Raw genomic sequence first — 115016 nt, 5'->3', positions numbered from 1 at the left:
GAGTGTCGCGACGGCGCCCGCGTCGTCCGCCATCAGCGACAGCCGCTCGGGCGGGTAGGACGGGTCGAGCGGCAGGTAGGCGCCGCCGGCCAGAAGCACGCCGAGAACGCTCACCACCAGCCCGGCGCCGCGTTCCTGCCGGACGCCGACGACCTGGTCCGGCCCGACTCCGGCGGCGCGCAGGTGGTGCGCCACGCCGCAGGCCCTGGACCACAGCTCCCGGTACGTGAGGCTCTCCTGCCCGCTCACCACCGCGATGGACTCGGGTGCGCGTTCCACCTGCTCGGCGACCAGCTCGTGCAGGCATGCGCGCGGCTCGGCGGTCACGGGGCCGGTCGCCGCCGCCATGGCCTCCTCGCGCTCGGCCGCGGTGAGCAGGTCGAGCGCGGAGATCGGCCGCGCCGGGTCGGCCGCGGCCCGTTCGACGACCGTGCACAGGTGCTGCCAGAAACGCGCCACGGTGGCCTGGTCGAACAGGTCCTCCGCGTATTCGACGCCGCCGCGCATCCCGTCGCCGTCCGGGGCCAGCATGAGGTTGAGATCGAACTTGGCGGTGGCGTTGTCCACCCGGACCTGAGCGCCCTCCTGCCACTCGGAGGCGGCCGAAGGGGTGTTGTCCAGGGCGAGCTGGACCTGGAAGATCGGCGAGTGGCTGGGGTGGCGCGGCGGCGCGACGGCCTGCACCAGCCGCTCGAACGGCAGGTCCTGGTGGTCGTACGCACCGAGCGCGACGCTCTTGACCCGGGCGAGCAGCTCGCCGAACCCGGGGTCGCCGCGCAGGTCCACGCGCAGCGCCAGGCTGTTGACGAACAGCCCGATCAACGGCTCCAGCTCAGGTCTGGTCCGTCCGGCGACCGGCGTGCCGATCACCACCTCCTGCTGGCCGGCCTGGCGGCCCAGCACCACCGCCATGGCGGCCAGCATCACCATGAACGGCGTGACGCCTTGCCCTCGTGCCAGCGCCCGCAGCGCGGCCGCCGCCCGCGGCCCGAGCTCCACGGGCAGCACCGCGCCACGCGAGCTCCGCACCGCCGGCCGGGGCCGGTCCGGCGGGAGCGTCGATACCGCGGGCGCCCCGTCGAGCCCGGTGACCCAGTAGTCGAGCAGCTCACTCAGCCGCGATCCGGTGAGTTCCGCGCGCTGCCAGGCGGCGTAGTCGCGGTAGCGCGCGGGCAGGGGCGGCAGCGGATCGGGGCGGCCTTCGCGCCGCGCCGCGTACAGCCGGGCCAGCTCGCCCACCAGCACGCCCACGGACCAGCCGTCGGCCACGATGTGGTGGACGGCCAGCGCCAGCAGGTGTCCCTCGCCGGCGACCCTGACGAGCAGCACCCGCAGCAGCGGGCCGCGTTCCAGGTCGAACGGGCGCGCGGCCTCCTCCGCGGCCAGCCGCTCGGCCGCGGGCCAGCCGTCGCGCTCCTCCAGCCGGATCGGCACCGGCCCGGGCGGAGCGATGAGCAGCCGGGGCGTGCCGGTGGAGTCGGGCGCGAACCTGCTGCGCAGCGTCTCGTGCCGCTCGGCCACCCGCTGGAAGGCCCAGCCCAGCGCGTCGGGGTCGAGCTCGCCGGGGAAGCGTACGGCGCCTTTCATCGTGTACGTGGCGTGACCGGCGTCGAGCTGGTGCAGCACCCACATGCGTTCCTGGGCGAAGGACGGCACCGCCGGCCCGGTGGAGCGGCCGATCGCGGGCCGGTCGGCGGACCGCTGCGCGAGCAGCCGTTCGAGCAGGGCTCGCCGCTCGGGCGGCAGCGCGGAGACCCGGTCGGAGATGGCGCTCATGACAGCTCCCGTAGTCGTGCCTCGACCTCGTCGTCGGACATGGTCTCGATGGCCGTGAGCAGTTCCTCCTCGGCGGCGACCCGGCGCTCGACGATCACCAGGGCCAGCTGCTCCACGGTCGGCGCCTCGAACAGGTCGCGGACGCCGAGGTCGGCGTCCAGCTCCGCGCGTGCCCTGGCCACGAGCGTGGTGGCCAGCAGGGAGTGACCGCCGAGCGCGAAGAAGTCGTCGCGGACGCCCACCTCTGCGCGGTCGAGCAGGTCGGCCCAGATCGCGGCCAGCGCCTTCTGCAGCGGCGTGGACGGCGGCACCCGCGGGCCGGCCGCCGGCGCCGCCGCGGGCTCGGGAAGGGCGTCCCAGTCCACCTTGCCGTTCGCGGTCAGCGGCAGCGCGTCCACCCGGATGATCCGGGCGGGCACCGCGTGTTCAGGCAGCTCCTGGCGAGCGAACGCGGCCAGGTCGGGATCGCCCGACGCCGCCACGTACGCCACCAGGTCCGACTCGCGCCATGGCTTGACCGCGGCCGCCGTCACCTCCGTGTGCCGCGACAGCGCGGCCTCCACCTCACCGGGCTCGACGCGGTGCCCGCGCACCTTGACCTGGCGATCGCCACGGCCGAGGAACTCCAGCGACCCGCCGGGACGCCGCCGGGCGCGGTCACCGGTGCGATAGATCCGCCCTCCGCCGGGCCCTGCGACGAACCGTTCGGCCGTGAGCCCCGGCCGGCCCGCATAGCCCCAGGCCAGGTACGGCGTGCGGACCCACAGCTCGCCGATCTCGCCGAGCGCGGCAGGCCGTCCCATGGCGTCGGCGACGATCAGGTCCACGCCGTCGACCGGCTCGCCCAGGCGGTGCCAGGGCGGATCGTCGGCGTCCACCTCCGTGTAGGCCATCGCCTGGGGCGTCTCGGTGGCGCCGTAGAAGCTCACGCACCGGGCAGCGGGCGCGACCCGGCGCAGCCTTGCGACGTCGTCCGGTGTGAGGCGGTCGCCGCCGCTGAACACCAGCCGCAGGTCGGGCAGCGGCCCCGACATCTCGGCGAGCGGGCGCAGCATCGGCGGTGTCAGGTGGACGACGGTGATCCGGTTGCCGGCCAGCCACTGCCCGATCAGGGCGGGGTCGGCCATGACGTCCGCGCCGGGGATGTGCAGGGTCGCGCCGAGCCGCATCGGGGTGAAGACGTCGCGCAGGACCGGGTCGTAGCCCAGACCGGACAGCAGGGCGAAGCGATCGTCCATGGTGAGCCCGAACGTGGCGATGTGCCAGTCGACGAAGTGCGCCACCGGGCCGGGGCCGCCGAGCACGGCGTTGGGCGTGCCGGTGGAGCCCGAGGTGAACATCGCGTACGCGGCCGCGCCGTCGACGCCTGGCGGCGTGTCGGGACGCCCGTCGGCCGGGTGCTCATGGAGCTCCAGCACGGGCCTTCCACCGACCGCCTCGATCATCCGCTGCCTGCGCCTGGGCGGGTGCGCGGGGTCGACGACGGCGAACGCCGCGCCGGCCTTGTGGCAGGCGAGCATCGCGACCACGAGCCGCGCCGAGCGCGTCCCGGCCAGCGGCACCACGTCGCCGGGACGGACGCCGGTCTCGATCAGGTGATGGGCCAGCCGGTTGGCGGCCCGCTCCAGCTCGCCGTACGTGATCGCGCCTGCCGCGTCGGCGAGCGCGATGCCGTCCTGGTCGGGCGCCTGGTTCGGCAGCGGCAGGCGCGTGGGACCTCGCACGGCCAGGGCGGGCCCGGGCTCCTCGTCCGCCAGGGGATACGCGAAGACGTGCCGGTCGGGGTCGCGGGCCGCGGCCCTGAGCAGCCGGGCCAGCTGGCCGAGGAAGTCGTGCATGAGCTCCGGCTCGTACAGCTCGGCCCGGTAGCTGAGGGTCAGATCCAGCGCGTCCTCGTCCTCGCTCACGTAGAGCGTCAGGTCGAACTTGGGCGTGGTCTCGGCCTCGCCCAGCGGCTCCACGTCCAGACCGGGCAGGGACAGGCCGGCCTTCGCCACGTTCACCACGTTGAGCGCGACCTGGATGAGGGGGCTCCTGCCGAGGTCGCGTTCGGGCTGGAGCTCTTCGATCAGCTTCTCGAACGGCAGGTCCTGGTGGGCGTAGGCGCCCAGCGCCACCTCGCGCACCCTGTCGAGCAGCTCGGCGAACGTGGGGGCGCCGGCCAGGTTCACGCGCATGGCCAGCGTGTTCATGAACAGGCCGATGAGGTGTTCCAGCTCGGTTCTGCGCCGGCTGGCGATCGGGACGCCGACGACGACGTCGCTCTGGCCCGACCACCGTGACAGGACCGTCGCCATCGCGGCGAGCATGCCCATGAACGTGGTCACGCCGTGGGCCGCGAACAGCTTCCTGACAGCGCTCGCCGCGTCGCCGTCCAGGCGTGCGGCGGCTGTCCCTCCTCTGGGCGGCCCGTCGGCGTTCCTGGGCAGGTCGATGCTGGTGGGCGCTCCTTCGAGGGTCCGCAGCCAGTACTCCAGGTGCGGGGCCAGCGCGCCACCGGACAGCGCCTCCTGCTGCCAGCGGGCGTAGTCGCCGTACTGGACGGGCAGCTCGGGCAGGTCCGTCCCGCCGCCGTTCAGGTAGAGCCTGCTCAGTTCGTCGGCCAGCAGCCCGACGGACCAGCCGTCGGCCACGATGTGGTGCGCGGTGACGGTCAGGATGTGCTCGTCGTCGCCCGTCCTCAGCAGGCAGGCCCGGATGAGTGGCCCTCGTTCGAGGTCGAAGACCGTGGCCGCCTCGGCGTCGCACAGCCGCAGCGCTTCGGACGGGCCGCCGGCCGGCTCCGCGCGGCGCATCGTCCACGCCTGCGCCGGCAGCACCCGCGGCGCGGGCCGGCCGTCCACGCTGGGGAAGACCGTGCGCAGTGCCTGGTGCCTGTCGATGACGGCGCGCAGGCAGCGCTCCAGCAGTTCGGGGTCCAACGGTCCGGTGAGCCGCCACCTGCCGTGCATGTGGTACGCCGTGGACCCCGGGTCGAGCTGGTGCAGGAACCAGAGCCGGCGCTGCGCGGAAGAAAGCGGCGCAGGCCCGCGCCCGGGCAGGATCGGCGGCAGCAGGTCGCCCGGCTCGGCCTCCGGCCCCGCCGTCAGCCCGGCCGCCAGCCCTGCCACGGTCGGCCTCTCGAACAGCGTCCTGACCGGCAGCTCCACGCCGAAGCGGTCGTGGATCCTGGCCAGGACGCCGGTCGCGAGCAGCGAGTGGCCGCCCAGGGCGAAGAAGTCGTCGTCGGCCCCCACCACGGGCACGTCGAGCACCTCGGCGAAGATCTCGGCCAGTTCCCTCTGTTCCCTGCCCTCCGGCTCGCGGTACGTCCCGCCGCGCCCGGCCCAGTCGGGAGCCGGCAGCGCGGCCCGGTCCACCTTGAAGTTGCCCGTCAGGGGGAACTCGTCGACGACGACCACCGCGCTGGGCACCATGGAGCCAGGCACACGCTCCGCCATCCAGGCGATCAGCTCCCGCTCCAGCCGGCCGGTGTCCGCCTCGGCACAGTCGTCGCGCAGGAGCACGTGTGCGATCAGCCGGTTGTCCGGCCGGCTCACGCCGGCCACGGCCGCGCGGAGCGCCGGGTGCCGGCCGAGCACCGTCTCCACCTCACCGAGTTCCACCCGGAACCCGCGGATCTTCACCTGGTGATCGCCCCGGCCCAGGAACTCGATCTCCCCGTCGGGCAGCCTTCTGCCCAGGTCTCCCGACCGGTACAACCGTGCCCCCGGGGAGAACGGGTCGGGCACGAACGCGGCCGCGGTCAGCCCGGGCCGCCGCCAGTAGCCCCAGGCGAGCCCGTCCCCGCCGATGTAGATCTCGCCCAGCACGCCGACGGGCACGGGCCGCATGCGGCGGTCGAGCACATGGACGGTGGTGTTGGAGATGGGTCCGCCGATCGGTATCGACGGCCTGGTCAGACTCTGCTCGGTGACGCGGTGGCGGGTCGCCAGCGTGGTGGTCTCCGTCGGCCCGTAACAGTTGGCGAGCTCGAGGCCGGGGGCGCTCCTCAGCGCCCGCCCGGCAGGCCCGGCCAGCATGACGTCACCGCCGCTGAGCAGCCGGTCGAGCGCGCGCAGCACGCCTGGCCGGTGGTCGGCGAGCTGGTGGAAGAGCCCGGCGGTGAGCAGGAGGACGGTGACGCCGTGCTCCAGGACGAGCCGCTCGATCTCGCTGAGCGAGGGCCTGCCAGGCGGAGCCATCACCAGCCTGGCGCCGTTCAGCAGGGCGCCCCAGACCTCGAACGTCACCGAGTCGAACGCGGCGGGCGCGACCTGCAGCAGCACGTCGGCCGAGCTCAGCGAACCGAGGTCGCTGCCGACGACGAGCCTGACGATGCCGCGGTGCGGGATGGCGATGCCCTTGGGCACCCCGGTGGAGCCCGAGGTGTACATGATGTAGGCGAGCTGGTCGGCGCGGGAGGGCAGGCCGAGCCCGTGGGCGGGCAGGCCGGCGAGCTCGGGGCCTGCCTGGTCGAGGGCGATGGCGCCGGTCGGCAGCAGGTGCAGGAAAGCCGAGGAGGTCAGGACGATCTCGGCGCCGGTGTCGCGCAGCATCTGCTCCAGCCGGGCCGCCGGGGTGTCGGTCTCGAACGGCACGTACGCGGCGCCGGCCTTGAGCACGGCGAGCTCGGCCACGACGAGGTCCGCCGAGCGCTCCATGAGCAGGCCGACGCGGTCCCCCGGCCGGACGCCGCGGGCGTGCAGGTACCTGGCCAGGCGGTTGGTCAGCGCGTCGAGCTCGCCGTAGCTGAGTGTGGCCTGCCGCTCGGGCAGCACGAGCGCGACCGCGTCCGGGTGCAGCGCCGCCTGCCGCTCGAAGAGCGTGTGCACGGCGAGGTCGCGCGGGTAGCCCACGGCGGTCGCGTTCCAGGCCGCGGTGAGCTCCGTGGTCTCACGCTCCTCCATCAGGCCGAGCTCGCTCAGCGGGCGCCCGGGATCGTCGGCTGCCTGGCGCAGCGTCTGGGCGAGGTGGTCCGCCCAGCGCGCCACCGTCTCCGCCGTGTACAGCTCCGTGCTGTACTCCAATGCGACCGCGAACCTGCCCGGGTTCGCGGTGTACGCGGCCAGCAGGTCGAACTTGGCCGTCCCCGTCGCCAGGGAGTCGCCCTGGCCGGTGTCGCCCTCGTCCAGCGACATCACGACCTGGAAGATCGGGTGGCGGCTCGGGTCCCGCTCCGGGGCGACGGCCTCCACCACCCGGTCGAACGGCACGTCCTGGTTGGCGAAGGCCGCCAGCGTCTCGGCCCTCACCCTGCCCAGCAGGTCCGTGAAGGACGGATCTCCCGCGAGGTCGGCGCGCACCGCCAGCGTGTTGACGAAACAGCCGACGACCTCGTCGAACTCTGGTCTGCTCCGCCCGCTGACGACGGTGCCCACGATCAGGTCGGAGGCTCCCGTGAGCCTGCTGAGCAGGGCGAACTGAGCGGCGAGCAGCACCATGAACAGGGTGGCCCCGTGCCGCTTGCCCACCTCGCGCAGCCGTTCCGCCAGCTCCACCGGCAGTTCCAGCAGGTGGGTGTCGCCGGCCGCCGACCTGGTGGAGGGCCTGACGTGGTCGGCGGGCAGGTCCAGCACGGGGAGCGGGCCGGCCAGCCGCTCGCGCCAGTGGTCGAGCTGGGGCCGCAGGGCGCCGGCCTCCAGCATGGCGTCCTGCCAGGCGGCGTAGTCGGCGTACTGCAGCGGCAGTGGCGCGGGTGGCCGCCCGTCGCGCAGCGCGGCCAGGTCCCTGGCCAGCAGCCTGATCGACCAGCCGTCCGCCGCGATGTGGTGCACGGTGAGCAGCAGCCGGTGCTCCTGGGGCGACGTCCTGACCAGGACCGCGCGTAACGGCGGGTCGTTCGACAGGTCGAAGGGCGCCAGCGCGGTCCTCCTGCCCAGTTCCTCCAGCCGTCGGCGCCGTTCTCCCTGCGGCAGGGCCGACAGGTCGACGACGTCGAGCGGGTCGCCAGGGACGGGGAGCACGCGCTGGCGCGGCTCGCCGTCCTCCTCCACCACCACGGACCGCAGCACCTCGTGCCGTTCGAGCAGCGCGCGGAGGGCGCGCCGCAGCCCCTCGACGTCCAGGTCGCCCACGATGGGCGCCGAGAACGGCAGGTGATACGTGCTGCCACCGGGATCGAAGCGGTGCAGGAACCACAGCCGCCGCTGCGCGTGCGACAGCGGCAGCGTCCCCACGCGCGGCACGGGCACGGGAACGGGGACGGGAACGGGCTCTCCGGACTTCTCGGCCCGCCTGATGAGCGCGCCCAGAGCGGCGACGGTGGGGCACTCGAACAGGTCGCGCAGGGTGATCTGGACCGATCGCCGGCGCCGGATCCCGGCCATCACGGCCATGGCCGACAGGGAGGTGCCGCCCAGGGCGAAGAAGTCGGCGTCCGCGCCCGCCGGCACGCCGAGCACCTCCGCGTAGACGTCGGCGACCAGCCGCTCCCACTCGTCCCTGGGCTGGGTCGGCTCCTGATCCGGGTCGGCGGCGACCGGCGGCAGCGCGCTCCTGTCCACCTTCCCGTGCGGGGTGCGCGGCAGGGAGTCCAAGTGGACGAACGCCGAGGGGATCATGTGGCCGGGCAGCAGGGCGCGCAGGGGGGTCCTGAGGTCCGCGCCGCCGGCGGCCACGTAGGCGATCAGGCGTCCGTCCGCGACGGTCACCAGCGCCTCGCGGACCCCCTCGCAGGACAGCAGGGCGGCCTCGACCTCCCCCGGCTCCACCCGGAAACCGTTGATCTTCACCTGGTCGTCGCCTCTGCCGAGGTACTCGATCAGGCCGCCGGGCAGGTGGCGGGCCCGGTCACCTGTGCGGTACAGGCGGGCGCCCGGTGTGCCGCCGAACAGGTCGGGGACGAACGCGGCGGCGGTCTCCGCGGGCCGCCGCCAGTAGCCCCGGGTGACGTTGGCCCCGCCGATGTACAGCTCCCCCGCCACGCCGACGGGCACCGGGTTCAGGCATGTGTCCAGGATGTAGGCGGTGGTGCCGGCGAGCGGCCGGCCGATCGGCACGGTCACCCCGGCCCTCGTCTCGTTCAACGGGTGGACCAGGACACCGACCGTGGTCTCCGTCGGGCCGTAGTGGTTGACGACCGCGCAGCGGGCCCGGTCGCGCAGCGGCCCGGCGAACTCCCAGTGCGACGCCTCCCCCCCGATGATCAGAGTACGGCGCGGCAGCACGCTGTCGTCGCCGGTCTCCAGCAGCATCGCCAGGTGCGACGGCGCGATCTTGAGGTAGTCGATCCCGGCGGCCTCGAAGTACCTGGCCAGGGCCGAGGCGTCGGCGGCCTGCTCCGCCGAGATCAGATGCAGGGTGCCACCGCCGATCAGCGGCGGGAAGAGCATGGTGACGCAGGAGTCGACTGTCAGCGGCTGGAGCATGGCGTAGCTGCCGCCCGTCGAGAGCCCGAGGTCGGCGACGACCGCGCGGACGTAACTGTGCACCTGCCGGTGTTCGACCACCACGCCCTTGGGCAGGCCGGTCGAGCCCGAGGTGTGCAGGAGGTAGGCGGCGTGCGCGGGCCCGGCCACGGGCGGGAGCGGCGAGGAAGGCCCGTCGCGCCAGCGCTGCTCGGCGTCGTCGAGCGGGACCGCCCGGACGGAGGCGGGCAGCCGTTCCAGGTGAGCCGAGGACGTCACCACCACGCGGGCGCCGGTGCCGTCGAGTATGCGGCGCAGCCGCTCGGCCGGTTGGTCGGGGGCCAGCGGCACGTACATGCCCCCGGCCTTCATCACGGCCAAGACCGCCAGGGGCAGCAGACAGGAGCGTTCGAGGCAGACGCCGACGGGGGTCTCCGCCCCCACCCCGAGCGAGCGCAGGTGGCGGGCCAGCCGGTCGCTGTCGCGGTCGAGCCGCTCGTAGGTCAGCGTCCCGGTCTCGTCGGCGACGGCGATCGCCTCCGGGGTGTGGCGGGCCTGGGCCGCGAACAGGTCGTGCACGCACGCCTGCGGCGGCAGCGCGGCGGTGCGGTTCCAGGTGTGCACGATCTCGTGGTGCTCGTCGGGGCCGAGCCGAAGGAGTTCGCGCAGCGGCCTGCTCGGGTCCGCGGCGGCGCCGCGCAGGAGCCGATCCAGGCAGTCCAGCAGCCTGCCCGCGGTCTCGGGGAGGAACAGGTCAGTGTCGAAGGTCAGGTCCAGCCGGAGGTCCGCACCGTTCCCTGTCGCCGTCAGGGTCAGCTCGCGCTTGGCGATCCCGCCATCGCCGAGGTCGAGCGGGCTCAGGGTGAGGCCGGGCAGGTCGAGGTCGCCGCGCGCGGCCTCCTCCCCGACCAGCATCGCCTGGGCGAAGGGCGGGTGACCCAGGTCTCTGGGCGGGTTGATCTCCGCGATGACGTGTTCGAGCGGCACGTCCTGGTGCTCGAAGCACTCCAGCGTCGTGTCCCGGGTCCGCGCCACGAGCTCGGGGAACGTCTCGGCACGGGCGGGATCACCCGCGAGATCGACCGGCAGCACGAGCGTGTTGACGAAGCAGCCGACCAGTTCCTCCAGCTCCGGGCGGCCTCGCCCGGCCACGGGGGTGGCGACGGGGACGCGCTGCTGCCCGGTGAAGCGGGCGAGCACCGCGCCGAACCCGGCGAGCAGCGCCATGAACCTGCTGCCCCCGCCGAAGGCGCGCAGCGCGGCGGCGGTCCCGGCGTCCAGGTGCAGGGTCCTGGTCGCGCCCCGGCCGCTCGGGCGCGCCGGGCGCGGCAGGTCGGCGGGCAGTTCCAACGTGGCGGGCAAGCCGTCGAGCGTCCGCCGCCAGAACTCCCTGCCCTTCCGCATCGCCGGTCCGCCGGACTCGGCTCGCTGCCAGGCGGCGTAGTCGGCGTACTGGATGGGCAGCGGCGGCGCCTGGCCGAGCCTGCCCGCATAGGCGAGCGCGAGGTCGCGCACCAGCACGTCCAGCGAGCGGCCGTCGCCGGCGATGTGGTGCATCACCAGGATCAGGGCGTGCTCGGCCGCGCCGAGGCGCACCGAGAGCAGCCGGAGGAGCGGGCCGCGAGCCAGGTCGAAGGGGCGCCGGGTCTCCGCGGCGATCAGGTCGAGCAGCGCGCTCTCCGGCCGGCCACGCCGATCGTGAGCGATGAGCTCGGGGCCGGCCGCAGAGTCCACGTCCACGCGTGGGACGCCGCCGTCCTCGGTCACCGTCATCCTCAGGGTCTCGTGGCGTTCGGCCAGTTCGCGCAGGCTCGTTCTGAGCCGGTCGAGGTCGAGTTCCCCCCGCACGCGCACGCCGGCCAGCAGGATTCCCGCGGGGGCGGCGGGATCCATGTGCTGGCGCAGCCACAGGCTCTCCTGCGCCGGTGACAGGACCCGGGCGGCGCCCGGAGGGCGGACTGGTATGGGGGCGGTCCTCGCCTGGTCCGGCGTGGTCGCCGCCCGGGCGGCCAGCCGGCGTTCGAGCACGGCCCGCTCGTGCGGCGCGAGGCGGGCGATCCGCTCCGCCAGGCTCTGCATGGAGTTGTCCCGCTCCGTCACGCCTGCCCCCCTGACTCGCACATGTGGTGAACCGTCTCCAGCGCCTCGTCCCGCAGCGCCTGCTCCCTGGTCAGCCGCAGATCCGGTGCGGCGGGGAGCAGCCGGTGGTCGCGGCGGAAGCGTTCGCGTCCGCCGCCGGTGACGTTGAGCAGCACGACCGCGTCCCTGGGTATGAGGCCGCCCTCCGCCTCCTCGCGCAGCGCGGCCAGCGCGAACGCGGCCGGCCGCTCGATGTCGATGCCCTCGCACGTCAGGAACAGCTCCATCGCCGCCGTCGCCGCCGCGTCGCTTGAGGCGGTGACGACACCGCCGCTCTCCTTCAGCGCGTCCCTGACCCCGCCGCGCACCAGGTAAGGGGGCTGCCGGTTGGTGAGCTCGGGCGTGCTGGACGTGCGGGCACGCTCCCTGTCGTCCGCGGCCCCGTCGGCCGACAGCCAGGCCCGGTACAGCGGCGCGCAGGAGTCGTTCTGGCAGAGCACGAGGCGCGGCGGCGGATCCGCCCCCAGCCGGACGGCGGCCTCGTGCGCCGCGATGGCCCCCACGCCACTGCCGACCGCCTGGAAGTAGTGGTCGGGAGTGCGCCCGATCGCCTCGTAGGCCGCCAGCATCACGGTGGCCAGCCCGTCGCGGCGGGCCACGTTCCACCCGCCGCCCTCGGCCTCGAATCCCGGCAGGGCCGCCAGCCGCCCGGCGAACGCGATCGCATCCGTGTAGTCGGCGCCGCCGCCCAGGCTGATCAGTCGCACATGGGGATGGCGCCGCTCCCGTGCGGAAAGCCGGCCGAGCATGGTCTCCGGCACGACCAGCAGGCACGGCGTGGACGAGCGGGAGCCGGCGGCGGCGAACGCGGCGGCCGTGTTGCCCGCCGAGGAGACCACCAGCGTCTCCTGCCTGCCTGCGCGTCTGCCGAGGACGGCCGCCGCCTCGAGCTCTTTGAACGTGCCCGTCTCGGCGAACGCGCCGCGATCCGGCCAGTAGCCGTGGAAGGCGATCCAGAGCTGTCCGAGCCCCAGCCGCCTGCCCAGTTCCGCCGACCGGTACACGAGGGTCCCCGGGGCGTCGGGGGAGACCTCGCGGATCGGCAGCCACTCCCGGTAGCGGAACAGCCCCCGCTCCTGCGGGCACGGCCGCAGGGACATGGCGGCGTACTCGGTGCGCAGGTAGGCGGGCTCGTGGGGCGCGGGGCAGGTCAACAGGCAGCCGTCGTCGTCGTAGCGGCGTTCGCAGGCCGTGCAGCGAAGCGCGTAGTGCCGGTCATTCATCGCTCTCCAGCCGATCGGCGGAGCGCGGCGGGCAGTTCGAGCGCGCCTCCGCCGTCGCGGGCGGCCAGGTAGCGGCTCCTGTCGGCCCGGCGGATCGGCCCGAGGCGGGAGTCGCGCCGCTCCGCGCCGTCGATCAGCGCCGCCACCGCCGCGACCGTGGGTTCCTCGAACAGCCGGTGCAGGGCGAGCTCCACCGAGAACGCCTCCCTGATCTGCGCGGCGAGCTGGGACAACAGCAGGGAGTGCGCGCCCAGGTCGAAGAGGTTCTGCCGCCTGCCCACCGCCTCCGCGCCCAGCAGGGCGGACACCAGGCCGGCCACCGCGCGTTCCGTGCCCGTGGCAGGTGGTTCGCCGGCGGGGGGCGAGACGGGCTCCGGCGCGGGGAGGCGGGATCTGTCGATCTTCCCGTTGGCGGTGACGGGCAGCCGGTCGAGCCGGACGAACACCGAGGGGATCATGTAGCCGGGCAGGCACTCGGCGAGCGCCCTGCGCAGGTCGTCCTGGTCGGGGGGCGTGCCTTCCAGGTAGGCGACCAGGGTGGAACCGTGCGCGGTGACCACCGCGCGCCGCACGCCGGGCCGGCGTGACAGGGCCGCCTCGACCTCGCCCGCCTCGACCCGGTGGCCGCGGACCTTGAGCTGATGGTCGGAGCGGCCGAGGAACTCCAACTCGCCGTCCGGCCTCAGGCGCACCAGGTCGCCGGTGCGGTAGAGGCGGGCGCCCGGCCGGCTGAACGGGTCGGCGACGAATCTCTCGCTCGTCATGGCGGGACGCCCGTGATACCCGCGCGCCAGCCCCATGCCGCCGATGTAGAGCTCGCCGACGGCTCCCGGCGGCACCAGCCGGAGCGCCTCGTCCAGCACGTACGCGCGGGTGCCCTCGATCGCCCGGCCGATGGACACCCGGCCGGCGCCCACGATCGCGGCGGTCGACCAGATCGTGGCCTCGGTGGGCCCGTAGAGATTCCACAGAACGGCGCCCTTGCCCGCCAGTTCCTCGGCGAGCCGAGCCGGCAGCGCTTCGCCGCCGCAGAGCATGGTCAGCGCGGGCGTGCCTGACCAGCCCGCGTCCAGCAGGAGCTGCCAGGTGCCCGGAGTGGCCTGCAGGTGGGTGGCCGGGCCCGTTTCCAGTGCGGCGCGCAGCAGCGTGCCGTCGCGTGCCGTCCGTCTGTCCAGGAGCCGGACGGTGGCGCCCGCGGTCAGCGGCACGAGCAGTTCGAGCACGGCGATGTCGAACGACACGGTGGTGATCGCCGGCACGTGCGAGCCCGGCCCGAGGCCGAACAGCCGCCCGGCCGCGCGGCAGAAGGCGGCCAGGCCGCCGTGGGTCACCGAGACGCCCTTCGGACGGCCCGTCGAGCCCGACGTGTAGATCACGTAGGCGAGGTCGTGGGGGCCGGGAGCGCCCGGTTCACCGAGCGGTCCGCCGGTGCCGCCCATCGTGACGACGGCCGCCCCGCCCGGGTCGACGCCGCTCCCCGGCTCGGTGATCACCGCGGCCGGGCCCGCGTCGTCCAGCATGTCGGTGATGCGGCGCGGCGGGAGGTCCAGGTCGATCGGCAGGTAGGCCGCGGCCGTCCTCAGCACGCCGAGCAGCGCGACGATCAGGTCCGGGGTACGCGGCAAGGCGACCGCGACGATGTCGCCCGCGCCGATGCCGAGCCCGGCCAGTCGCCGCGCGAGCGCGTCGGAGCGGCGGCCAAGCTCGGCGTACGTCAGCGTCTCACCCGCGCAGGACACCGCGGGCACGTCAGGACGGGCGAGGACCTGCTCGTGGAAACGCTCGACGAGCAGCGCGGCGGCCGGTTCCGCGCCGGGCGCCGGCGGCAGCAGCAGGCCCCGTTCCCGCTCCGTCAGCATGGGCAGCGCGCCGACCACGCGGTCGGAGCGCGCGGCGATGCCGTCGGCGATCGTCTGGAAGTGGGCGGCCATCCGCCCGATCGTCGACTCGTCGAACAGGTCCGCGTCGTACCGGAGGGTGCCGCCGAGGCGTCCGTCGCCGAGGTCCCCCATCGCGAGTGCCAGGTCGAACTGCGCGTCCTCCGCCGCTGACTCGAGCGAGCGCAGCGCGAGCCCGCCGATGCTCAGCTCGCCGCCCTCCCGGCCCAGGGCGAAGGGGGCCAGCCCGCGCACCGGCGTCTGATGCAGCGAGAACATCGCGTGGATCAACGGCGTGTGGGCCGAGCTGCGCGCCGGTCGCAGCCGCTCCACCAGCGTGGCGAAGGGGAACGCGCCGTGCCGCATCGCCTCACGGGTCTCCTCGTGCACGCGCCGCAGCATCGTGGGGTACGGCTCCGCCGGGTCGACGGTCGTGCGCAACGGCAGCGTGTTCACGAAGCACCCGGCGGTCCCGGCGAACTCGGCCTGCTCACGCCCGTGGTAGGGGGTGCCGACGACGACGTCCCTGCGGCCCGCGTACCGGGACAGCAGGATGTGGAAGGCGGTGAGCAGGACCGTGAACAGGGTGACGCCCTGGGCCTCGGCGAGCTGGCGCAGGGCCGTGCCGGTCCGCGCGTCGAGGTCGAGCCTGACGCTGGAGCCGCGAAAGCGGGGGCTGGGCGGCCTGACGCGATCGGCGGGAAGGGCCGGCTCTGCCGGCATGCCGTCGAGGCGCTCCCGCCAGAACCGCCACAGCCGCTCGCCCTCCTGCCCCGACAGCAGCTCGGCCTGCGCGCCCACGAACTCGGCGTACGTCCTGGCCGGGACATCGGGCCGCCCGCCCTGGTAGAGGAAGTCGAGATCGCGCAGCAGGAGCGAGACCGACCACAGGTCGGCCACCAGATGGTGGACGGTGAAGACGAGGCGGTGCGCGCGCGGGCCGGTCGAGAACAGGCGCACGCGCAGGAGCGGGCCGCGTTCGAGGTCGAGCGGCTTGCCGGCGGCCTGCCGCACCGCCTCCGCGAGCTCGCGCTCGCTCCAACCCGCGCAGTCCACATGCTCGAAGTCCGGCTCGAGCACCGGATGCGTCACCTGCCTGGGACCGCCGGGGAAGGTCGTGCGCAGTGCCTCGTGCCGATCGGCGAGCCGGCGCAGCGCGTCGGACAGCCGGGGGACGTCGACGGGCGACTCGAGGGCGGCCTCGGCGCTGAGCAGGTAGGCGCTGCTGTGCGGGGCCAGCTCGTGCATGAACAGCATCGACCGCTGTGAGGCCGAGACCGGCGCTTCGCGGGGCGGCTCCCGATCAGGCGGTTGCGCGGCTGTCCGGTGGGGGTGCTCCCGTGGGGTGAGCGTGGCCGCCAGCTCGCGCGCCGACATCCCGATGGCGTCCTCCAGGTCCACGCTGGAGTCGTGATCCCGCCGAACGCGGTGCCACAGACGCAGCGCGCCCAGCGAGTCCAGGCCCGCGGAGACCAGCGGCAGGTCGCCGGGGACCTCGCCGGGCGCCAGGCCGAGGATGGCGGCCGCCTCTCGCTGGATCATCCCCTCCGGTCCGTCGGCGACGGGCCGCCCGGCGGGCTGCCCGGCGGGCGCGGCGGAGGAGAGCACCTTGAGCTCGCCGGCGAGCAACCGTTCGCGACAGGCTCCGCGCTGCACCTTGCCGCTGGTGGTCCTCGGCAGTGAGCTCGCGCGGATCAGCACGACCCGTCCGGGACGCACCTCGTGCGCGCTCACGACGGCCTCGGCGACCGCCGCGGCGATCGCGGGCAGCTCGGCCTCGGGGGTGCCCCTGATCACCTCGTGGACGATGACGAGTTCCTCGGTGCGCCGGCCGGGCAGCGAGAACGCGGCGCCGCCGCCGGCGGGGAGCGCGGGATGCGACAGCGCGGCGGTCCGCTCGATGTCCTGCGGATAGAGGTTGCGGCCACGGATGACGACGAGGTCCTTGAGCCTGCCGGTGACGAACAGCTCTCCTTCGCGCAGGAAGCCCAGGTCACCGGTGCGCAGCCAGGACTCGCCGCGCAGGGTGCCGTGGGGGAACGCGCCGGTCAGATAGCCCTTGCTGATGCTCGGGCCGGCGACCCAGATCTCTCCGACGACGCCGTCGTCGACGGGCTCGCCGGTGACCGGGTTCACGATCGCCAGCGGGTCGCCGAGCGGCGCCTTCCCCGACCCGACCACCGTCATCTCGCCCGGGCCGCCGTCCCTCGGCAAGGTGGCACGCGCGAGTGCCCCGCCGCGCGGCTTGCTGGTGACCATCAGCGTGGACTCCGCGAGCCCGTAGCACGGCGTGAACGCCTCGCGCCGGAACCCGCAGGCTCCCATCGTCTCGGCGAACCTGTCGAGCGTGGCCGCGCTGATCGGCTCGGCCCCGTTGAAGGCCACCTCCCAGGAGCTGAGGTCGAGACCGGCCAGGTCCTGTGGCGAGATCCGCTCGGCGCACAGGTCGTAGGCGAAGTTCGGGCCGCCGCTCATCGTCGCCCGGGTCTCGCTGATCATCCGGAGCCAGCGGACGGGATCCATGGCGAAGTCGGACGGTGACATGAGGGCCGCGCTGCCGCCGCTGTAGACGGTCTGCAGCACGCCGCCGATGAGTCCCATGTCGTGGTGGAGCGGCAGCCAGGAAACCGCGCGCAGCTCCGGGCCGGTCCCGAAGGCGTGGGCGATCACCTGGGAGTTGTGCAGCAGATTGGCGTGGGTCAGCCGCACTCCGCGCGGGGCCGAGGTCGAGCCGGAGGTGTACTGCAGCAGCGCGAGGTCGTCCGGGAGCGGGTCGTCGTGGGTGAAGGGGAGGTTCGGGCCGCTCAGCCAGCCCTCCACGTCGGGCGTGTGCACGCCGGCCAGCGCGGGCCGGTCGGCCGCCCTGCGGGCCATCCTGGCGCGGCCCGCGGCCGTGGTGAGCGCGAGCGTGGCGCCGGTGTCGGACGCCATCGCCGCCAGCCGGTCCAGGGCGGATCTGCGCGCGGTCGGCGGGTAGGCCGGCACCGGCACCACCCCGGCGCGGAAGCAGCCGAGCAGGGCGATCACGTATTCGATGCCGGGCGGATAGAGGATCAGGACGGGGTGTGACGGGCGCAGCTCGGCCAGGTGGGCGGCGTAGGTCTGGGTCAGCAGATCGAGCTCGCCGTAGGTGAGGCTGGTCCGGCCCTGAGTGCCGGGGGAGACGTGGGTGCCGGTGGGACCTTGGACGTCAGGGGGAAAGGTGAAGGCGACCTTTCCCGGCTGACATCGCGCCCAGTGACGGACGATGGAGGACCAACCCGCGGACGGACGGGTGTCGCCGTCGGCGTACGTGTCACGAAATCCTGACATATTGCTCCTCAGCCCATGGCAGGGCTGAGCGTTCTTGTTCGCACAAGAATTCTCCCCGCAGCTCAGATTCGCACCCCGTGCAGAGTCCATTGCAGCGCTACCAGCGGTTCTGAGCCCTTCAGTCACTTCCCCGTGCCAGGCCCATCCGCATCAGAACGGGACCATATCTAACACATCCCGACATTGGTAGGTCTTTTCCCGTTTTTCCTGTCAAGGGGTACTTCACCCTTGTCCCCGGCAGCACGTAATCCGCTATAAACCTCTCATGACAACTACGGCAGGACACGTCACCGCCGATCCGTCAGCCTGGTCGGATCCGCACCAGGTGGCCGCGAAACTGGCCGAGTGCCGGCGCACCTCGCCCGTAGCCCTGGTCGAGCAGCCGGGCTACCACCCTTTCTGGCTTGTCACCCGGCACGACGACGTCATCGCCGTCGAACGCGACGCGACGCGCTTCACCAACCATCCCCGGCCGATGCTGCAGCCCGACTGGCTCGACGACCTGCAGCGTACGGGCCGTGAGCTGTCCACGCTCGTGCACAAGGACGGCCAGGACCACCGGCGGCACCGGGCGGTGACGGCCGGCTGGTTCACCCTGCGCGGACTGCGGCGGCTGGAGGAGGAGGTGGCGGCCCAGGCCGTGCGCGCGGTGGATCGACTGGCCGCGCTCGGCGGGGAGTGCGACTTCGCCGCCGAGGTGGCACTCCCCTATCCGCTACGGGTCATCATGGCGACGCTCGGGTTGCCCCAGGACGATTACCCGAAAATGCTCAGGCTGACCCAGGAGCTGTTCGGCGAAGAAAATCCCGGCATGCTGATCGGCGACGATCCCGGCACGATCCATGAAACCATCCTCGAATACGCGGAGTATTTCGCCCGGCTGACCGAGGAACGCCAGGCGTGCCCGTCCGACGACCTCGCCTCGGTCATCGCCAACGGGCGGACAGAGGGCCGGCCGATGGAATTCACCGATCAGATCGCCTATTACGTCATGGCGCTGACCGCCGGGCACGACACGACGAGCGCCGCGCTCGCCGGCGGGCTGCTCGCCCTGCTGGAACATCCTGAACAGCTCGAACTGCTGCGCAGGGAACCGGAAAGGCTGCCGACCGCGATCGAGGAGATCTTTCGCTGGACCACGCCGATCAGACACTTCATGAGAACGGCGCAGCAGGACACCGAAATACGCGGAACCAAGATCGCGACCGGTGAGGCGGTCATGCTCTCCTACTTCTCCGCCAACCGCGACGAGCGACAGTTCGAGAATCCCGAGGCGTTCGACGTCACCCGCGCCACAGGAAAGCACGTCGCTTTCGGATTCGGCGTGCACCATTGTCTCGGGGCCAATCTGGCCCGTCTGGAGCTGCGCCTGCTGCTGACCGAGCTGTTCGGCCGCGTGCCGCACCTGGAGCTGGCAGGAAAGCCGGTGTGGAGCGAGACCCTGTTCGTCGGCGGAGTGAAAAACCTACCCATCCGATACACAATGAAGGGTTGAGTGACATGCAATTCAGCCTGTCCTTCTTCTCCGCCACCGGGGACAGCACCTCGTCCGAGAAGTACAAACTCCTGCTCGACGCCGCCAGGTACGCCGACCAGGCCGGATTCAGCGCCGTGTGGATCCCTGAGCGCCATTTCCATCCTTTCGGCGGCCTCTATCCCAACCCCGCCGTACTGGGCGCCGCACTGGCCACCACGACGTCCCGCGTGGGCATCAGGGCGGGCAGCGTCGTGCTGCCGCTCCAGCACGTGGCCAGGGTCGCCGAGGAATGGTCCGTGGTGGACAACCTCTCGGGCGGCCGGGTCGAGATCTCCTTCGCCTCCGGCTGGCAGCGCAACGACTTCGTGCTGGCGCCGGAGAACTACGAGCGGCGCAAGAGCATGCTCGAAGGGGCCGTGGACGAGGTCCGGCGGCTGTGGCGGGGCGAGAGCGTGCCGTTCGGCGAGGAGAAGGTCCAGACGTTCCCCCGGCCGCTGCAGGCGGAGCTGCCGATCTGGATGACCTCAGCCGGCACGCCCGCCACCGCCGAACTGGCCGGGCGGATGGGCGCCGGGCTGCTCACCCACCTCGTCGGCCAGACCTACGGCGAACTGGCCGAGCTGGTGCGCCGCTACCGGGTGGCGTCCATGGACGCCACCGGACAGCCCGGCCGCGTCGCCCTGATGCTCCACACCTTCCTCGGCCGCGACCGCGAGCGGGCACGGGCCACGGCCAAGCCGCCGCTCAAGCGCTACCTCAGGTCGGCGGCGAACCTGCGGGCCAGCATGCCCGCCAGGCAGATCCCGGAACAGCACCTGACGGAAGAGGACTGGGACATCATGCTGGAGCACGCGGCCGGGCGTTACATGTCCGGCGCGCTCATCGGCGACCCGGCCGGCTGCGCGGCCGTGGTCGAGCAGGCCGCGCAGGCCGGGGTCGACGAGATCTCCTGCCTGATCGACTTCGTCGAGTCCTACGAGGAGGTCATGACGGGTCTGCCCCTGCTCGCCGAGCTCGCGAAGCTCGCGGCCTGACCTCGCCGCCCCGGCGTCAGCCCCCGGCCTCCAACTCGGCCAGCAGCCTCTCGAGTTCGTCCTCGCCCATCCGCTCCGCCTGGGCCTGGACGACTCGAAGAGCCAGCTCGGCCACGGTCGGCGACTCGAAGTAGACACGCAACGGCAGGTCCACGCCCAGTTCCTCGCGGACGAGCGAGGCCAGCCGCATGACCAGCAGCGAATGCCCGCCCAGGTCGAAGAACCCGTCGTGCACCCCGAGCACGGGCACGCCGAGCACCTCGCCGACGAGAGCGACCAGGCGCTCTTCCACCGGCGTGCGGGCTGCGACGACCCGGGACTCGTCCTGCCGCGGCGCGGGCAGCGCGGCCCTGTCGACCTTGCCGTTGGCGTTCAGAGGGAAGCGCTCCACCAGCATGATCACGGACGGCACCATGTAGGCGGGCAGGAGCTGGGCCGCGAAGCTCCGCAGGCCGGCCGCGTCCACGTCGCCCTGGGTGGTCACGTACGCCACGAGGGTCTTGTCGCCCGGCCGGTCCTCGCGGACCATCGCCACCACGTGCCGGACCGCGGGGTGCTGGGCCAGCGCCGACTCGATCTCGCCCAGCTCGACCCGGTAGCCGCGGATCTTGACCTGGTGGTCCGTCCTGCCGACGAACTCCAGCGACCCGTCGGCCAGCCAGCGCACCAGGTCGCCGGTCCGGTAGAGCCTGGCGCCAGGGGGGCCGAACGGGTCGGCCACGAACCGGGCGGCAGTCAGGGCGGGCCTGCGCAGGTAGCCACGGTCGAGCCCGGCCCCGCCCGCGTACAGCTCGCCCGTCACCCCGGGAGGCACCGGGCGCAGCCGCTCGTCGAGCACGTACAGACGGGTGTTGCGCAGGGGCCTGCCGATCGGCAGCCCGGCGGGCGCCGGCGCCCCGGCGGGCAGCAGGTGCGCGGTGGAGGTGCAGGTGACCTCGGTCAGCCCGTAGACGTGGATCAGATCGGTCCCGAGCTGCTGCCATTCCTGCAGCCTGGCAGGCAGGACCCGCTCGCCCGCGATGGCGACGAACCGCAGCGTTCCCGGTGCCTTGGCGCCGGCGGCGGCCAGTGAACGCACCCATTCGTGCCAGTACGCGGTCGGCAGCTCCAGCCCGGTCACGGCCTCGTCGGCCAGGTACCTGGCCAGGTCCACCTCGCCGGTCAGCACGTCGCCCACCGGCAGCACGACCGTGGCCCCGGCGGCCAGCGTCGGCAGCAGTTCCTCCAGCACCACGTCGAACCCGATCGAGGCGAGCTGCAGGATGCGGTCGTCGCAGGTCAGCGCGAACTCGTCGATCATCGCGAGCGTGTAGTTGGTGAGCGCCTCGTGGACGAACATGGCACCCTTGGGCTCGCCGGTCGATCCCGAGGTGTGGAAGACGGCGGCCAGGTTGAGCGGGTGGACCGGCACGTCGAGATCGCCGTCCGGCCCGTCCGGCCAGTCGCCGTCGAGCAGCAGCAGATGCCGGCCGGGGAATCGTCCCGCGTGCTCGGTCACGGTGAGCACGACCTCCGCGCCGGCCGCGCCCGTGATCGCGGCCAGCCGTCCCTGCGGCTGGGCCGGGTCCAGCGGGAGCGCCGCCGCGCCGGCCTTGAGCACGGCGAGGAACGCGGCCACGAACCCCGGCGAGGGCGGCGCGCAGATGCCGATCAGCGACTCCGGTCCGGCGCCCGTCTCCCGCAGTCTTCTGGCCAGCCGGTTGGCCAGGGCGTTGAGCCGATGGTAGGTGAGTCGTTCCGTCCCGTGCTCGACCGCGATGGCGTCAGGGGTCAGGCGCGCCCTGGCCTCGATCAGGCGGTGGACGCGCTCGTCCGGGATCGGGCCGTCCGTCCGGTTCCAGTGCACCAGGAGCTGGGCGCGCTCGTGCTCGCCGAGGAGCTCGTGATCGCCGATCGGGCGCCCGGGATCGGCCGCGACCGCCGCGAGCAGCCGGACGAGCCAGGCGCTCCACCGCTCCGCGGTCCCCCGGTCCAGCAGGTCGACGCTGAACTCCAGAGTGGCCTGGATGCCGTCGGGCTCGCCCGCCGCGTTCCGCCGCTCCACGAACTCCACCGACAGGTCGAAGTTGGCGACGTTGAACGCCCCGGTCTCGACGTCGATCGTCAGGCCCGGGATGTCCAGCTCGGCGCCGCCCGCGTTCTGCTGGATGATCATGACCTGGAACAGCGGGTGCCTGGCCAGCGACCGGGACGGCTGCAGCTCCTCCACCAGGCGGTCGAACGGGAGGTCCTGGTTGGCGAACGCGGACAGATCCGCCTCCCGAACCCGTGCGAGCAGGTCGGCGAAGCTCGGGTCGCCCGAGGTGTCGGTCCGCAGGACCAGCGTGTTGACGAAGAACCCGACCGCGCCTTCCAGCGCGTCGTCGGTGCGGCCGGCGACGGGCGTCCCGATCGGCAGGTCGGTGCCGGCTCCCAGTCTGGTCAGCAGCGTCGCGAACCCGGCCTGCAGGACCATGAACAGCGTGACCTGGCTGCGGCGGGCCAGCGCGAGCAGATCGGCGTGCAGCGGCGCGGGCAACGTGAAGGTGACCGAGTCGCCCAGGTAGCTGGCCACCGCGGAACGCGGCCGGTCCATCGGCAGTTCGATCTCCTCGGGGAGACCGGCCAGCGCCGACTTCCAGTGGTCGAGCTGGCGGGCCATCGGGCTGCCGGGGTCGTCGGCGTCGCCCAGCAGGTCCCGCTGCCACAGGGCGTAGTCGGCGTACTGCACGGGCTCGGACTGCCAGACCACCGGCCGTCCCGCGCGCCTGGCGTCATAGGCGGTGGCCACGTCCCGCGCGAGCGGGGCCATGGACCACGCGTCGCCCGCGATGTGGTGGACGACGACCAGGAGCACGTGTACGTCCGGCGCCAGCACGAACAGGTGGACGCGGATGGGCGGCTCGCTGGTGAGGTCGAAGCCGATCGCGGACGCCGCCCCCACCGCCTCGGCCAGCCGCTCCTCGCTGATCTCGGTGACCTCGAAGGGGAAGGACGGCTCGGCGGCCACCTCCTGCCGGGGCACGCCCGCCGTCTCGGGGAAGGTCGTCCGCAGGACCTCGTGCCGCCGTACCAGGTCGCCGATCGCCTCCGCGAGGGCGTCCGGGTCGAGATCGCCGGTGAGCCTGAGCGTGGTCGGCATGTTGTACGCCGCCGACATGCCCTCCAGCCGGTTGAGGAACCAGAGCCTCGTCTGGGCCAGGGACAGCGGCACGACCTCGGGCCGCTCGGCCACGCGCAGCAGCGGCCGGCCGACGTCGGCGCGGAGCGCGGCGCCCGCGAGACCGGCGATCGTGGGCCGGTCCATCAGATCCCTGATCGACAGCTCCACGCCGAGCACCGACCGCACCCGGCTGATCAGGCGGGTGGCGAGCAGCGAGTGGCCGCCCAGCTCGAAGAAGTTGTCGTTCCTGCCGACCCGGGCGAGGCCCAGGGTCTCCGCGAAGATCCCGGCCATGATCTCCTCATGGGCGCTGCCCGGCGACGGGTCGGCGGCGGGGCCAGGGGCGGTCAGGTCGGGCTCGGGCAGCGCGGCGTGATCGACCTTGCCGTTGGCCGTCATCGGCAGGTCCGCCAGCGCCACGAAGTGGGCGGGCACCATGTGACCCGGCAGCAGCCTGGACAGGTGATCGCGCACGTCGTCGGGGACCTCCGGGACGACGTACCCCACCAGCCGCCGGTCTCCCGGGCCGTTGTCGAACAGCGTCACCGCGGCGTGCTCCACGTCGGGGTGCCCGCACAGCGCCGCCTCGATCTCGCCGGGCTCGACCCGCAGCCCCTGCACCTTGAGCTGGCGGTCGGCCCGCCCGGCGAAGGACAGCGAGCCGTCGGCGCACCAGCGGACCAGGTCGCCGGTGCGGTAGAGCCGCTCGCCAGGCCGCCCGAAGGGGTCGGCGACGAAGCGTTCCGCGGTCGGCCCCGGCCGGTCCCAGTAGCCGCGGGCCAGTTGCACCCCGCCCAGGTACAGTTCGCCGGTGACGCCGACGGGCACCGGCCGCAGCCGGTCGTCCAGGACGTACGCCCGGACGTTGGCACTGGTGCGGCCGAGCGGGGGCGTCGAGCGCGTCCCAGGCAGCGGTCCCATCGCCACCATGACCGCCGTCTCGGTGGGCCCGTAGGCGTTGTGCAGGGCGCGGCCCCGCGCCCACCTGGTCGCGAGCCCCGGCGGGCAGACCTCGCCGCCGACGACGAGATGGCGCAGCGCGGGCAGGTCGCGTTCGGGAAGCGTGGCCAGCAGGGTGGGCGGCATCATGCAGTGCGTGACGGCTTCGGCGGCCAGCACGTCCGCGACCTCCTCCCCCGCGAAGGGCCCCTCGCCCTCCCTGAGCACCAGCCTGGCCCCGCCGAGCAGCGCGATGAGGACGTCCGCCACCGACACGTCGAAGTTGGCCGAGACGACCTGCAGCAGCACGCTGTCGCCGGAGACCTCCAGCCGGTCGACGTAGTCGAGCACCATGTTGACCACAGCCTCGTGGGTGACCGCGACGCCTTTGGGCGTCCCGCTGGATCCCGAGGTGTAGATGATGTAGGCGATGCCGCCCGGAGACGGCGGGATCTCGGGCCAGTCGCCGCCCGCCGGGTCGAGCGCCTCGAGCACGAGGTCGGGCCGCGCGTCGTCCATGAGCTGGACCTGCCGCGACTCCGGGTAGGCCGGGTCGACGGGGACGTACACGCCTCCGGCCTTGAGCACCCCCAGCATGGCCACGACGAGGTCCACGGACTTGGGCAGCGTCACCACGACCCGGCTCTCGGGTCCGACCCCGCGCTCGGCCAGCCACCCGGCCGTCGCGCTCACCCGGGCCCCCAGCTCGGCGTAGGTGAAGGATCGCGCGCCGCAGGTGACCGCGATCTGGTCCGGCTTCTCCGCCACCACCTGGGAGAAGAGCTCGGGAATCGTGGCCGGCGACAGCGCGCGGGCGCTGCCGCTCCACTCGGTCACGATCCGCTCGCGCTCCTGCTCGCCGAGCGGATCGAGGGCGGCGACGGGCCGGCCGGGGTCGGCCACGGCGCGGTCCACCAGGCAGGTGAACTGGTCGGCCAGCAGCAGCATCGTCTCCCTGTCGAACAGGTCGGCGTCCCACTCCAGAAAACCGGTGAACTGCCCGTCCCTCTCCCACAGCTGCACGTTCAGGTCGAGCTGGGTGCTGGTCAGCGGGAGGTCCACGACGCTCGCCGACAGCCCGGTGAGGCTCGGGGCGGGCACGTCGGCGTTGTGGACCACGAGCATCGCCTGGGCCAGCGGGTTGTGACCGGCCGCCCGGCGTGGGGCCAGCTCCTCGACGAGCCTGTCGAAAGGCATGTCCTTGTGCTCGAACGCCTCGAGTACCGTCGTGCGCACCTGGGCCAGCAAGTCCAGGAAGGTGGCCGAACCGTCGAGCCGTGCCCGCATCACCAGCAGGTTGAGCAGGCAGCCGACCAGCGACTCGGTCTGGCGGCCGCGGTTGGCGACGGCCGTCGCTATCGTCACGTCGTCCTGTCCCGCCTGCCGGCCGAGCAGGACCGCGAACGCCGCCAGGAACACCATGTACGGCGTGGCGCCCGCCCGCCTGCACAGGTCGCCGACCGGCGCGGTGACGCGCAGCGGCACCCGCTCGCCACGCCCCGACTGCCGGACCGGGCGCGGCCGGTCCCACGGCAGCGTGAGCAGTTCGGGCGCTCCGTCCAGGGCCGCCCGCCAGTAGTCGACCAGCGGGCCCATGGCGGGGCCGGCCAGCAGGTCACGCTGCCAGGTGGCGTAGTCCCCGTAGGCGAGTCCCAGCGGCGGCAGCGCGGGCTCCGTTCCTGTCAGGCGGGCCTCGTACAGCGCGCTCAGTTCCTTGGTCAGGACGCCCAGGGACCACATGTCGCCGGCGATGTGGTGCAGCGCGAACACCAGGACGTGCTCGGCCGGGCCCGATCTGACCAGTTCGGCCCGCAGGAGGGGGCCGCGGGCCAGGTCGAAGGGGCGGTTCACGATCTCGACGCAGTACGTCTCGACCTCGGCCGCGCTCCGCCCGGTCAGGTCGGTGACCGGCACGTCGACGCTCTGGCGCGGCAGCACGAGCTGCAGGGGCTCACCCTGCCTGGTCCTGATCACGGTTCTGAGCGTCTCGTGCCTGTCGACCAGGTCGCCCACGCAGGCACGCAGCGCGTCGACGCGCAGATCACCGACGAGCCTGAGCGCCACCGAGATGGTGTGGGCGGGTGTGGGGCCGTCCAGCTGGGACATCAGCCAGAACTGGCGCTGGATCGACGACAAGGGGAACACGCTGAGCCCGCCGCCCTGACCTGTCATCTTCTATCGCCCTCTCTCCCGCTGTCGTCCCCGATGAGTTCTTCGAGCTCGTCCAGGCTGAGATCGTCGAACAGCCGCGCCGCCTCGGCCGCCTCCAGACCGCCCCGAGGCAGTCGTTCGATCACGGCCGTCTCCGCGTCCTGCGCCGGGCGGTCACCGAGATACGCGGCCAGACCCGCCACGGTGGGCGTTTCGAACAGGACATGGACCGGCAGGTCGAGCCCGTGCGCCTCGCGCAGCGCCGACACCAGGTTCAAGGCCAGCAGGGACTGCCCGCCCAGGTCGAAGAAGCTGTCGTCCACGCCCACCTTCTCCACCCCGAGCACGGTGCCCAGGACCTCGGCCAGCAGGCTCTCCAGGTCCGTGCGGGGCGCGACGTGCGGAGCGGCGGGGCGCGGGTCGCCGGGAGCGGGCAGCGCCGCCCGGTCCAGCTTGCCGTTGCCGGTCATCGGGAGGGCGTCCATGAGCACGACGGCGCCGGGCACCATGTGGCCGGGCAGCGTCGCGCGCAGGTGCTCGCGCAGCGCGGGGACCACCTGTCCCCCGCCGTCCGTGCCCCGCCCACGAGCGACGACGTAGGCCACGAGCGCGTCGCCACGTTTGACGACCGCGACGTCCGACACCGCCGGGTGCCGTAGCGCCGCCGCCTCGACCTCGCCGGTCTCCACCCGGTAGCCGCGGATCTTCACCTGGTCGTCGGCCCGTCCGAGGTACTCGAGCGTGCCGTCGTCACGTCTCAGCACGAGGTCACCCGAGCGGTACATCCGTGAGCCCCGCGGGCCGTAGGGGTCGGCGACGAACCGTTCCGCGCTCAGCCCGGAGCGGCCGAGGTAACCGCGGGCGAGGCCCGGTCCGGCCACGTAGACCTCTCCCGGCACACCCGCGGGCACCGGCCGCAACGCCGTGTCCAGGACGTGCACCCGCAGATCGGCCAGGCCGTGTCCGATCACGCTTCCCGTGCTGGCCCGATCGAGCGGCATCGTGGTGACGTGCACGGTGGTCTCGGTGATCCCGTACATGTTGACCAGGACAGGTCTGCTGTCGCCGTGCCGCTCGAACCATCCCGCCAGCCGCCGCGGGTCGAGCGCCTCTCCCCCGAAGATGACCAGGCGCAGGTCGAGCGGCGTGCCGTCGGCGAGCGCGACCAGCCTGGCGAAGGCCGACGGTGTCTGGTTGAGCACGGTGACGTGCTCGCGGGCCAGCAGCGCCAGGAAGTCCTCCGGCGAGCGCGCGACCCTTCTCGGCACCACGACCAGGCGAGCGCCGTGCAGCAGGGCGCCCCAGATCTCCCACACCGAGAAGTCGAAGGCGCTGGAGTGGAAGAGCGTCCAGACGTCCTCGGGCACGAAGGCGAAGTCCGGACGCGTCGCCTGGAAGAGACGGACGACGTTGCCGTGCGGAATCTCGACGCCCTTGGGCCGGCCGGCGGAGCCGGAGGTGTAGATCACGTAAGCGAGGTTTCCCGGCCGCACCCCGACCTCGGGGGCGGTCGGCTCACCGTCGCCCGGAACCTGGTCCACGCTGTCGATCACGGCCACCGGCCGCGTGTCACCCAGGATCAGCGCGCGCCGCTCGGCCGGATACTCCGGGTCGATCGGCACGTACGCCGCGCCTGCCTTGACCACGCCCAGCATGGCGACCACCAGTTCGATCGACGGCGGCAGCACCACCGCGACGAACCGCTCGGGGCGGGCTCCACGCTCGACCAGCGTCCTGGCCAGCCGGTTCGCCCGCGCGTCCAGCTCGCCGTACGTCACGGTGCGCGGTCCGTCCACCACGGCCACCGCACCCGGCTGCGCCGCCGCACGCTCCTCGAACAGCCGGTGCAACGTCAGGTCGGGGACGACGGGCTCGGCGTCGACCTGTTCCACCGCCGGGCGGCCGGGCAGATCGACCAGCCCGAGCGCCTGCCGAGGGTTCGCGGCCAGCGCCTGGACGAACCGCAGCACGCAGGCGATGATCCAGTCCGCGCGTTCCCGCTTCACCGCGTCGGGCCGGAACCGCAGCACCAGTCGCGGCCCGTCGGTCCCTCCTGTCGTCGCCAGCAGCTCCACCGGGTAGTGGGTGGCGTCGTGGATCTCGGCCCGCCGTACCGCCAGTGGTCCGGCCTCGCCGCCTGGCATGGGGTAGTTCTCCACGACCAGCAGCGTGTCGAACAGCTCCTCCCCGCCGGTCGCGGTCAGCCCGACGTGCTCGTGCCCGGCCAGCTCGCCGTACCGCCGCTGCAGGTCGAGCAGGTTGTCCAGCAGTGAGCGGCCAGGCCGGAGAACGGCCCGTACGGGCACGGTGTTGATGAACAGCCCCACCATGTGCTCGACGCCGGGGATCTCAGGAGGCCTCCCGGACACCGTGGCGCCGAACATCACGTCGTCGCGTCCGAGAAGGTGCCTCAGCGTAGCCGCCCAGGCGCCGCGCAGCACGGTGCTCACCGTCACGCCGTGCTCGTGCAGCAGGTCGCCGAGTTCCGGCAGCACCGCCTCGATCCGCTCCGGCGTCGCCGCGGCCGAGGAGTCCGCCCGGGCCAGCCGGGTCGGCTCCGCTCCTTCCAGCGCCCGCCGCCACACCGCGAGCGAAGCGGTCTCGTCCCTCGCGAGCAGCCACCGCAGGTAGCTCTCGTAAGGTGTGGCCTCTGGCAGTTCCGCACCGGCGTACAACGCCAGCAGCTCGCGCAGGAGCACCGGCATCGACCAGCCATCGAGCAGCAGGTGGTGAAAGGTCATGATCAGCCGATGGGCCACGGGCCCGAGCCTGACCAGGGCGAAGCGCAGCAGTGGTGGTGCCGCCAGGTCGAAGCGTTCGGCACGCTCCTCGATGAGCAGCGCCTCCAGGCGAGCCCGCTGGGCCGCGTCGTCGTGCGCGTCCCGGTCGTCACGTCCGCCGGGATCGTCGGCTCCGTCACGGGCGCGTTCGGGCAGGTCGCTGAGGTCCAGCTCACGCCAGGGGGCGCGCGCCCCCTCGACGACGACCTGCAGCTCGCCCTCGACCGCCACGCGGAGATTCGGGTGCCGCTCGATCAGCGCGTGGGCGGCCGCCCTGAGCGCCGCGACGTCCAGAGGCCCGTCGAGGTCGCACACGGTCTGCGCGATGTAGACGTCCGGTCCCTGCCCGCCGAGGAGGGTGTGGAAGGCCAGCCCCCGCTGCAGCGGGGTGAGCGGCCACACCTCCCGCGCCCCGGGATGGCGGGCGCGCAGCCACCCCATCCGCTCCTGCGTGATCGGCGCCAGCGGGCCGGACCGGAGCTCTCCGGCGGACGAGACGGGGTCGGCATGGGCGGCCAGGGCCCGCGGGGTCTGGTGCTGGAACACGTTCTGCACCGAGATCGCCAGCCCGGCGCGGCGGGCGCGGCCGACCAGCCTGATCGCCAGGATGCTGTCCCCGCCGAGGTCGAAGAAGCCGTCGTCGGCTCCCGCGCCGGCGGTCCCGAGCACGTCGGCGAACGCCTCACACATGATGCGCTCCGCGGCCGTGGCCGGAGTCGCCCCCCCAGGGACGTGGACCACCGGATGGGGCAGCGCCCTGCGGTCCAGCTTCCCGTTCGGCGTCATGGGCAGCGCGTCCACGCGCGTCACCACAGCGGGCACCAGGTACGCGGGGAGGACGGCGGCGAGCCGGGCACGCAGCTCCACCACGTCGAGCGCGTGGCCGGGCGCCGGAACCACGTAGGCGACCAGACGCGGATCGCCGGACGGCGACGCGCGTACCGCCGCCGCCGCCCCCGCCACCCCGGGCAGCCCGCCGAGCACGCTCTCGACCTCGCCGAGCTCGATACGGAACCCGCGCACCTTCACCTGGTCGTCCGTGCGTCCCAGGTGTTCCAGGTCGCCCCGGCCGGTCCATCTGGCCAGGTCGCCCGTCCGGTACATCCGGGTGCCGGCGGGGCCGAACGGGCAGGCGACGAAGCGTTCGGCGGTGAGCGCGGGGCGGCCGAGATAGCCCCGGGCCAGGCCGTCACCGGCGATGTACAGCTCGCCGCGCACGCCGGGCGGCACCGGGCGCAGCGCCGCGTCGAGAACGTAGACCCGGGTGTTCCAGATCGGCCGGCCTATGGTGGACCCGCCGGGCTCGGACATGGCGGACCAGACCGTGGTCTCCGTGGGACCGTACAGGTTGGTGACCTCGCCGCCGGCTTCGGTCAGGCCGGCCAGGAGGGAAGGCGGCAGCGGCTCACCACCGCTCAGCACGCGCAGGCCGTCGATCACATCGGGGCCGGCCCCCAGCACGGACCGCCACAGCGACGGTGTCGCCTGCATGGTCGGTACCCCGCTCCGCCGCAGCAGACCGGCGAGCGCCGCGGGGTCGCGCACCACCCGCGGGGGGACGACGTGGACGCTCGCGCCGCTGATCAGCGGCAGGTACATCTCCAGGACGGCCATGTCGAAACCCACCGTGGTCACCCAGGGGACCCGGTCACCCTGGGCCAGGGGGAAGCGTGCGCGCATGGCCGCCAGGAAGTTCGAGACGGCGCCACGGGTGACGACCACGCCTTTCGGCGTGCCGGTCGAGCCGGAGGTGTAGATGACGTAGGCGGCGGCCTGGGGCGACGGCTCGGGGAGGTCGAGCTCGCGCCCCGTCCCGGCGGCGTCCGTCTCGTCCACGAACAGCGTGGGCGTCCCCCCGGGGACGCGCGTGCCGCTCGACGTGAGCACCAGCGACGGCCGGGCGTCGGCGAGCATGAACACGATACGTTCGTGCGGATACTCCGGATCGATGGGGAGGTATGCCCCTCCCGCCCGCCACACCGCCAGCAAGGACACCAGCAGATCCACCGACGGAGGGATGATCACCGCAGCGAGCCTGTCAGGGCCCAGGCCCCGCTCGTGGAGCAGGCGCGCCAGCCGGTCGACGCGGACGTCCAGTTCGCGGTACGTGAGCGTGAGCCCGTCGGACTCCACGGCCACGCTGTCCGGCGTGGCGGCGACCTGGCGGGCCAGCGACTCGGAGAAGGCGCCCACCGGGTGGGTGGTGTCGTTCCACACGCCGAGGACGAGACGCCGTTCCTCCTCGCCGAGCAGGCCGAGCTCCCCGATCGGGCATCTCGGCCGCGACGTCGCCCGGATCACGACCTGTTCGAGCCGGCCGATCAGACCTCGCACGGTGTCCGGGTCGAACAGGTCCGTGCTGTATTCGGCGAAGCCCCGGTAATGGTCGCCGTCCCGCCACAGTTGCACGTTCAGGTCGAGCTGGGTCGCGGTACGCGGCACGTCGAGGCGCTCGACGTCCAGCCCGGGCAGGCTCGGGTCGGGCAGCGGCGCGTTCTGGACGATGAGCATGACCTGCGCCAGCGGGTTGTGGCTGAGTGCACGCTCCGGGCGTAACTCGTCGACCAGCACCTCGAACGGGAGGTCCTGATGCTCCAGCGCGGCCAGCGTCGTGGCTCTCACCCTTCCGAGCAGCTCTTCGAAGGTGGGAGCGCCGGCCAGCGAGGTACGCAGGAGCACCGTGTTCACGAACGGGCCGATGACGTCCTCGGTGCCCGGCGCCCGGGTGGACACGCCGGTGCCCACCACGAGGTCGTCCTGGCCGGAGCGCTGCCACAGGACCACTTGGAACGCCGCGAGCATCACCATGAACGGCGTCACGCCGGCCCGGCGGCACAGGGCGTCGACGCCGGCCGACGCCTGCGGTGACAACCGGATGGCCTCGGCCGCTCCCGCGAGCGTCTGCACCGGCGGCCGCGGCCGGTCCGCGCGCAGGTCGAGGAGGTCGGGCGCCCCGGCGAGCCGCTCACGCCAGAACGCGCCGAGCCGCGCGATCAGTTCCGGGTCCAGCTGCTCCTGCTGCCAGAGCGCGAAGTCGGGGTATTGCAGCCGGGACTCGTCGTCGTCGAGGGCAGGGGGTTCCGGCGGGGCGGCGGCGACGGCCCGACGGTAGAGGTCCGACACTTCCGTGACGAAGACTCCGCAGGACCACACGTCCGAGACCAGATGGTGCATGGTGACCACGAGCAGGTGGTCGTGCGGCCCGAGCCGGAGGATCGCGACCCGCAGCAGCGGGCCGCGTTCGAGGTCGAACAGAGCGGCGGTCTGCTCGGTGAGGACGCGGGGAAGGCCGGCCTCGTCCGTCTCGATCAGCGGCACGGACAGCTCGACCGACGGCTGAACGAGCTGCACGATCTCGTCGTCGAGCTGGACCACCGTGGTGCGCAGCGCGTCATGGCGCTGAACGACCGTCTGAATGGCCGCCCGCAAAGCGTGAGTATCCAGCTTTCCACGGAGACGAACGGCAAAAGGAATATGGTAGGCGGCCGTTCCCGAAATGAGCTGCTCAACCAGCCAAATTCGCCGCTGAGCGAATGAAGCAGGAAATATCAGACAATCGACAGACGTCACCGATGCGTCTCCTCAGAGGCGGAGTCTCACCCTCGTAGCCGAGCCCCGAACGCGGACGAACCCCGTGAACGCCTGCCCCCGTAAGCACTCGAGTCGAGAACATATCACGCCATTCCCACGCAATCAGCTACTTTAGATGACTATTTTTGAACGGTTCATAATGCGCGACAACCAAGGAGTCAACCATGTCTCACCTGGTCATCCGGCCATTGGACCAGGGGGAAGAGGAACTGTTTCTCTCCCGCCCCGATCCTGATCTCCTGGGACTGCTTCCCACGCACTTCGGATACCGCACGCTCTCGTCCGAGGGGCAGTACCGCCCCGAATGGAGCTGGGTGGCGCTCCGCCACGGTCTGGTCGTGGCCAGGGCGGGCTGGTGGGGAGGTCCATACGACACCACCCCGCGCAGCCTCGACTTCTTCGACTTCGACGACGTCGCCGACGGGGCCGCCCTGCTGCGGGCGGCGCCGTTCCGGGTCGGCCACGACATGCGGCTCCCCCTCGGCTGGCAGGCCGACCCCGTGACCGGGCCTGTGGTGGAGGCGCGCGTCGCGGCGGCCGCGCAGGCGGGCATGCGGGTGCGCGCCCGGCGGCTGCGCTATCTCTGGGAGAGCGATCAGCGGGCGCCGGCGCCCAGCGACAGGCTCGTGTTCAGCGAGGAACCCGACGACGAGGCCGTCCTTGACGCGTTCCGCCGGATCCAGGCGGATCCGGCGGCCGCGCCGAACGGATCCGGCGCCGCGGTCCAGGGTCTCGGCCCCGTGACGGAGAGGGAACTGGAGCCGCTGCTCGGGTGTCCTCCGTCGCGTTCATGGTGGCGACTTGCCAGGACGCGGGACGGAGATCTGGTGGGCCTGGCGGTGCCCGCCAGGAACCACGTCAGACCCGTCGTCGCCTTCGTCGGCGTCGTCCCCGCCCACCGCGGCCACGGCTACGGTTACGACCTGCTCGCCGAGGCCACCCGGATCCTGGCCGGCCACGGCGCCGACGAGATCGCCGCCGGGGCCGACGCGGCCGACGTGCCCACGTCCCGCGCCCTGGTCAGAGCCGGCTATCGCCTCGTCGGCGAACAACTCGATCTGCTCTGACGACCCGAACGTCCTGGCGTCCGCCCGGCCGCCCGGCCCCGCCTCACCGCCGAGCACACCCGCCTGGAAACCCCAGCGCTCTCAGACGCCCTCAGGCGGCCCGGCACCCCTTCAGGGGGCGATGCGAGATCTGGACTGTGGCGCGCGCTCAGCGGCTCGTCGAGCCGGACGAGATCTTCCCTCCACGGCATGCCGAGCCCACCAACCCGCTGCCGGAGCGCGGAAAGGGGGGACCTGCAGAAGGAGCCGCCCGGCGGGGTCGCCGTCGAACCGGACGACCATGGGCCTGGCCGGCCGCGCACCCGGCCCAGGCGGGCGCGTGCCGACAAGGCGTACGCCTCCCGCAAGAACCGTGCCCACCTGCGCCCACGCCGCGTCCGCTGCACGATCCCGGACAAGGCCGACAAGGCCCGCAACCGCAAGAAACTCGGATCCAGGGGCGGTCGTCCGCCGAAGTTCGATCCGGAGGACTACAAGGCTCGGCACGCGGTGGAGTGTGGCATCAACCGCCGCAAAAGGCACCGTTCCGTGGCCACGAGAGCGCTCCGGCCGGGGGCGGGGAAAATGCCTCGCGATGCGAGTGCACCGGATGGCAGGGTGCAGCGCATGGCACCCCAGTACCAGATTCGCGCAGACTACGACGCTGACACGATCGTGGTCTACCAGGCATACGCGCCTGCCATAGCCGAATCAGCGCTGCGAGCGGGCCGCTTCGTTGCGCCGTTCTCATTCCACAGGATGACATGGATCAAGCCCTCATTCCTGTGGCTCATGCACCGCAGCAACTGGGCCCGCAAACCCGGCCAAGAGCGCGTCCTTGCCGTGCGGATGACCCGGCAGGGCTGGGAGGAAGCTCTGTCCCAGGCTGTGCTCACGACCGCGGATCCGGCAGCTGTGGCCCAGGCGGCCGTACATGTCCAGTGGGACCCGGAACGCTCGTTGCGCGGAGCGGCGCTGAACCACTACAGCATCCAGGTCGGCATCGGCCGCGATCTGATCCGCACATTCACCGACGAGTGGATCGTCAACCTCACCGACCTCACCCCCCAGGTCCGCAAGGCCGCGGCACTGACGCAAACCGGGCACGCCACCAAAGCCCAGCGGCTGTTCCCCGCTGAGCGGGTGTATCCACTGCCACGGACGCTGGAAAGCCTCCTTTCCCCGGGCAGATGACGGCCGACTGGCGAGGGATCAGTTGCCCGCGGCCTGAGACACTACAAGCCCTTTCGCGACAGGCCCTGACGCAATGAGATCGGGTGTCGCCAGCAGACGAGGGCGCAGGCCCAGCTTGAGCAAGGCCTCGTGGATGTCGGCGCGGAGGCGGAGACAGGCGGCCGTGACGCTGGCTACATCACGCTCGGCCTGCAACCCGGCAGGAGCGAGGACAGGCGCTTGCTGGACGCCGTCCCGCACGACGCGGGGTTCGACCGGCAGCGCCCGCCGATCAGGCCGTCCCCTGCGTCCGCTGCATCACCCGGCTGGACGGTCCGTCGGCGCGGCTGGTGGTGGACGTGGCCGGGGATGCCTCATCGCGCCGCCGGGATGCTCGCCCCGGCCGATGTGCTGGGGCTGCTCGACACCTGGTGCCACGTCGTGCCCGGTACATCCGCGCCGCCATCTATGACACGCTCGCCCGCGCCGGCGCCCTGCCCGCCCACCCTGTAGTGATCTTCTCATGGCGGACGGCATGAACGAGGTGGGGCTCTACAGCATCTCCGTACGCGACATGGATGTGCCCGACCTAGTCGCCCGGGCCGCCGGCAATGACATCTCGTTCCTGCACCTGGGTGGCGGCCCGCGCGGCGTCGACCTGGCGCCCAAGCGGCGTAGCGGGTGAGGTTGCCCAGCCCAGAACCGCGTAGGGAGCAGCGGTGAGGCGGTGCGCGAGCCCGGCCCCGGGATCGGGCGCGGCCGGGGCGGTGAGCCGCTCCACGTGGTCGGCGTCGGCGTGGTTGGGCGAGCACCATGTCGGCCAGGCCGAGCACCGCGAGCGTGGCGTACCAAGGTCGAAACCGCGACCTACCGGCGCGTGTTCTGCCAGCTCATCACAGCACCCCAGCCCAACGAGGAGGCATCGTGACGGACCCGACCCCCAGCCCCGGCCCGGCCAGGGGCGGCCGAGCGCGTCACGGCCGCTCTCGCCACCGGCTGCAACTCACCGCGCGCGGTCGAGCAGCTGCCGATTGGGCAGGGCACCGTCAACTACCGGACCACCCTCGACGACGGCCGCGGCGTGTTCGTCGAATTACCCGCCCGGCACGGACCTGGACGCCGAGCGGCAGGCGATCAGCCTGGCCGGGCTCGCGCTCCAGGCCGGCATCACCGGCGCCGCAGTCATCCCCGCACGGTCCGGCGACCCCATCGCCTGTGGGCCGCTACCGGTATCGGCCGGCCGTGGATGCCCGGCCAGGTCATCACCCGCCTGTCGCCCGCCCAGCCGGCCGCGGCAGGAGACGCGCTCGGACGCATCCATGCCCTCTTCTCCCGCCACCTGGACGCCTTCGGCCTCGATGCGCGCCGCACCCCGGCCGAGCGGCGCGACATGCTGCGCGGCATCCGTGGCCTGCCGGCCGACCTGCCCTCGACGCTGACGGCGCAGGTCTGCCACGGCGACCACTCGCCCGTCAACCTACCTCCTGTGGACCGGCGACACCCTACCGGCCGTGCTCGACTTCCGGCCGCCGGACCCGTTCCTGCCGGCGGCTCCTCGGCTCTGTGGGGCTGCTGGCGATCCTGCAGGCGGTGGACGCGGACCACTCCCTGATCGCCTGGTGGCCGGATTGAAGATCATCCATCCTGAAGTCGCAGGTCATGGGGCCTGGTGTGAGCGGGTCGGGGGTGCTCGTGCCGGCTGGTGGCCGGTTCCGGAGCCGATGATCGTTTGTCAGCGGGTGACGTGACTGCTGGGCGATCAGCCGGCCCGATGAGCCGGAGGGCGATCCGGAGATGCGCCGTGCCGGCCGCGTTCGGCGTAGACCGGGAACGCCAGCCGCGGACAGCGACTCGATGTCGCCGCTGCACGGTGCGGGTGGATACCTCCAGCTCGCGGGCCAGCGCGACCGCGGACAGCCGACCGTGCCGCTGCAGCAACGGCACCAGCGAGACCAACCAGTCGGGCGCATACGAAAGGTTCTGCCGCAATACACGACACAGGGTGTCGTGTATTGCCGGAAGGCTTAACGGAGTGACCCTCAGGCACCCTGAGCGGTCACTCCCCACGGTCTAGGCGCGCAAGCAGTTCCCGCGGGGCCGACCCCTCGGTGGTCGAGCACTGCCAGGTTCGGATAACCGTCGGTGCCCGCTGCTGCGGTCTTGGCCGTTCGCACTTCACTCACACCAAGGAGCATCAGATGGGGTCTCAACTCAACCCGTGTATCGCTTTCAACGGGAACGCCCGGCAGGCGATGGAGTTCTACCGGGACGTCTTCGGCGGCAAGCTGGAGATGGGCACCTACGCCGAGTTCGGCTCGCCGGACGCCCCCGCCGACAAGATCATGCATTCCACGCTCCGCACCCCCGACGGCTACACGCTGATGGGTTGGGACGTCCGGGAGAAGATGCCCTTCCACCCGGGCAACAACGTTGCGGTTTTCCTCGGCGGCGACGACGCCGAACTCCGCGGCTACTTCGAAAGGCTGTCCGCCGGCGGCACCGTGACGTTGCCCCTGGACAAGCAGTCGTGGGGTGACGAGGCCGGCTCGCTCGTGGACCAGTTCGGGATCACCTGGATGGTCAACATCACCCAGCAGCAGTCCTAATCGACCACGGAAGTAGCCCCGAGCTGGTGACGGCTTTCGGGGGTAATCGCCGGAGGTGACGGGGTGGCGTGACGCGGCTGGCCGACCGGGGCTGGCTGCACTGCAACGGCGCGGGGATGTTCCGCGCCCTGTCCTGACCGGCAGATTCCTGACAGCAGGTTCTGGACCAGCGGATCCTTGATCGGTGCGGGCGTCCGCCCCGCCGGGCGCCCGCCCTCGCTCCAGACGGCGAGATGTCCCCGGCGGGGCGTTCGGGGGTATGACGACTATCCACGATCAAGCCCCGGCCGAGGACACCTTCGAGCTTGTCTACCAGTGTCGGCTGTCGCTGTCGCGGCAGACCATCGTGTTGGTCGCCGATCTGCTGCGCGCGCATCTCAAGGCGATCGGCTCGCGGTGGCGTAAGCTGCCGCCCGGCAAGATCGCGCTGGTCGTGCTGGCGGTGCTGCGCCACGTCCAGCGGCTGGCCGACATGGCCGGCGGCAACGACGTCTCCCCCTCCACGGTCCATCGCTGGGTCTGGGAAGTCATCGAGCTGCTCGCCGCCCGGGCGCCCCGCCTGGACCGCGCACTGAAGAAGATCGCCAAGAAAGGCGGGCAGGTCGTCCTGCTGGACGGATCTCTGATCCGCGCCCACCGCCGGACCGGACCCGACAACCGCCGCAACTACAGCGGGAAACATAAGGCCCACGGGCTGCTGATGCTGGGCATCACCGACACCCAGGGAAATCTGCTGTGGGTGTCGGCCGCGCGGCCGGGCCGCTCCAGCGAGATCACCACCGCCCGCCCCAACAAGATCGTCCAGAAGTTGCGGGACCACGACCTGGCCGCCCTGGCCGACCTGGGCTTCGTCGGCCTCGACGATGACCCTGCAGCCGACGACCGGCCCGCCGTCATCACCGGGAAGAAGGCCTCCCGAAACAAGCCGCTCACTCCGGCCCAAAAGCAGGTCAACCAGCTCATCGCCGCCGAACGCGCCGTCTGCGAGCACGCGTTCGCCTACTTCAAGGCGTGGCGGACGTTGACCAAGGTCCGCTTCGACCCGGCCCGAGTCACCCAGCTCCTGCGCGCCCTGCTCGTCCTCACCCGCAGCCACGTCACCCGCTGACAAACGATCATCGGCTCCGGAACCGGCCACCAGCCAGCACGAGTACCACCGACCTCGCTCACACCAGGCCCATGACCTGCGACTTCAGGATGGACAATCTTCATTGGTCAGAGGCGGTGACGATTCCGCTGCTGCCGACGGCGATCGGCGCAGACGCGGGCTGGCAGGCCAGGCACACGCCGCGCCCGGAGATGCCGGCGGACCAGCGGTAAGACAGCCGCGACGCTCGCGACAGGGCATCGGACTTGACCGACTGCTGGATCCGGGCTGGATCGACCCAACAAAGTCAGACACCCTTCGAAATCTTTCATGTACTCTTCGTGTTCGGCCGTTGATGTCAGGAGGACACCATGCGCAGGATCATCCGCCTCTTCGCCACGTCTGCGGTCGTCACCGCAGGCACAATCGCTGCTACCGCAGCCGCTGCCAGCGCCGACATCGGCGTCGGCGCCGGTGCGACCGTGCAGTGGGTGCCTCTCGGCAGTCTTCTCTTCAGCGACCGGAACATCAAACGCGACGTCGTTGCTGTGCAGTGGGATCGCTGATCTTGAAGCTGTCGGGGTTCATGCGGCTGCGCGATCAACACCACCGTCCGGTCGCGCAGCCGCTCCATGACCATCAGGACGACTCCGCACCCCGACCATGCCCCAGCGCTGTCAACGGCTACGAGATTCTCGCCAAGGTCGCCGATCTGCCCATCAGCACATGGCGGTACGAGTGGGAGCCGGCCGGGGTGCGCCATCTGGGGCCGATGGCGCAGGACTGGAAGGCTGCGTTCGACTTCGGCCAGCCGGACACCCGCATCCCTGCAGTCGACGCCAACGGCGTGACACTCGTCGCCGTCCAGGCCCTGTACCGGCTCGTCGTCGATCTCCAGCAGCAAGTCGACCAGCTCCGGGGTGCCGCCTCGCCATCCGGCCAGGAGAAGCCGTTCAGGAGCGGCTGACTCGTCCCGAGTATCAGCACCCCCGCTGCTCCACCGACCACTGCAGGTCGCGTTGTGCTCCGGTGGCTATGCGCAGCATCGCCTACCAGGGTGTGCAGGTCCTCGACTTCAGGTCGCCGATCTCGACTGTCGGCAGGCGGCGAGCCGAGTGCGAAGGCGGCCTTCGGCCTGCTCGACCGCTGCCGTCAAGGCCTTGGCGTGGGCCTCGGGGAGGCATCCGGCCCCGAGACTCGCGTCGGCGAGCACGGCCGCGACTGCCTGGCGCTGCCCGCCAGTCCTCTGCGAGCGCAACCCGTGGTGCCCCAGCGCCTCGCGCGCGGCATAGGCGCCGCTGGAAGCCACGGCGATGACCGCTGCACTCAGGTCGCGGACACCCGAGACGAGATAGTCGGCGGCCACGTCGAGCGCCGTCAAGCCGAGTCTGGCCTGGAACGCTGCGGTCAGCGGATCGGGTTGCGTGACCAGCGCGAGCGTTTCCTCCACGACCTGGTCCAGTTCCTGCCGTGCTGCCCGCGAGGGGGTCGGCTGGCAGGAGCTGGACAGGAGCGCCGCCACGGGGCGCTCCCAGGGCTCCGTCGGCACGCCGTAGTCGATCATGATGGCCTCGTCCGTGAGGCCCTGCTCCCATCAGGGCATGATCTTGATCTGGCGTCCGTCGAGGAGCCGGTTGCCGAGGCCGCAGTGCGCTGTGCGCGGTCATGGCGTCGGCTGGGTCACGGATGACGGCGGTGCCGCGCTGCTGAGCGGCCCGGTACAACCGTCGGAGCATGTCGTAGGCGCCGCTGCCGTCGCCTTCGCGGATCAGGAGCCGCGCGATGTTCACCAGCGGCATCACCGCGATGTCCTGGTCCAGGGCCCCCAGCGGAAGCCCGGGAGGTTTGGGCCGGCAGACGAGCGGGATACGGCAGGCGATCGCACGGTTCATCACGCTGCCCCCCTCTTCTACGGCCAGTCGATGACGAGTCGGCTGTTGGGCTTGTCGATGACGAAGCGCGCATCGGCGGCCTTCAGCAGGTCGCGGTGGGCGTCCGTGGCCATCCGGAACCCGGGGGCGGGGGCGTCGTTGCCGTAGTCGCGGTCCCACTCCTGGATCGCGGCGACGACCTGCTCGGCGAGAGAGGCAGCCTGCGGGCCGTGGCCGATGACGCCGATCTCCCAGAACCGGCCCTCGGCGTCGTCGCCCTCGCGGACGGTCAGGTAGGCCAGGCTGTCGCCGTCGACCGCCGCCATGGAACCCCACGCGAAGTGCGGGGCGAAGCCGGGCCGCCGGCCCGGCATCCGGGACAGGCCGTTGGGAAGGACGCACGCCAGCCACAGATACACCCACTCCCACGGGTCCCTCTGCCGGAACTTCACCCCGGAGTACGTCTTGGCCTGCGGCTGGTCCAGGATGGTCCGCATCGCCTCCCGGTCCACGAGCTGCTCGCTGAAAGTCTCCAGCCGGACGTTGCCGGGCCCGGCCATGGGGACGCGGGTGTAGACGTCGTCGCAGACGCCCTTGCGCAGCGGGACGAACGTCGCCATCTCGCAGGACACCGTCTTCCAGGTCTCCCCGTCGCGCTCGAAGGCGAAGGAGCGGGAGATGCTGCCGCGGATGCGCATCGGGATGACCAGACGGCCTCCCGGGGCGAGCTGCTCCAGCACGGGGAGGGGGACGTCGCCGGCGCCCACGGTGAACTGGATCCGGTCGAACGGGCCGTGCTCGGGGAGCCCGGCCGCGCCATCGGCCAGCACCGCGGTCACGTTCGACGCCCCATCGGCGGCCAGGTGCTCGCCGGCGGTGCTGACCAGGTCGGTGTCCACATCCACGGTCCACACATGCCCGCCGGGGGCCACGAGCCGGCCGAGGAGGGCGGCGTTGTAGCCGGTGGCGGCCCCGGCTTCCAGGATCTTGTGGCCGGGCTGGGCGCCCAGTTGCTCCAGCTGGGTCGCGACGATGGACGGCGCGGAGATGCAGGAGATCATCTCCCCGTCCTCATCGTGCTTGATCGGCACGGCGTCATCGACGTACGCGGCCTCGATGGCGGCGTCGGGGATGAACCGGTGGCGCTCGACCTGCCGGAAGGCGTCGATGATCGCGGGGGTGCGCAGGTGGCCGGACTCGATGAACCTGTCCACCATGGCGTTACGCAGGTCGGCGGGGTCGGTGGTCGTAGTGATGGTGCTCTCCATCTGCTCGAAGGTAGGGGCTGTGGGTGCGGACCGGCGGGTAGACACGGCGGCCGGCTCGTCGTCTCCGAAGGCGACGTGCCGGCCGAGCCACGCCGCGGCGGCCTGCTCGGCCACGGGTATGGCGGCGCGGTCGAAAGCGAAGATCGCGTGGTGGGCGAGGACGGCGCGTAGCCCTCGCCGGAGTCGGCCGCCGGCCGCGAGCTGGGCCAGGCGGCGGCCGGCGTCCTCGAACGCGGCGACGCGGCCGCGCCGGCCGGGTTCGGTGGTGTCGCGCTTGCCGGCGTCGGCGTTCACCAGGCGCCGCATAGCGCGGATCGCCGCCGCCCGGCGGGTCGCGTCGCGCGGGCTGATGACCGGGCGCAAGCTCGGCTAGGCCGTCGAGCAGCCCGTACCTGAAGAGGCGCATGACGCCTACCAAGCTCTTCTGCGCGCCGGATTCGACGGCCGACTCCTCGCCTGAGCAGCATCAGCCACTGGCCGGGGTGTGCGCGATCCACCGGCCCGACCTGTTCCCCAGGCTCTCCACCCTGGCCGAACTGGTCGCGGCGGACTACTGGATCGTCCTGGACGACGTGCGGTTCGCGCGGCGCGGCTACCAGCACCGCGCGTCTGCCTGTCCCTGGCCGCCCCGGGGCAGACGCAGTGGCTGTCCATCGCGACGACCCTGCCTCACGGCCGGCCCACCACCATCCGGGAGGCGCGGCTCGCTGATCCGGCACGCTGCCGGCCGCCGCCTCGGCCAGGTCCTCGCCCACCAACACCGGCGAAGCCCGCACTGGCCGGCGTTCGAAGAGGCCCTCGAATCCGTGCCGGCCCTGTTCGACATCACCGACCGGCTCGCCGTCGTGACCGAGGCGTCCACGGGGCTGCTGCCGCACGCTGTCGGCTGGCGCGGCCAGATCCTCCACAGCAGCGACCTGCCGGGCGCGATCCGGCATGGCTGCCCCAGGCGCGGGCTGCCTCGCGCAGCACATCGCGCAGGCCCCGCGTCCGTTACTCGGACGGCGGGCTCACGTTCCCCGCCCGTCATGAGCGGCCGCTCACCGTGCGGCACCCCAGCCGGGCCCGCGCCCTCGGCGTCGCCGACCCTGTCGCCCGCGTCGCCTCCGAGGCCGCCGCCGTCGCGGCCGCCGAGCGCTGCGGTGACGGTCTTCGTAGGGGCTGTGGTACCGGTGACGGGGCTCGCGGGAGCCCGGCCCCGGGGAGCGTCATGGGGCGGTGCGGCGCATGACGTGGAAGCGCCGGGTCACGCGGTAGCCGGCGGCGGCGTACAGGCGGCCGGCCGGGCTGGTCTCGCCCGTCCACAGGAACCAGGCGGAGTGCAGGCCCTCCGCGCGCATCCTGGCCATGGTGAGATGCAGCAGGATCTTGCCGAGGCCGGTGCCGCGGAGGGCCGGGTCGACCCCGAACGGGCCGAACCGCTCGGCGACGCCCCGGTAGGCGCCGTACACGGCGAACCCGGCGACGCGGCCGTTCCACGCGACGAGGATCCTGCGGGGGTCGGGGTGGCGCCTGATCGCCTCGCCCCAGTCGGGGTTGAACGACTGCGCGGCGAAGCGGATCAGCTCGGGCAGTTCGCCGTCACGGGGCGGGCGGAAGGCGTACCCCTCGCTCTCCCTGATGGCCCGCAGGGCGCGGACGTCGTCGGGCTCGCGGTGGCCGACCAGGGAGCCGTCCATGGCGACGGGTGTGGAGACCGTCTCGAACCCCAGCGCTCCGAGCAGCCGCAGCGCGCCGGGGTACAGGGCGGGGTCGGCGCCGGGCAGCAGGTAGTGCGGCGTGTAGGAGGCGAACTCGACGCGGGTGGCGCCGTGCTCGTCCAGGAAGCGCAGGGCCTCGCCGAGCAGCCGCCGCCCCAGCCCGGCGCGGCGGTGGCCGGGCGCGACGAAGAAGAACGGGATCCAGCCCGACCCGGGCTCCAGGCCGGTGCCGGGCGCGAGCGGGACCAGCCTGCGCACCGCGTACGCGCACCCCACGACCCGCCCGCCCGCGACGGCGACGCGCAGGCCCTCGGGGTCGAAGTTCGGGTCGAGCAGGACGCAGTCGCGGAACCAGGCGGGCGTCACCGGGTCGGCCTGCGCGCTCTCGTTCCACGCCTCGACCAGCGACGCCTCGTCGCCCGCCGCGAACCCGCGCAGGGTCACGGCCCCCTGCGGCCCGCGACCCCGCGCCGTGGTCGTCGCGCCTGTCCCCGTGTCGGCCATTCCCGTCCCCGCCTCCGTCTCGCGACCGTCCAGAGATGCTCCAGCATCGCGTGCCCGCTTCACAAGAGCAGCGAGATATCCGATTGTCCGGGAGGGACGGGGCGGGTGATGATCGGGTATGGCTGTCACGAGGGAACGGGTCCTGGCGTACTACGCGCAGGGCGAGGAGGACCGCCGGCTGCGTGGAGGGCGGGGACGGCTGGAGTTCTGGCGCACCCAGGACGTCCTGCGCCGCGTCCTGCCCGCGCCACCGGCCCGGGTGCTGGACGTCGGCGGGGGCACGGGGGTGCACGCCGAGTGGCTGACCGCCGACGGGTACGAGGTGGAGCTGCTGGACCCCGTGCCGCTGCACGTGGAGCTGGCGTCGCGGCTGCCCGGCGTGACGGCGCGCGAGGGGGACGCGCGCGAGCTGCCCGTGCGGGACGGGTGCGCCGACGCCGTGCTCCTGCTCGGCCCGCTCTACCACCTGGGCGAGCGGGCCGACCGGGTGCGAGCCCTCGCGGAGGCCCGCAGGGCGGTGCGGCCGGGCGGCGTGGTGGCCGCCGCGACGATCAACCGGTACGCGGCGGTGCACGACACGGTCCTCCAGGGCCTGTACGCGAACGAGCCGGAGCGGCGGGCCGCGCTGGCGTCGCTGGAGACCGGCGTCATGCTGTCACCGACGCACGGCTTCGCCGCCTACTTCCACGACCCCGGCGAGGTGCCGGGCGAGTTCGCCGACGCGGGCTTCCCCGAGGTCGCGCGGTACGGGCTGGAGGGCGCCTTCTGGCTGTACGGCGACCTCGGCGACTGGCTCGACGACGCGGAACGCCGCGCGCTCCTGCTGGACGCGCAGCGCGCCCTGGAGTCGGTCCCGTCGCTGCTCGGGGTCAGCGGCCACCTGCTCACGGTCGCCCGCCGCCCCGCCTGACCCTGCCGGGGCGTGTCGCGTCAGCGCCTGCCCAGGGGGAGCATCGACTCGCCGGCGGGCGGCTCCCCCGGCAGGCCGAAGTGCCGGTGCACGAGCCGGTGCATGTGGCGGCGGAAACGCTCCAGCGTCTCCGGCTCCGACGCCCGGTGCAGCCGTCTGTCGATCTCCATCACGCCGCCCTTCACGAACCCGTCGCAGCACCAGATGATCGTCCAGATCATGTACTCGACGTCGGCCTCGCTGTGGCGCAGGTGGTCGCTGAACGCCTCCACGAACATGGCCGACAGCGGCATGATGTAGCGCTGCTCCAGGTCGCCGACGTCGAGCGCGTCGGAGAGCCAGCGATGGATCCAGATCGAGATGATCTCCGGCGTCTCCACGCAGAAGTCCAGGTACCTGTCGAGCACCAGGTGGATGGACCGGGTCTCCTGGAACTCGGCCGCCGCGGCGTCCAGGACCTCCTTCATCATCTGGTACGCCTGGTCCATCACCGCGAGGTAGATGTCGCGCTTGTCGCCGATCTCGCGTTTGATCGTGGCCACGTCCACGCCCGCGGCCTCGGCTATCTGGCGGGCGGACGTGCCGTCGTAGCCGAGCGCCGCGAACAGCCGGGTCGCGACCTGAAGGATCAGCTCCCTCTGTCCCCCATCGCTCTGCAGGCTCATGCAGGGCCGTTACCCAGCATGAACACCGTTAACCTGGGCGTTCAGCGGCCCGTGACGGGTGTGAACTCCGGCTGGTCGATGACGCGCAGCCAGCTTCCGTCCGGCTGGCGGCGGACGACCTGGGCCCGCGCCCCCGCGCCGTCCTTCGGCGCGGTCGAGGTGAGCGCGACGTCGCCGTGGACGAGCGTCGGCAGCGGCTCCTCGTACGCGAACGCCGGCCGCCCGGCCAGCACCTTCTCCCACAGCCGCCTGATGGCCTCGCGTCCCACCGTCCGGCTGCCCGACGGATAGGCGAGCACGGCGTCCTCCTCGTACAGGGCGGCGACCCCGGCCGCGTCGCCCGCGTTGGACCTTTCGACGAACAGGCGGGTGATGTCCTCGGGCCGCATGGCCTTCTCGTACGCCTCGTTCTCCATGGATGCCTCCTGTCTCCTCCGGTTACGCCTCCCAGCCTGCGCGGCCGCGAATGAGAAGTCCAACAGATGATTGCGATGGGAACTAGAATCGACAGTCATGGAACTGCGGCAGCTCGAGTACTTCGTCGCGGTCGCCGAGGAGCGGAACTTCACCCGGGCGGCCGAGCGCGTGCACATCAGCCAGTCCGGCGTCAGCGCGCAGATCCGCCAGCTCGAACGCGAGCTGGGCGCGGAGCTGTTCGACCGCTCCGCCCGCGCCGCGACCCTCACCGTGGCGGGCAAGGCGGCGCTGGAGCACGCCCGCGCGGCGCTCGCCGCCGCCGCGTCGGTGGGCCAGGCGGTCGGCGAGGTCACCGGCCTCATCAGGGGCGGGCTCGCGGTGGGCATGGTGACAGGCTGCACGGTCACGCCGCTGTTCGACGCCCTGGCCGCCTTCCACCGCGCCCACCCCGGCGTGGAGCTCTCGCTGCTGGAGGACGACTCCGACCGGCTCGTCGAAGGCGTCAGGTCGGGCGCGTTCGACCTGGCGCTCGTCGGCACCGCGAGCCCGGCGCCCGAGGGGCTGGAGGCGATGACGATCGTCAGCGAGCGGCTCGTCGCCGCCGTGCCCCCCGGACACCCGCTGGCCGGGCCGCGCCGGGTGACGCTGCGCGACCTGGCCGAGCACCCGATCGTGTGCATGCCGCCCGGCACGGGCCTGCGCACGGTGTTCGACCGGGCGTGCGCGGCGCGCGGGGTCCGGCCGGTGATCGCGCTCCAGGCGAGCGCGGGCGACGCCGTGGCCGGCCTGGCGGCGCGCGGCCTGGCCGTGGGGGTGCTCAGCGAGTCGATGGCGCGGGCGCACGCCGACCGGCTGGTCGCGCGCGTCATCGACGACGCCGAGGCGCCCGCCCTGCTCGCCCTGGTGTGGCGGAGCGCGCACGGGCCGGCCGTCCGCGAGATGCTCGCGCACAGCCGTCGCGCGTTCGCCGGGTGGGGCCGTGAGCCCTCGCGTCAGACGTCCGGGGAGCCGGGGCCGAGGTAGGTCTCGATGTGTCCGGCGGCGGCCCGCTCCACCTCCTCGACCTCGCCGGAGCGCAACGCGGAGAGCAGCGCCCGGTGCTGCCGGGGGATCTCCTCGGGGGAGGCGTGGCTGGGAGCGTCGCGTACGAAGTAGGCCCGCACCCGTGGCTGGATCGTGCGCCAGATCTGCAGCGCCTGGGCGTGCCCGCCGGCGGCGATGACCGCCTCGTGGAACGCCACGTCGAGGTCGGCCAGCCGCTCGGCGGACCCGCCGGCCGCCGCGGCGTCCGCCATCTGCGCGACGATGCCTTCGAGCCGGTCGAGCAGCTCGGGCGGGCGGGTCTCCGCGACCTCCCTGAAGGCGAAGCGCTCGATGATCAGCCGGATCGGCACCAGCACCTCGCGCACCTCGCGCTGGGTGATGCCGGCGACCTCGGCCCCCCGGTAGGGGTGGGTCACCACCAGCCCTTCCTGCTCCAGGATCATGATCGCCTCCCGCACGGGACCACGGCTGACCCCGGAGCGGGCCGACAGCTCGCGCTCCACCAGCCGGTCGCCGGGTTTCAGCTCGCCGTCGGCGATGGCCTGGCGAAGCCAGTTCAGGATCCATTCCCGCCGCGAGGCCGGCGGGGCCGAGGTCGGCATCGAGGTCGGCATCGAGGTCGGCGTCGAGCTCGTCACGTGTGTCCCATCCCTGCCTGAGGAGCCCGCCGCGTGCGGGCGTCGAGCCTACGATAGCCGTTCCCGCGAATGGCAGATGGTTGACCATCTGCCATCCTCCGGTCTAGTGTTCCCCATCACCGCCCCGGCCCTCAGCACGAGACCGGTGCGTCGGAGCCCGCCCGGGGCGCCCCAGCGCTCCGGCTCATCCACCGTCCGCAGGCTCGCCCAGAGCCCTTCACCAGCGAATCAGGACCCATGAGAATCCGTGACATCCGTGCAGCCGGCCTGCGAGGCGCCACCCCGGAGGGCGGCTGGCAGGACGAGCTCACCCCCGACGACGTCGTGCACACCCTGGTGGCCGTCCACACCGACGACGGGCCGATCGGCATCGGCAGCGTATTCACCAGCGAGGCTCTGGTGCGCGGCGCCCTGGAGATCCTGCGGCCGCTGCTGGTCGGCCAGGAGGCGACCGAGCCCGAGCGGCTCTCGGAACGCCTGCACCGGGCCACGTTCTGGATGGGCCGGGGCGGCACGGTGACCCACACGATCAGCGGGATCGACCTCGCGCTCTGGGACCTGCTCGGCCAGGCGACCGGCCAGCCCGTGGGGCGGCTGCTCGGCGGACGCCACCGCGATCGCGTGCGCCCCTACGCCTCCCTGCTCATGGACACGCCGGAGGTCCTGGCCGAGAAGCTGCGCCGGCTCGCCGCGCAGGGCTGGCGGGCGTTCAAGATCGGCTGGGGACCCTTCGGGCGGGTCAGCGCGGAGCTCGACGAGCGGATCGTCGCCGCCGCGCGCGCGGCCGTCGGCCCGGACGCGCTGCTCATGGTGGACGCGGGCGGCAGCGACAGCGCCTGGAGGAACGGCTACAAGTGGGCGCTGCGCACCGCCCGGATGCTCGACCGTCACGACGTCGCCTGGTTCGAGGAGCCGCTCAGCCCCGACGCCCTCGACGACTACGTGCACCTGCGCCGCGAGGCTCCCGTGGCGATCTCGGGCGGGGAGGTGCTGACCCGGCGGCAGAGCTTCCACCCGTGGCTGGAGTCCGGCGCCCTCGACATCGTGCAGCCCGACGTCACGAAGGTCGGCGGCCTGAGCGAGCAGCGCCGCATCGGGTGGGCCGCCGAGGACCACGGCGTGCGGCTGATCCCGCACGGCTGGAACACCGCCGTCGGCCTGGCCGCCGACCTGCAGCTCGCCTCGGCGCTGCCCGGCACCGACCTGGTCGAGTACGTCACCGGGTCGCCCTACGTCGACTCCCTCACCGCCGAGCCGTGGCGGCTGGACGACGACGGGATGCTCGCCATCCCCGACGCGCCAGGCCTCGGCATCCGTCTCGACCCGGACGCCCTCGGCCGCTACACCGACGCGACCGCCCTGCTGCGGCCGTGACCGGGCACTGCCCGGCGTCCCCCCGCTGAAACCGTGGTCCCGTGGGCGGACGGCACGCCGCCGGACCCGTCGCGTACCGTCCGTCCCCGAGAGCCGCCCACCGCGAGCGATCCGTCCCCACCCCCCGAAAGCAAGGAAGAGCGCATGTCCGGCGAGCACCCGGCCACGGCCCCGTCCAGGCCGACCATCGGCAGACCATCCCGCAAGGTGGTCCTCGTCTCCGTCGCCGGCGCGGTCGGCGGGTTCCTGTTCGGCTTCGACACGGCGGTCATCAACGGGGCCGTCGACCCCATCAAGGACGCCTTCGCCCTCGACACCGTCGGGCTGGGCGTCGTCGTCGCCATCACCCTGTTCGGCGCCGCCGCGGGGTCGCTGCTCGCCGGCTGGATGGCCGACCGTCTCGGCAGGACCAGGGTGATGGGGGTGGCCTCCGTCATCTTCGCCGCGGCGGCCGCCGGCTGCGCGCTGTCGTCGGGTTTCTGGGACCTCGCGGCATGGCGGCTGCTGACGGGCGTGGCCGTCGGGTACGCGACGGTCCTCGGCCCTCTCTACATCTCCGAGATCGCGCCCGCCTCCGTCCGCGGCCGGCTGTCCTCGCTCCAGCAGATGGCCATCGTCCTCGGCATCTTCGCCGCCCTGCTCTCCGACTCCCTCATCGCGGCCGTGCTCGGCGGCGCGGACGCCGGGACGTTCCTCGGGCTGCCCGCCTGGCGGTGGATGTTCCTCGCCGGGCTGGTCCCCGCGGTCGTCTACGGCGTCCTCTCCCTGCGGATCCCCGAGTCGCCGCGCCACCTGGCCGCGAGGGGCCGCCGCGAGGAGGCCTGCCGGGTCCTGGCCGAGCTGCACGCCATCTCCCGAGAGCAGGCCGAACGCGACGTCGACCGGATGGACTCGGCCGTCCCGGGCGAGCACCGCCCCCGCTTCCGCGACCTGCTCTCCCGCCGGACCGGGCTGCTGCCCGTCGTGTGGGTCGGCGTCGGCATCGCCGCCCTGCAGGCCCTCGTCGGCATCGACGTGATCTTCTACTACTCCAACTCGCTGTGGAAGTCGGTCGGGTTCGACGAGTCCGCCTCGTTCGGCCTGTCGGTGCTGAGCTCCCTGATCAACGTGCTGGCCACGGTCGCCGCGATCGCGCTCATCGACCGGGTCGGCCGGCGTCGCCTGCTGCTGACCGGCTCGGCCGGCATGGCGGCCGGTCTCGTCCTGGTCAGCGTCGGGTTCTCCCAGGCCGCGGTGGCCGGCGACGAGCTGACGCTCCCCGGGGCGTGGGGGCCGCTCACCCTCGTCGGCGCGAACCTGTTCGTCGTGTTCTTCGCCATCTCGTGGGGCCCCGTCGTGTGGGTGCTGCTGGGCGAGATGTTCCCCACCTCCGTCCGCGGGGTGGCGCTCGCGCTGGCCGCGTCGGTCAACTGGATCGCCGGCGTGGGACTCAACCTGTCCTTCCCGACCATGCGGCAGATCTCGCTGCCCGGCAGCTACGCGGTGTACGCGGTCATGGCCGTGCTCTCCTGGCTCCTGGTCCGCTTCGGGGTACGGGAGACGACGAACCGCGAACTGGAGGACATGACCGACAGGCTCACGCCACGCGCTCCGCAGGTCTGAGCGCGCGTCCCCTCACGTCCCCCTGCCCCACGGCCCCGCGGCCGTGACGCACAACCCGGAGGCACACCACGATGCGGAACGACATCACCCTGATCACCGGAGCCGGCTCCGGCATCGGCCGGGCCGTGGCGCTGTCGCAGGCGGCGGCCGGACGTCCGCTCGCGCTGCTCGACAAGGACGAGGCCGGCGTGCGAGCGGTCGCCGCGCGGGCGGAGACGCTCGGCGCTCCCCGGGCGCTGGCCATCACCGCCGACATCTCCCGCGAAGCCGACGTCGCCGACGCCTACGCGCGGTGCCACGCGGCGCTCGGCGTCCCCACCCGCGTCGTCGCCAACGCCGGGATCGAGATCGCCCGCAAGGCGCACGAGACCACGCTCGCCGAATGGTCGAAGGTGATCGACGTCAACCTCAGCGGCACGTTCCTCACCTGCCGTGAGGCCATCCGCCTCCTCCTCGCCCAGGGGCTCGCCGGCGCGATCGTGTGCGTCTCCTCCCCCTCGGCATTCGTGGGGTTCGCCGGCGGCTCCAACAGCGCCTACGGGAGCTCGAAAGGCGGCGTGTCGGCCCTCGTCAGAGCGCTGGCCATCGACTACGCGGCGTCGGGCGTCCGCGTCAACGGCGTCGTCCCCGGCGCGACGGCGACCCCGCTGCTCGACGTCACCGCGGGCGCGGGCGGCGACCTCGCCGAGCGCGCGAGGACGCAGATCCCCATGGGCCGGCTCGCCCGCCCCGAGGAGATCGCCGAAGCCGTCGACTGGCTGCTCGGCCCCAAGGCGAGCTACGTCACCGGCGCCCACCTGCACGTCGACGGCGGCCTCACCGCCCGCGGCGCGAACGACTTCTGAAAGGACCATCATGCGGCCACGCAGCGCCGGCGTCGGAGCCACCACCTGGGTCGTCGCCGACGGCTACATCCCACCCCGCAGCTCGGGCCCCGAGCCCGAGATGACGAGCCACGACAGCATCTGCATGCTGAACGCGGGAGACACCGGGGCGCGGGTGCTGGTGCGCGTCTACTTCACCGACCGCGAGCCCGCCGGCCCCTTCGTCCTCTCCATCCCTGCCCGGCGTGCCTTCCACCAGCGGATCAACGACCTCCACGACCCGGAGCGGATCCCCGTCGGCACCGACTACTGCCTCGTGGTCACCAGCGACGTGCCCATCGTCGTCCAGCACACCCGGCTGGACTCCCGGCAGGAGGCCAACGCCCTCATGAGCACCATCGCCTTCCCCGTCTCGCCCCAGGAGCTCCCCGGGTTCCCGCCGGGCCTCAGCCGCGGGTGAGCCGGGGCGGCCGCGCGGCCCTCCGGGCGGGAGGGGCGGAGGACGCGCGGGCCTGGAAGTCGGCCGAGAACAGGCGTCCGGCGTCGCCCGCGCGGCCTTCGAGGCAGTCGACGAGCAGGTCCACCGCCGCCTGGGCGGTCTGGCCCGGCAGGAAGCCGAGCGTGCTGATCGGCGGGTCGGTGTAGCGCGCCGCCGGGTCCTCCGTGGCGCAGACCAGCAGCAGGTCGTCGGGGACCGAGCGGCCCAGCCTGCGGATCGTGTCCAGCAGGAGCGGCGGGCTGAGCTCGACGAGGGTGAGGAGCGCGTCTGGCGGGGCGGGGGCGGCGAGCAACTCGGTGACGGCGTCCAGCGCCGGCTGGACCCCTGGGGCGGGGAGGTACGCGATGCGGGGTTCGCGTCGCCGCTCGGCGCACCATTGGAGGTAGGCACGGGTGGTCTGCTGGTGGAAGCAGGCGGTGGTCGCGCCCGCGACGACGGCGACGCGCTCGGCCCCGGCCTCCTCCAGGTGGCCGAGGACCTGGCGGACGGCGGCGGCGTAGTCGAAGTCGACCCACCGGCCGATGTCCCGCGCCTGGTCCGCGGCCTCGGCCAGTGCCCTGCGGTCGGCGACCACGGGGACGCCCGCCGCGAGGAAGTCCCTGACCATCGGGTCGGCCTGGACCGGGTCGATGACGAAGACGCCGTCGAGCGGCATGTCGAGCCAGCAGTCGTCGGGGCCGTAGGTGGGCAGCAGGACGACCCCGTAGCCGTGGGCCAGGGCCGCCCGGGTCGTGGCGGTGACGATCTGGGCGAAGTAGGCCAGCTCGGGGTAGACCCACGGTGTCTCGACGTACTCGCGTGCCGCGACGCCGAGCAGGCGGGTGTGCCCGGCGCGCAGTAGCCGCGCCGTGGCGTTCGGGCGGTAGCCGAGGGAGCGCGCCACTTTCTGCACGTGCTCGCGGGTGGCGGCGGGAAGCCGTCCGGCCCCGTTCAGCGCGTCCGACACGGTGGTCTTGGACACCCCTGCCGCGCGGGCCACGTCCACGAGGCGAACCCTGGGGCCGCGGTCCGGCGTGCTCATGAGCGGGATCCTGCCATCCGGCGGGGCGCCCCGCCAACCCCCTCGCACGGATCGCAGAACCGTTCCCTCAAGGTCTTGTGCAGGAACGTTCCTTCACGAATACTCGCAGCCACTTCCGCCGCACGCCGATGGTTGCGGCCCGTTCCGAAAGAGGTGGTCGGATGCGCACCTCCCGTTTCGCCGCCGCAGGAGCGCTGCTCGCGCTCGCCGTCGCCGCCTGCGGCGGCCCGCCCGCCGGCACCAAGGGCGCCGCAGGCGCCTTCGAGATCACCAAGGACACGCCGCCCGCCAAGGGCCCGGTGGACACCGTGACCTGGTCGCTCTACGCGGAACCGCAGTCCCTGGACTACGCGTACGCCTTCGACTACCCACCCAACACCGTGCTCGCCAACGTGTGCGAGCAGCTCATGCGGATCACCCCCGACCTGAAGGTGGAGCCGGGCCTGGCCACCGCCGCGGAGGCGCCCGACCCCAAGCGCTGGGTCTACACGATCCGTCCGGGCGTGAGATTCCACCACGGCTCGACGCTCACCGCCGACGACGTCGTCGCCAGCATGCGCCGCCACATGGACCCGAAGGTCGGCTCGTACTGGGTCTCCGTCTACCGGAACGTCGAAAGGATCGACAAGACCGGGCCGATGGAGGTCACCGTCCATCTGAAGAAGCCCGACCAGCTCTTCAACGAGGAGATGGGCACCTCCGCGGGGACCATCGCGAGCGCCGCGTCCCTCGCGAAGGAGGGCTACGGCACCCCGGACGTCGGCGTCGACTGCACCGGCCCCTTCTCCCTCGACTCCTGGCAGAAGGGCCAGTCGATCACGCTGAAGAAGTTCGGCGGCTACTGGGACCCGTCACTGGCTCCGAAGGCGAACACCATCAGGAACGTGTTCATCCCGGACCCGGCCGCCCGCGTCAACGCGCTGCTCGCGGGCGAGGTCGACGGCGGCTACCTGCTGCCGTCGAGCGGATTCCCCAAGCTCCGCACCGCCACGAGCGGCACGCTCTACTTCGGCCCCAACACGACGGCCGTGAACCTGATCCCCACCGACCTCAAAGGCACGCTCGGCGACGTCAAGGTCCGCAAGGCGCTGTCCATGGCACTCGACCGCGACGGCATCATCAGGGCCGCCGCGGGCGGCGTCGCCACCCCGGCGAAGGCGCCCGGCGCCACCGGCGCCTGGGGCATCGCCCCCGAGGCGGCCAAGGAGTACTACGCGAAGCTTCCCGCGCTCACCCGGGACGTCGCCGGGGCCAAGAAGCTGATCGAGGAGGCCGGCGCCACCGGCAAGAAGATCGTCATGGCGACCAGCACGCTCTCCCCGGAGATCGGCGTCATCGCCAACGCCGTGCAGTCGGCGGGCCAGGCCATCGGCCTGCAGGTCGAGCTGAAGGCGGTCGCCCCCGAGGCCTACACGGCGCTGTTCTCCGACCCCAAGGCCCGGGAGGGGATCGACCTGGTCATGACGATCTGGTACGACTCCACCCCCGACCCGCTGGAGTTCTACGGCATCCTCACGACCGGGGACTTCGCCAACTACGGCGGCTACTCCAACCCCGAGTACGACGCCCTGGTCGACGAGGCGAACGCGCAGGCCGACCCGGCCGCGCGCGCCGCGACGGTCGCCAGGCTGCAGGAGATCGCCGTCCGCGACGTGGTCTGGATCCCGCTGTACGAGGTGCCGCACAGCATGTTCCTCAACAAGCGGCTCACCGGCGCGCCGACCGGCATCGCCCAGCTCGTCTTCCCGTGGGGCGCCCCGCTGGGATCGGCCGGTTGAGCTCGACGATGGCAGGCCTCCTCCTCCGCCGGGCCGGCGGGATCGCCGTGACGTTGCTGGTCACGTCGTTCCTGGTCTTCGGCTCCGTCCATCTCGCCCCCGGTGACCCGGCGTCCTTCCTCCTGGGAGGGCGCTCCGCCTCGCCGGCGGCCGTCGCGGCCATCAAGGAGCAGTACCACCTGAACGACCCGTTCCTGGTCCAGTACGCGAAGTGGATCGGCGGGGTCGTCACCGGCGACTTCGGCAAGTCGGCCCAGTTCAGGCAGGACGTCGCCGGTCTCGTCATGGCCCGGCTGCCGACGACCCTGTGGCTCATCGGCTACGCCGCCCTGCTCATCGTGATCGGCGGGCTCGCCTTCGGCGCGGTGGCCGCGCTGCGGCGGGGCGTCGTCGACCGGCTGGTGCTGGTCGGCACGGGCATCGCCACCGCGACGCCGTCCTTCGTCGCCGCGATCGGGCTGATCTCGCTGTTCTCCGTCCAGCTCGGCTGGTTCCCCGCCTTCGGCAACGGCAGCGGCCTCGGTGACCGCGTCCACCACCTGACGCTCCCGGCGGCGGCGCTCGCCCTGACCTTCGTCGGCCTGCTGGCCCGGGTCACCAGGACGGCGATGCTGGAAGAGCTGGGACGCGAGCACGTCGAGGTGGCCCGCTCACGCGGGGTGCCCGGCTCGGACGTGGTGCGGCGGCACGTGCTGCGCAACGCCCTCGGCCCGATCAGCACCGTGACAGGGACCGTCGTCGCGGGCCTGCTGGTCGCCACCTCGATCGTCGAGACCGCCTTCGGCCTGTCCGGGGTCGGCCAGCTGCTCGTCAGCTCCGTCACCGTCAAGGACTTCCCGGTCGTGCAGGCGGTCAGCCTGCTGGTGGTGCTGGCCTTCGTCACCGCCAACCTCGTCGTGGACCTGCTCCACCCGCTCATCGACCCCCGTCTGACCCGTCCGAAGGGCGGCACCGCATGACCGCCGTACCCGTCCACCGGCGCGGGCTCCTCGCGCCGCTGGCCCGCATCGCGAGGAGCGACAAGCTCGTCACCGCCGCCCTCGCCCTGCTGGCCCTGCTGATCGCGGCGGCGGCCCTCGCCCCGCTGATCACACAGCACGACCCCGACGCCGTGGACCTGTCCGCGACGCTGAGCGGCTCCACTCCCGAGCACCTGCTGGGCGCGGACCAGTCCGGGCGCGACGTCCTGTCCCGGCTGATCTACGGCGCCCGGACGGGGCTGCTCGGCCCGCTCATGGTCGTGATCGTGTCGACGGCACTCGGCACGCTGCTCGGGGTGGCGGCGGCCTGGTACGGCGGAGTCGTCGACTCCGTGCTGTCACGCGCCATGGAACTCGTCTTCTCCTTCCCCGCCCTGCTGCTGGCGATCATCCTGGTGGCGGTCCTCGGCACCGGGCTGACCGCGCCGGTGATCGCGATGAGCGTCGCCTACGCGCCGTACGTCGGCCGGTTGGCGCGTGGCGTGGCCCTGCAGGAGAAGGCCCGCCCCTACATCCAGGCGTACCGGGTGCAGGGCTGGTCCGGCTGGGTGATCTGCGTGAAGCACCTGCTCCCCAACATCGCGCCGCTGATCCTCGCCCAGTCCGCGATCAACTTCGGGTACGCGCTCATGGACCTCGCGGCGCTGTCCTTCCTCGGCTTCGGCGTGCAGCCGCCCACCGCCGACTGGGGCGCGATGATCAACGAGGGCTCACCGTCCCTGCTGCAGGGCGCCGTGCTGCCCGCCCTCGCCCCCGGCGTCGCCATCGTCGTCACGGTGGTCGCCTTCAGCGTGGTCGGCGAGTCCATCGCCGACCGCGTCGCGCGGCGGGAGCAGCGATGACCGCTCCCTTGCTGGACGTCGAGAACCTGACCGTGCGGCTCGCGCAGGGCAGGGCCGCGCGGCCCGTCCTCCACGGGGTCTCGCTGCACGTCGCGCAGGGCGAGGCCGTCGGGCTGGTCGGCGAGTCCGGGTCCGGCAAGTCCGTCACCTGCCGGGCGGCGCTCGGGCTGCTCCCCGAAGGGGCGGCGGCCACCGGCGCCCTGCGGCTGGACGGGGACGACGTCCTGACGATGTCGCCCGCCCGGCTCCGCGAGCTGCGCCGCCAGGACGTCTCCATGGTCTTCCAGGACCCCCGGGCCTCCATCAACCCGCTGCGCAGGATCGGCGACTTCGTCACCGAGGGGATGCGGGCCGGCGGCGTGCCCAGGAAGGACGCGCTCCGGCGGGCGGCGGAGCTGCTGGAGTCGGTCGGCATCCGTGAGCCGCGCGCCGCGCTGCGCAGGTATCCGCACGAGTTCTCCGGCGGCATGCTGCAACGCGTGATGATCGCGGGCGCGCTCGCCGGGGAGCCCCGGCTGCTGCTGGCCGACGAGCCGACCACGGCGCTGGACGTCACCACCCAGGCCGAGGTGATCTCGATCCTCACCCGCCTGCAGGCCGAACGCGGCATGGGGATGCTCTTCGTCACCCACGACCTGGAGCTGGCCGCGGCCATCTGCGACCGCATCTACGTGATGTACGCGGGCCGGATCGTGGAGTCGCAGACCGCCGAAGGGCTCTTCGGCCGGCCGCGCCATCCGTACACCACGGGACTGCTGGCCGCGACCCCGCGGCTGGAGTCCGACCGGGCGCCGCGCGGGGTCCCCGGGCGGCCGCTGTCGCTCGCCGAGGCCCCGGACGGATGCGCGTTCGCGGCCCGGTGCGCCCACGCGCTGCCCCGGTGCGGTGAGGGGGAGCCCGCCCCGCGCGACATCGAGGGCGCCCAGGTCGCCTGCCTGCGCGCGGAGGAGCTGATCCATGACTGAGCACGCGCTGGAGGTCGAGGGCCTGCGCAAGACGTTCGGCGACCACGTCGCCGTGGACGGCGTCTCCTTCTCGCTGCCTCCCGGAGGCTCCCTGGCCATCGTGGGCGAGTCGGGGTCGGGGAAGACCACCACGGCGCGGATGCTCGTCGGCCTCGAACGGCCGGACGCCGGCCGGATCCGGGTCGGCGGGCGCGACCGCTCGCACGCCGCGCGCGGCAGGGCGACCAGGCTGGCCCGCGCCAGGGAGCTCCAGATGGTCTTCCAGGACCCCTACCTCTCGCTCGACCCCCGCGTCACCGTCGCCGGGTGCGTCGAGGAGCCGCTGCGCCTGCACTTCCCGATGAGCCCGGCGCAGCGCCGGGCCCGGCGCGACGAGCTGCTGGCGCGGGTCGGCCTCGGCGAGCGGGAGGCGGACGCGCTGCCCCGGCGGCTGTCCGGCGGCCAGCGCCAGCGGGCCGCGATCGCCCGCGCGCTGGCGACCGAGCCGAAGGTGCTGATCCTGGACGAGGCGACGGCGGCGCTCGACGTGTCCATCCAGGCCCAGATCCTCGACCTGCTGGCCGAGATCCGCCGCGACACCGGCGTCGGGTACCTCTTCGTCACGCACAACCTGGCGCTCGTCCGGCACGTCGCCGACGACATCCTCGTGCTCTACCAGGGGCGCGTGGTCGAGACGGGCCCGACCCGGGACGTGCTGGCCGCGCCCCGGCACCCGTACACCCGGCTGCTGCTCCACTCCGTGCCGCGGCCCGGCTGGGACCCCGCCGGGATCGCGGCCGACCGGCGCGCCCTCGCGGCCGCGCTGCGGGAGGCGCCGCCCGCTCCCGCCTCCCCTGGCCCCCTTCTCCCTCACGCATCACAAACCCGACCCACGGAAAGGAGTGCGGCCGAGTGACCGACCTCCCCTACCTGCCCGCGACCGAGGCCCTGCGGATGTTCCGCTCCCGCGAGCTGTCCCCCGTCGAGCTGATGACCGCGCTCGTCGAACGGGCCGAGGCCGTCGAGCCCCAGGTCAACGCGCTGAGCGAGCGCATGTTCGAGGAGGCGCTCCTCCAGGCGAAGCAGGCCGAGCGCGCCTACCGCGACGGTTCCCCGCGCCCCCTCGAGGGGATCCCCGTCGCCGCGAAGGACGAGCAGCCGATCGCCGGGCGGGTCGCCTCGGACGGCTCGCTGGCCCACGCGGGCGAGGTGGCCGAGGTGACCCACCCGGTCGTCGAACGCATCGTCGCCGCGGGCGGCATCGTGCACGCCCGCACCACCACGCCCGAGTTCTGCTGCGCGGCGTTCACCCACTCGAAGCTGTGGGGCGTCACCCGCAACCCGTGGAACCTCGGCTACTCCCCCGGCGGCTCCTCCGGCGGCGCGGGCGCGGCGCTCGCCTCCGGCACCACCGTTCTCGCCACCGGCTCCGACATCGGCGGCTCGATCCGGCTGCCCGCCGCCAACACCGGCACCGTCGGCTACAAGCCACCCTACGGCCGGGTGCCGGCGATGCCGCCGTTCAACCTCGACCACTACTGCCACGACGGTCCGATGGCGCGCACCGTCGCCGACTGCGCGCTGCTGCAGAACGTCATCGCCGGCCCGCACCCCCACGACGTGGTCTCGCTCCGCCCCGCCGTCACGATCCCCGACCGGCTGGGCGACGTCACCGGGATGCGCGTCGCGTACGCGCCCAACCTGGGCGACTGGGAGATCGAGCCGGAGATCGCCGCCAACACCCTGGCCGTGGCAGAAGCGCTGCGGGACGCCGGGGCCGTCGTCGAGGAGGTCGAGGTCGGGCTGCGCCGCGCCGACGTCATGCGCGCCGCCTTCATCCACTTCGGCGCCATCTTCGGCCCCATGGTCGGCCGGATCGCCGCCGAGCACGGCGACCTGCTCACCCCGTACGCGCTCGACTTCGCCGCGTACGCCAGGACCACGTACGAGCGGGGCGGCGGCTTCCTGGCCGGCCTGGAGCTGGAGGCCGCGATCTACCGCCCCATCGGCGACCTGCTCGACCGCCACGACGCGCTGATCTGCCCCACCACCGGCGCGCCCGGCCTGCGCGCGGGCGAGGACTACGTCGACACCAGGCTCACCGTGAACGGCGTCGAACTCGACCACTACATGGAGTACTCGCTCACCACCGTCTTCAACATCGCCAGCCGCTGCCCGGTGCTCAACGTGCCGTCCGGCTTCGCCTCCGACGGCGTGCCGACCGGCGTCCAGATCGTCGGCCGCGGCTACGACGACGAGGCCGTCTTCCGCGTCGGGGCCGCCGTCGAGCGCGTCCGCCCCTGGACGCACCGCCCGGAATCCCTGTGATCACTCCGCCCGCACCAGAAGGAGAACCCGCATGACCGCCCCCGCCGACCTCGTCCTCCGCGGCGGCCCCGTGCACACGCTCGCACCGGACCGCCCCGAGGCCACGGCGGTCGCCGTCCGCGGCGGCCGGATCGTCGCCGTCGGCGCGGACGCCGACGTCCGGCCCCTGACCGGCCCCGCCACCGAGGTCGTCGACCTGGCCGGCCGTGCCCTGCTCCCAGGCTTCCAGGACGCCCACGTGCACCCCGTCCTGGCCGGCCTCACCATGATCCGGTGCGACCTGCACGACACCCGCGACGCGGACGAGGCGGTCGCGGCCGTCCGCGCGTACGCCGACGCGAACCCGGAGGCGGAGTGGATCAGCGGGGGCGGCTGGTCCATGGAGTGGTTCCCCGGCGGGACCCCCAGCAGGCATCTCCTGGACACGGTGGTGCCCGACCGGCCGGTCCACCTGATCAACCGGGACGGCCACGGCGCCTGGGTCAACACCCGGGCGCTGGAGCTGAGCGGCGTCGGCGCGGACACCCCCGACCCGGCGGACGGGCGCATCGAGCGGGAGCCCGGCGGCGCCCCGCAGGGGACCCTCCACGAGGGCGCGTCGCACCTCGTCGGCCGGCACGTCCCCGAGCCCGGCGAGGAGACGATGCTGCGCGCGCTCCTGGCCGGCCAGCGGCGGCTGCACGCCGCGGGCGTGACCGCCTGGCAGGACGCGATGGTCGATCAGAAGGTGCAGCGCGCCTACCTGGCGGCGGCCGAGTCCGGGCTGCTCACCGCCCGGGTGGTCGGCGCGCTGTGGTGGGACCGCGACAGGGGCGAGGAGCAGATCCCCGAGCTGCTCGCCCGCAGGGGCGAGGCGGGCCGCTTCCGCGCCACCAGCGTCAAGATCATGCAGGACGGCGTGGCGGAGAACTTCACCGCCGCGATGACGTCCCCCTACCTCGACGGGTGCGGGTGCGTGACCGCCAACCGGGGGATCAGCTTCGTCGACCCGGAGGCGCTGCGCCGGCACGTCACCCGCCTGGACGCCGAAGGCTTCCAGGTCCACGTGCACGCCGTCGGGGACCGGGCCGCCCGGGAGGCGCTCGACGCGTTCGAGGCGGCGCGCGCGGCCAACGGCCGCAACGACCACCGCCACCACATCGCCCATCTGCAGGTCGTGCACCCCGACGACGTGCCGCGCTTCGCCGCGCTCGGCGTCACCGCCAACATGCAGCCGCTGTGGGCGGCCCACGAGCCGCAGATGGACGAGCTGACCATCCCGTTCCTCGGCCCCGAACGGGCGGCCTGGCAGTACCCGTTCGCCGCCCTCCTCCGCGCCGGCGCCCCGCTCGCGGCGGGCAGCGACTGGCCGGTCAGCAGCCCGGACCCGTTCCTCGGCCTGCACGTCGCCGTCAACCGCACGCCTCCCGGCGAGAGCGCCGAGGCGTTCCTGCCGGAACAGCGGCTGAGCCTGACCGCCGCGCTGGTCGCCTACACGGCCGGCACCGCCAGGGTGAACCACCTGGACACCCGGACCGGCACCATCGAGAGAGGCAAGCTCGCCGACCTGGTGGTCACCGACCGCGACCCGTACGCGATCCCGCCCGGAGAGCTCGCCGGGACGTCAGTGCTGGCCACCTACGTCGAAGGCGAGCGCGTCCACACGCACCGGGCCTTCTGAGGCGGCGGCTCACGCAACCGGGGCCGCCCCCGTGTGGGAGGCGGCCCCGGGTGCCGGGCAGGGCCCGGGTCAGGAGACGTTCTTGATCTGGCCGCCCTCGACGACCCACCTGAGGTTGGAGGAGGGGTTGGAGCAGTCGTGCCACAGGTACGCCGGCACCTTGATCCTGGAGTCGTCGCCGCCGCTGTCCAGGCAGTAGCCGGTGGCGACGTTCCTGATCTGGCCGTCCTCGACGACCCAGCGCAGGTTCGGCGACGAGTTGGAGCAGTCGCCCCACAGGTACGCGGGCACCCTCGCCCGCGACGAGTCGCCGCCGCTGTCCAGGCAGTAGCCGGTGGCGACGTTCCTGATCTGGCCGTCCTCGACGACCCAGCGCAGGTTCGGCGACGAGTTGGAGCAGTCGCCCCACAGGTAGGCGGGCACCTTGATGCGGGAGCTGTTGCCGCCGCTGTCCAGGCAGTACCCGGTGGCCTCCCTGGCCCGGTCGGGGGCCGTGGCGGCGGACGCCGTTCCGGCCGCCGCCGCGGCGACGGCGAGACCGGCCGCGGCCGCCGACGCCACCCGGACCACCTGACGGAGAGTGATCATCGCGTGTGTGTTCCTTCCACGTCACGAAGGGGAGCCGCCCGGCTCCCCGGCGTGATCACTCTCCCCGGTGCGGGGTCCCTCGGCCCGTACCGCCGGGCGCGGGCCGGTTAAAGGTCGCGCCAAGACGACCGTCCTCACCGCTGCCTCGGCTTCAGACCCGCTCCCCCCGGCCTCCGCCCCTCCCTTCGCGCGGCGGCCTCCGAGCCCGGGTCAGGCGGCGGAGGACAGGGCCGCGAACTCCTCGTCGGACAGCTCGATGCGGGCCGCCTCCATGTTCTCCTCCAGGTGCGCCACCTTGGACGTCCCCGGGATCGGCAGCATCACCGGCGAGCGGCGCAGCAGCCAGGCCAGCGCGAGCTGCGCCGGGGTGGCGCCGCGGCCCTCGGCCGCCTTCTCCAGCGGCCCGCCCGGCCGGGCCAGCTTGCCCGTCGCGATGGGGAACCACGGGATGAACCCGATGCCCTCCCGCTCGGCGTGCTCCAGGACGTCCTCGGCGCGGCGGTCGGCCAGGTTGTACAGGTTCTGCACGGACACGATCGGGGTGATCCGCCTGGCCTGCTCGATCTGCGCGACCGTCACCTCCGACAGGCCGATGTGCCGGATCTTGCCTTCCTCCCGCAGCAACGCCAGCTCGCCGAGCTGGTCCTCCAGCGGCACCTTCGGGTCGATGCGGTGCAACTGGTACAGGTCGATGCGGTCGAGGCCCAGGTGGCGCAGGCTCAGCTCGGTCTGCTGGCGCAGGTACTCGGGCCGCCCCACGGGCCGCCAGTCGTTCGGGCCGGAGCGGGTCAGGCCGCCCTTCGTCGCGATCACCAGGTCCTCGGGGTACGGGTGCAGCGCCTCGCGGATCAGCCGCTCGCTCACGAACGGCCCGTACGAGTCGGCGGTGTCGATGAGGTTCACGCCCAGCTCGACGGCCCGGCGCAGCACCCGGACGGCCTCGCCGGGGTCCTTCGGCTCGCCCCAGACGCCGGGCCCTGTCAGCTGCATGGCGCCGTAGCCGAGCCGGTTGACGGTCAGGTCGCCGCCCAGCGTGAACGTCCCGGAGGAGTCCGCGGGGCGGGAGGCAGACTGTGTGCTCATACGGCCATCCTCGCAGGACGGCCACGACGACCTGGGGAGACGCCCCCGGGAAGGCCCTCGGGGGCGGTCTCGGGACGGCCTCGATGACGGTCTCGGGACGGCTTCGGGACGGCTTCGGGACGGCGGAGCCCCCGGCGCGCGTGTGGCGCCGGGAGCTCCGACCTGGCCCTCGCGAATCGGGCCTTCGACGTCGCGCACCCCGCCGGGCGGCCTCCGGCTTCGCGGAGGTCAGCCGGCCTTCGACTTCGCGTACTCGGCGGCGCCGCCGGCGAAGTCGAAGACCACGGCCTGCTCGTCACCGACCACCCAGGCGTCGTGCCCCGGCGGGCAGACGAAGACCTCACCCGGGCCCACCTCGGCCTCGGTGCCGTCGTCCATGCGCAGACGCAACCGGCCCCGCAGGACGTACCCGCTGTGGTGCACCTCGCAGGAGCCGGTGCCGGCGATCGGCCTGATCGACTCGGACCAGCGCCACCCCGGCTCGAAGGTGGCCACGCCGAAGGTCAGGCCGCTGAGGTTGCACACCTCCAGGTGCCCCATGGGGAAGTCGCGACGCTCGTCCGGCTTGTCCACGCTCTTGACCTCGATCATGACGTCCCCCTTCCGTCAGCCCCAGTCTCGCACCGGCCATACAGCCCAACAAGGGCATATATCGGGATAAAGCCTCCAGCGCGCTACCGGTCCTGCCGCCAGGCCGCGACCGCTCCCGGGCCGTACACGCACAGGTCCGGCGCCGACTCCAGCGCCCGCTCCTCACCACCCGGCGTGTACGTCACGATCAGCCGCAGCGGCCGCCACCCCGCGTTGAACGTCGAGTGGAACGCCCCCGCCGGGATGTGCACCGCGTCGCCCTCCCGGATCGGGAACGGCTCGCCGTCGTCCACCGTCTGCGTGCCCTCGCCCGAGATCACATAGATGACCTCCTCGGCCGCCGGATGGCGGTGCCGCTCGTGCCCCCGCCCCGGGTTCACGATCACCTCCCCCAGCGTGCTCCCCGCCCCGGGCACGACCGACGGCGTCACGAACCACTTGATCGACCCCCAGTCGAACGCCATCGTCTCCACCGCGTCCGGCCGTACACGCATGTCCCGCCCCTCTCGTCCAGCGGCCCAGAAGGCCCTCTCACACGTCCAGCGCCTTGAAGGCGCGCACCTGCTCCGTGATCGCCCGCTCCGTCGGCAGCCGCTCCACCGACGAGGCCCCGAAGAAGCCCACCACCCCCTCCGTGCGCTCCAGCACGTACGCCGCGTCCGACGGCTCGGCGATCGGCCCGCCGTGGCACAGCACCAGGACGTCCGGCCGCACCTCGGCCGCCGCGTCACGCATCTCCTGCACCCGCTCGACCGCCTCGTCCAGGCTGAGGGCCGTGCCCGCCCCGATGCTCCCCTTCGTGGTGAGCCCGACGTGCGGCACCAGCACGTCCGCGCCGGCCTCCGCCATCGCGCGCGCCTGGCCGGCGTCGAACACGTACGGGGCCGTCACGAGGTCGCGCTCGGCGGCGAGCCGGACCATCTCCACCTCCAGCGCGAACCCCATCCCCGTCTCCTCCAGGTTCTGCCGGAACACGCCGTCGTACAGGCCGACGGTCGGGAAGTTCTGCACCCCCGCGAACCCCATGGCCTTGAGCTGGTCGAGGAAGCGCGGCATGACCCGGAACGGGTCGGTGCCGCACACGCCCGCGAGCACCGGGGTGTCCCGCACCACCGGCAGCACCTCGCCCGCCATCTCCACCACGATCTGGTTCGCGTCGCCGTACGGCAGCAGCCCCGCCAGCGAGCCCCGGCCCGCCATCCGGTACCGGCCCGAGTTGTAGATGATGATCAGATCGACGCCGCCCGCCTCCGCGCACTTGGCCGACAGGCCCGTGCCCGCGCCCGCGCCGATCACCGGCCGCCCCGCCTGCACGGTCGCCCGCAGCCTCGCCAGCACGTCCTGCCTGTTCACCGCATACCTCCAGAGATCATCTGATGCAACCGCTCCGCCATCGCCCGGCCGAACGCCGGGTCGTTGATGTGCAGATCGAGGTCCTCCACCGCCACCGCCGAGCCGCGCAGCCCCTCGGTCATCGCCGTGAAGCAGGCCGCGTCCGCCTTCGCGTCCTCGAACGCGCCGTCCGGCGCGTCCAGCGCGGACACCCCGCGGCGCGGCACGAACAGCGCGGCGGGGCCGCGCGCCTCCCGCAGCTTCGCCGCCACCCGGCGTCCCAGTTCGGCCATCTCGTCCTCGGTCGTCCGCATCAGCGTGACCGTGGGGTTGTGAACGTACAGCAGCCGCGACGCGAAAGGCGGCGGCACGCTGGCGCGCGGGCCGAAGTTCACCATGTCGAGCGCGCCCGGCGCCACGACCTGCGGCACCCCGTGCGCGCCGGCGGCGGTCAGCCGGTCGGGTCCCGCCGACAGCACGCCGCCCACCAGGTCGTCGGCCAGCTCGGTCGTGGTCAGGTCGAGCACGCCCGCCAGCATGCCCCCGGCCGCCAGCCCTTCCAGCGCCCTGCCGCCCGAGCCCGTCGCGTGGAACACCAGCACCTCGTAGCCGAGCTCCTCCAGCCGTTCCCTGGCCGCGTCCACGGCCGGCGTCGTCACGCCGAACATCGACGCCGCCACCAGCGGCCGGTCTCCCTCTCCCCCGGCCGGCGGGGCGGAGACCATCCCGGCGACCGCCGCCGCCGCGTTGCCGAGGATCACCCGAGACAGGCGGTTGATCCCCGCGATGTCCACGACGCTGTACATCAGCGTCACGTCCTTCGCCCCGACGTACGGCGACACGTCGCCCGACGCCATGGTCGAGACGATCAGCTTCGGCACGCCGACGGGCAGGTCGCGCACGGCCCGCGCCGCGATCGACGAGCCGCCGCTGCCGCCGACCGCCAGCACGCCGTCCAGACGGCCCTCGGCCCGCAGCCGCGCCAGCACCGCCGCCGCGCCCTCGCCCATCGCCGTCACCGCCGCGCCGCGGTCACCCGCCGCGCGCAGCGCCGCCACGTCCGCGCCCGCGGCCCGCGCCACCTCGTCGTTGCCGACGTCGGCGCCCGCACGCGGCTCCCCCACCCCGGCGTCGACGAGCACCACGTCGCACCCCAGCTCGCGCAGCCTGTCGCGCAGCCACGCGTACTCCAGGCCCTTGGTGTCGAGCGTCCCGACCAGCACCACCGTCGCCATCACCACTCCTCACCGCTCCGCGATCGCCTTACGATCATCGGCACGCACGGCGCCGGACGCAACGACCCCACCCCCGCACCAGCGCGCCCGCCCGGCGCGATGCCAGGCCAGGCGCCGCCTGCTCCTAGCCGGCGGTCGCCCGGAGCGCGCCGCCGGCGGGAGTCCGGCTCCGAGGCGGGTTCAAGGTGGTCCACGACGCGGTGAGGGCGGCGCGGAAGACCTCGGCCTGCTCGGCGGAGAGGGCGGAGACCATATGGTGCTCGAGCGCGGCGACGGCCTCGGCGTAGGCGCCGAGGAGCGCGCGGCCCTCGTCGGTGAGGTAGATCAGCAGTTCGCGCTTGTTGCCGGGGTTGACGGCGCGGCGGATGAGGTGGCGCCGGTCGAGGGCGTGGATCAGATCGGCCATGGCCTGGGGGGTGACGAAGGAGTCGCGGGCGAGCTGGGCGGCGGTGATGCCATCGCGGTGTTCGAGGACGGTGAGCGCTGTGTACTGCGGCGTCGTCACGCCGGAGCCGCGCAGCATCTCGTCCAGCCGCGCCCTGATCGCCAGTTCGAGCCGTTTGACGGCGTACAGCAGTGACGGGGTGGGGCGGGGCGGGGCGCTGGCCATGGTCAACAGTATGCCAGCGCGGCTATTGACAGGAACCCTGATGATGGCTCAGCCTTCTTCATCAGGTTGCCTGTCAATTGGAGAGTCGTGAGCCACTCCTGCCCTGATCTCCCCGCGTCCCTCGCGCTGGAGCGCCACGGTGACACCGCGGTCCTGCTGCTGAACCGGCCGGCCAAGCGCAACGCGCTGGACGACGCCACGATCATCGCGCTCGGCGCCTTCTTCGCCGCCCCGCCCGCGTGGGCGAGGGCCGTGGTGCTCGCCGCCGAGGGCGCGCACTTCTCCGCGGGCCTCGACCTCGGCGAGCTCACCGACCGTGACGCCGTCGGCGGCCTGCACCACTCACGCATGTGGCACGAGGCGTTCGGCCGGATCGAACACGGTCCCCTGCCGGTGATCGCGGTCCTGAAGGGCGCCGTCGTCGGCGGCGGCCTCGAACTGGCGACGGCCGCGCACCTGCGCGTCGCCGAGGACTCCGCGTTCTTCGCGCTCCCCGAGGGCGAGCGCGGGCTCTTCGTGGGCGGCGGCGCCTCGGTCCGCGTGTCCCGGCTCATCGGCGTCCAGCGGATGACCGACATGATGCTCACAGGAAGGGTGCTGTCGGCCGCGGAAGGCGAGGCCCGCGGCCTGGTCGACTACCGGGTCGCCGAGGGCGAGGGGATCGCCAAGGCCCTCGACCTCGCCGAGCGCGTCGCCGGGAACCCGCCGATCGCCACCTACGCCGTCCTGCGCGCCCTGCCGCGCATCGCGGACGCGGGCCCCGAGACGGGGCTGCTCCTGGAATCGCTCATGGCCGCCGTGGCGCAGAGCAGCGCCGAGGCGAAATCCCGGATGCGGGACTTCCTCGGCGGCCGCGCGGCCAAGATCGACCGAGCGGGAGCCGCCCGATGAGCGCTCCCCTGCCCCCCGCAGAACCGATGTACCTGCCCGACCCCGGGCAGGTCGCGCGGGCCCGCGCGACGGACTTCATCGGCTGGCTCGCCCGCGAACGCGGCGTGACCGTGCCCACCTGGGACGACCTGCGGAACTGGTCGGTCACCGGCATCGAGGACTTCTGGGCATGCGTGTGGGCCTACTTCGAGGTCAAGGCCCGCACGCCGTACGAGACCGTCCTGACCGGACGGACGATGCCCGGCGCGCGCTGGTTCCCCGGCGCGACCCTGAACTACGCCGAGCACTGCTTCGGCGAGCCGCGGGACGCCGGCCGGGTCGCGGTCGTCGGTCATTCCCAGACCCGCCCGCGCGTCGAGCTCACCTTCGCCGAACTCGCCGAGCAGGTCCGGCGCGTCCGGGCCGGACTGCGGCGGCTCGGAGTGGAGCGGGGCACCCGGGTGGTCGCCTACCTGCCGAACTGCCCGGAGGCCCTGATCGCGTTCCTGGCCACGGCCAGCCTCGGCGGGATCTGGGCGAGCTGCGCTCCCGAGTTCGCCGCCCCCGCCGTGGTGGACCGCTTCGGCCAGGTCGAGCCGACGGTCCTGCTGGCGGTGGCGGGCTACACCTACGGGGACAAGGAGATCGACCGGCGCGCGCAGGTCCAGGCGATCCGGGAGGGCATCCCGTCGCTGGAGCACGTCGTGCACGTGCCCTACGGCGGGCTCGACCTCGCGGACGCCGTCCCGTGGCCGGAGCTCGCCGCACCGGCCGAGGAGGCGCTGGAGTTCGAGCCGGTCCCCTTCGACCACCCGCTGTACGTGCTGTTCTCCTCCGGCACGACGGGCAGGCCGAAGGCCATCGTGCACGGACACGGCGGGATCCTCCTGGAGCACCTGAAGAACCACGCGTTCCACTGGGACCTGGGCCCCGGTGACAGGCTGCTGTGGTTCACCACGACGGCGTGGATGATGTGGAACACGCTCGTGTCCGCGCTGCTGGTCCGCTCCTCGATCGTGATGATCGACGGCAACCCGCTCCACCCCGACCTGCGCGCGCAGTGGCGGCTCGCCGAGGAGACCGGCGCCACCCTCATGGGCGCCAGCCCCGGCTACCTGATGGCGTGCCGCAAGGAAGGGGTGCGGCCGGGCGAGGAGTTCGACCTGTCCCGGCTCCGGCAGCTCGGCGTCGCCGGCAGCCCCTTCCCCGCCGAGGGTTTCCGGTGGGTGGCCGAGCAGTTCGGCTCCCGGGTCCTGCTGAACGTCGGCAGCGGCGGCACCGACGTCTGCACCGGCCTCGTCCAGGGATCTCCCCTTCAGCCCGTGTGGGAGGGGGAGATGTCCGGGCCGAGCCTCGGGGTGGACGCCAGGGCGTTCGACGAGCACGGGAGGACGGTCGTGGGCGACGTCGGCGAACTCGTCATCGCCGCGCCGATGCCGTCGATGCCGGTGCGCCTGTGGGGCGACGACGACGGCCGCCGGATGCGCGACACCTACTTCAGCCACCACCCGGGCGTCTTCCGGTTCGGCGACTGGTGCCGCTTCTCCCCCCGCGGTTCCTGCCTCATCAGCGGCCGGTCCGACGCCACGCTCAACCGCGGCGGGGTCCGGCTGGGCACCGCCGAGTTCTACCGGGCCCTGCAGGACGTCCCCGAGGTCGCCGACAGCCTCGTCGTCCACCTGGAGAGCGAGGACGGCGGCATGGGCGAGCTGATCCTGTTCGTCACCCTCGCCGACGGGCTCGCCCTCGACGACGCGTTACGCGCCCGCCTGATCGCGCGCATCAGGGACACGCTGTCCCCCCGGCACGTGCCCGACGCCGTCATGGCCGTCCCCGCGATGCCCTACGGACGGACCGGGAAGAAGCTCGAAGTCCCCGTCAAGAAGATCCTGCTGGGCGCCGACCCCCACGAGGTCGCCTCGGCGGGCTCCCTCATGGAGCCGGCGGCGCTCGACGCGTTCGCCGCCCTCGCCCGCGAGCGCGCGAGGGAGGCGCGGTGACGGCGGCGACCCCGGAAGCGGCGGGGACGGCGGTGAAGGCGGGAGCGGCGGGGACGGCGGTGAACGCGGGAGCCGCGCCGGTCGCCGTCATCGGCGCCGGCGTCATCGGCGCCGGGTGGGCGGCGCTGTTCCTCGCCCGCGGCCTCGACGTCACCGCCTTCGACCCCGCTCCCGGCGCGGAGGAACGACTGCGGGCCCGGATCGACCTGGCCTGGCCCGCGCTCACCCGGCTCGGGCTCCGCGACGGCTCCTCCCGCGACCGGCTCACCTTCGCCGCGACCGCGGGCGACGCCGTCGCCGGGGCCCGGTTCGTCCAGGAGAGCGGGCCGGAGCGCCCCGGCCTCAAACGGACGCTGCTCGCCGCGCTCGACGAGGCCGCCCCGGCGGGCGTCCCGATCGCGAGCAGTTCCTCCGGGCTCCAGCCCAGCCTGCTGCAGGAGATGTGCCCCAGGCACCCCGAACGGGTGCTCGTCGGGCATCCCTTCAACCCCGCCTACCTGATCCCGCTGGTGGAGGTGGTGCCCGGCGAGCGCACCGACCCCGGCGTCGTCCGGCAGACGATGGACTTCTACTCCCGCGCCGGCAAGCGGCCGGTGCTCGTGCGGCAGGAGGTCCCAGGGCACCTCGCCAACCGGCTCCAGGCCGCCCTGTGGCGGGAGGCGTACTCGCTGGTGGAGCGGGGAGTCGCGACCGTCGCCGACATCGACGCCGCCGTCGCGCACGGCCCCGGCCTGCGCTGGGCCCTGCTCGGCCCGCTGGTCAACCAGCACCTCTCGGGCGGACCCGGCGGGATGGCGCACACCCTGGAGCATCTCGGTCCCCCCGCCCAGGCCTGGATGGACGACCTCGGCACGCCGCGCCTGACACCCGAACTGGCCGGCCTGCTCGTCGGCGGCGTGAACGCCGAACTCGACGGCATCGACCAGGACGCCATGGTCGCCGACCGTGACGCGCTGCTCGTCGGCCTGCTGGAGGCCAAGAGCCGGCACCACGCCCTTCCCTGACGCTCCGAGGAGGAACGATGACCTACACCCCGCGCATCGACCCGGACGCCATCGTCGCCCTGGACGTCCACACCCACATCGAGGCCGACCACCACGGCCGCCTCTCGCTCGACGCCGAGCTGATGGCGGCCTCGGCCCGGTACTTCAGAGCCGGTCAGGACCGCACCCCGACCATCGACCGCGTCGCCGCCCACTACCGCGAGCGGAACATGGCCGCGGTCGTCTTCACCGTGGACGCCTCCACCGAACTCGGCCACCCCGCCCTGTCCAGCGAGGAGATCGCCTGTCAGGCGGCCGAGCACGCCGACGTCCTCATTCCCTTCGGTTCCGTGGACCCACGGCGCGGCGAGGCCGCCGTCGCCCAGGCCAGGCGCCTCGTGCGGGACTTCGGCGTGCTCGGCTTCAAGTTCCACCCGAGCCTGCAGGGCTTCGCACCGAACGACCCCGCCCACTACCCGCTCTGGCAGGCGCTGGAGGACCTCGGCAGCGTCGCGCTCTTCCACACCGGCCAGACCGGTATCGGCGCGGGCCTGCCCGGCGGCCGGGGCATCAAGCTCCGCTACTCCGACCCGATGCTGCTCGACGACGTCGCCGCCGACTTCCCCGGCCTCACGATGATCCTCGCGCACCCGTCCGTCCCGTGGGTCGACGCCTCCCTCTCCATCGCCGGCCACAAGTCCAACGTCTACCTCGACCTGTCCGGCTGGTCGCCGAAGTACTTCCCTCCGCAGCTCGTCCGGCAGGCCGCCGGGCCCCTGCGCCACAAGGTCCTGTTCGGCTCCGACTACCCCCTCCTCACCCCCGACCGCTGGATGGCGGACTTCGCCGCCCTGGACGTCAAGGAGGAGGCCAGGCCGCTCATCTACAAGGAGAACGCCCTGCGCGTCCTCGGCCTGAGAAAGGAGCCCCTGTGACCGCGCCGGCCGAGGCCGGCTCCGGCGCCGCCCGCGCGCCGGGGCACGGATTGCGGGGCGAGCCCCGGCGCTGACCTCGGCGGGCGACGGGCAGGGCGATCCCGGGCGCACCGCCCGGGATCACCTAGCAGTAACGCGCGGGCGCGACGCGGTCCATCACGTTGCCGTACCTGCCGTAGTAGTTGGAGCTGTAGTCGCCGGCGGACGCGCGCCGCACCGAGTGCCACCGCCACTCGGTGTCGGCGGTGTCGACGAAGCACGCCCCGGTCGTCGCGACGAACGAGCCCACGTGGTCGGCGTGCACCGACCCGATGAACACGTTGCCCTGGCCCTCCCACCAGGTGAACACCTGCCCCGTGTAGTTGGGGCCCGTCCAGAGGCAGACGTGCGCGTGGCACGGCGGGGCCGCGGCGGCGGCGGCCGGCGCGGCGGGCAGCGCGAGCCCGCCCGCCACCAGGGCCGACGCGAGCAGAAGGTAGGGGGATCTCACGGCGGAGACTCCTCTCGCTCGAGAACATGACGCCCACACGATAAGCGGTGGGTGATCGAATGACCACGGAAAGTAATACCGATATGGCCTGCGCAGCCACCGCCCTGACCAGGGCAAACGCCCCCACCCACCACTTTCCGCCCCTCGGCCGGGCCGCCGGGCGCCCCGAGGTCAGGTTCCGGCGTCGGCGGACGCGGCCACCACGGCGTCCGTCCGCATGCCCAGGTGGTCGTGGCCCGTGACCGTGCAGAGCAGCGTCAGGCGGGTGCCGGGGACGGCGGTGAATCTCAGCGTGAACGTCCCGCCCGGGGGCAGGACCGGGGTGGCCGCAGACACGCCGGGGCCGGTCACGACGAGGTCGTGGGCGGTGCTGCCCGCGTTCGTGACGTGCAGCTCGACGGGTCCGGGGGCGAACACGGAGGCGCCGAGTCCGACGCGCCACTCGGTGAGCCCGACCTCGGCGTGGGAGACCGCCGGACCTCGGGCGACGACGGAGCGCCCGGTGGGCGCAGCGGCGGGCCCGACGGCGCCGCACGCCGAGGCGAGCATGAGCGTGGCAGGCGCGATGACGGTCCACCTCATCGGGGCGCTCCACCTCATCGGGGGTTTCCCTCCAGGAGACGGCGTACTTCGGGGACGGCCGGATGCCCCTCGGGCGCGAGGGACAGGAACCGGGCGAGCGTGCGCCTGCCGGCGGGAGGGTCCGCGGTCAGCTCGGCCGTGCCCAGCACGAGGAGCAGGTCGGGGTCGTCCGGGTGGCGGGCCCGCAGGGGGCGCAGCAGGGTGACGGCCTCGGCGGCCCGCCCGGCCTTGACCAGGGCGAAGCCGAGCAGGTAACGCGGTGCGCGGTCGTCGGGACGCAGAGCCGCGGCGGCCTCGAACGCGAGCACCGCCTGCTCCGCGTCCCCCGCCGCCTGCAGGGCACGCCCCCGGGCCAGATAGCCGCCCGCATCCGGCTGACGGGCGTCGTCCCGGGCCGGGTCGGCGGGCGGGGACGGCGAGGGGCCGCCGGCCAGCGCGGCGGCCAGCACGCCTCCCCCGCAGGCCAGCGACAGCAGTGCCGCCACCCACCCGGCCCCCCGCACCCGACCCCGCGCCCCGCCCCGCGCCTGCCAGGTCGCGTTCTCCGGCTCCTGTGAGCGTTCGGCCGTGGAGTCGCCGTGCCGGGCGGGTGCGGGGGTTGTGGGGCCGGTCGTCGCCGCGGCGCCCCTCGCTCGCCGGAGGCGGCGGGCCAGGGGCAGGCAGCCGGCGGCCAGGACGGCCACCGGCAGTGCCCAGGCCCCCAGCGACAGCCCCTCCGCGGGAGGCGACCGCAGGATCCAGGGGCCGTAACGTTCCTGGAAGTAGTCCCGGATGCGGTCGGCGCTCCATCCGAGGGCGAGCCGGCGGCCGATCTCCGCTCGCATCGCCTGGGCGAGCGGCGACGACGACTCCGCTGCCGACGCGGTCTGGCAGTCGGGACAGCGCAGGGAAGCGGCCACGTCCTGGACCCGTACCGGCGCCGCGGCCTCCTGCTGGGCCGACCGCCACAGCGCCGCGCACGACAGCGCGATCAGCACGGCCAGCCCCACCGCGGCGAGCCTTCCGGCCAGGACGGACCTCACGCCGCTCACCGCGGGTCCAGCAGGGGCAGGACGTGGCGTTCGACCCACTGGGGGGTCATCGGGCCGAGGAGGTGCTGCACGATCGTCCCGTCGCGGTCGACCAGGAAGCTCTCGGGCACGCCGAACGCCCCCAGGTCCAGGGCGAGGCGGCCGTCGGGGTCGGACAGGTGCGGCAGGTCCTGCGCGCCGAACTCCTCGACGAAGCGTCTGGCGGGTTCGAGCCCGTCGCGTACGTCCAGGCCGAGGAAACGGACTCCGCGGGCGGCGAGCCGCGGCGCGGTCTCGACCAGGTAGGGGAACTCCTCCCGGCACGGCCCGCACCAGGAGGCCCAGACGTTCACCACGACGACGTGCCCGCGGAGCCCGGCGAGCGAGACGCGCCGCCCGTCCAGCGTGGCGCCCTCCAGCGCGGGGGCGGGACGCCGCGCGACGGCGACGGAGGCGGCCTCCTCGCCGGTGCGCAGCCCGTGGGCGAGTACCACGGCCAGACCGGGCACCAGCAGGGCCACGCCGATCCAGCCGAGACGCCGCGCCGCGCTCATCCCACCGGCTCCTCGATCCTCGCGCGCGCCGTCCCGCGCCACCCGGACGGCTCCCGCCGCGCCGGTCCGCCGGTCAGGGCGATCAGGCCGCCCAGCGCTACGGTCGTGCCCGCGCCCCAGAGCAGAGCCATGAGCGGGTTGACGGCGAGGCGCAGGACGACCTCGTCCGCCTCCTGGTCCACCTCGGACACCGCCAGGTAGAGGTCGGTGAGCAGCCGGGTGCGGACGGCGGGCCTGGCGACCGCCGATCCCCCCGCCGACGGGTAGAAGACCAGGGACGGGCGCAGGATGTCGATCGCCCGCCCGTCGCGCAGGACGGTCACGCGGGCCGCGACGCTCATCTCGTCGCCCGCGCGCTCCCGGTCCACGCCGTCGAGCCGGACGGTGTACCCGGCGGCCTGCGCGGTCTGGCCGACGCGGAGCCGGGTCTGCAGGGTGGTGGCGTGGGCGGCCGAGGCCGTCACGGCGACGGCGGCCAGGGCGACGCCGGCGTGGGCGAGGAGGCCGCCCAGCCTCCTGCGGCCGCCCGCCCGCAGGAGCGCGGCCGCCCCCCGGTGCCGTACGGAGCCGGCCAGCCGGACGGCGACGGCGGCGAGCGCGAACGCCGCCGTCCCGGACGACACGAGCGGCACGGGCGGTTCGTCGGCGAGGAAGCCAAGCGCGGCGACGACCGCGGCGGCGAGCGCGGCCGGACCCGCCAGCCGGCGTGCCACCGCCCGCGCCCCGGGGCCGCGCCAGCCGGTCAGCGGGGCCACCGCCATCGCGGTGAGCAGCGCCAGCGCCAGGGGAACCGTCATCCGGTCGTAGTAGGGCGGCCCGACGGAGACTCGCTCGCCCCCGACCGCCTGGACGAGGAGGGGGAACAGGGTGCCGAGCAGCACGGTGAAGGCCAGGGCGACCAGCAGTGCCCCGGCCGCCAGCAGGAACGTCTCGCGGGAGAGCGGCGGGAGCCGGTCGGCACGCCGGTGGGGGCCGTCCGCGAGCCGGTCCCAGCCCCACACGAGCAGGCCGCAGGCCGCGACCAGCACCGCGACGAGGACGCCCAGCAGCACGGGCCCCACGGACGACCTGGTGAAGGAGTGGACGCTCGCGACGACCCCGCTGCGGGTGAGGAAGGTGCCGGTGAGCACGAGCAGGAAGGTGGCGACCGCCAGCGCCACGGTCCAGGCCCGCAGGGAGCCGCGGCGGCGGCGGACCATGAGCGCGTGCAGCAGCGCGGTGGCGGTGAACCAGGGGATGATCGAGGCGTTCTCGACGGGGTCCCACTCCCAGTAGCCGCCCCAGCCGAGGACGCCGTACGACCACCAGGCGCCGAGGACGACGCCGGCGGTCAGCGGGACCCACGCGGCCAGCGTCCACCGGCGCATCACCTCGGCGGCCTCCCGTCCTGCCCTGCCGGTGACGAGGGCGGCCAGGCCGTGGGCGAACGGCACGCAGAAGCCGGTGTAGCCGAGGTAGAGCAGCGGCGGGTGCAGGCCCATGAAGGGGTGGCTGCGCAGGAGCGGATCGGGTCCTGGGCCGTCGGCGGGCGGGGGCACGGCCTCGAAGGGGTTGGCCGCGAACAGCGTGAGCGCGAAGAAGCACCCGCACACGACCATGATCACGACCATGGTGACGGGCCTGTCCTGCGTCGCGGGCAGCCTGCGGCTCGCGGCGAAGGCGTGGCCGCAGAGCATCACGAGCCACAGCAGCAGCGAGCCCTCCATCGCCGACCAGAGGCCGGTGACGGTGTAGTACAGGGGGACGTCCCGCCCGCCGTGCTCCGCGACGAACGCGACGGCGAAGTCCCGGGTGATGAGGGCCCATTCGAGCAGGAGGAACGCGGCCACGGCGGAGCACAGCACGCCCGCGGCGGCCAGGGCGGGCCCGCGGCCGGACGGGCGGCGCAGCCACGCGACGGCTCCCGTGGCGGAGGCCGCGAGGCCCGATGCGAGGGCGAGCGTCCCGAGGAGGGGGATCATGGGGCCTGGGCGCGGTACTCGTCGGAGTGCTTCAGCATCAGCCGGTCCGAGTGGAACAGCCCGTCCGCGCCCAGCGAGCCCTCGGCCACCGCGCCCTGCCCGGCGCGGAACAGCGGCGCGCGCTCGCCCCGGTGGACCACGTCGACGCGGGTGACGCCGTCGGTGAGCTGGAAGCGCAGCGTGCCGCCGTCCTCGCGCACGGATCCGGGCAGGACCAGCCCGGCGACGCGGAGCCGGTGCGCGGGATCGGCCGCCCGACCGGCCAGCTCGGTGGGCGTGCGGTAGTAGACGAGGCCCTGCCCCATGCCGGACACGGCCAGGACGCAGAACACGGCGGCCCCGGCCACGACGAGGAGCAGCGGCAGCCTCCGGCGGCCCGCGCCGCCGCGCCGGATCACCGGCACCGCCTGGCCGAGCAGAACGCGTAGAGCACCCAGACGAGCCCGGTGAGCAGGTATCCGGACACCACCCACAGCCAGCCGGTCACCACGCGCTCCCCGCCGGCACGCGCTCCCCGTGGTGCGCGGGCGCCCCCGCGGGGACGCGGACGGGCACGGTCGGGCGGACGTCCAGCGCCCGCACCCTGCGGGTGACCACCCAGGCGCCCGCCAGCAGGAAGGCGACGACGCCCACGGCGAGGGCGGCGAGCATCGGCGGGTCGACCGGCACGGCTCCCGCGGGCCTGAGGACGGACGGCGGCTGGTGCAGCGCGGGCCACCACAGCACGGAGAAGTGCACCACGGGGACGACGCCGAAGCCGGCGATCCCCGTCACCGCCGCCGCGCGGGCCCCCGCGCGCGGGTCGGCGGGCCAGGCCCGCACGCCGAGGCAGGCCAGGTAGACCAGCAGCATGGCGGCCGTGGAGACGATCCGCGGGTCCCACGTCCACCAGACGCCCCACACCGGGCGGCCCCACAGCACGCCCAGCGCCAGGGCCAGGGCGGTCATGCCCGCGCCGAGCTCGGCCGCCGCCCGCGCCAGGCGGTCCCAGAAGGGCGGGCGTCCCAGCAGGTGGGCCGCGCCCGCCGCCAGGACGACGGCGAAGGCGGCGTACGCCGTCCACGCGGCGGGGACGTGGACGTACATGAGGCGCTGGGGCTGTCCCTGGAGGGCGTCGGGCGGCGCGACGGCCAGCCCGAGCACCAGCGCGACCAGCGCGGCGGCCCCCGCACCCGCGCCCAGTGCCCGTTCCGTACGTTCCGGACGTCCCGTGCGTTGCGCCTGTCCGCTCCGCGCGCGCGTGGTCCCGCTGTTCGCCACCTGAGTCCTCCATGTCGTCGCGGCCGGAGCCGCAGCGCCGCTCCCCCAAGCGAAGACCTATACGTCCCGTAGCGGACGTGACGAGGGGATACGACGAAGATGATCGACTCTTTCCCCCGGATTGGGGATGGCCGGGGGGTCGGCCGCGCAAGGTGGCTATCAGGGCATTCACACGCGGAGGAGGCGGGACGAGGTGGTGGCGAGATCCGGGCCGGCACGCGAGCGGAGGCTCGCGCGTGCGCGCCACCGCGCGGCGGGCCGCCGTTCCCCGCTCGTGCTGCTCGTCCTGCTCGTCCTGCCCCTCGCGGCCTCGTGCGGCGAAGGCGGCCAGGGCGGTCAGGGCGGCCCGTCGGCGCTCGCGCCCGCCGGGTTCGGCGCGCGGCGGGTCGCGGGCCTGTGGTGGCTGCTGTTCGGCATCTCGGCGGGCGTCGTCGTCGTGGTCACCGTGCTGCTGCTGTGGGCGCTGGCCCGCCGCCGCGGCCCGGACGTGAAGGTCAGGACGGGGCAGGGGAACCGGCTGGTGGTCGTCCTCGGCGTCGCGGTCCCCGCCGCCATCCTCACCCTGGTCTACGCCGTGGGCCTGCGGGACCTGGAGGCGCTGTCCGACCCGAAGGACCCGGGCGAACTCGTCGTCGAGGTGACGGGCCACCAGTGGTGGTGGGAGGTCCGCTACCCGGAGAACGGCGCGGTGACGGCGAACGAGATCCACGTCCCCGTCGGAAGGACGGTGCACCTGCGGCTGCGGACGGCGGACGTCAACCACAGCTTCTGGGTGCCGCAGCTCGCGCCGAAGACCGACCTGGTGGCGGGCCGGGTGAACGACATGTGGGTGCGCGCGGAGCGTCCCGGCGCCTACCGGGGGCAGTGCGCCGAGTACTGCGGCACCCAGCACGCCCGCATGGCGTTCGAGGTGGTGGCGCAGCGCCCGGAGGAGTTCGCGTCGTGGCTGGCGGGACAGGCGCGTCCCGCGCCGCCCCCGGCGGACGCGCGGGCGGCGGCCGGGCGGAAGGTGCTGGAGTCGTCCTCGTGCGCCTCCTGCCACACGGTACGCGGCACCTCCGCCGCCGGACGGGTCGGGCCGGACCTCACCCACCTGGCCGGGCGGCGCTACCTCGGCGCGGGGACCGTCCCCAACACGCCGGGCTGGCTCGGCGGCTGGATCTCCGACTCGCAGACCGTCAAGCCGGGCAACCTCATGCCGCCGCAGCCGCTCGGCCCCGTCGAGCTGCGCGCGCTCATCGCCTACCTCGAGACGCTGCACTAGGAGAACGCCGTGGACATCGAGGTGGACGACAAGGTGGACGACGAGGTGGACGACGAGGTGGACAGGCGCGGCGTCCCGCACGCCGAGGCGGCGAACGACGCGGCCGAACGGCTGGCCGGCGCCCGGGTCGCGGCGAGATGGCCGGAGTCGCACGGGCTGCGCGGCTGGTTCACGACCGTGGACCACAAACGCATCGGGCGCCGCTACATGGTGACGGCCGCGCTGTACTTCGTCCTGGCCGGGCTGGACGCCCTCGTCATGCGCACCCAGCTCGCCGTGCCCGACGCGAAGGTCGTCTCCCCCGCCGCGTACGACCAGCTCTTCACCGTGCACGGCACCGCCATGATCTTCCTGTTCGCCACCCCGATGCTGTTCGGGTTCGGCAACTTCCTGTTCCCGCTCATGCTGGGCACCCGCGACATGGCCTTCCCCCGGCTCAACGCCTTCGGCTACTGGGTCTTCGCGGCGGCGGGCGTGCTCATGTTCTCCAGCCTGCTGTTCCGCGCCGCGCCGAACGGCGGGTGGTTCGCGTACGTGCCGCTCACCGGGCCGGCCTACTCCCCCGGCGCCAACCTCGACGTCTACAGCCTCGGCCTGCTGTTCCTCGGCGTGTCCACGACCGCCGGCGCGATCAACTTCATCTCGACGGCGCTGAAGCTGCGCGCCCCCGGCATGGCGCTGAACCGGGTGCCGGTGTTCGTGTGGGCGCTGGTCGTGACGTCGTTCATGGTGGTGTTCGCGCTGCCGCCGCTCAACGTGGCCAACGCCCTGCTGTTCCTGGACCGGCGCTTCGGCACGAAGTTCTTCCAGCCCGCCGGCGGCGGCGACGCGGTGCTCTGGCAGCACCTGTTCTGGCTGTTCGGCCACCCCGACGTGTACATCATCGTGCTGCCCGCGCTCGGCATCGTCTCGGCCGTGGTGCCGGTGTTCGCCAGGCGGCCGATCGCCGCCTACAACCTCATCGTGCTGGCCACCGTCGCCACCGGGATCATCAGCTTCGGCGTGTGGGTGCACCACATGTTCGCGGTCGGGCTGCCGCAGCTCTCGCTGACCTTCTTCTCGGCCGCCAGCATCGTCATCACGATCCCGGCCGGCATCCAGATGTTCTCCTGGCTGGCGACGCTGCTCATGGGCCGCCTGGTCGTGGGCGTGCCGCTGATGTGGGTGGCGGGCTTCATCGTGCTGTTCGTGCTCGGCGGGGTCACCGGGGTCATGTTCGCCGTCGTGGCGTTCGACCAGCAGGTCACCGACTCGTACTTCGTCGTCGCGCACTTCCACTACGTCCTGGTCGGCGGGGCGGTCTTCCCGATCGTGGCCGGGTTGTTCCACTGGTGGCCGAAGTTCACCGGGCGCATGACCAGCGAACGGGCGGGGCGCTGGTCCTTCTGGACCAGCTTCGCCGGGTTCAACCTCGCCTTCTTCCCCATGCACGTCAGCGGGCTGCTCGGCATGCCCCGGCGGGTCTACACCTTCTCCTCCGGACTGGGGTGGGACGCGTGGAACCTGCTGTCCACCGTGGGCGCGTACGTCTTCGGCGTGGGGCTGCTCATCGCGCTGGGCACGTTCGTCCACAGCCTGCGCCGCGGCCGCCCCGCTCCGCCCGACCCGTGGGGCGGCGACACGCTGGAGTGGGCGACGGCCAGCCCGCCGAAACCGTACAACTTCGCGGTCGTGCCGGCCGTGCACAGCCTGCACCCGCTGTGGGACCGCCGCAGCCTCGCCTCCTTCACCGAGGGCGGCCGGGCCGAGGACCGCGTGCTGGCCGGCGGGCACGAGGTGCTGCGCACCACGGAGCTGGACGGCGAGGCGGAACGCGCGCTGGAGATGCCGGAGGACAGCGTGGTGCCCCTGGTCGCCGCGGCGACCCTGTTCGTCGCCGTGCTGGCGCTGCTGCTGGGAGGCGGGGCGGTGGCCGTGGTCGCCGCCGCCGTGTTCGCCGTGACGATCGCGTGGTGGCTCTGGCCGTGGGACCGCCCGTCAGGGGGCCGTACGGGGCCTGAGGAACGGGAACCCGCCGCGGCGGGCGGGACGGGAGGAGGCCCGGCATGACCTCCGCCGGCCGGACGATCGGCGCGGCGACCACGCCGCAGGCCCTCGCCAGCCCCGCGTTCGGGCACACGCCCGCGTGGTGGGGCATGGTGCTGTTCGTGGCGACCGAGGCCACCATCTTCGCCTGCCTGCTCGCCTCGTACTTCTACATCAGGTTCACCACCGCCGGCGTCTGGCCGCCCGACGGCATCGACAAGCCGGAACTGGCCAAACCCCTGATCATGACCGCGGTGCTGCTGTCCAGCAGCGGGCCGATGCTCTGGGCCGACTGGGCGGTCCGCAAGGGCCACCAGGGCAGGTTCAGGCTGGCGCTCGCGCTCACCCTGCTGCTGGGCGCCGCGTTCCTGGTCCTGCAGGGCACCGAGTACCACACCAAGCTGGAGCAGTACACCTGGACGCGGGACGCGTACGCCTCCCTGTTCTACGTGATCACCGGCTTCCACGGCACCCACGTCGCCGTGGGGCTGGCCATGCTCGCCTTCACCGTCGCCGGGGCGTTCAGGGGCAAGTTCACCCGCAGACGCCACGAACGCGTACGCCTCGTCGGCTTCTACTGGCACTTCATCGACGCGGTGTGGCTCGCGATCCTGTTCACCGTCTACCTCAGCCCGCACCTGTGAGGCCCGCGTGAGTCGTCAGACCGGATCCACGTCGCGCACCGAGCAGGACGTCCCCGAGCCGGCACGCCGGATCGGGCGGTGGCTGCTGGCGTTCGCCGTCCTCGGCGGCGTCGCGGCCTGGGCCGTCCACCTCGTGGTCGCCTGGGGGGTGGTCGAGCTGGCCTGCGCCCGAGGGCACACCGACGTCGCCGGCGTCCCGCTGAAGGCGGTGGTCGCGGTCGCCACCGCCGTTCCCGCGCTCGTCGCGGCGGCGGCGCTGCTGACCTGCTGGCGGCTGTGGAGCAGGCACCTACGCGACGACGGCGACCGCAGGATCGGCCGCGCGCGGTTCCTCGCGCACCTCGGGCTCTGGCTCGACGGCCTCGCCGTCCTCATGATCGTCTTCGGGGCGGTGGCCGTGGTGGTGTTCCCGCCGTGCTGAGCGCTGTACCGAGCGCCGTGCCGAGCGCCGTGCCGAACGCCGTGCCGAACGCCGTGCCGAACGTCATACCGGGCGGGGTGCTGAGCGGCGTCCTCGCCCATGGCGGCGGCACGTACGGCCTCTCGCCCGACATGGCGGGCCTGGTGGCCGCCATCGCCCTGGCCACGGCCGCGTACCTGGCCGGGCTGCGGCGGCTGGGAGGCCGCGCGGGCGGCAGAGCGGGAGACAGGGCGGGAGACAGGGCGGGAGGCAGGGCCGGAGCCGCGTCGCGGGGCGCGCGCAGGCTGGGACGGGCCAGGGTCGCCTCCTTCGCCGCCGGGCTGCTCGCGATGGCCGTCGCCCTGCTCCCGCCGCTGGACCACCTCGCGGACGAACGGTTCGCCGCCCACATGCTCCAGCACATGGTGCTCATCGCGGTGGCCGCGCCCCTGCTGGCGCTCGGCGCGCCCGAACTGGTCGTCCCGCTGGCGCTGCCCAGGCGGTGGAGGCGGCGGCTCGTCCTCGCCCGGCACGCGCTGCGGCCGGTGCCGGTCGTGCGCTGGCTCATGCTCCCCGTGACCGCCTGGCTCGCGCACATCACCGTGCTGTGGTTCTGGCACCTGCCCGGACCGTACGACCTCGCGCTGCGCTCCGAGCCCGTCCACGTGGCCGAGCACCTCGCCTTCCTCGGCACGGCCTGGCTGCTGTGGTGGCACGTCGTCACCCCCGGCAGGAGCAGGCTGGGCGGGCCGGCGGCGATGCTCTACATGTTCGTCACGATGCTGCCCAGCGCCGCGCTGGGCGCGGTGCTCACCCTCGCGCCCGCCCCCCTGTTCCCCGCACAGGCCGCGGAGGTGACCGAGTCCGGCGGCGACCCCCTGTTCGACCAGCAGCTCGCCGGCCTGGTCATGTGGGTGCCCGCCGACCTGGTCTACCTCGGCGCGTTCATCGCCCTCTTCCTCACCTGGACGCGGACGGGGCGGCGCGACGGCCGCCGCGCGGACCAGGCGGAGGAGGTCCTGGCCGCACCGGACGAGGAGGTGCTGCGATGAGCCGCAGGCACGCGGCCGCCCTGCTGGCCGTCACGCTCGCCGGTCTGGCGGGCTGCGCGCAGACGACCAGGCCGCCCGGTCAGGTGCCGGGCGGCGACGCCGAACGCGGCCGGACCCTGATCGCCCACTACGGCTGCGCCTCCTGCCACACCGTGCCCGGCGTCCGCGGGGCGGACGGGCTCGTCGGCCCGCCCCTCACCTCCTTCGGCGAGCGGAGCTACATCGCCGGCGAGCTGGTGAACAACGGTCAGAACCTGCAGCGGTGGATCCGCGACCCGCAGTCCGTCGAGCCGGGCACCGCCATGCCGAAGCTCGGCGTCACCGCCGAGGACGCCCGCGACATCGCCGCCTACCTGCTCAGCCTGGAGTGACGGGATGCGTGCGCCGAAGCCACACCGCGCGGCCCAGCAACCGACCGGCCTGCCACACCGCGCGGCACGGGGAGCGACCGGCCTGCCACACCGCGCAGCCCGCGGAGCGACCGGCCTGCCACACCGCGCGGCCCGGGGAGCGACCGGCCTGCCGCGCCTGGCGGCCGTCGTGACGGAGGTCCGCGCCCGGGTGGCCCCTCTGCCGCGCCTGGCCGTCGCGGTGGCGATCGCCACAGCCGCACCAGCCGCCGCCACGACCGGCGGCCCTCTGGACGCGCCCGCCGCATCCCAGGCGACGGCGTCAGCGGCCACCGCGTTCACAGCGGCCGCACCGCCGGCGACCAGGTCCACAGCGGCCGCGCCAACGGCCACCGCATCGCCGGCCGTCGCACCACCGGCCACCGGGTCCCCGGCCACCAGGTCCCCGGGCACCGCACCGCCGGGCGCGCCTCCGCCTGGTTCGGTTCCGCCGGGGGCCCCTCCGCCCGGTTCCGTTCCGCCTGGTTCGGTTCTGCCGGGGGCCCCTCCGCCCGGTTCCGTTCCGCCTGGTTCGGTTCTGCCGGGGGCCCCTCCGCCTGGTTCCGTTCCGCCTGGTTCGCCGTCCCCGGGCGGTCTGGCTCGCGGGCGCGAGCTGTTCGACCGCGCCTGCGTGAGCTGCCACGGGCAGCGGGGCGAGGGCACCCAGCTCGGCCCCGACCTCACGCGGGCGGGCGCGGCGTCCGCCGACTTCCAGCTGTCCACGGGCCGCATGCCGCTCCCGGCGCCCGGCGCCGTGCCCCGGCGCGGCACCCCCGCCTTCAGCCGCTCGGACATCGACGCCCTGACCGCGTACGTCGCCTCCCTCGGCCACGGTCCCGCGATCCCCTCCGTGCCGGCCGGGGACCCGAGTCAGGGCCGCCGCCTCTACCTGGCGACCTGCGCCGCCTGCCACTCCTCCACCGGCGAGGGCGCGAGCCTGCCGGGCGGCCAGGTGGCGCCGTCCCTGCTGCCGTCGCGGGCGACCCAGATCGCGGAGGCGGTGCGGCTCGGGCCCGGCGCGATGCCCGCCTTCCCGCCGACCGAGCTGAGCGACGCCCAGCTCGGCGCCGTCATCGCCTACCTGGAGGGGCTGCACGCCGAGAAGGCCCACGGCGGCGCCCCGCTGGGCGGCATCGGGCCCGTCGCCGAGGGCGCCGTGGCGTGGCTGATCGGGCTCGGCCTGCTCATCGTCTTCATCAGGTTCGTCGGAAAGAAGGCACCATGACCGATCCGCGCCGGGCCGTGGAACGCCGGATCGCGGCGGCGTTCGGGGTGAGCACGCTCGCCGCCGTCCTCGCCGGGGCGGGTTACGTGCTCGGCGACGAGATGCTGCTCGGCCTGGGGTTCGCGCTCGGGTTCGCCGGGCTGGCCGTCGGTCTGGCGGCCTGGTCCCGCCGGCTCCTCCCCCAGGGCCCGTACGTGGAGGAGCGGGAGCCCCTGATCTCACCGCCCCTCACCCGGCAGGCCCTCGAGTCGGAGCTCGGCCGCGACGGCAGGCCCTTCGCCCGCACGGCGCTGCCGCGGCGGATGCTCGTGCTCGCCGTGTCCGCGCTGGGGATCGTCGCCCTGTTCCCGATCCGCTCCCTGCTGTTCCGCGTCCCCAGCCCGCGCCGGGCGCTGGCCGAGACGGCCTGGCGTGCCGGGACCCGCGCGGTCGGGGTCGACGGCCGTCCGGTGCGCGCGGCGGACGTCGTGCCGGGCGGCATGCTGACCGTCTTCCCCGAGGGGCGCCTGGACGCCGCCGACTCGGCCGCCGTGCTCGTCCGCGTCGACCCGGCGCGGCTCGCGCTGCCGCCCGACCGCATGCGCTGGACGGTCGACGGCATCGTCGCCTACTCCAAGGTCTGCACCCATGCCGGCTGCCCGATCGGGCTCTACCTGCAGACCGCGCAGCGGCTGGCCTGCCCCTGCCACCAGTCCGTCTTCGACGTGCTGCGCGGCGCGCTGCCCGTCGGCGGGCCGGCCGCGCGCCCGCTCCCGCAGCTCCCCCTCGGCGTGGACGCGGAGGGCGTGCTCGTCGCGCGCGGCGACTTCCCCGAGCCGACGGGCCCCGGGTACTGGAGGCGAGCATGATCATCCGATGGCTGGGACGCGGCGCGGCCCGGTGGTTCGACGGACGGCTGCGCCTGGCCTCCACCGTCAGGACCGCCGTCGCGAAGGTGTTCCCCGACCACTGGTCCTTCATGCTGGGCGAGATCGCCCTCTACAGCTTCGTCACGCTGGTGCTCACCGGCACCTTCCTGACCCTCTTCTTCGTCCCCGCCACGGGCGACGTGGCCTACGACGGCTCCTACGCGCCGCTGCGCGGCTCCACGATGTCGGCCGCCTACGCCTCCACGGTCGAGCTGAGCTTCGACGTGCGGGGCGGGCTGCTGTTCAGGCAGGTGCACCACTGGTCGGCGCTCGTCTTCCTGGCCGCGATCGTCGTGCACCTGTCACGGGTGTTCTTCACCGGCGCCTTCCGCAAGCCGCGGGAGATCAACTGGCTGGTCGGGGTGACGCTGTTCGCCACCTCGATCGCCAACGGGTTCGCCGGCTACTCGCTGCCCGACGACCTGCTGTCGGCGACCGGCCTGCGCATCGCCTACTCGACCCTCCTCTCGCTGCCCCTGGTCGGGCCGTGGGCGGCCTTCCTGCTGTTCGGCGGCGAGTTCCCCGGCGAGTCGATCGTCCCGCGGCTCTACGTCGCCCACGTCCTCCTCCTGCCGGGGCTCATCGCCGCGCTCGTCGGCGTGCACATGGCGGTCCTCGTCCGCCAGAAGCACACCCACTTCCCCGGGCCCGGCCGCACCGACAGGACCGTCGTCGGCTCCAAGCTCTGGCCGGCCTACGCGTTCCGCTCGCTCGCGCTGCTGTGCGCGGTGCTCGCCGTCGCGTTCGGGCTCGGCGCGCTCGTCCAGATCAACCCCATCTGGTCGTACGGGCCGTTCCAGCCCGCTGCGGCGACCTCCCCCGCGCAGCCCGACTGGTTCCTCGGCTGGGTCGAGGGGGCGCTGCGGCTGTTCCCGCCCGTCGAGTTCCGGGTGTTCGGCCACCTCGTCCCCGCGCCGTTCCTGCCGGGCGTGGTGATGCCCGGTCTCACCTTCCTCGTCCTGTACGCCTGGCCGTGGATCGACCGGGCCGTCACCGGCGACCGGGGGCGGCACCAGGTGCTCGACCGGCCCCGCCACCGTCCGGCACGGGTCGCCGTCGGCGTGTGGGCGCTGTCGTTCTACGGGCTGCTCCTCCTCAGCGCCGCCGACGACCTGGTGGCGATGTGGCTCCGGGTGCCGGTCCTCGACCTCGTACGGATCATGCGCGTCGTCGTCATCGTCGTCCCGCTGCTGCTCGCGGCCGTCGGGTTCGCGGTGGCGCGGGCCCTGCGGGGGCGTCCTGAGGACACGGTGGGCACGCTGCGGTGGGCGGACCTGACCTCGCCGAGGGAGGCGCGCGATGAGCGGCGATGAGCCCAGGGTCGAACTGCGGCCCCGGCCGAACGGCTTCTGGCACTGGACGTACGTGGGGGCCGAGACGCTGCCGTCCAACCTGGAGTACGCCACGCGCGAGCAGGCCAGGTCCAGTGCCAGGAACGCCTACCCGGACCTGCCGCTCGACGAGCCGCCCCAGGACGTGGACGTCCGTCCCAGGGAGGAGGGCCGCCTGTTCGCCCTCCTGCGCCGCCTCTGGACGGCCGCGCTGCTGGGCGTGATCCTCGTGCACCTGGCCCGCCGCGTGCTCGGCGTCCGCCCGAGCGGGGGGCCGCGGCACACCGGACGAGCACGATGACGGCGCCCCCCCCCGCCGAGGCGGGAGGCGAGGTATCGCCGCGGCTCGTACGGGTAGCGGCCGGTGAGGGAATCGGCAGGAAGGAAGGGCCGGCCGATGGCAGCCAACGTGAAGGTCAGAGCGCTGATCACACTCCTGCCGCCCGAGGAGGGCGGCCTGCCGCGTCCGCTGCCCAGCCGCACGCGGTCCCTGGTGGTCCGGGGACGCCACCGCGAGGGACACGAGATGCACAGCAGGCCCTTCTCGGCCGCGATCAGCACCGACGACGAGCAGCCGCTGAGCCCCGGCGACAGGGACCATGTCGTGACCATCGTCCTGCATGACGCGGAGGCGCTGCACTACCTGCGGCCCGGCGAGGACTTCCAGCTCTGGTGCGGGCACGAGGTCGGCAGCGGCGTCGTCTCCCGGCGGGTGCTCGTCTGACGGGCTTCGGTCCGCGGGTCCGGGTCCCGCCGTGGGGGCCCGGTCACTCGCCGGGCAGCATCGCGGCGTCCTCGAGCAGGGCCCCCGGATGTGCCGGATCAGGTCCGCGCGCAGGGTGTCGAGCGTGGTCTGCGTACCCTCGGCCACGAGAAGCGGGGCACGTTCGAGAAGCGGGTAGAAGGTCCCGGCCGAGTCGCGGGCCTCGATGACGCCGTCGGTGAAGAACAGGATGCGGTCCCCCTCGCCGAAGGGGACGCGGTGCGGCCCGGGCCGGTCGGGGCCGAGGGACAGCAGCCCGAGCGGGAGGCCGTCCTCCGGCGGCTCGGCGGGCTCGGCCCTTCCGTCCGCCGAGATCAGCAGGGGGCGGGGTGGCCGCAGTTGAGCAGCAGGATCTCGCCGTCGTGGACCTCGGCCACGATCGCCGTGACGAACTTCTCCCCGCCGAAGTGCCCGGCCAGGCTCGCCTCCAGCCGATCACCGGCCTCGGCCAGGGCGGGCTCGTCGTATGGAGGACGACGTCCGGCGTCTTCGCGATGTTCCTGTACCAGTCGGCGCGCGGGCCGAAGCCGGAGGCCGCCACGTAGCCGCGTGCGTCGTGCTCGACGACCTCGATGACGGCCCGGCGCGAGCCTTCCCGAGACGCGCCCGACGTGGGTGAGCAGCATGAGCCTGCCGCCGAGCAGCCGGCCCAGCCCGGCACGGTACAGGTGGACGGGCAGCCGCCACAACGCCCGCCGCAGCCCTGACGGCGGATCCGGCCGCCTCACGACGTCCATCCGGCTCCTTCCCGCCGTCTCCGGCGCGGTCTCACTGCCGTGTGGTTCTGAAGGTCAGGTACAGGATGGCGGCGACCAGCGCCCACGCCGCCGTCGCGACCCCCAGGACGAGCGGAGCGGGCAGCCGGCCGGCCAGGGCCCAGACACACCCCGCGAAGGCGATCATGCCGACCGCGCCCAGCACCGCGCCCACCGCGTCCTGGGCGGCCAGGGCCCGCTGGTGCTCCTCCTCCTCGATGAGCGTCAGCGTGGCTCCCAGGATGGCGGGGAACGCCAGGAACACGCCACCGGCCAGCGGCCCCCACCGCTGCCCGACCACGCCGGCGATCACCGAGACCAGCGCGCCGAAGACGAAGCGCAGCACCAGCCCCCGTACGGGCGTGTGCCGCAGCTTGGACGGCTTCACCCGGATCCTGTCGTCGGCGCTCACGAGACCAGCACCCAGCCCACGGCCGCCACGGCGCCCCACACCAGGAGCGCCGCCAGCGACCCCGGCAACGCCCCCAGGCGCCGGACGAGGGGCACGGCCACCACGCAGTACGCCACCAGCGCCACCGCTCCCGCCACCATGCCGAGCCCGTCCTCCGCCAGCGCCGGGCCGCCCTCGCGCAGCGCCGTGATCGTCATCCCGGCGAGTGCCACGGCCGGGGCGGCCGCGAAGATCCCGGCGAACCGCTTCGGCGTCACCATCTCGCCGAGGACGGCGAAGGCCATCACGAGCAGGCCGCCGAACAGCCCGCGCCCCACGAGCAACCACACCTCAGCCATGGACGTCCTCTCCCCCGGCGCCGGCAGTCAGCGGAAGCCGGTCACGGGTTCCGCCTCTCACCCGAGGAGCAGGCCCAGGCCCGCCAGGGCCGCGGCGGCCACGGCGAGCACCGCGACCACCAGGAAGAAGCGGAGATCGGCGGCGGCCAGGTGCCGCGCGTCGAACCCGCCGTCCGCCTCGTAGCGGCGGCGGTAGGCGTGCCGGCCCAGCAGCACGGCGACGGCCAGGCCGAGCGCACCTGCCGCCGCCATGGCCGCGTTCTGGGCGACGAGCAGCAGGAGAACCCCCGGCACCAGGGCCGTCGCCGCCATCACGCACCGGTTCCGCGTGGCCCGCCGGGCCCGGACCCGCCCCTCGTCCATCGGGACCCGCGAAACCGTCATCGCCGGTCTCCCCGACCGGAGACGACCCGTCGCCCCTCGCACCACGACCTGGACCAGATGGACATCACCGCCACCCTCCCCTTCAGCAGTCGATGAGTCAGCCGCCCTTTCCGGACATGCCTGGCGGACACACCGGCCGCGGCCCCTGGCGGCGCTGTTGTTCGCGGGAATGGACATACCCAGCCCGGCCCCCGTCACCACCAGGCAGTAGGCGGGTGCGGGTGACTCACCCCAGGTACGGCAGGTTCATCGACGCGAGCACGGCCCGGTCGGTCACCAACGTGATGGCGATGATCCGGCCGTCGGCGACGGTGAACGCGAGGACCGAGAGCGGGGCGCCGTCCTCACCCCAGGACACGACGCCGGGAAGGCCGTCGACGAGCAGCGCCCGCCTCCGGGCAGCCGCATCCGCGCCCAGCCGCGCGCCGGCGGCGACCTGGGTGGCCCCGATGGTGACGACCGGGCCGTCGGGGGTGTCGACGGTCAGCCTCACCTCCGGGTCCAGCACGCGCAGCAGTCCCTCGAAGTCGCCCCGGCGCGCCGCTGCCAGGAAGGCGTGGACCACCTCTCGCTGCTCCCGTCCCGCGGCCGTCGGTCGCTCGGACGCCTGCACCTTCCTGCGGGCCCGGCTGGCGAGCATCTTGGCGGCGTCGGGCGACTTGCCGAGGATCTGGCCGATCTCGTCGAACGGCACCGCGAACAGGTCGTGCAGCACGAACGCCAGCCGCTCGCCCGGCCTCAGCGTCTCCAGGACGACGAGGAGCGCGAGCCCGACCGAGTCGGCGAGCGTCACGTCGTCCTCCGGCGCGGGGCCGTCGTCGACGAGTTCGGGCAGCCGGTCGTCGTCGGACGCCTCGGGGTGGGTCTGGCGCGATCGCAGGACGTCGAGGCTGATCCGGCCGACCACCGTGGTCAGCCAGCCGGCCAGGTTGTGGATGGTCGTGGTGTCCTGCCGGGAGAGCCGCAGCCAGGCCTCCTGGACGACGTCCTCGGCGTCGGCGTGCGACCCGAGCATGCGGTGGGCGACCGCGTGCAGGCGGTCGCGCTGGGCCTCGAACGTCGTGGCCACCAGGTCGGCCGGGCTGCTGTCGGACATGTCGTTACCTTCCTCGGATCCGCTCCGTCATGGGGATGACGCGCCCGCACGGGCACAGGTAACCGACGAAGGAGCAGAACCCATGGAAGCACGCATGAAGAGCCGGGCGAACGCCGACGTGATGACGGGGATCCAGCACCTCTACAAGGGGATTCACGCCGGCGGCGTCGACCCGCGGCTGCTCGCCCTGATCCACCTGCGGGTCAGCCAGATCAACGGCTGCAGCCCGTGTGTCTTCGCCGGCGTCGCGGCGGCCAGGCAGCACGGAGAGACCGACGAGCGGCTGCACAACGTGGTGGCCTGGCGCGAGACGCCGTTCTTCACCGAGGCGGAGCGGGCGGCGCTCGCGCTGGCCGAGGCCGCCACCCGGATCCAGGACGGCGCGCCGGGCGTGACCGACGAGATCTGGGACGCCGCCGCCGCCCATTTCGACGAGAAGCAGCTGTCCACGATCAACCTGGAGATCGCGCTGACCAACTTCTTCAACCGGATCAACCGTACGATCCGGGAGCAGGCCGGCAAGACCTGGTGAGGCGGCGGCAGGCCGGCTACGAGACGGCGCGGCGGGAGCGGGCCAGGGCCAGCCCGCCGAGGAGCAGGGCGACCAGCCCGACGGCCAGGGCGACGACGCCCCCGACTATGCCGTAGCCGGTGCCGGGACCACCCTCCGCCGCGGCGACGACCAGCCCGCCGATGACCGTGCCGACCAGCCCCGCCGCGAGCGCCGCGACGGCTCCGCGCCTGCCGCCGGCGGCACGGCGTCGGGAGCGGGCCAGGGCCAGGCCGCCGACGACGACCCCGGCCAGCGCCAGCAGCGCGGCCACCGCGGACCAGAAGCGCCCGGCGGTGAAGGTGTAGGCGCTGACGGGGCCGGCGTGCGCCAGGAAGCGCGCGGCCGCCGGAGGGGCGAGCCCGGGATCGCCGGACAGGGCGGCGAACAGGTGACGTACGGACATGGAGTGCTTCTTCTCCTCTGATCGCTGGACGTCCTGATCATCTCCGGCCGGACCGCCCCCGGTCGTCCGGCGGGCGCGGGCGTTCCGTCCTGCCGCTCCTGCGGCACCCGGCTGCCGCGGACGCCGCAGGAGCGGCGGGACGGTACCGCGGATGCGGTAGCCGGCTGTCGTCCCTGCGCAGGAGACGTTCGGGCGGACATCCCGCTAGGGTGCGCACATGAGTACTGGGCGGTTCCGTGTCCGTGCGAGCGTCGTGGACTGGGCGATCGCCGTGGGTGTGGCGGCGGCGTTGCTGATCACCGGGCTGTCCGGGCAGCGCTCCGGCGCCCACCTCGACCTGCTCGGCCACGCGTCGCTGGCGGCCGGCGGGCTGGCGCTGGCCGCGCGGCGGCGGGCCCCGGTCGTCGTCCTGGCGGTCACCGGGCTGTGCGCGGTGACCTACCAGGCGGCCGGGTTCGACGTGCCCGCCGTCGCGTACCTGTTCGCGGTGTACGCGGCGGTGCGGGCGGGGCATCGCGCCGTCACGGTGGCGGCGAGCGTGACCATGCTGGCCGCGCTCCCCCTCGCGGCCATGGCCTCGGGCCTGCACGACACCGGCGAGGCGTTCGCGCAGGCCAGAGGCGCCCTGGAGCTGGCCTGGCTGATCGCGGCCGGCGCCGCCGGGGAGGCGTTGCGGCAGGCCGAGCGGCGGGCGGAGGAGGCCGAACGCACCCGCGAGGAGATCGCGCGGCGCCGGGCCGACGAGGAACGGCTGCACATCGCGCGGGAGCTGCACGACTCGCTCGTCCACCAGATCTCGATCATCAAGGTGCAGGCCGAGGTCGCGGTGCACGTCGCCCGCAAGAAGGGCGAGCCGGTGCCGGAGGCCCTGCTCGCGATCCAGGAGGCCGGGCGTGAGGCGACCAGGGAGCTCCGCGCGACCCTGCAGGTGCTGCGCGACGACGACACCGCCCCGCCGCGCGGGCTCGACCACATCCCGGCGCTGGTCGAACGGGCCCGGACCACCGGCCTCGACGCGACGCTGACGATCCGGGGCGAACGGCCCGACGTGCCTGCCGCCCTGGACCGGACCGTCTACCGCATCGTTCAGGAGTCCCTCACCAACATCGCCCGTCACGCCGCCGCCGCGACGGCGTCCGTCCAGATCGACTACCGCCCCGGCGCGCTCGCCGTGCGCATCGACGACGACGGCACCGCCACGCCCGGCGCCGCGCCGGTGCCCGGCGTCGGGCTGCTCGGGATGCGGGAACGGGTCACCGCCCTCGGCGGCCGGCTGCGCGCCGCCCCGCGCGGCGAGGGCGGCTTCAGCGTCCAGGCCGAACTCCCCCTGGAGCCGGCGTCGTGATCAGGGTCGTGCTGGTCGACGACCAGCCGCTGATCCGCAGCGGCTTCCGCGCCCTCCTCGACCTGGAGGACGACATCGAGGTGGTGGCCGAGGCCTCCGACGGGGACGAGGGCCTGGCCCTGGTCCGGGAGCACCGGCCCGACGTGGCGCTCATCGACGTCCAGATGCCGGTCCTCGACGGCATCGAGGCGACCCGCCGCATCGCCGCCGACCCGGCCCTGGCCGGGGTGCACGTCGTCATCCTGACGAACTACGGCATGGACGAGTACGTCTTCAGGGCGCTGCGCGCCGGCGCGGCCGGATTCCTCGTCAAGGACATCGTGCCGGAGGACTTCCTGCACGCCGTACGCGTGGCCGCGCGGGGTGACGCCCTGCTCGCACCGTCCATCACGCGCAAGCTCATCGACCGGTACGTCGCCCAGCCGCTTCACACCGGCGCGGGCAGGGGGCTGGAAGAGCTGACCAACCGCGAGCGCGAGGCCGTCGCCCTGGTGGCCCAGGGCCTGTCCAACGACGAGATCGCCGACCTCATGATGATCAGCTCACTGACCGCGAAAACCCACATCAACCGGGCCATGACCAAGGTCGGGGCCCGGGATCGGGCCCAGCTCGTGGTCCTCGCCTACGAGTCCGGCCTCGTCTCCCCCCGCGACACCTGACGCCCGGCACGGCCACGACGGCCGCTCGTCCTGTGGGCCGTGCCCGGCCGCGGGCCGGCCTGCGCCTCCCCCGCTGACCCGCGCGACCGTTTACCTAAGACCCCGGGAAAGGGGACCAACGACCTTTGCCGGGCCGAGCGGCGAGGCGCAGGCTGGAGGAAAGCGAGAAGGTACGAGGTGATCACGATGATGTGGGGTTACGGCGCCGGCGGATGGGGCATGGCCCTCATGATCTTCACCACACTGGTGTTCTGGGGCGCGCTCATCACGGCGATCGTGCTGGCCGCCCGCTACATGGGCAGGACGACCAGCCGTGACATGCCACCGCGGGAGGCGGCGCCGGAGGACATCCTGGCGCAGCGGTTCGCCCGCGGCGAGATCGACAGCGACGAGTACCAGGCCCGCCTGGCCACCCTGCGTGGCAGGCACGACCACCCGATCGGCACCTGACCGGGCCGTACCGGACCTCCACGCCGGGGGCGGCGCGAGCCTCCACCGGCGTGCCACGCCCGCGCTCACGCTCGTGGCGCGGTCCCCGTCTCGTCCGGTACGAGCCTGAGGGTCGCCGAGCGTGCCCGCGGCTCCAGCATCGGCTCCAGGTAGCTGCCCGCGTACCGCTGGTACTTGCTCCGATAGGCGTCGTCCACGGCGGCGCCGACCTCGTCGCCCGCGTCGAGGAGGCGGACGTCCTTCTCCACGCCGTCGGCGCTGACGTGGCCCTCGCGGGTCCGCCGCGCCGCACGGAACCAGCTCCCGGCCTCGCCCCGCCAGGAACGGACGTAGAGGTCGCCGCCGACACGGACGACCCAGATCGTCGTGGCCGCCCGCAGGCTCCCATCATCGTTCCTCGGCGCGATCTCGAGCTCTTCCGCGGCCGCGAGCCTTTCCAGCTCGCTCTCCGTCCAGTTCGCCATCACGGTCCCCCGTCACCTTGATCGCTCACGTACGTTCGTCGCCCGGTCCCCACCGGGCACCCCGTCGCCCTCCCTGCCACCGTGCCCGAGCCCCAAACAGAGGATGGCTCCGTCCGGGTCGGGCGGATCGCGCCGCGGCCCGCGCAGGTCCTTCGAGGAGCACCGGGAGGGAGGCGCCCTGAGCGGACGGATTCGACATGTTCGTGCAGGACCTGGGCCCTGGCTGCGGCACCGTTCTCAACCACAACGGCGGGCTACGCGGCGCTGATGTGCAGCACGCCCGACGGCGGCAAGACCCTGACCGCCTCGCTGACCGCCGGCGACGCCGCATTCGACCTCGCCACTTGTCCCAAGCTGCTGGACGGGCTCGTCAAGGCGGCGTTCTGCGGCGGGCAGGCCGGGTCAGCTGACGAGGCCAAGCCGGCCGAGTAGACGGGGCCGAGCATCCTGGGCCCGTCCACCTTGACGGCGGAACCCGTTGCGGTCGCGCATCAGCGGCAACTGCAGGAACGCCTCGCCATGGGCGAGGCGTGGACCGACACCGGGTTCGTCTCCTCCCCCATGCCGGCGGCCCGAGTGGAGATGGAGGTGGCGCGGGAAACACTGGGCCGCACCTCCACCACGAAGACCAGGCCGATGCTGAGAGAGTCGTCTCGTTGAGGAGCTGACGGTCGGATCAAGCACCCGGCCCCGCGATCGCCGACCTTCTGCGGGCGAGGCGGGGCCGTTGCCTTGCCGGGCAGACCGGGGATGGCGGGTGATCAGGGTGTGTGCAGGGTTGGTGCCTTGACCGTAGCTCAGGACCCGTAACTCAACAGTCGAGCGGCACACCACAGCCGGGTGAGCGCGATTCCCACCTCCTCGTCGGCGATCTCAGCCAACAGCCGGCCCGCTCTCGCGCCCCCCGTCGTGGCCGGCGGAGCCTTCGTCACCGGGCCGCTGGGTGCCGGCGGGCCCCATGTCCTCGGCGTGGCCGGCGCCCGCCTTCTCCGCGTAGCGGAGCAGGTGGCGGGCGGACGACTCCAGGTCGGCGGCGGCGGTGACGCACGCCGCCAGGTGGGCGGTCACCGCCGCGCGCAGCCAGGGAGGGGTCCCGTCGCCCGCCTTCAGGCCTGCCTCGACGGCGCGCAGACGCTCGGCGCAGGCGGCGAGGGCGCGGGCGTCCGCGCGCAGGACCTCGGCGTGCGCGATGATCGCGGGGATCCGGGCGGGCATGGCTCCTCCGTCAGCCCGGCGGCACCGGGACGGCGGCGTCCCGCAGCGTCTGGCGGGTGGTGGCCGACAGGCACAGCAGCGGGCGGGCGCCGTCGAGGCCCAGCTCGCGCAGCCGACCGGCCAGCGGGTGGGCCGACCGCGGCTCGACGACCAGCCGCAGCGACGGCGCCGCGTGGAGCCGGGCCCGCCCGCGGGCGCGTACGCGGGAGCGCAGCACGGCGCCGGCCTCACGGGCATAGCCGACCAGGCCGCGATCGTTCAGCGGCAGGCCAGGTCCGAGCCGCCCGCGCAGGGTGAGGATCCGGTCGGCGGCGAGGTGCGCGGACCGGGGGCCGAGCCGCAGCTCCAGAGCCGTCAGGTACGTCTCGCCGCCCCACAGCCTCGCGCCCAGCGCCTGGACGACCGCGCTGTCGACCGCGGAGCCGACGAGGAAACCGCCGGAGCGGCGCACGTCCGCGGCCCGCAGAAAGTCCACCCGGCCGGGGAGGTGCAGGCCCCACCCCGGCGGGCCGGACCGGGCGGACGGACGGAACGGCCCCGGCACGACCACGCCGACCTGCAACTCGGCGTAGTCGCCCACGCCGGTGCGCCGGTTCCGGGCGGCGTGCACGACGACCAGCGCCCGCCCCGCCACCCGCACGACGGGACCGAGCCCCGTGCCCTCCAGCAGCCCGGCCGCCGCCGCCGGGCCGACGGCGAACCAGGCCGTGAGCGCGTCGCCGTCGCGGCACCTGATCGGCAGCTCGACGGCTCCCTCGGGCCCGTCCACGGCATGGACGGGCACGGCCGGGAAGGGGAGCCGTTCGGGAGCGGGCGGGCGGTCGAACAGCAGGTACGCCTGGGAGCGCACCACCCGCCCCCGGTACGGGGCGAGCCGCTGCTCTATGTGATCGCGGGCCTCGGGCAGGTCGTCGGTGAGGTTGGCGAGGTAGCGCTCGATGCTGTGGCACTGCGGGAACAGGTGGGTGGAGTCGCTGTAGTCCACCACGTACCAGTCGGGGTGCAGGTCGAAGCAGGTGCCGGCGCCCTGCCCGTCGAGGGTGGGGATGATGTCGTGCTGGTTGGTGATGCTGGCCACCCAGGTGCGCGGGTCGGCGGGGCGTTTGAAGTCGACGGGCGAGCCGACGGCGACGGCGTGCGTGACCGTGTGCCGGGCGCAGAAGGCGGGGTCCTGGGCCAGGTTCATGATCGCCGCCCCGCCCGCGCTGTGCCCGACGAGCGCCAGTTCGGCGCCCGGCGGCGGCCCGTAGTCGGCCACGGCCTTGGCCAGGGCGCGGCTGTAGGGGCTGGCGGCCAGGACGGCGCTGCTGAACGCGCCGAGCAGGTCCTGGGGCGACTCGCCGTCGGGACGTCCCACGCGCATGCCGGGCGCGTGCAGGACGTGGCGGATCACGCCGTCCGGCCCCTCGACGCTCTGGAGGAGGGCGCGCCCGGTGGTGCCGATCGTGCTGATGTTGGACAGGAAGCCGAGCAGCGAGCCGCGCGCGCACAGCCGGGCGGACTCGGCCGCGGTCAGCTCGACCCGGCGCGCGGCGCCCTCCCCGACGTCGAGGACGGCGATCGCCCTGTTGCTCACGCCGAAGAGCGGATCGGCGGTGGCGAAGCCGCGTCCCGTCGCGATGAGCCAGGCGGCGGCGTCGTTGAGCGGGTTCTCGTCCAGCAGCGCGCGCAGCGCGAGGACCTCGCCGAAGACCGGCGCGAGCTGGCTGAGCGCGCGCACCGCGCCACGGTCCTTGAGCAGGGCGCGCAGGGCCCGTACGGCCTCCACGTCGCGGTCGGCGGCGGCCGCCTCGATGAGCCGGGCGAGCATGGGGTCCTCGGTCAGCTCGGGATGCGCGACCGCCACCGCCGCCACGCGCAACCGCAGCGACGTGGCCAGCACCCGTACGGCCAGGCTCTCGGCCCCCAGCATGGCGCCGGCCTTGGCGGCCGCGGCCCCCAGCGGGCCTCCGGTGAACGAGTAACCGAGGCCCCGGCTGTTCGTCGTGGCCCGCAGCAGCGCGCGGTAGGCGGGACGGGCCGCCGAGGGGGCGCGTGGCACGGCGCGCAGCAGCGCGTCGTCGGTCAGCGCGGCCGTGGCGTGCGACGCCGCGCCGTGGATCGTGACCGCGATGTCCACCAGCTCCCGGGCCAGGGCACGCAGGGGCCCGGCGTCCGGATCGTCGTCGCCGGTCATGGCAGGCCCCGCCGGGACATGCTGACGAAGCGGGGGGCCTGGTCCTCGGGCGTGTTGCGGCGCACCACGTCCGCGAGCGTGCGGGTGGCCGCGATGACCCGCAGGCCCTGGGGGGAGAACGTGGCGGCGTTGAAGATCCGCGGCGCCAGCAGCGGGTTGGTGAGCGCCTGGGAGAACGCGTCGATGGCGATGATCTTGGTCAGCAGCGGCGGCAGGATCGCGTCGGCGGAGCCGGGCTCCTCGGCGAACAGCCCGACGTACAGGTCGACGTCGTCCACGTCGCGGTAGAGGTCGCGCAGCGCGCCGCTGACCCGCCGGTCGCCGGTGATCTGCTCGAAGGCGCGGACCCGGGGGAAGCGGCAGTGCTCGCGGTAGGCGTTGTACGGCGCCAGGCCGAGCACCCGGGAGTCGGCGACGCTGGCCACGTCGATCTCGCGCAGCACGGGGTCGGTGTTGAACAGGCCGATGCGGCCGGCGCGCTGGCGGGAGGCGTCCTCGAACAGCCGCCCGAGGCCGGGGCCGGGGATCAGCGAGCCGGCGAAGAAGGTCTCGGCCATCGGCAGCTCCCGCCCGGCCACCGACAGATGGGACGGGACCAGGCTGTGCCAGCGGTAGACGAGGTTGAACTCCACGGAGGCCCAGTTCTGCCGGTGCCAGGCCGCGCGTTCGAGCCGCGTCGACAGCCACGGGTCGAGGGTGAACCGGAAGTGGTAGGGGGTGATGTGGTTGATGTACTCCTCGACGACCAGTTTGATCAGCAGCACGATGAGGACGTTGCGGGCGGTCTGGAACAGCCGCTCGTCGTCCCAGCGCGGATTCTCCCGGGCCAGCAGCCGCGCCACCCTGTTGTGCTCGCGCAGGAACAGCACCGTGAGCATGGTGAAGCCGATCTGGCCGTTCCCGCGGTCGCTGCCGGTGGCGAACAGCGTGTCGCGCTGGGCGTCGGAGAGCCGGTCGAAGCGGATGACGCGCAGCGCGGCGAACTCCGGCTTGATCTTGCCGTTCTCGCACAGGTAGGGCGGGAACTCGCCGCCGCCGACCGACTGGCTCTTGAGCAGCCCGCCCTCGAACGCGCGCAGCGCGGCCGTCGCCGCCTCGTCGAGGCCGTACACCTGGTTGAGGTCGATGTGGTGGTTGGAGCTGTTCTTACGCGGGTCGCGCGGGACGTTGACGTCGCCGCGCAGGAACCCGTCGGTGAACCACTGGGCGAAGTACGCGAAGAGCACCGTGGAACGCGGGCACGGGATCATGGACTCGCCGCGGGCGAACAGGTCGGCGGCGCGCTCGGGGGTGGGCAGCCGCCCTTCGGCGACGGCGACCGGAGGCAGGTGCCTGCCGCTGTAGGTGCGGTCGGTCAGGGAGGCCCACGAGGTGTAGTCGGCCATGGTGCTCAGCGGCTCGGGGCGCGGCGGCATCTCGCGGATCGCGTGGTCGATCAGCGAGGCGTTGATCCGGCGCCGTACCGGGCGGCTGCTCTGCAGCAGGTCCCAGAGAGGCCGGCCGCGGGTCAGAGCCAGGAACCTGAGCCGGTTGGACAGGCCGTCCGTGGCGATGCTGCGTGCTCGGCTCTCCGCCATCGTCAGCCTTCCCGCGTGCCGGTGCCGAGCCCGAGGACGAAGGTGTCGGGGAAGATCCCGAGTGACCGCTCCACCTGGCCCTCCGGCGGGGGCAGCAGCCGTACGCCGGGACGCAGCAGCAGGCGGCGTACGGTCTCGGCGATCACCACGCCGGCCACGTGCACGCCGAGGCAGGCATGGTGACCGGAGCCGAAGAACAGCTGGTGGTGGCGGGGACGGTCGAGGCGGAACTCGTCGGGCTCCTGCACCACGGCCGCGTCGAACATGGCGGAGGCCGGCGCGGCCAGCACGAACGTGCCCGCCGGGATCACCGTGCTGCGCGGCGTGCCGGCGGCCAGGACGTGGTCGCGCTCGCACAGCCGGGGAAGCAGCTTGAAGAACGGGCTGAACCGCAGCGCCTCCCAGACGTACGGATCGAACCGCTCGGGATCCCCGGCGACGGCCGTGGCCTCGGCAAGCACCCGCGGGCGCAGCAGGAGCTGCTCGACCGCCTCGGCCATGGCCCCCGGCGCGCTCTCCACGAAGCCCAGCGGCAGCCCGGCCATGTTGATCAGGATGCGGTCGTCGGAGACGGCGGCCCCGGCGGGCAGGGACGTCCGGACCAGGCGGGCGAAGACGTCGTCGGGCAGGTCCCGGCCGGCGAGCAGCGTGGCCCGGTGCTCGGCGAGCTGCTCACGCAGATGCGCGACCAGCTCGGCGCCCGCCTTGGCGGACGCCGCCTGGAGCTCCGGGTCGCCGAGGAAGTTGGCGAAGCCGTCGGCGACGATCGCCCGCGTCCAGCGGCCCAGGGTCCGCGGGTCGGGGCCGGGAATGCCGAAGTACCGCGCGCACACGCCGAGGGCGACAGGGCGGAACAGCCCTTCGACCGCTTCCAGGCGCCCGTCCGGCCGGGCGGCGTCGAGCAGCTCGTCGGCGAGGCCGCCGGTCAGCTCGCGCACGCCGGCCGCGTCCTCCGGGGCGAGCATGAGCTGCATCAGGCCCTTCTCCCGCCAGTTCATCGGCGTGGCGTCCCGGCCCAGCATGAACGGCGCGCCCAGCGCGGCGTCGAGGCGGGGACCGAAGGCGCGTACGGAGAAGACCTGCTCGTGGGCGAGCACCTCGGCGACGTCGGCGAAGCGGGTCACGACCGTGAAGCCGGGGGTGACGAAGACCGGACGCCGCTCGCGCAGCTCGGCGAACAGGCTCCGCCAGTCGGTCCGCATCCACTCCCGGACCAGGCCGAACGCCGATATCGGGTCTTCGGCCAGCGCCTGGTCGTACCTCTCCAGATAGCCGCCCGTGGTCGCCTGATCGACAGCACCCATTCCGTGGACCTTCCGCCTGATATCGGAGCGCACAAGGATGATCACTTTGCGCAATCACAATCTAGGGAGGCGGCACACCCTTTCTTCATGACGATCGAGTGCATTGTTTTGGTGCCTCACGGTAATCACTCCGTCACTTTCAGGACATTGTCGCAGTCCATGGGCCCGGTCATTGAATAGGGAGCCCGATCGACCCGTACCGCTCATGGGAGGAAACGTGACGTCACCCCTGCCGCAGCCGGGCACGGCGGAGACGGTGACGGTCACCACCGGCCGCCGCACCGCCTACCTGGTCGTCCTGGTCGTCCTGCCCGTGGCGCTGCTGGCCCTCGCGGTGCCGGCCGCCTGGGGCTGGGGCATCGGCCCGCGCGACCTGGCCATCGCGGTCGTGATGTACCTCGTGAGCATCTTCGGCATCGCCATCGGCTACCACCGGCTGTTCACCCACCGCGCCTTCAAGGCCAACCGGGCGCTGCGGATCGCGCTCATGCTGGCCGGCGGCATGGCCGTCGAGGGCCCCCTCACCCTGTGGGCCGCCGAGCACCGCCGCCACCACAAGTACGCCGACCGCGAAGGCGACCCGCACTCGCCGTGGCGCTACGGCGACAGCGGCCCGGCCCTCTTGCGCGGCATGCTGCACGCCCACATCGGCTGGTTCTACACGGCCCGTCAGCGTTCCAGCCGCCGGCACTGGGTGCCCGACCTGCTGGCCGACCCGGACGTGCGCCGTTTCGACGCCGCCTACCCGGCGGTCGTGCTGCTGTCGTTCGCGCTTCCGGCGGCCGCCGGCGGGCTCTGGTCGATGTCGTGGGCGGGCGCGTGGAGCGGGCTGCTGTGGGGCGGCCTGGTCCGCTACGCCGTCGTGCACCACGTCACCTGGTCGGTGAACTCGATCGCCCACACCTTCGGCGACCGCCCGTTCCGCACCAGGGACCGTTCGTCCAACGTGTGGTGGGTGGCGATGCTGACGCTCGGTGAAGGCTGGCACAACTGGCACCACGTGGACCCCACCTGCGCCCGGCACGGCGTGCTCAGGGGCCAGCTCGACCCCAGCGCACGGCTGATCCGCTGGTTCGAGCGGGCGGGCTGGGCCCACGCCGTGCGCTGGCCGGCCCCCGACCGCCTCACGGCCCGCCGCGCCGGGCGCGTCCCCGACTCCTCACACTGACACGGCGGCAGGTTTCGCGGGTGAGACCGCGACGGTCGTGCGAAGTTCCCAGCGCTCGTGGACGAGGTCCTCGCCGAGGCGGCCGGCTTCCCGGTTGGCGGCGTCGGTCGCAGTGACCGGCCCTCGACCTCGGCGCACCGTCGGCATCTTCACGCGGGACGTGCAGAGCCCGTCCGCTCCTGGCGCCACCTCCGTTGACTCTTGGTGAAGACTTGACTACTTTCAGTGTCCAACGTGCCATCAAGCTCATCGAGGGGGCAGCTCATGCTCAGACGAGTCGAATCCGACCGGTGGCAAGAAGCGCTCGATGTCAATCCGCTCTATCACGGGCTGGTGCCGGAAGGCGGCGTACCCCGTTTCAAGATGCCGATCAGCCCGATGAACCCCAGCGCGGCGCAGGCGCTCATCCGCGACGAGCTCCTCCTCGACGGCAATGCCCGGCTCAACCTGGCCACCTTCTGCACCACCTGGATGGAACCCCAGGCCCGCGAGCTCATCGCCGAAGCCCTCGACCGCAACCTCGTCGACCACGACCAGTACCCGCAGACGGCCGACATCGAGGCGCGCTGCGTCAACATGCTCGATCATCTGTGGGGCGACCCGAACGGCGCCAGCGTCGGCTGTTCCACCGGTGGTTCCAGCGAGGCGGCCATGCTCGGTGCGCTGGCGATGAAGTTCCAGTGGCGCGCGCGGCGCCGGGCGGCCGGGCTGTCCACCGACCGTCCCAACCTCGTGATGGGCACCGCCGTCCACACCTGCTGGCCGAAGTTCTGCCAGTACTGGGACGTGGAGCCGCGCTGGATGCCGATCGCCGAGCCGGCCTTCACCCTGAACCCGGCCCGGCTCGGCGAGTTCTGCGACGAGAACACCATCGGGGTCATCGGCGTGCTCGGCTCCACCCAGTGCGGCAAGTACGACCCGATCGAGCAGATGGCGGCCGAGTTGGACCGGCTGGAGGCCGAGCGCGGGCTCACGATACCGCTGCACGTGGACGCGGCCGTGGGCGGCTTCATCACCCCGTTCCTGGAACCCGACCGGGTGTGGGACTTCCGGCTGGCCCGGGTGCAGTCGATCAACACCTCGGGACACAAGTTCGGCCTGGTGTACCCCGGCGTCGGCTGGATCGTCTGGCAGGAGCCGGACGCGCTGCCGCAGGACCTGGTGCTCTCCTGCGACCTGCTCGGCGGCAACATGGACACCTTCACGCTCAACTTCTCCCGCTCCGGCGCCCCGGTCATCGCGCAGTACTACAACTTCCTGCGGCTCGGCTTCGAGGGCTACCGAGCCGTCCAGCAGACCTGCCGGGACGTGGCGACCTACCTCGGCGAAGGGATCGCCGAGCTTCCCGAGCTCTCGCTCATCGCCGACGGCTCGGAACTGCCGGTGCTCGCCGTGCGGACCGCCCCCGGCCACGACGGTTTCACCGTCTTCGACCTGGCCGCCCGGCTGAAGATGCACGGCTGGCAGGCCCCGACGTACTACCTGCCGCCCGACCTGGAGCACATAGCCGTCATCCGCTTCGTCATCCGCAACGGCTTCAGCCAGGACATCGCCGCCAAACTGCTGGCCGACGTACGCACCGAGGTCGAGTACCTGCGCGACAACCCGGCCCCTTGGCCCCGGACGGCCGCCGCACGGCCCGCCGTGCGGCCACCCGTGACGGCGACAGGGTGACGGCGACCCCGGCAGAAAGCGGCGGCCCCGCGTTCGCCGCTTCCGGAGCGTGAAACGGAAGGCCGGCCATGCGACGGTTCTGGCCCCGGCCGGCTTCGACGAGGGCAAGGACGAGCCCGAGGAAGAACGTCCCGGGTGCAGGGCGGCCGGGGTGGTCAGATGGAGAAGCGCTCCTTGGCCAGCAGGGGCCGGACCCGGGCGCGGAAGCCGCCGGTGCGGAAGGGGCGTTGCAGCAGTCCGGGCCGCAGGTGCTGCGCCAGCGCGGCGGTGATCATGCCCTGGTCCAGCGCGAGGACGAAGTCGCTGACGCGGCCCGTCGTGACGTCGACGGAGTCGCGGAAGCCGTAGCGGTCGTCGTACGCGCCGAGGTTCCGCGCGAGCGCGTCCAGGTTGGCGACGGCCTCGCCGGGCGCCTGGGGCAGGGCCAGGAAGGAGGCGTGGGGGGTGACCACGCCGAGGCTGTGGTAGCCGTCCTCCTGCATGCCGATCGCGTCGACGCCGTACTCGCGGTAGCCGCCCTGCGGGACGCTGGCGGGCGAGAAGCCCCAGTAGCCGTACTGCTCCTCGATCAGGCCGTGGTCGATCTGGCTGCGCACGTAGCGCTCGTGGGTGGCGCCCCAGGAGTGCGGCGACCACTCCGCCTCCGGCACGAACAGGGGGACCATGAGGGCTTCGAACATCGAACCGCCCCAGGTGGGGATGAGCTTGCGCCCGCGGTGGGTGTAGTGGCCCTGCCACACGCGTACGCCGTCCACGGTGACGTACGTCCCCGCCGGCTCCTGCTCCTGCCCCATGCCGGGCGGCAGGGTGCGGTAGAGGTGCCAGTAGTGGTCGGTCGGCAGGGAGCCGTCGGCCATGCCAAGGTAGCTCGCCATGCGGGGTTCGGTGTTCAGCGCGCCGTAGTGGAAGCCGGTGGGCTCGCCCTTGCCGGGTTTGTCCGGCCAGTAGCCGCCGCGCAGCTGGCCGGGCCCCGCCACGGGGTCGGCCGGGTCGTACGGGGTGTGGAAGTACGACCAGTCGGCTCCGCCGAGGAGCCGGGCGACGCGCGGGCGCAGCGCCGGGTCGGCGTCGGCCGCGATCGTCAGGCCGGTGACCAGCCAGGCGTTGTCGACGGTGGACAGGAACGGGCGGACGGGGTCCCCGCTCTCCGGCCACGTCGTGAGGACGGATCCGTCGTGGGCGTCGTACCAGTTGAACCAGAAGCCGTGCGCGCGTTCCAGTCTCTCGACCGCCGCGACCGTGCGGGCGAGCCGGTCGTGCATGAGCGACGCGGAGATGACGCCGAGGCCGGCCGCGGCCACCGTGGACCACAGGCCGCAGCCGATGTTGGTCGGCGAGGTCTGCCGCGAGGGCACGGGGGCGCCCGGACGACTGGCGTCGATCTTGTCGGCGGTCAGGCCGAGGTCCGTGGTCATGGCGATGATCGAGCGGTAGGTCGCCTCGAACCAGGTGCCCAGTCGCGCGGCGTCCGAGGCTCGGGCGCGGGAGGACGGGGCGGCGAGGGCGGTGGGTCCGGTGGCGCAGACGGCTGCCGCGGCGGTGGTGGCGGCCGTGAGGAACCGGCGACGGTTCATGCGGGATCAACTCCTCGGAGGGGGTGGGCGGGAGCCGGTGGGGGCGTCGCGCTCCGACCGGCTCCCGGGCGGGACGGGGAGGGTCGTCAGGCGGCGGTGCGCGGCAGTTCGCGGGTGCGGCCGAGGCCGCCGAGCCACACGGCGGACGGCTTGGGGGTGCGCTCGAAGGTGACCGGGTCGACCGCGATGAGGCCGAAGGTGGGCGCGTACGAGCCCCACTCGTAGTTGTCCAGGGCGCTCCAGGCCAGGTAGCCCTGGACGTTGACGCCGTCCTCGATGGCGGCGGCGACGGCGGCGAGCGCGCCGGTGTAGTAGTCGACGCGGCGGGTGTCGTCACGGGTGGCGATGCCGTTCTCGGTGACGATCAGCGGCATGTCGCGGCCGATGACGTCGGCGGTGTGGCGCAGGGCGTGGCCCACGGCGGCGGGGTAGTACTCCCACCGCGTCAGCGTGCGCTCGGCGTCGTCGGGCGCGGGTACGGGGCCGTCGGGTCCGATCTTGGTGCGGGTGTAGGACTGGACGCCGATGTAGTCGTCGCCGCGGGCGGCCTCGATGAAGACGTCCTCACGGGGGCGGCGGTAGGCGGCGGTGACCTCCTCGGCTCCGGGGAGCGCCTGGTAGACCTGGTTGGCGATGGTCCAGCCGACCTGGATGTCCGGGTTGACGGCCCGCACCGCCTTGACGGCGGCGTGGTGCGCGGCGATCACCGCGTGGGTGGTCTCCTCGTCGGGCGTGGGCAGGCCCGCGGGCGGGAAGCCCTGGTCGCCCGCCTTCGCGGCGCCCGCCATCACCGCGATCATGTTGGGTTCGTTGACGGTGCAGACGTGCCGGACGCCGTCGGCGATGATCGGCGCGCAGTTCTCGACGTAGCGGGCGAACAGCTCCACGGCGCCGTCGGCGGTCCAGCCGCCGCGGTCCTCGAACCACTGCGGCACGGTGAAGTGGTGGAGGGTCACCATGGGACGCAGCCCTCGGGCCAGGGCGCCTTCCACCATGCGGCGGTAGTGCGCGAGCTCGGCCCTGGAGAAGGCGCCGGGGACCGGTTCGACGCGGGCCCACTCGACGCTGAACCGGTAGTCGGTGAAGCCGAGGCGGGCGAGCAGGTCCATGTCCTGGTCCCAGCGGTGGTAGCTGTCGCAGGCGTCCAGGCTCGGTTCGGCGATGCGGGCGGCCGGGTCGTGCTCCTTGCGCCACCAGTCGCTGTTGACGTTGTTCCCCTCGATCTGGTGGGCGGCGGTGGAGGCGCCCCACAGGAAACCGTCGGGGAAGGGCAGGGAGGTGTGGGTCATCGTCCGTTTCTGTCTCTCTGTCGGGAGGGCGGCTCGTTCGTACGGGGCCGCGGGGTCACTTCAGGCCGGCGGTCGCGATGCCCTGCGTGAAGTGGCGCTGCAGGACGACGAAGACGACCAGGACGGGCAGCACCACCAGCAGGGAGCCGGCCATGAGCATGCCGTTGCCGCCGGCGACCGTCCGGTTGGGGTCGTTGGCGAAGGTCGCGAGCGCCACCGGCAGCGTGTACTTGCCGGGGTCGTTGGTGGCCACCAGCGGCCAGACGAAGTTGTTCCACGAGCCGAGGAACGTAAAGATCGTCAATGTGGCCAGGGCGGGTTTGACCAGGGGCAGCACGATCCGCCAGAAGATGTACCACTCGCCGGCGCCGTCGATCCTGGCCGCCTCCAGCAGTTCGTCCGGCACTGACTTCATGAACTGCCGCATGAGGAAGACGCCGAAGGCGCCCGCGGCGAAGGGCAGGACGAGCCCGGCGTAGGTGTCGATGAGGCCCAGCCTGCTCATCAGCACGTACAGCGGCAGGATCAGCAGGTTGCCCGGCACCATCAGCGCGGCGAGCACGACGCCGAAGACCTTGGAGCGGCCGGCGAAGTCGAGTTTCGCGAGGGCGTAGCCGAGCATCGAGCAGAACAACAGGTTGCAGGCGGTCACGAGGACGGCCACGACCAGGGAGTTCATGAAGTAGCGGGGCATGTCGAGCTGCTGCAGCAGCTCGCCGAAGTTGCGCAGCGTCCACTGCGACGGGATCCACACGGGCGGGCTCGCCGTCAGGTCCTGCCTCGTCTTGAACGCGGACAGCGCCATCCACAGGAACGGCGTCGCCATCACCAGCAGGCCCAGCGAGGCGAGCGCGTACAGCACGGGCCGGCGGACGCGGCCCTCGCGGCGCCGGGCGGGGACGGATGCCGTGGGGACGCTCATCGGGTGTTGTCCTTCAGCAGTCGGAGCTGGAGCACCGTGACACCCATGATCACGACGAACAGGACGTACGCCATGGCGCTCGCATAGCCCATGTGGAAGAAGTTGAAGCCCTCCCTGTACATGTCCAGCGACACCGTCAGCGTGGCGTTGGAGGGCCCGCCCTGGGTCATCACGAAGGGCTCCTCGAAGACGTTGAGGTAGCCGATGGTGGTGATGACCGTGGCGTACAGCAGGGTGGGCCGCAGCAGCGGCACGGTGACGCGCCGCAGCTCCTGCCAGGCGCCGGCGCCGTCGAGCCGCGCGGCCTCCCGCACCTGGGTGGGGATCGCCTGCAGGCCCGCGATGAACAGCACCATGACGGTGCCCAGGTTCCGCCAGACGGCCATCAGGATCAGCGACGGCATGGCCCAGGCCGGCGAGCCGAGGAAGTCGGGCGCCTTCGCCCCGAGTTCGGCGGCGAGGCCGGCGACCAGGCCGTCCGACGGGTCGAGCACGAAGCGCCAGACGATCGCGACCGCGACGATGGAGGTGACGACCGGGGCGTAGAAGCCGACGCGGAAGAAGGTGCGGGCCCGATCGATGCCGTTGTTCAGCAGCAGCGCCACCAGCAGGCCGAGCACGACGGTCAGCGGCACTCCGGCGACGACGAAGTAGGCGGTGTTGAACAGGGCCGTGCGGAACGTCTCGTCGCCGAACAGCTTCACGTAGTTGTCCACGCCGACGAACTGCGCCCCCAGGGGCCGCCTGACGTCGCGCACCCCGAAGTCGGTGAAGCTCATCCAGAGCGTCGCCACGATCGGGAACAGCATGAAGACGCCGAACAGCGCGAGGAACGGGGTGGAGAACAGCCAGCCCTGCAGGTTGCGCCTGCCTCCCCGGGGCGCCCGCGCGGCGGGCGGTCGCGCGCCGCCGGCCCGCCGGGGCTTCGGCACGGCCTCGCCGCCGGGCCGTCCGGTCACGAGGGACATCCCGGCTAGCCCACCAGACCCGCGATCGCGGACTGCGCCTTGTCCAGCGCCTCCTTCGCGGAGGACGTGCCCTGGGTGACCGACCCGATGGCCTCGTCGACCTTGGAGGTGATCTCGGTCAGCTTGGGCTGGGCGGGCAGCGCCCTGGCGTTCTCCATCTGGGTGCGGAACACGGTCAGGTTCGGGTCGGTGGCGAGCGTGCCCGCCTCCCACGCCTTGACGTTGGCGGGCAGGTCCTTGGTGCGCTCGTACCAGTCGGCCTGGCCTTTGGCGTCGGTGAGGTAGGCGATGAAGTCCTTCGCCGCCGCCTTGTGCGAGCTGTCCGCCGAGATCGTGAGGCTGGAGCCGCCGGCCATCGACACCGACGTCTTGTCCGCCGGCACGGGGGCCACGGCCCACTTGCCCTTGAGGTCGGGGTAGTTGTCGTTCAGCAGGCCCACCATCCACGGGCCGCCGAAGAACATCGGCACGGCCCCGGTGTTGAAGTCCTTCGTGACGTCGTAGCCCGGCCTGAACGTCTTGTCGCTGAGCCCCTCGGCGTAGTAGGCGCCGTAGTCCTCCAGGGCCTTCACGGCGTCGGGGCCGTTGACGACGGGCTTGCCGCCGTCGTCGAGAATCGCGCCGCCCGCCGAGTACAGGAACGGGTAGAAGCTCTGCACCGCGTCCAGGCCGCTCGGCTGGATGGACAGCCCCCACTTGGCGCCGGCCTTGGCCTGGTACGCCTCGGCCGCCTTCCGCAGGTCGGTCATGGTGGCCGGGGCGCCCTTGAGCCCGGCCTTCTTCGCCAGGTCGGTGCGGTAGAATAGGACCCGGGTGTCGACGTACCAGGGGACGCCGTAGGACTTGCCTTCGTAGGTGCCCTGGTTCCAGGCGGCGGGGAAGAAGTCGCCCTGCTTGAACGCCCCGGTGTCCACCGGTTCCAGGGCGCCCATGTCGGCGAACTCGCCCAGGTAGCTCGACCCCATCTGCATCACGTCGGGGAGCTTGCCCGCGGCGGCCGCGGCGACCAGCTTCTGGTGCGCCACGTCCCACCCGACCGGGGTCACCTGGACGGTGACGTTCGGGTGGGCCTGCTGGTACGTCTTGGCGACGTCGGCGAGCTTCTCGCCCTCCGTCCCCATCGCCCAGACCGTGAGGGTCTGCTGCGCGCCGGCGTCCGCGCTCTCTTCGCCGGAGCCGCCGCACGCGGTGAGGGCGAGCGCCGACGCCAGGGCGACGGCGGCGGTCAGGGCGGGTCTGGGGACGTGGTGCATGGACGACTCCTCGTCGAGCGGGGCCGATGTAAGCGCTCTCTGTAAGCGCATACATAACTCTGTTCTCATCGCTCGGAGCATGACAAGGGGACTTCTGGTCACGTTGCCGTAACAACCGGACAGTGGACGGCCGCGGCAGGACGCCGCTCCTGGGGAGGGCGTCTCAGCGATCCCGGCGCCTGATCAGGGGCGCGCCGGCGGCGACTGACGGCGCGCGACCGGTCCGCCGCCGACGCCTTCCCGGCCGCGCACAGGCGGGCGCCGCCTCACCGCTCGGCGGCACCCGCCGCGCCCGCGGCCTCCGTGTCGCCGCAGCCGCAGCTCGTGCGGCGCACGACCGTCACGGGCAGCATCACCGACACCGGATCCCCGGTGCGCGCCCCGCTCAGCCGCTCCACGAGCAGTTCGACGGCCGCCTCCCCCAGGCGCAGCATCGGCTGGTGCACGGTGGTCAGCGAGGGACGCACCAGACGGCTGAGGGGAATGCCGTCGAAGCCCGTCACCAGCACGTCGCCGGGCACCTTCACCCCGCGCCGCTCCAGCGCGTGCAGCGCCCCCACCGCCATCTGGTCGTTGGCGAAGACGAAGGCGTCCGGCCGCTCACCGGCCCGTTCGCAGAGCGCCTCCGCGGCCCGTGCCCCTTCCGCCTGCGTCATCATCCCCACCCGCAGGGCCGGCTCCCCGGCGACCTCCACCCCCGCGTCCCCGCAGGCCGCCAGGAAGCCGCGGAAACGCGCCTCCACGTCGGGGGACTCCTCGGAGGAGCCGACATAGGCGGGGCGGCGCACGCCGTGGTCCTCGATGAGGTGACGGGTCAGCTCCCGCTGGCCGTCGAAGTTGGCGACCTCGACGTGATCCAGATGGTCCGCCGTGTCCGGGCTCTCCCGGGGCCCGGCCAGCATCACCACCGGCTGACGCCGGGAGATGACGTCCAGTTCGGCGGTCGGCACGGTCCGGGCGAGCACCGCGAACCCGTCCACCCGCCCGGCCACCTTGGCGACCAGGCTCTCCGGCCCGCCCTTCAGCGAGGCCGCGATCAGCAGCGCGTACCCGTGGCGGCGGGCGGCACGTTCCATGCCGCGAATGATCTGGTCGGAGTACAGCATCGCCGCGTCGTCGGCGTCCTCGGCCGCCTCCGCGTCCGGGTCGGAGTAGTCGGGGAAGCACAGCCCCAGGACGCCGGTGGAACGGCTGGCGAGTCCGCGCGCGTTGCCGCTCGGCACGTAGCCGAGGGCGTGGGCCACGGCGAGGACGCGCTCCCTGGTCTCGGGACGCACGGACTCGGGCATGCGGTAGACCCTGGACACCGTGGCGATGGAGACCCCGGACCGCTCCGCGACGTCGTACACCGTGGGGGCAGCCCCGGAAGCACCCATGGAAACCCTGACCCCCGCCCGTACGCACCGATGAAAGCGCATTCACACTAGATCTCGACGCCCGCGATGAGCAAGCCGCGCCCGCCGCCCGCCCGGACGCCCGGACGCCGGGACGCCGGGACGACGGGACGACGGGACCGGCGGCTATCCGGCCTCTGCAGACCGGGCGCGAGGCACGGCTTCCAGCAGTGAACGCAGCAGCCGCGCGGCCGTCTCGGCGGACACCTCGCCGGGCGTGTTCACGATTTGGGAGGCGAGCCCGTCGACGAACGTGTGCAGGATGGCCGCCCAGAGCTCCACCTGGGCGTCGGCGTGCGGGAGCGCGACCCGGCCCGGTTCGCGGACCGGCTCGTGCCCGCGCACGGCGGCGACGCACTGGCGGTAGAGCGCCCGCTGGTCGCTCCACGTCTCCGAGCCTCCTTCCGGAGGGTGCCGGCGTTCCCACTCCACGACCGCCGACCACAGCGCGTACTCCTCGCGCCGTTCGGCGTCGAGCGGCAGCATCTCCTCCACGATGTCCGCGATCTGCTCGACCAGGGAGCCGCGGGTACGGGGCCGCTGGACGCGCGGGAGGACCCGCCGCCGGAGGGCGTCGGTGGTGGCCTGCACGACGTAGGCCTGCAGCTCGTACTGGTTCCTGAAGTAGTGCCGCAGCGAACCCGTGGACCAGCCGGCTTCGGCGGCCACCCCTCGGACGGTCACGCCGGCCAGGCCGTCTCTGAGGATGACCCGGACGGCGGCCTCGCCGAGCTCGGCCCGTCGCTGGTCATGATCGACGAGTCGCGGCACCTCCACATGCTAACACGGGCGTGCTAGCTTAAATGACACGTCCGTGTTATTTCCCGTCCGCCGACTCCTGGAAGGGGACCGGTTTGCCGATCGAGACGATGGGTGCGGTGCTCGGACTGGCCCTGCTCGACACGCTGAGCCCCACCGTGATCGGAGTGACCCTCTACCTGCTGCTGGCCGGCCCGCGACGGGTGGGCCCGCCGCTCTTCGTGTACCTCGGGTCGGTCGCGGTCGCGTACTTCGCCCTGGGCGTCCTGCTCATGCTCGGCCTGGGCGCCGTCGTGCCGCTCGTCGACGGCACCGGGTGGGCGTGGGGGCAGGCCGCCCTCGGCGTGGCGCTCATCGTCGGGAGCTACTTCGTCCCCCGAGCGAACCCCGGCCGCGCGCCCGTCCCGGCCCCGTCCTTCGGCATGCGCGCGATGCTGCTGCTGGGGCTGGGGACCTGGCTGTTCGAGTTCGCGACCGCCGTGCCGTACTTCGGCGCGATCGGCATCATGACGTCGGCCGGCCTGCCCGCCGTCCACTGGGTGCCACTCCTCGTCGCGTACGTCACCATCATGGTGATCCCCGGCGTCCTGCTCCTCGCCGCCTGGACCGCCCTGGGCGAACGCCTGCGCGAACGGTTCGAACGCTGGCGGGCCAAGCTCTCGTCCGGATCCCGCGCGCTGCTGAGCTGGATCGTCTTCATAGCGGGATGCGTGATCCTGCTGGAGGCGGTGGGCACGATCTTCCCACAGGTGACGTTCCGGACTCCATGGGGATGACGCCCATAGATACAAGCTTGTATCTATACGGTAACCTGGGGTCATGACCGAACTTCCAGGGCGTGCGTCCGCGGCTCACCGGGTGTACGCGGCGACGAAGGAGCTCATCCTCAACGGCGAGCTGCCCGCGGGAAGCCTGATCAGCGAGGGCGAGATCGCCCAGCGGGTGCAGGTGAGCCGCACTCCCGTCCGCGAGGCGTTCCTCCGCCTGGAGGCGGAGGAGCTGCTGACGCTGCACCCCAAGCGCGGAGCCGTGGTGGTGCCCGTACCGCCGGGAGAGGCGGCCGACGTCCTGGAGCTGCGGCAGGCGCTGGAGCACAGCGCGGCGGAGCGCATCGCGCGCGACGGCCTGGCGGCCGAGGGTGAGGCGGCACTGCGCGAGCTCATCGCGCGTCAGCGCGAGCTCGCCGAGGCCGGGGACGTCAGCGGCTTCGCCGCGGCGGACGAGGCGTTCCACCGCGGCATCGTCGAGGCGTCGGGAAACCGGCTCGCCGCCCGCTTCTACGCGACCCTGGGCGACCGCCAGCGGCGCATGAGCGTGTCCGCGCTGCGCCCGCGACCCCACCGGCTGCACGTCCTGGCCGACGAGCACGAGACCCTGCTCGGCCACCTGGTCGCGGGCGCGAGCGACGACTTCGCCGCGGCGCTGCGCGGCCACCTCATCGCCACCCACGGCGACCCCGGCGGCGCCGTCCCCGCACCCTGACGCGGCTGCCGCCCGACCGCACAGATCCCCGAGGACATCACGTCACCATGCTCGAAACACTGCCCGCCGCCCTGCCATCGGCAGCGACCGTCCGCTCGCGTTCCTGGCCGGTGGTGGCCGCCGCCCTGTTCGTCTGCGGCTGGGGCGGCAACCAGTTCACCCCGCTGCTGCTGATGTACCGCCGGCTGGGCGGCTACTCGGCTCTCAGCGTCGACGCCTTCCTCGGCGCGTACGTGGTCGGGCTGGTGCCGGGGCTGCTGCTCGCGGGCCCGATGTCGGACCGGCGCGGACGCCGTCCCGTGCTGGTGGCCGGCACCGCCGCCTCCGCCCTCGCGAGCCTGGTGCTGTGCTTCGGCGTGGACGGCCCCTGGCCGATCTACGCCGGCCGGCTGCTCACCGGCGTCGCCGTCGGCACCGCCATGGCGGTCGGAAGCAGCTGGGTCAAGGAACTGTCCAATGGCGACGATCCCGGGGCCGCCGCGCGCCGGGCCTCGCTCTGCCAGACGGCGGGCTTCGGGCTCGGCGCGGGCGTCGCCGGCGCGCTCGCCCAGTGGGGCCCCTGGCCGATGGTGACCCCCTACGTGGTCCACGTCGCCATCACCGCCGCGGTGCCGCTGCTGCTCCTGCGGGTGCCCGAGACCCGGCCCGCCGCCGCGGGCGGGAGCGGAGGGCTGCTCCGCGCGCTGGCGCGGGATCTACGCGTGCCGGCGCCGGCCCGCAGGCGGTTCCGGCTGGTCGTGCTGCCGATGGCTCCGTGGGTGTTCGGCTCCGCCGGGCTCGCGTACGCGGTGATGCCGCAGCTGGTCGACGCGCGCGTCGGGAGCTGGGGGCTGGCGTACGCGACCGCGCTGACCGTGCTGACGCTGGGGACCGGCGCCGCCGTCCAGCCGCTGGCCAGGCGGCTGCAGGGTGCGGCGGGCACGCGGGGCGGGCGGGCCTCGGTGACGGCGATGGCGGTGATGCTGCTCGGCGTGGTGCTCTGCGCCACGAACGCGGAGCTGCGCTCCCCGTGGGTGGCGGCGGTGGCGGCCATGACGCTGGGCGCCGCCTACGGGATCGCGGTGCTCTCCGGGCTGCTGGAGATCCAGCGCATGGCCGGACCTGACGACCTGGCCGGCCTCACCGGCGTCTACTACGCGCTCGCCTACGCGGGCTTCCTCCTGCCCACCGTGCTGGCGACGCTGTCGGCGTGGTTCTCGTACCAGACGATGCTGACCGCGGTCGCGCTGGCGGCTCTGGGCTGCCTGGCCCTGGTCGTGGCCGGCACCCGCAGGGAGGCCGCCGGGTGACCCGTCAGGACGTCATGACGGGCCACCCGGTCTCGCCGGCGGGCGCTCGGGCCCTCGCTGCTCAGACCTCGTCGACGTTCATCGCCCCTTCGTTGGGGCGCCGTGCCAGATCGATGCCGAGCTCCTCCGCGGCGCGGAAGACGTCCTCGTCGGTGTCGCGCATCTCGATGGACATGCCGTCGCTGGAGAGCACCTCGACGTTGAGGCACAGCGACTGCATTTCCTTGATGAGGACCTTGAAGGACTCGGGAATGCCCGGCTCGGGAATGTTCTCGCCCTTGACGATGGCCTCGTAGACCTTCACGCGGCCCAGGACGTCGTCGGACTTGATCGTGAGCAGCTCCTGCAGGGCGTAGGCGGCGCCGTACGCCTCCAGCGCCCACACCTCCATCTCACCGAACCGCTGGCCGCCGAACTGGGCCTTACCGCCCAGCGGCTGCTGCGTGATCATGGAGTACGGGCCGGTCGAACGCGCGTG

At 73.2% G+C, this 115016-nt stretch carries 94 protein-coding genes and 2 pseudogenes (1 of these 96 running past the window's edge); 47 read left to right on the top strand and 49 right to left on the bottom strand.

The features are described 5' to 3' along the window. The 4 genes in view from BMX74_RS03455 to BMX74_RS03440 are tightly spaced (each overlapping or abutting the next) and all read right to left on the bottom strand, a layout consistent with a single transcriptional unit that may run on beyond the window. On the bottom strand, positions 1-1776 hold the 5' portion of the coding sequence (locus BMX74_RS03455) for a non-ribosomal peptide synthetase (RefSeq protein ID WP_091098203.1). Its footprint begins 1452 nt before the window's first position; 1776 of the gene's 3228 nt are visible here — the first part of the coding sequence; it begins with the start codon at positions 1774-1776; the stop codon falls past the left edge of the window. Next, positions 1773-11204 carry a non-ribosomal peptide synthetase gene (locus tag BMX74_RS03450; RefSeq protein ID WP_091098201.1) on the bottom strand — a complete coding sequence of 3144 codons (9432 nt, stop codon included), beginning with the start codon at positions 11202-11204 and terminating at the stop codon, positions 1773-1775. The genes BMX74_RS03455 and BMX74_RS03450 overlap by 4 nt, the downstream gene beginning before the upstream one ends. Continuing rightward, positions 11201-12466, bottom strand: coding sequence for a cysteate synthase (locus tag BMX74_RS03445; protein WP_091098199.1), 1266 nt, complete (start codon positions 12464-12466; stop codon positions 11201-11203). The genes BMX74_RS03450 and BMX74_RS03445 overlap by 4 nt, the downstream gene beginning before the upstream one ends. Next, positions 12463-17655, bottom strand: a complete 5193-nt coding sequence (locus tag BMX74_RS03440) for a non-ribosomal peptide synthetase (protein ID WP_177227194.1) — start codon at positions 17653-17655, stop codon at positions 12463-12465. The genes BMX74_RS03445 and BMX74_RS03440 overlap by 4 nt, the downstream gene beginning before the upstream one ends. A gap of 265 nt (positions 17656-17920) precedes the next feature. Here BMX74_RS03440 and BMX74_RS03435 point away from each other — a divergent pair, with 265 nt between their 5' ends. Beyond that, entirely contained in the window at positions 17921-19150 is a 1230-nt protein-coding gene (locus BMX74_RS03435; RefSeq protein WP_091098195.1) for a cytochrome P450, read from the top strand. 5 nt (positions 19151-19155) lie between these two features. Further along, on the top strand, positions 19156-20166 hold the full coding sequence (locus BMX74_RS03430; RefSeq protein ID WP_055501578.1) for a MupA/Atu3671 family FMN-dependent luciferase-like monooxygenase: 1011 nt from the start codon (positions 19156-19158) through the stop codon (positions 20164-20166). 16 nt (positions 20167-20182) lie between these two features. Here the strand turns inward: BMX74_RS03430 and BMX74_RS03425 are convergent, their stop codons facing one another. Both BMX74_RS03425 and BMX74_RS03420 read right to left on the bottom strand, forming a co-directional pair. After that, positions 20183-26419 carry a non-ribosomal peptide synthetase gene (locus BMX74_RS03425; RefSeq protein WP_091098192.1) on the bottom strand — a complete coding sequence of 2079 codons (6237 nt, stop codon included), beginning with the start codon at positions 26417-26419 and terminating at the stop codon, positions 20183-20185. After that, positions 26416-32748 (bottom strand): non-ribosomal peptide synthetase, encoded by a 6333-nt coding sequence (locus BMX74_RS03420; protein WP_082534629.1) that lies wholly within the window; start codon positions 32746-32748, stop codon positions 26416-26418. Before BMX74_RS03420 ends, BMX74_RS03425 begins: the two co-directional genes overlap by 4 nt. 185 nt (positions 32749-32933) lie before the next feature. Between BMX74_RS03420 and BMX74_RS03415 the strand changes: the two genes are divergently transcribed. The 3 genes from BMX74_RS03415 (at position 32934) to BMX74_RS43770 (ending at position 35673) form a co-directional block, all read left to right on the top strand. Beyond that, on the top strand, positions 32934-33836 hold the full coding sequence (locus BMX74_RS03415; protein ID WP_063791946.1) for a GNAT family N-acetyltransferase: 903 nt from the start codon (positions 32934-32936) through the stop codon (positions 33834-33836). A 606-nt stretch (positions 33837-34442) separates the two neighbouring features. Continuing rightward, complete coding sequence (locus BMX74_RS45345) at positions 34443-35009, top strand: DUF4291 domain-containing protein (RefSeq protein WP_055503794.1); 567 nt, start codon at positions 34443-34445, stop codon at positions 35007-35009. A gap of 502 nt (positions 35010-35511) precedes the next feature. Then, on the top strand, positions 35512-35673 hold the full coding sequence (locus tag BMX74_RS43770; RefSeq protein WP_176573274.1) for a hypothetical protein: 162 nt from the start codon (positions 35512-35514) through the stop codon (positions 35671-35673). Between the two features lie 408 nt (positions 35674-36081). On the opposite strand, the gene BMX74_RS03405 is transcribed toward BMX74_RS43770, so the two are convergent. Both BMX74_RS03405 and BMX74_RS42800 read right to left on the bottom strand, forming a co-directional pair. Next, positions 36082-36444: a hypothetical protein gene (locus BMX74_RS03405; protein WP_143078540.1), complete on the bottom strand. Its 363-nt coding sequence runs from the start codon at positions 36442-36444 to the stop codon at positions 36082-36084. 342 nt (positions 36445-36786) lie between these two features. Continuing rightward, a pseudogene (locus BMX74_RS42800) lies at positions 36787-36977 on the bottom strand (helix-turn-helix transcriptional regulator); the annotation flags it as partial. 209 nt (positions 36978-37186) lie between these two features. On the opposite strand from BMX74_RS42800, the gene BMX74_RS03400 reads away from it, so the two are divergent. The 4 genes from BMX74_RS03400 (at position 37187) to BMX74_RS03385 (ending at position 39648) form a co-directional block, all read left to right on the top strand. Continuing rightward, positions 37187-37594, top strand: a complete 408-nt coding sequence (locus BMX74_RS03400) for a VOC family protein (RefSeq protein ID WP_055501573.1) — start codon at positions 37187-37189, stop codon at positions 37592-37594. A gap of 259 nt (positions 37595-37853) precedes the next feature. Next, on the top strand, positions 37854-38702 hold the full coding sequence (locus tag BMX74_RS03395; protein ID WP_055501572.1) for a transposase family protein: 849 nt from the start codon (positions 37854-37856) through the stop codon (positions 38700-38702). 350 nt (positions 38703-39052) lie between these two features. Beyond that, positions 39053-39247: a hypothetical protein gene (locus BMX74_RS03390; RefSeq protein ID WP_055501571.1), complete on the top strand. Its 195-nt coding sequence runs from the start codon at positions 39053-39055 to the stop codon at positions 39245-39247. Between the two features lie 2 nt (positions 39248-39249). Next, positions 39250-39648 (top strand): tail fiber domain-containing protein, encoded by a 399-nt coding sequence (locus BMX74_RS03385; RefSeq protein WP_143078539.1) that lies wholly within the window; start codon positions 39250-39252, stop codon positions 39646-39648. A gap of 108 nt (positions 39649-39756) precedes the next feature. Here BMX74_RS03385 and BMX74_RS44845 read toward each other — a convergent pair whose 3' ends face one another. From BMX74_RS44845 to BMX74_RS03370, 3 genes are all read right to left on the bottom strand, one after another. Continuing rightward, complete coding sequence (locus BMX74_RS44845) at positions 39757-40245, bottom strand: hypothetical protein (protein ID WP_055501569.1); 489 nt, start codon at positions 40243-40245, stop codon at positions 39757-39759. Positions 40246-40590: 345 nt separating this feature from the next. After that, entirely contained in the window at positions 40591-42126 is a 1536-nt protein-coding gene (gene fxlM, locus BMX74_RS03375; protein ID WP_091098188.1) for a methyltransferase, FxLD system, read from the bottom strand. 902 nt (positions 42127-43028) lie between these two features. Beyond that, positions 43029-43964: a GNAT family N-acetyltransferase gene (locus BMX74_RS03370; protein WP_201784421.1), complete on the bottom strand. Its 936-nt coding sequence runs from the start codon at positions 43962-43964 to the stop codon at positions 43029-43031. Positions 43965-44142: 178 nt separating this feature from the next. Between BMX74_RS03370 and BMX74_RS03365 the strand changes: the two genes are divergently transcribed. Beyond that, positions 44143-44934 (top strand): class I SAM-dependent methyltransferase, encoded by a 792-nt coding sequence (locus BMX74_RS03365; RefSeq protein WP_055501568.1) that lies wholly within the window; start codon positions 44143-44145, stop codon positions 44932-44934. Between the two features lie 20 nt (positions 44935-44954). Here the strand turns inward: BMX74_RS03365 and BMX74_RS03360 are convergent, their stop codons facing one another. Both BMX74_RS03360 and BMX74_RS03355 read right to left on the bottom strand, forming a co-directional pair. Next, a complete protein-coding gene (locus tag BMX74_RS03360; RefSeq protein WP_091098185.1) occupies positions 44955-45599 on the bottom strand; it encodes a TetR/AcrR family transcriptional regulator in 645 nt (214 codons plus the stop codon). A 41-nt stretch (positions 45600-45640) separates the two neighbouring features. Continuing rightward, positions 45641-46015 (bottom strand): YybH family protein, encoded by a 375-nt coding sequence (locus tag BMX74_RS03355; protein WP_091098183.1) that lies wholly within the window; start codon positions 46013-46015, stop codon positions 45641-45643. 97 nt (positions 46016-46112) lie between these two features. Here BMX74_RS03355 and BMX74_RS03350 point away from each other — a divergent pair, with 97 nt between their 5' ends. After that, entirely contained in the window at positions 46113-47039 is a 927-nt protein-coding gene (locus BMX74_RS03350; protein ID WP_091098180.1) for a LysR family transcriptional regulator, read from the top strand. Here BMX74_RS03350 and BMX74_RS03345 read toward each other — a convergent pair. Continuing rightward, the gene (locus BMX74_RS03345) at positions 47009-47698 is read right to left on the bottom strand and encodes a GntR family transcriptional regulator (protein ID WP_201784420.1); all 690 of its coding nucleotides are present in this window, start codon (positions 47696-47698) and stop codon (positions 47009-47011) included. The genes BMX74_RS03350 and BMX74_RS03345 overlap by 31 nt on opposite strands. Before the next feature lie 237 nt (positions 47699-47935). Between BMX74_RS03345 and BMX74_RS03340 the strand changes: the two genes are divergently transcribed. The 4 genes from BMX74_RS03340 (at position 47936) to BMX74_RS03325 (ending at position 51958) form a co-directional block, all read left to right on the top strand. Beyond that, positions 47936-49072 (top strand): mandelate racemase/muconate lactonizing enzyme family protein, encoded by a 1137-nt coding sequence (locus BMX74_RS03340; protein WP_055501564.1) that lies wholly within the window; start codon positions 47936-47938, stop codon positions 49070-49072. A gap of 144 nt (positions 49073-49216) precedes the next feature. Next, a complete protein-coding gene (locus BMX74_RS03335; protein WP_091098178.1) occupies positions 49217-50674 on the top strand; it encodes a sugar porter family MFS transporter in 1458 nt (485 codons plus the stop codon). Positions 50675-50745: 71 nt separating this feature from the next. After that, positions 50746-51519, top strand: a complete 774-nt coding sequence (locus BMX74_RS03330; RefSeq protein ID WP_091098176.1) for an SDR family NAD(P)-dependent oxidoreductase — start codon at positions 50746-50748, stop codon at positions 51517-51519. A 10-nt stretch (positions 51520-51529) separates the two neighbouring features. Further along, positions 51530-51958 (top strand): sensory rhodopsin transducer, encoded by a 429-nt coding sequence (locus tag BMX74_RS03325; RefSeq protein WP_055501561.1) that lies wholly within the window; start codon positions 51530-51532, stop codon positions 51956-51958. Here BMX74_RS03325 and BMX74_RS03320 read toward each other — a convergent pair. After that, complete coding sequence (locus BMX74_RS03320; RefSeq protein WP_055501560.1) at positions 51945-53018, bottom strand: LacI family DNA-binding transcriptional regulator; 1074 nt, start codon at positions 53016-53018, stop codon at positions 51945-51947. The two genes, BMX74_RS03325 and BMX74_RS03320, sit on opposite strands and share 14 nt — an antisense overlap. 161 nt (positions 53019-53179) lie before the next feature. On the opposite strand from BMX74_RS03320, the gene BMX74_RS03315 reads away from it, so the two are divergent. From BMX74_RS03315 to BMX74_RS03285, 7 genes are read left to right on the top strand one after another with little or no spacing between them, the layout of a single operon-like run. Next, the gene (locus BMX74_RS03315; protein ID WP_091098174.1) at positions 53180-54796 is read left to right on the top strand and encodes an ABC transporter substrate-binding protein; all 1617 of its coding nucleotides are present in this window, start codon (positions 53180-53182) and stop codon (positions 54794-54796) included. Between the two features lie 8 nt (positions 54797-54804). Further along, a complete protein-coding gene (locus BMX74_RS03310; protein WP_055501558.1) occupies positions 54805-55755 on the top strand; it encodes an ABC transporter permease in 951 nt (316 codons plus the stop codon). Then, positions 55752-56618: an ABC transporter permease gene (locus tag BMX74_RS03305; RefSeq protein ID WP_055501557.1), complete on the top strand. Its 867-nt coding sequence runs from the start codon at positions 55752-55754 to the stop codon at positions 56616-56618. Before BMX74_RS03310 ends, BMX74_RS03305 begins: the two co-directional genes overlap by 4 nt. Next, on the top strand, positions 56615-57583 hold the full coding sequence (locus BMX74_RS03300) for an ABC transporter ATP-binding protein (RefSeq protein ID WP_055501556.1): 969 nt from the start codon (positions 56615-56617) through the stop codon (positions 57581-57583). The genes BMX74_RS03305 and BMX74_RS03300 overlap by 4 nt, the downstream gene beginning before the upstream one ends. Further along, entirely contained in the window at positions 57576-58478 is a 903-nt protein-coding gene (locus BMX74_RS03295; RefSeq protein ID WP_055501555.1) for an ABC transporter ATP-binding protein, read from the top strand. The genes BMX74_RS03300 and BMX74_RS03295 overlap by 8 nt, the downstream gene beginning before the upstream one ends. After that, on the top strand, positions 58475-59890 hold the full coding sequence (locus BMX74_RS03290) for an amidase (protein ID WP_091098171.1): 1416 nt from the start codon (positions 58475-58477) through the stop codon (positions 59888-59890). The genes BMX74_RS03295 and BMX74_RS03290 overlap by 4 nt, the downstream gene beginning before the upstream one ends. A gap of 31 nt (positions 59891-59921) precedes the next feature. Next, positions 59922-61550: an amidohydrolase gene (locus BMX74_RS03285; RefSeq protein WP_091098169.1), complete on the top strand. Its 1629-nt coding sequence runs from the start codon at positions 59922-59924 to the stop codon at positions 61548-61550. A gap of 69 nt (positions 61551-61619) precedes the next feature. Here BMX74_RS03285 and BMX74_RS03280 read toward each other — a convergent pair whose 3' ends face one another. The 7 genes from BMX74_RS03280 to BMX74_RS03250 all read right to left on the bottom strand — a co-directional run bounded on the left by BMX74_RS03280 (position 61620) and on the right by BMX74_RS03250 (position 66989). Further along, positions 61620-62138, bottom strand: a complete 519-nt coding sequence (locus BMX74_RS03280) for an RICIN domain-containing protein (protein ID WP_091098167.1) — start codon at positions 62136-62138, stop codon at positions 61620-61622. 210 nt (positions 62139-62348) lie between these two features. Then, the gene (locus BMX74_RS03275) at positions 62349-63221 is read right to left on the bottom strand and encodes an aldo/keto reductase (protein WP_055501552.1); all 873 of its coding nucleotides are present in this window, start codon (positions 63219-63221) and stop codon (positions 62349-62351) included. A gap of 228 nt (positions 63222-63449) precedes the next feature. Continuing rightward, positions 63450-63812 (bottom strand): cupin domain-containing protein, encoded by a 363-nt coding sequence (locus tag BMX74_RS03270; protein WP_091098165.1) that lies wholly within the window; start codon positions 63810-63812, stop codon positions 63450-63452. Between the two features lie 83 nt (positions 63813-63895). Then, a complete protein-coding gene (locus BMX74_RS03265) occupies positions 63896-64306 on the bottom strand; it encodes a cupin domain-containing protein (RefSeq protein ID WP_091098163.1) in 411 nt (136 codons plus the stop codon). A 37-nt stretch (positions 64307-64343) separates the two neighbouring features. Next, a complete protein-coding gene (locus BMX74_RS03260) occupies positions 64344-65165 on the bottom strand; it encodes a phosphoenolpyruvate hydrolase family protein (protein WP_055501549.1) in 822 nt (273 codons plus the stop codon). After that, positions 65162-66379 carry a Tm-1-like ATP-binding domain-containing protein gene (locus BMX74_RS03255; protein WP_091098160.1) on the bottom strand — a complete coding sequence of 406 codons (1218 nt, stop codon included), beginning with the start codon at positions 66377-66379 and terminating at the stop codon, positions 65162-65164. Before BMX74_RS03255 ends, BMX74_RS03260 begins: the two co-directional genes overlap by 4 nt. 124 nt (positions 66380-66503) lie before the next feature. Next, the gene (locus BMX74_RS03250; RefSeq protein WP_091098158.1) at positions 66504-66989 is read right to left on the bottom strand and encodes a MarR family winged helix-turn-helix transcriptional regulator; all 486 of its coding nucleotides are present in this window, start codon (positions 66987-66989) and stop codon (positions 66504-66506) included. Positions 66990-67076: 87 nt separating this feature from the next. Here BMX74_RS03250 and BMX74_RS03245 point away from each other — a divergent pair, with 87 nt between their 5' ends. The 4 genes from BMX74_RS03245 to BMX74_RS03230 are packed head-to-tail and all read left to right on the top strand — an operon-like array spanning position 67077 to position 71777. Then, positions 67077-67880, top strand: coding sequence for a crotonase/enoyl-CoA hydratase family protein (locus tag BMX74_RS03245; RefSeq protein WP_091098157.1), 804 nt, complete (start codon positions 67077-67079; stop codon positions 67878-67880). Further along, positions 67877-69859 carry an acetoacetate--CoA ligase gene (locus BMX74_RS03240; RefSeq protein WP_082534625.1) on the top strand — a complete coding sequence of 661 codons (1983 nt, stop codon included), beginning with the start codon at positions 67877-67879 and terminating at the stop codon, positions 69857-69859. Before BMX74_RS03245 ends, BMX74_RS03240 begins: the two co-directional genes overlap by 4 nt. Next, positions 69856-70863: a 3-hydroxyacyl-CoA dehydrogenase NAD-binding domain-containing protein gene (locus BMX74_RS03235; RefSeq protein WP_256256755.1), complete on the top strand. Its 1008-nt coding sequence runs from the start codon at positions 69856-69858 to the stop codon at positions 70861-70863. Before BMX74_RS03240 ends, BMX74_RS03235 begins: the two co-directional genes overlap by 4 nt. A 17-nt stretch (positions 70864-70880) precedes the next feature. Beyond that, a complete protein-coding gene (locus BMX74_RS03230) occupies positions 70881-71777 on the top strand; it encodes an amidohydrolase family protein (RefSeq protein ID WP_143078538.1) in 897 nt (298 codons plus the stop codon). A 124-nt stretch (positions 71778-71901) separates the two neighbouring features. Here the strand turns inward: BMX74_RS03230 and BMX74_RS03225 are convergent, their stop codons facing one another. From BMX74_RS03225 to ccsA, 7 genes are all read right to left on the bottom strand, one after another. Further along, positions 71902-72267 carry a peptidase inhibitor family I36 protein gene (locus tag BMX74_RS03225; RefSeq protein WP_055501542.1) on the bottom strand — a complete coding sequence of 122 codons (366 nt, stop codon included), beginning with the start codon at positions 72265-72267 and terminating at the stop codon, positions 71902-71904. Positions 72268-72438: 171 nt separating this feature from the next. Continuing rightward, complete coding sequence (locus tag BMX74_RS03220) at positions 72439-72849, bottom strand: cupredoxin domain-containing protein (RefSeq protein ID WP_055501541.1); 411 nt, start codon at positions 72847-72849, stop codon at positions 72439-72441. Positions 72850-72863: 14 nt separating this feature from the next. Next, positions 72864-73871 carry a cytochrome c-type biogenesis protein CcmH gene (locus BMX74_RS03215; protein ID WP_177227193.1) on the bottom strand — a complete coding sequence of 336 codons (1008 nt, stop codon included), beginning with the start codon at positions 73869-73871 and terminating at the stop codon, positions 72864-72866. Between the two features lie 5 nt (positions 73872-73876). Then, positions 73877-74413 (bottom strand): TlpA family protein disulfide reductase, encoded by a 537-nt coding sequence (locus BMX74_RS03210; protein WP_055501539.1) that lies wholly within the window; start codon positions 74411-74413, stop codon positions 73877-73879. Beyond that, the gene (locus BMX74_RS03205) at positions 74410-76374 is read right to left on the bottom strand and encodes a heme lyase CcmF/NrfE family subunit (protein ID WP_091098151.1); all 1965 of its coding nucleotides are present in this window, start codon (positions 76372-76374) and stop codon (positions 74410-74412) included. Before BMX74_RS03205 ends, BMX74_RS03210 begins: the two co-directional genes overlap by 4 nt. Beyond that, on the bottom strand, positions 76371-76778 hold the full coding sequence (locus BMX74_RS03200) for a cytochrome c maturation protein CcmE (RefSeq protein WP_177227191.1): 408 nt from the start codon (positions 76776-76778) through the stop codon (positions 76371-76373). Before BMX74_RS03200 ends, BMX74_RS03205 begins: the two co-directional genes overlap by 4 nt. A 79-nt stretch (positions 76779-76857) precedes the next feature. Continuing rightward, positions 76858-77634 carry a cytochrome c biogenesis protein CcsA gene (ccsA, locus tag BMX74_RS03195; protein ID WP_218153856.1) on the bottom strand — a complete coding sequence of 259 codons (777 nt, stop codon included), beginning with the start codon at positions 77632-77634 and terminating at the stop codon, positions 76858-76860. A 193-nt stretch (positions 77635-77827) separates the two neighbouring features. Between ccsA and coxB the strand changes: the two genes are divergently transcribed. The 11 genes from coxB (at position 77828) to BMX74_RS42785 (ending at position 87596) form a co-directional block, all read left to right on the top strand. Further along, positions 77828-78898, top strand: a complete 1071-nt coding sequence (gene coxB, locus BMX74_RS03190) for a cytochrome c oxidase subunit II (RefSeq protein ID WP_177227190.1) — start codon at positions 77828-77830, stop codon at positions 78896-78898. A gap of 9 nt (positions 78899-78907) precedes the next feature. After that, positions 78908-80947 carry a cytochrome c oxidase subunit I gene (ctaD, locus tag BMX74_RS03185; RefSeq protein ID WP_091098145.1) on the top strand — a complete coding sequence of 680 codons (2040 nt, stop codon included), beginning with the start codon at positions 78908-78910 and terminating at the stop codon, positions 80945-80947. Next, positions 80944-81567, top strand: coding sequence for a cytochrome c oxidase subunit 3 (locus tag BMX74_RS03180; RefSeq protein WP_091098142.1), 624 nt, complete (start codon positions 80944-80946; stop codon positions 81565-81567). The genes ctaD and BMX74_RS03180 overlap by 4 nt, the downstream gene beginning before the upstream one ends. A 7-nt stretch (positions 81568-81574) precedes the next feature. Further along, positions 81575-81988, top strand: a complete 414-nt coding sequence (locus BMX74_RS03175) for a hypothetical protein (RefSeq protein WP_091098139.1) — start codon at positions 81575-81577, stop codon at positions 81986-81988. Continuing rightward, on the top strand, positions 81982-83019 hold the full coding sequence (locus BMX74_RS03170; RefSeq protein WP_143078536.1) for a cytochrome c oxidase assembly protein: 1038 nt from the start codon (positions 81982-81984) through the stop codon (positions 83017-83019). The genes BMX74_RS03175 and BMX74_RS03170 overlap by 7 nt, the downstream gene beginning before the upstream one ends. After that, positions 83016-83390: a c-type cytochrome gene (locus BMX74_RS03165; protein WP_055501531.1), complete on the top strand. Its 375-nt coding sequence runs from the start codon at positions 83016-83018 to the stop codon at positions 83388-83390. Before BMX74_RS03170 ends, BMX74_RS03165 begins: the two co-directional genes overlap by 4 nt. Before the next feature lie 4 nt (positions 83391-83394). Beyond that, positions 83395-84633 (top strand): cytochrome bc1 complex diheme cytochrome c subunit, encoded by a 1239-nt coding sequence (gene qcrC, locus BMX74_RS45340; protein WP_256256754.1) that lies wholly within the window; start codon positions 83395-83397, stop codon positions 84631-84633. After that, complete coding sequence (locus BMX74_RS03155; RefSeq protein WP_055501529.1) at positions 84630-85481, top strand: ubiquinol-cytochrome c reductase iron-sulfur subunit; 852 nt, start codon at positions 84630-84632, stop codon at positions 85479-85481. The genes qcrC and BMX74_RS03155 overlap by 4 nt, the downstream gene beginning before the upstream one ends. Then, on the top strand, positions 85478-86854 hold the full coding sequence (gene qcrB, locus BMX74_RS03150; RefSeq protein ID WP_055501528.1) for a cytochrome bc1 complex cytochrome b subunit: 1377 nt from the start codon (positions 85478-85480) through the stop codon (positions 86852-86854). Before BMX74_RS03155 ends, qcrB begins: the two co-directional genes overlap by 4 nt. Then, positions 86841-87173: a hypothetical protein gene (locus tag BMX74_RS42790; RefSeq protein ID WP_055501527.1), complete on the top strand. Its 333-nt coding sequence runs from the start codon at positions 86841-86843 to the stop codon at positions 87171-87173. Before qcrB ends, BMX74_RS42790 begins: the two co-directional genes overlap by 14 nt. A gap of 96 nt (positions 87174-87269) precedes the next feature. Beyond that, the gene (locus tag BMX74_RS42785; RefSeq protein WP_055501526.1) at positions 87270-87596 is read left to right on the top strand and encodes a hypothetical protein; all 327 of its coding nucleotides are present in this window, start codon (positions 87270-87272) and stop codon (positions 87594-87596) included. 150 nt (positions 87597-87746) lie between these two features. Here the strand turns inward: BMX74_RS42785 and BMX74_RS46570 are convergent. The 6 genes and pseudogenes from BMX74_RS46570 to BMX74_RS03120 form a co-directional block, all read right to left on the bottom strand. Beyond that, a pseudogene (locus BMX74_RS46570) lies at positions 87747-87950 on the bottom strand (SpoIIE family protein phosphatase); the annotation flags it as partial. After that, entirely contained in the window at positions 87950-88372 is a 423-nt protein-coding gene (locus BMX74_RS42775) for a PP2C family serine/threonine-protein phosphatase (RefSeq protein WP_143078535.1), read from the bottom strand. The gene BMX74_RS42775 and the pseudogene BMX74_RS46570, both read right to left, overlap by 1 nt. 31 nt (positions 88373-88403) lie before the next feature. Further along, positions 88404-88802: a DUF3147 family protein gene (locus tag BMX74_RS43760; RefSeq protein WP_176573272.1), complete on the bottom strand. Its 399-nt coding sequence runs from the start codon at positions 88800-88802 to the stop codon at positions 88404-88406. After that, positions 88799-89140 carry a DUF3147 family protein gene (locus BMX74_RS43755; RefSeq protein WP_055501523.1) on the bottom strand — a complete coding sequence of 114 codons (342 nt, stop codon included), beginning with the start codon at positions 89138-89140 and terminating at the stop codon, positions 88799-88801. The genes BMX74_RS43760 and BMX74_RS43755 overlap by 4 nt, the downstream gene beginning before the upstream one ends. A gap of 57 nt (positions 89141-89197) precedes the next feature. Next, positions 89198-89524 carry a hypothetical protein gene (locus BMX74_RS03125; RefSeq protein WP_143078533.1) on the bottom strand — a complete coding sequence of 109 codons (327 nt, stop codon included), beginning with the start codon at positions 89522-89524 and terminating at the stop codon, positions 89198-89200. Positions 89525-89750: 226 nt separating this feature from the next. After that, a complete protein-coding gene (locus BMX74_RS03120; protein ID WP_091098128.1) occupies positions 89751-90620 on the bottom strand; it encodes a sigma-70 family RNA polymerase sigma factor in 870 nt (289 codons plus the stop codon). A gap of 82 nt (positions 90621-90702) precedes the next feature. Here BMX74_RS03120 and BMX74_RS03115 point away from each other — a divergent pair, with 82 nt between their 5' ends. Next, positions 90703-91152, top strand: a complete 450-nt coding sequence (locus BMX74_RS03115) for a carboxymuconolactone decarboxylase family protein (protein ID WP_055501520.1) — start codon at positions 90703-90705, stop codon at positions 91150-91152. A 16-nt stretch (positions 91153-91168) separates the two neighbouring features. Here BMX74_RS03115 and BMX74_RS03110 read toward each other — a convergent pair whose 3' ends face one another. Further along, a complete protein-coding gene (locus BMX74_RS03110) occupies positions 91169-91576 on the bottom strand; it encodes a DUF6223 family protein (RefSeq protein WP_055501519.1) in 408 nt (135 codons plus the stop codon). 217 nt (positions 91577-91793) lie between these two features. Between BMX74_RS03110 and BMX74_RS03105 the strand changes: the two genes are divergently transcribed. The 3 genes from BMX74_RS03105 (at position 91794) to BMX74_RS03095 (ending at position 94030) form a co-directional block, all read left to right on the top strand. Next, positions 91794-92921 carry a sensor histidine kinase gene (locus BMX74_RS03105; protein ID WP_091098125.1) on the top strand — a complete coding sequence of 376 codons (1128 nt, stop codon included), beginning with the start codon at positions 91794-91796 and terminating at the stop codon, positions 92919-92921. Then, complete coding sequence (locus tag BMX74_RS03100; protein ID WP_091098122.1) at positions 92918-93580, top strand: response regulator; 663 nt, start codon at positions 92918-92920, stop codon at positions 93578-93580. Before BMX74_RS03105 ends, BMX74_RS03100 begins: the two co-directional genes overlap by 4 nt. A 186-nt stretch (positions 93581-93766) precedes the next feature. After that, the gene (locus BMX74_RS03095; protein WP_063792044.1) at positions 93767-94030 is read left to right on the top strand and encodes an SHOCT domain-containing protein; all 264 of its coding nucleotides are present in this window, start codon (positions 93767-93769) and stop codon (positions 94028-94030) included. A 65-nt stretch (positions 94031-94095) separates the two neighbouring features. Here the strand turns inward: BMX74_RS03095 and BMX74_RS03090 are convergent, their stop codons facing one another. Then, positions 94096-94494, bottom strand: a complete 399-nt coding sequence (locus BMX74_RS03090) for a DUF2255 family protein (RefSeq protein WP_091098121.1) — start codon at positions 94492-94494, stop codon at positions 94096-94098. A 267-nt stretch (positions 94495-94761) separates the two neighbouring features. Here BMX74_RS03090 and BMX74_RS43750 point away from each other — a divergent pair, with 267 nt between their 5' ends. After that, positions 94762-94926 (top strand): hypothetical protein, encoded by a 165-nt coding sequence (locus tag BMX74_RS43750; RefSeq protein ID WP_177227187.1) that lies wholly within the window; start codon positions 94762-94764, stop codon positions 94924-94926. Positions 94927-95367: 441 nt separating this feature from the next. On the opposite strand, the gene BMX74_RS03085 is transcribed toward BMX74_RS43750, so the two are convergent. Genes BMX74_RS03085 through BMX74_RS03070 form a run of 4 tightly spaced genes read right to left on the bottom strand, consistent with a single transcriptional unit; the run spans position 95368 to position 100766 of the window. Next, the gene (locus BMX74_RS03085; RefSeq protein WP_177227185.1) at positions 95368-95709 is read right to left on the bottom strand and encodes a hypothetical protein; all 342 of its coding nucleotides are present in this window, start codon (positions 95707-95709) and stop codon (positions 95368-95370) included. 10 nt (positions 95710-95719) lie between these two features. After that, positions 95720-97885 (bottom strand): thioesterase domain-containing protein, encoded by a 2166-nt coding sequence (locus BMX74_RS03080; protein ID WP_091098118.1) that lies wholly within the window; start codon positions 97883-97885, stop codon positions 95720-95722. Then, positions 97882-99462 carry a peroxidase family protein gene (locus BMX74_RS03075; protein ID WP_055501514.1) on the bottom strand — a complete coding sequence of 527 codons (1581 nt, stop codon included), beginning with the start codon at positions 99460-99462 and terminating at the stop codon, positions 97882-97884. Before BMX74_RS03075 ends, BMX74_RS03080 begins: the two co-directional genes overlap by 4 nt. 2 nt (positions 99463-99464) lie before the next feature. After that, a complete protein-coding gene (locus tag BMX74_RS03070) occupies positions 99465-100766 on the bottom strand; it encodes a cytochrome P450 (RefSeq protein ID WP_091098115.1) in 1302 nt (433 codons plus the stop codon). A 217-nt stretch (positions 100767-100983) separates the two neighbouring features. Here BMX74_RS03070 and BMX74_RS03065 point away from each other — a divergent pair, with 217 nt between their 5' ends. Continuing rightward, a complete protein-coding gene (locus BMX74_RS03065; RefSeq protein ID WP_091098114.1) occupies positions 100984-101934 on the top strand; it encodes an acyl-CoA desaturase in 951 nt (316 codons plus the stop codon). 264 nt (positions 101935-102198) lie between these two features. After that, positions 102199-103608, top strand: a complete 1410-nt coding sequence (gad, locus tag BMX74_RS03060) for a glutamate decarboxylase (RefSeq protein WP_091098111.1) — start codon at positions 102199-102201, stop codon at positions 103606-103608. A gap of 155 nt (positions 103609-103763) precedes the next feature. Here gad and BMX74_RS03055 read toward each other — a convergent pair whose 3' ends face one another. The 7 genes from BMX74_RS03055 to BMX74_RS03025 all read right to left on the bottom strand — a co-directional run bounded on the left by BMX74_RS03055 (position 103764) and on the right by BMX74_RS03025 (position 111779). Continuing rightward, a complete protein-coding gene (locus BMX74_RS03055; protein ID WP_091098109.1) occupies positions 103764-105182 on the bottom strand; it encodes a glucoamylase family protein in 1419 nt (472 codons plus the stop codon). 86 nt (positions 105183-105268) lie between these two features. Beyond that, positions 105269-106471, bottom strand: a complete 1203-nt coding sequence (locus BMX74_RS03050; protein ID WP_055501509.1) for a glycoside hydrolase family 1 protein — start codon at positions 106469-106471, stop codon at positions 105269-105271. Positions 106472-106526: 55 nt separating this feature from the next. Then, entirely contained in the window at positions 106527-107393 is an 867-nt protein-coding gene (locus tag BMX74_RS03045; protein ID WP_055501508.1) for a carbohydrate ABC transporter permease, read from the bottom strand. Beyond that, positions 107390-108361 carry a carbohydrate ABC transporter permease gene (locus tag BMX74_RS03040; protein WP_055501507.1) on the bottom strand — a complete coding sequence of 324 codons (972 nt, stop codon included), beginning with the start codon at positions 108359-108361 and terminating at the stop codon, positions 107390-107392. The genes BMX74_RS03045 and BMX74_RS03040 overlap by 4 nt, the downstream gene beginning before the upstream one ends. Before the next feature lie 5 nt (positions 108362-108366). Next, positions 108367-109665 (bottom strand): sugar ABC transporter substrate-binding protein, encoded by a 1299-nt coding sequence (locus BMX74_RS03035; RefSeq protein ID WP_201784418.1) that lies wholly within the window; start codon positions 109663-109665, stop codon positions 108367-108369. A 215-nt stretch (positions 109666-109880) separates the two neighbouring features. After that, positions 109881-110990, bottom strand: a complete 1110-nt coding sequence (locus BMX74_RS03030; RefSeq protein WP_091098107.1) for a LacI family DNA-binding transcriptional regulator — start codon at positions 110988-110990, stop codon at positions 109881-109883. A 144-nt stretch (positions 110991-111134) separates the two neighbouring features. Continuing rightward, a complete protein-coding gene (locus BMX74_RS03025) occupies positions 111135-111779 on the bottom strand; it encodes a TetR/AcrR family transcriptional regulator (protein WP_177227183.1) in 645 nt (214 codons plus the stop codon). Positions 111780-111862: 83 nt separating this feature from the next. On the opposite strand from BMX74_RS03025, the gene BMX74_RS03020 reads away from it, so the two are divergent. The 3 genes from BMX74_RS03020 to BMX74_RS03010 are packed head-to-tail and all read left to right on the top strand — an operon-like array spanning position 111863 to position 114538. Continuing rightward, the gene (locus BMX74_RS03020; RefSeq protein ID WP_256256753.1) at positions 111863-112543 is read left to right on the top strand and encodes a GAP family protein; all 681 of its coding nucleotides are present in this window, start codon (positions 111863-111865) and stop codon (positions 112541-112543) included. A gap of 43 nt (positions 112544-112586) precedes the next feature. Beyond that, entirely contained in the window at positions 112587-113249 is a 663-nt protein-coding gene (locus BMX74_RS03015) for a GntR family transcriptional regulator (protein ID WP_091098100.1), read from the top strand. A 47-nt stretch (positions 113250-113296) separates the two neighbouring features. Next, positions 113297-114538: an MFS transporter gene (locus tag BMX74_RS03010; RefSeq protein WP_091098097.1), complete on the top strand. Its 1242-nt coding sequence runs from the start codon at positions 113297-113299 to the stop codon at positions 114536-114538. Between the two features lie 61 nt (positions 114539-114599). Here the strand turns inward: BMX74_RS03010 and BMX74_RS03005 are convergent. Further along, positions 114600-115016 (bottom strand): DNA-directed RNA polymerase subunit beta (locus tag BMX74_RS03005; RefSeq protein WP_475717154.1); only part of this gene is annotated, 417 nt, incomplete at its 5' end.

The sequence above is a fragment of the Nonomuraea pusilla genome, assembly GCF_900109355.1.
Lineage (GTDB): Bacteria > Actinomycetota > Actinomycetes > Streptosporangiales > Streptosporangiaceae > Nonomuraea > Nonomuraea pusilla.
This window is presented reverse-complemented; position numbering and strand designations above follow the sequence as displayed.

Coding starts and splice junctions, on each gene's coding strand:
- BMX74_RS03445 (WP_091098199.1), bottom strand. CDS start 12,466: ATGAATGACCGGCACTACGCGCTTCGCTGCACGGCCTGCGAACGCCGC.
- BMX74_RS03440 (WP_177227194.1), bottom strand. CDS start 17,655: ATGTCAGGATTTCGTGACACGTACGCCGACGGCGACACCCGTCCGTCC.
- BMX74_RS03435 (WP_091098195.1), top strand. CDS start 17,921: ATGACAACTACGGCAGGACACGTCACCGCCGATCCGTCAGCCTGGTCG.
- BMX74_RS03430 (WP_055501578.1), top strand. CDS start 19,156: ATGCAATTCAGCCTGTCCTTCTTCTCCGCCACCGGGGACAGCACCTCG.
- BMX74_RS03425 (WP_091098192.1), bottom strand. CDS start 26,419: ATGACAGGTCAGGGCGGCGGGCTCAGCGTGTTCCCCTTGTCGTCGATC.
- BMX74_RS03415 (WP_063791946.1), top strand. CDS start 32,934: ATGTCTCACCTGGTCATCCGGCCATTGGACCAGGGGGAAGAGGAACTG.
- BMX74_RS45345 (WP_055503794.1), top strand. CDS start 34,443: ATGGCACCCCAGTACCAGATTCGCGCAGACTACGACGCTGACACGATC.
- BMX74_RS43770 (WP_176573274.1), top strand. CDS start 35,512: ATGGCGGACGGCATGAACGAGGTGGGGCTCTACAGCATCTCCGTACGC.
- BMX74_RS03400 (WP_055501573.1), top strand. CDS start 37,187: ATGGGGTCTCAACTCAACCCGTGTATCGCTTTCAACGGGAACGCCCGG.
- BMX74_RS03395 (WP_055501572.1), top strand. CDS start 37,854: ATGACGACTATCCACGATCAAGCCCCGGCCGAGGACACCTTCGAGCTT.
- BMX74_RS03390 (WP_055501571.1), top strand. CDS start 39,053: ATGCGCAGGATCATCCGCCTCTTCGCCACGTCTGCGGTCGTCACCGCA.
- BMX74_RS44845 (WP_055501569.1), bottom strand. CDS start 40,245: ATGATCGACTACGGCGTGCCGACGGAGCCCTGGGAGCGCCCCGTGGCG.
- fxlM (WP_091098188.1), bottom strand. CDS start 42,126: ATGCGGCGCCTGGTGAACGCCGACGCCGGCAAGCGCGACACCACCGAA.
- BMX74_RS03365 (WP_055501568.1), top strand. CDS start 44,143: ATGGCTGTCACGAGGGAACGGGTCCTGGCGTACTACGCGCAGGGCGAG.
- BMX74_RS03360 (WP_091098185.1), bottom strand. CDS start 45,599: ATGAGCCTGCAGAGCGATGGGGGACAGAGGGAGCTGATCCTTCAGGTC.
- BMX74_RS03355 (WP_091098183.1), bottom strand. CDS start 46,015: ATGGAGAACGAGGCGTACGAGAAGGCCATGCGGCCCGAGGACATCACC.
- BMX74_RS03350 (WP_091098180.1), top strand. CDS start 46,113: ATGGAACTGCGGCAGCTCGAGTACTTCGTCGCGGTCGCCGAGGAGCGG.
- BMX74_RS03340 (WP_055501564.1), top strand. CDS start 47,936: ATGAGAATCCGTGACATCCGTGCAGCCGGCCTGCGAGGCGCCACCCCG.
- BMX74_RS03335 (WP_091098178.1), top strand. CDS start 49,217: ATGTCCGGCGAGCACCCGGCCACGGCCCCGTCCAGGCCGACCATCGGC.
- BMX74_RS03330 (WP_091098176.1), top strand. CDS start 50,746: ATGCGGAACGACATCACCCTGATCACCGGAGCCGGCTCCGGCATCGGC.
- BMX74_RS03325 (WP_055501561.1), top strand. CDS start 51,530: ATGCGGCCACGCAGCGCCGGCGTCGGAGCCACCACCTGGGTCGTCGCC.
- BMX74_RS03320 (WP_055501560.1), bottom strand. CDS start 53,018: ATGAGCACGCCGGACCGCGGCCCCAGGGTTCGCCTCGTGGACGTGGCC.
- BMX74_RS03315 (WP_091098174.1), top strand. CDS start 53,180: ATGCGCACCTCCCGTTTCGCCGCCGCAGGAGCGCTGCTCGCGCTCGCC.
- BMX74_RS03310 (WP_055501558.1), top strand. CDS start 54,805: ATGGCAGGCCTCCTCCTCCGCCGGGCCGGCGGGATCGCCGTGACGTTG.
- BMX74_RS03305 (WP_055501557.1), top strand. CDS start 55,752: ATGACCGCCGTACCCGTCCACCGGCGCGGGCTCCTCGCGCCGCTGGCC.
- BMX74_RS03300 (WP_055501556.1), top strand. CDS start 56,615: ATGACCGCTCCCTTGCTGGACGTCGAGAACCTGACCGTGCGGCTCGCG.
- BMX74_RS03295 (WP_055501555.1), top strand. CDS start 57,576: ATGACTGAGCACGCGCTGGAGGTCGAGGGCCTGCGCAAGACGTTCGGC.
- BMX74_RS03285 (WP_091098169.1), top strand. CDS start 59,922: ATGACCGCCCCCGCCGACCTCGTCCTCCGCGGCGGCCCCGTGCACACG.
- BMX74_RS03280 (WP_091098167.1), bottom strand. CDS start 62,138: ATGATCACTCTCCGTCAGGTGGTCCGGGTGGCGTCGGCGGCCGCGGCC.
- BMX74_RS03275 (WP_055501552.1), bottom strand. CDS start 63,221: ATGAGCACACAGTCTGCCTCCCGCCCCGCGGACTCCTCCGGGACGTTC.
- BMX74_RS03270 (WP_091098165.1), bottom strand. CDS start 63,812: ATGATCGAGGTCAAGAGCGTGGACAAGCCGGACGAGCGTCGCGACTTC.
- BMX74_RS03265 (WP_091098163.1), bottom strand. CDS start 64,306: ATGCGTGTACGGCCGGACGCGGTGGAGACGATGGCGTTCGACTGGGGG.
- BMX74_RS03255 (WP_091098160.1), bottom strand. CDS start 66,379: ATGGCGACGGTGGTGCTGGTCGGGACGCTCGACACCAAGGGCCTGGAG.
- BMX74_RS03250 (WP_091098158.1), bottom strand. CDS start 66,989: ATGGCCAGCGCCCCGCCCCGCCCCACCCCGTCACTGCTGTACGCCGTC.
- BMX74_RS03240 (WP_082534625.1), top strand. CDS start 67,877: ATGAGCGCTCCCCTGCCCCCCGCAGAACCGATGTACCTGCCCGACCCC.
- BMX74_RS03230 (WP_143078538.1), top strand. CDS start 70,881: ATGACCTACACCCCGCGCATCGACCCGGACGCCATCGTCGCCCTGGAC.
- BMX74_RS03220 (WP_055501541.1), bottom strand. CDS start 72,849: ATGAGGTGGACCGTCATCGCGCCTGCCACGCTCATGCTCGCCTCGGCG.
- BMX74_RS03210 (WP_055501539.1), bottom strand. CDS start 74,413: ATGAGCGCGGCGCGGCGTCTCGGCTGGATCGGCGTGGCCCTGCTGGTG.
- BMX74_RS03205 (WP_091098151.1), bottom strand. CDS start 76,374: ATGATCCCCCTCCTCGGGACGCTCGCCCTCGCATCGGGCCTCGCGGCC.
- BMX74_RS03180 (WP_091098142.1), top strand. CDS start 80,944: ATGACCTCCGCCGGCCGGACGATCGGCGCGGCGACCACGCCGCAGGCC.
- BMX74_RS03165 (WP_055501531.1), top strand. CDS start 83,016: ATGAGCCGCAGGCACGCGGCCGCCCTGCTGGCCGTCACGCTCGCCGGT.
- qcrC (WP_256256754.1), top strand. CDS start 83,395: ATGCGTGCGCCGAAGCCACACCGCGCGGCCCAGCAACCGACCGGCCTG.
- BMX74_RS03155 (WP_055501529.1), top strand. CDS start 84,630: ATGACCGATCCGCGCCGGGCCGTGGAACGCCGGATCGCGGCGGCGTTC.
- qcrB (WP_055501528.1), top strand. CDS start 85,478: ATGATCATCCGATGGCTGGGACGCGGCGCGGCCCGGTGGTTCGACGGA.
- BMX74_RS42790 (WP_055501527.1), top strand. CDS start 86,841: ATGAGCGGCGATGAGCCCAGGGTCGAACTGCGGCCCCGGCCGAACGGC.
- BMX74_RS42785 (WP_055501526.1), top strand. CDS start 87,270: ATGGCAGCCAACGTGAAGGTCAGAGCGCTGATCACACTCCTGCCGCCC.
- BMX74_RS42775 (WP_143078535.1), bottom strand. CDS start 88,372: ATGGACGTCGTGAGGCGGCCGGATCCGCCGTCAGGGCTGCGGCGGGCG.
- BMX74_RS43755 (WP_055501523.1), bottom strand. CDS start 89,140: ATGGCTGAGGTGTGGTTGCTCGTGGGGCGCGGGCTGTTCGGCGGCCTG.
- BMX74_RS03125 (WP_143078533.1), bottom strand. CDS start 89,524: ATGACGGTTTCGCGGGTCCCGATGGACGAGGGGCGGGTCCGGGCCCGG.
- BMX74_RS03120 (WP_091098128.1), bottom strand. CDS start 90,620: ATGTCCGACAGCAGCCCGGCCGACCTGGTGGCCACGACGTTCGAGGCC.
- BMX74_RS03115 (WP_055501520.1), top strand. CDS start 90,703: ATGGAAGCACGCATGAAGAGCCGGGCGAACGCCGACGTGATGACGGGG.
- BMX74_RS03110 (WP_055501519.1), bottom strand. CDS start 91,576: ATGTCCGTACGTCACCTGTTCGCCGCCCTGTCCGGCGATCCCGGGCTC.
- BMX74_RS03105 (WP_091098125.1), top strand. CDS start 91,794: ATGAGTACTGGGCGGTTCCGTGTCCGTGCGAGCGTCGTGGACTGGGCG.
- BMX74_RS03095 (WP_063792044.1), top strand. CDS start 93,767: ATGATGTGGGGTTACGGCGCCGGCGGATGGGGCATGGCCCTCATGATC.
- BMX74_RS03090 (WP_091098121.1), bottom strand. CDS start 94,494: ATGGCGAACTGGACGGAGAGCGAGCTGGAAAGGCTCGCGGCCGCGGAA.
- BMX74_RS43750 (WP_177227187.1), top strand. CDS start 94,762: ATGTGCAGCACGCCCGACGGCGGCAAGACCCTGACCGCCTCGCTGACC.
- BMX74_RS03085 (WP_177227185.1), bottom strand. CDS start 95,709: ATGCCCGCCCGGATCCCCGCGATCATCGCGCACGCCGAGGTCCTGCGC.
- BMX74_RS03080 (WP_091098118.1), bottom strand. CDS start 97,885: ATGACCGGCGACGACGATCCGGACGCCGGGCCCCTGCGTGCCCTGGCC.
- BMX74_RS03075 (WP_055501514.1), bottom strand. CDS start 99,462: ATGGCGGAGAGCCGAGCACGCAGCATCGCCACGGACGGCCTGTCCAAC.
- BMX74_RS03070 (WP_091098115.1), bottom strand. CDS start 100,766: ATGGGTGCTGTCGATCAGGCGACCACGGGCGGCTATCTGGAGAGGTAC.
- gad (WP_091098111.1), top strand. CDS start 102,199: ATGCTCAGACGAGTCGAATCCGACCGGTGGCAAGAAGCGCTCGATGTC.
- BMX74_RS03055 (WP_091098109.1), bottom strand. CDS start 105,182: ATGAACCGTCGCCGGTTCCTCACGGCCGCCACCACCGCCGCGGCAGCC.
- BMX74_RS03050 (WP_055501509.1), bottom strand. CDS start 106,471: ATGACCCACACCTCCCTGCCCTTCCCCGACGGTTTCCTGTGGGGCGCC.
- BMX74_RS03045 (WP_055501508.1), bottom strand. CDS start 107,393: ATGAGCGTCCCCACGGCATCCGTCCCCGCCCGGCGCCGCGAGGGCCGC.
- BMX74_RS03040 (WP_055501507.1), bottom strand. CDS start 108,361: ATGTCCCTCGTGACCGGACGGCCCGGCGGCGAGGCCGTGCCGAAGCCC.
- BMX74_RS03035 (WP_201784418.1), bottom strand. CDS start 109,665: ATGCGCTTACAGAGAGCGCTTACATCGGCCCCGCTCGACGAGGAGTCG.
- BMX74_RS03030 (WP_091098107.1), bottom strand. CDS start 110,990: ATGGGTGCTTCCGGGGCTGCCCCCACGGTGTACGACGTCGCGGAGCGG.
- BMX74_RS03015 (WP_091098100.1), top strand. CDS start 112,587: ATGACCGAACTTCCAGGGCGTGCGTCCGCGGCTCACCGGGTGTACGCG.
- BMX74_RS03010 (WP_091098097.1), top strand. CDS start 113,297: ATGCTCGAAACACTGCCCGCCGCCCTGCCATCGGCAGCGACCGTCCGC.